Source organism: Burkholderia sp. FW306-1C-G01B (genome assembly GCF_058781685.1).
This window is the reverse complement of record NZ_JBYSWZ010000014.1, coordinates 112,167-210,620: the sequence shown is the minus strand read 5'-3', so window position 1 is coordinate 210,620 and position 98,454 is coordinate 112,167. Positions and strand designations below refer to the sequence as shown.

The window sequence follows — 98,454 nt, the reverse complement described above, 5'->3', positions numbered from 1 at the left end:
CGTGTGAAAGTAGGTAATCGTCAGGCTCCCTTAGCCAGAAACCCCCGCCCAAAAGGCGGGGGTTTTTGCATTGGCGCGGACAAAATGCAGGCCGCGCCAAGCAACGGCAGCGCAGTCGGAGTCGGAGCCGGAGCCGGAGCCGGAGCCGGAGCCGGAGCGCCGAAGGTGTTGATCCGGGCAGTGCCGTCCATCTCCACGATTCGTCAGGCACGCTCAGGCCAACCAGGTTGGCCCACCCGATGGCGGCTCGAGCTACCGCGACCCATCATCGCCATCTGCTGCTCGCCGCGACGGCGATTAATTCTGCACCCTGGCTGATCAGGCGGCTGGCAAATTCTTCGCTGCAACCTCCTTCCCCGATCTGCCCATCACCGGATACGGACTGGCGTAGCGTAGTCCTGCCTTTCAACGATCAGCCATCTCGTCGTGATCGCCGGCATCTTGAGCACATCCTCGACCAAAATCACAATTGTCGTTCAACGGTTGCAGGTTGCCGCTTGTGTCCCTGATCGCCGTATCGATTGCCCGCAACGGTCAACATGAAGAATCGTCCAGCGATCACTGATCGACTTGCGTCGTTCGCGTGACCCAAATATTAACTGTCGCATGCCCGGTTTTCGGAGTGTTCTTGCTGCATAGCATCAAGACCAGCGTCACGTCGCTATCGAGCGTCATTTCATATTCGAAATCACTGATTTTTCTGCAAAGTTGCTTCCTTGGGCGCAAGGGAGCCATGTGGCCGGCTGCAAGAAGTCAGGCAGCGTCAGGCGGCGACACCCGCGAGCTCGTGAGGTGGCCGTCCTTAGAAACCCACACGGTTGCTCTTGACCAGCACTGGTCGGCTGTCTCGCAACACGTAGATCTTCTCGACGAGCGAATAGGCGATACCGCCGAGGCAGCCCCGACCTTCTCCCGGTAACGTGAAGTGCGTACCACCGGCATCTACGGCGGTCGATCGTACCGTGCATGCAGTACTTCGATCGCCGAGCGCGAAGTGTTCGGCCGGCGGAAACCGGTGGATCGCGTTCCGACCTTGATTCCGAATCGGCACGAGCATCGCCGGGCAGCAAGTGACGGACGTCGACGACTGCGCGTCGCAGGTCAGCTTTCCGGCGTCCTCGGATGTATGAGGCGCGGCGAAAGCTCCTGCGCAGAAGCCACCGCAGACATCCGAGTTCAGTTGAGCGAGGCGGGCATGGCACGGACTGGCGGGATGCCGCGTGTACGCCGCGGGTTCGCTGCGATAGGCCGACAAGGTGCTGCTGTTGGCTGGTTTGCGCGACGGATCGGCCGGCGCAATGCTGCAGAGCGTCCGCCGCGACGGCGCCGCCGCGGCGAGAGGCAATCGGGTGCGTGGGGTGCATATCGTTGCCAAGCAGCGGCCGCAGCACGTCGAGGCAGGCCGTGGTCGGACTCATCTTGTCGCGCGTCATTTCCGGAGCCTGCTGCGACGAGGTACACCGATACATCATCGAGCAGCCACGCGCGCCAGCGACGCCGCGACGCCCGTCGAGCCAAGGTAGCCAGCGTCGAGGACAGGTTTCAGCCGCTCATAGGCAGCAAGTGCGGCGGCCTCCTTCGGGCGTCCCCGGGGCGTGGCTGTCGGCCAATACCTGTTGGCGGATCTTCGCGATCGTGCTCGAGTGACATCAGGCATCCGCCGGACCGGTGACATGTACGGTCAAAGCCATGACAGCCATCACAAGAGCGAGCGGGCGCATCGGGATTCGTGCCGGGAACGGGCAGGCGACTCGGCATATATCGCGCGCCTTCCGGTGAAGTCGGCTAAGACGGGGGACGGGAAGGGGTCACGATGCCGTGCCGGAAGCCCGCGCTAGGTCTCAGATGCAACACCGAAAACGCGCGAGAGTCCTGTTGTGCGTACCGCCTGCAGGTTGCGAACAGGTAGCATGCAGTACCCGGATATGAAGCCTCTGTTTTCCGACGATAGAGGGGCTAAAGGCCCTCATGAACACTGAGCGGGGATCATCGAGGCCGCCCGGCACGAAATTTGCGGAAATTTTGCGTCTACCCGCTTGGCATTGTGCACGAGAGGTCGTATGATGGCGGTCTTTCGTTTTTAGCGCAGATGCAGATCAGCGCTAAAGGCGGAGTCTGACGAAGATGTGGCGCCGATCGGCAATACGTCGTGCTTGCCTTAGCCGGGCAAGGGCGGAGGATCGGCGGTAGCGCAAGTGTCGGGAAGAAGGTTGAAAATAATCTTCCTGATGTGCTTGACAAGAGTGCGATGCACCCCCATAATCGTCAGTTCTCTACGGAGGGGTGCCCGAGTGGCTAAAGGGGGCAGACTGTAAATCTGTTGGCTTACGCCTACGTTGGTTCGAATCCAACCTCCTCCACCAAGATATCAGCGTAGTTGAGCGGTAGGGAATCGTTAGTGGCCCGTGCGGGTGTAGCTCAATGGTAGAGCAGAAGCCTTCCAAGCTTACGACGAGGGTTCGATTCCCTTCACCCGCTCCAGACCGCGAAGTTGAAGCGTAAAGCGCCCATGTGGCTCAGTGGTAGAGCACTCCCTTGGTAAGGGAGAGGTCGGCAGTTCGATCCTGCCCATGGGCACCAGCAGTAAAAAGTCAGTGTCTTGTTTGCGCGCGGCGCAACCTGTGAAATTCCTTTTGGGAGTTGAAAATGGCCAAGGAAAAGTTTGAGCGGACCAAGCCGCACGTGAACGTTGGTACGATTGGTCACGTTGACCACGGCAAGACGACGCTGACGGCAGCGATCACGACGGTTCTGACGAAGAAGTTCGGCGGCGAAGCGAAGGCGTACGACCAGATCGACGCGGCACCGGAAGAAAAGGCGCGCGGCATCACGATCAACACGGCACACGTCGAGTACGAAACGGCTAACCGCCACTACGCACACGTCGACTGCCCGGGCCACGCTGACTATGTGAAGAACATGATCACGGGCGCGGCACAGATGGACGGCGCGATCCTGGTTTGCTCGGCAGCAGACGGCCCGATGCCGCAAACGCGTGAGCACATCCTGCTGGCGCGTCAGGTTGGCGTTCCGTACATCATCGTGTTCCTGAACAAGTGCGACATGGTGGACGACGCTGAACTGCTCGAGCTGGTCGAGATGGAAGTTCGCGAACTCCTGTCGAAGTACGACTTCCCGGGCGACGACACGCCGATCGTGAAGGGTTCGGCGAAGCTGGCGCTGGAAGGCGACACGGGCGAGCTGGGCGAAGTGGCGATCATGAGCCTGGCCGACGCGCTGGACACGTACATCCCGACGCCGGAGCGCGCAGTTGACGGCGCGTTCCTGATGCCGGTGGAAGACGTGTTCTCGATCTCGGGCCGTGGTACGGTGGTGACGGGTCGTGTCGAGCGCGGCATCGTGAAGGTCGGCGAAGAAATCGAAATCGTCGGTATCAAGCCGACGGTGAAGACGACCTGCACGGGCGTTGAAATGTTCCGCAAGCTGCTGGACCAAGGTCAGGCAGGCGACAACGTCGGTATCCTGCTGCGCGGCACGAAGCGTGAAGACGTGGAGCGTGGCCAGGTTCTGGCGAAGCCGGGTTCGATCACGCCGCACACGCACTTCACGGCTGAAGTGTACGTGCTGAGCAAGGACGAAGGCGGCCGTCACACGCCGTTCTTCAACAACTACCGTCCGCAGTTCTACTTCCGTACGACGGACGTGACGGGCTCGATCGAGCTGCCGAAGGACAAGGAAATGGTGATGCCGGGCGACAACGTGTCGATCACGGTGAAGCTGATCGCTCCGATCGCGATGGAAGAAGGTCTGCGCTTCGCAATCCGCGAAGGCGGCCGTACCGTCGGCGCCGGCGTCGTCGCCAAGATCATCGAGTAAGCCAGTTATTCGTTGATCGACAGTTTTGGGGCTGGCAGTAGCCGGCCCCAGCATGGTTTAGGGGTATAGCTCAACTGGCAGAGCGTCGGTCTCCAAAACCGAAGGTTGGGGGTTCGATTCCCTCTGCCCCTGCCAAAAAATAGCCACGTGTCCTACGTGGCATTTGTTTTAAGGTGTTATGGCGAATCCATCCGTCGAAACTGTAAATACCTCCGGCGATAAGCTAGTGCTGGCCCTGGGCGTATTGCTGGTGTTGGCCGGATTCGTGGGCTTCTTCTGGCTGGCCAATCAGCAGTGGTATGTTCGCGGTGCCGCGTTGGCGGTAGGTATCATCGCTGGCGTGGCCGTCGGGCTGATGTCCGCACCTGGCAAGAGCCTCATCGCGTTTGCCAAGGATTCGTACAAGGAAGTCCGGAAGGTCGTTTGGCCCACCCGCAAGGAAGCAACGCAAACAACACTCGTCGTGTTCGGTTTCGTGCTCGTGATGGCGATTTTCCTCTGGTTGAGTGACAAATCGATCGAGTGGGTAATTTTCTCGGCGATTCTGGGTTGGAAATGATATGAGCGATACTCCGGCATCCCCGAGCGGAAAACGTTGGTACGTCGTGCACGCCTACTCCGGTATGGAGAAGAGCGTGCAACGTGCGCTTCAGGAGCGCATCGAACGTGCTGGCATGCAGGACAAATTCGGTCAGATCCTGGTTCCGACCGAAGAAGTGGTCGAAGTCAAAGGCGGCCACAAGGCTGTGACCGAGCGTCGTTTCTTCCCCGGCTACGTGCTGGTGGAAATGGAAATGACGGACGAAACGTGGCACCTCGTGAAGAACACCGCGAAGGTCACCGGCTTCGTCGGCGGTGCGCGTAACCGCCCGACCCCGATTTCCCCGAAGGAAGTCGAGAAGATCATGTCGCAGATGCAGGAAGGCGTCGAAAAGCCGCGCCCGAAGACCCTGTTCGAAGTTGGCGAGATGGTGCGTGTCAAGGAAGGCCCGTTTACGGACTTCAACGGCACCGTCGAAGAAGTCAACTACGAAAAATCGCGCGTGCGTGTGTCGGTCACCATCTTTGGCCGCTCAACCCCGGTCGAACTCGAGTTCGGCCAGGTCGAAAAAGTTTGATCCCGATTCGGTGGGCAGCCTCGGCTGCCCACCTTCGCGCTTACGGCCCGCGTTACGGCCGTTGAGGAGCGTCAGTAGCCAGCGGCGAAAGCGCGTTATCACTCACCGAACGCCGCCTGGCGTTCCAACGAGGTTTTCAAATGGCAAAGAAGATTGTCGGCTTTATCAAGCTGCAGATCCCTGCAGGTAAAGCCAACCCGTCGCCGCCGGTCGGTCCGGCACTGGGCCAGCGCGGCCTGAACATCATGGAGTTCTGCAAGGCGTTCAACGCGCAGACTCAAGGCATGGAGCCGGGTCTGCCGGTGCCGGTGGTCATCACGGCATTCGCTGACAAGAGCTTCACGTTCGTGATGAAGACGCCGCCGGCAACCGTCCTGATCAAGAAGGCGGCGAAGGTGGACAAGGGCTCGAGCAAGCCGCATACCGACAAGGTCGGTTCGATCACGCGCGCTCAAGCTGAAGAAATCGCGAAGACCAAGATGCCGGACCTTACGGCAGCTGATCTGGACGCAGCCGTTCGCACCATCGCTGGTAGCGCACGCTCGATGGGCATCACTGTGGAGGGCGTGTAAATGGCTAAGATCTCCAAGCGCCGTCAGGCATTTGCCGCCAAGGTCGATCGTCAGAAGCTGTACGCGATCGAAGACGCACTGAGCCTCGTGAAGGAATGCGCGAGCGCGAAGTTCGACGAGTCGATCGACGTCGCAGTCCAGCTCGGCATCGATGCAAAGAAGTCGGACCAGGTCGTTCGTGGTTCGGTCGTTCTGCCAGCCGGTACGGGCAAGTCGGTTCGCGTTGCCGTGTTCGCGCAAGGCGAGAAGGCCGAGCAGGCTCGTGCAGCAGGCGCGGAAATCGTCGGTATGGAAGACCTGGCTGAGCAGATCAAGGCTGGCCAGATGGACTTCGACATCGTGATCGCTTCGCCGGACACGATGCGTATCGTCGGTACGCTCGGCCAGATCCTCGGCCCGCGCGGCCTGATGCCGAACCCGAAGGTCGGTACGGTCACGCCGGACGTCGCAACCGCCGTCAAGAACGCGAAGGCTGGTCAGGTGCAATTCCGTGTCGACAAGGCCGGTATCATCCACGCGACCATCGGCCGCGCATCGTTCGAGCCGACCGCACTGCGTTCGAACCTGTCGGCGCTGATCGAAGCGCTGCAGAAGGCAAAGCCGGCAACGAGCAAGGGCGTGTACCTGCGCAAGATCGCACTGTCGAGCACGATGGGCGTCGGCGTGCGTGTCGACCAGGCTACGCTGGCAGCACAGTAAGCAAGTATTCAGGCCGCTTCGCTTGCGAAGCGGCCTTCATGGGCTTTGGGCGGTTGTTCGTGCAGCAAGGCGGGCAACCGGTTATCAAAGACCGTTGGTGGGGCGCAGCAGGCAGGCGATCCCTTAATTCAAGCCAACGCAGATGGCGAACCCGAAAAAGTTTTGCAGTGGTGAAGCCGCAGGCCGTGAAGCGATTCGCGGCGTGAGGTGGAAATACTCCTAACGAGGTCGGACGCCGTTGTTGAACGAGGTACGTGAGGTTTCGTGCCGAACGTATCGTTTCTGGAGGCTAACCGTGCCGCTTAATAGAGAAGACAAGCAAGCCGTCGTAGCTGAGGTTTCCGCGCAAGTCGCGAAGGCCCAGACCGTTGTGCTGGCTGAGTATCGTGGAATTGCGGTTGGCGATCTGACCAAGCTGCGCGCGCAAGCGCGTGAGCAACAGGTTTACCTGCGCGTGTTGAAGAACACGCTGGCGCGTCGCGCTGTCGAAGGTACGCCGTTTGCTCCGCTGGCAGAGCAGATGACTGGTCCGTTGATCTACGGCATCTCGGAAGATGCAATTGCTGCTGCTAAGGTCGTCAACGACTTCAGCAAGAGCAATGACAAGTTGGTCATCAAGGCTGGTTCGTTCGATGGCAAGGTGATGGACAAGGCTGGCGTGCAAGCGCTGGCAAGCATCCCGAGCCGCGAAGAACTGCTCTCGAAGCTGCTGTTCGTTATGCAATCGCCTGTTTCGGGCTTCGCGCGTGCTCTGGCCGCGCTGGCCGAGAAGAAGCAAGCGGAAGCTGCGTAATCGAACGTGCATCAGCGTCATTGATCGCTGGCTGTATCCGAATTCAATTTAGGAGTATTTCAAATGGCAATCGCAAAAGAAGACATCCTGGCAGCAGTCGAAGGGATGACCGTTCTGGAACTGAACGAACTGGTCAAGGCGTTCGAAGAGAAGTTTGGCGTGTCGGCAGCTGCAGTGGCAGTCGCTGGCCCGGCAGGCGGCGGCGCTGCTGCTGCTGCTGAAGAGAAGACCGAGTTCACGGTCGTTCTGGCTGAAGCAGGCGGCAACAAGGTTGCAGTCATCAAGGCAGTTCGCGAACTGACGGGCCTGGGCCTGAAGGAAGCGAAGGACCTGGTTGACGGCGCACCGAAGGCTGTCAAGGAAGGCGTCGACAAGGCTGCATCGGAAGAAGCCAAGAAGAAGCTGGAAGACGCAGGCGCGAAGGTCGAAATCAAGTAAGTTTCGACGCGCTGTGCGAAGGCTGGCGGTATTTTCACCGCCGGCCTTTTTGTGCTTTGTGGGGACGTTATTCTGGCACTCATTCGGGAGCCCGAATAATTGGCCCCAGAAGCCAAAGAAAACCGTCTAATCGTTGTCATTGGTCACGATTGGCGTTTCTCTTTGTCTTCTGAAGCGACTGCAGAAGGCAAGTTTGGTCGGGTAGCGGGCAACACAGGCATCCGCTGCCGTCAGCCAGCGGTTGGTAGCGGCCAACCACCAAGCTTCTCGGCTCGTTCAAGCCGTCGGACGGCCATCGGGTCTCAGTCGGTGAACACTCGGGTTTGAAACGTCCAGGTATTCCGCCTCGATAGCACCCGCCGTGATTCGGAGATCGTATGCAATATTCCTTCACCGAGAAGAAGCGCATTCGCAAGAGTTTCGCGAAGCGCCCCATCGTTCACCAAGTTCCTTTCTTGCTGGCTACCCAGCTTGAATCATTCAGCACGTTTCTGCAAGCCGATGTGCCGGCCACGCAACGCAAGCCTGAAGGTTTGCAGGCCGCGTTCACATCGGTATTCCCCATTGTTTCGCACAACGGTTTCGCACGTCTCGAGTTCGTGAGCTATGCGTTGTCCGCGCCGGCATTCAACATCAAGGAATGCCAGCAGCGTGGCCTGACGTACTGTTCCGCGCTGCGCGCGAAGGTCCGCCTTGTCATCCTCGACAAGGAATCGCCGAACAAGCCGGTCGTCAAGGAAGTGAAGGAGCAGGAAGTGTACATGGGCGAACTTCCGCTCATGACGCCGACGGGCTCGTTCGTCATCAACGGCACCGAGCGTGTCATCGTCTCGCAGCTGCACCGTTCGCCGGGCGTGTTCTTCGAACACGACAAGGGCAAGACGCACAGCTCGGGCAAGCTGCTGTTCTCGGCACGGATCATTCCGTACCGCGGCTCGTGGCTCGACTTCGAATTCGATCCGAAGGACATCCTGTACTTCCGCGTCGACCGTCGCCGCAAGATGCCGGTCACGATCCTGCTGAAGGCCATCGGCCTGACGCCGGAACAGATCCTCGCGAACTTCTTCGTGTTCGACAACTTCACGCTGATGGACGAAGGCGCGCAACTCGAGTTCGTGCCCGAGCGTCTGCGTGGCGAAGTCGCGCGTTTCGACATCACGGATCGCGATGGCAAGGTCATCGTCCAGAAGGACAAGCGGATCAACGCGAAGCACATTCGCGACCTCGAAGCCGCGAAGACCAAGTTCATCTCGGTGCCGGAAGACTATCTGCTCGGCCGCGTGCTGGCGAAGAACGTCGTCGACGGCGATACCGGCGAAGTGATCGCGAGCGCGAACGACGAAGTCACGGAAAGCGTGCTCGAGAAGCTGCGCGAAGCGGGCATCAAGGACATCCAGACGCTCTACACGAACGATCTGGACCAGGGTCCGTACATCTCGTCGACGCTGCGTGTCGACGAAACGACCGACAGGACGGCCGCGCGCATCGCGATCTACCGCATGATGCGTCCGGGCGAGCCGCCGACCGAGGAAGCGGTCGAGGCACTGTTCAACCGTCTGTTCTACAGCGAAGAAGCGTACGACCTGTCGAAGGTCGGTCGTATGAAGTTCAACCGCCGCGTCAGCCGTGACGAGATCACCGGCCCGATGACGCTGCAGGACGACGACATCCTCGCGACGATCAAGATCCTCGTCGAGCTGCGCAACGGCAAGGGCGAAGTGGACGACATCGACCACCTCGGCAACCGTCGCGTGCGTTGCGTCGGCGAACTGGCGGAAAACCAGTTCCGCGCCGGTCTCGTGCGCGTCGAGCGCGCGGTCAAGGAACGCCTCGGCCAGGCCGAAAGCGAAAACCTGATGCCGCACGACCTGATCAACTCGAAGCCGATTTCGTCGGCGATCCGCGAGTTCTTCGGTTCGTCGCAGCTTTCGCAGTTCATGGACCAGACCAACCCGCTGTCGGAAATCACGCACAAGCGCCGTGTTTCCGCACTGGGCCCGGGCGGTCTGACGCGCGAGCGTGCAGGTTTTGAAGTCCGCGACGTGCACCCGACCCACTACGGCCGCGTGTGCCCGATCGAAACGCCGGAAGGTCCGAACATCGGCCTGATCAACTCGCTCGCACTGTACGCGCACCTGAACGAGTACGGCTTCCTCGAGACGCCGTACCGCAAGGTCGTGGACAGCAAGGTGACCGACCAGATCGACTACCTGTCGGCGATCGAAGAAGGCCGCTACATGATCGCGCAGGCGAACGCCGCGATCGACGAGAACGGCACGCTGATCGACGAACTCGTGTCGTCGCGCGAAGCCGGCGAAACGATGATGGTCACGCCGGACCGCATCCAGTACATGGACGTCGCGCCGTCGCAGATCGTGTCGGTCGCAGCCTCGCTGATCCCGTTCCTCGAGCACGACGATGCGAACCGAGCACTGATGGGCTCGAACATGCAGCGTCAGGCCGTGCCGTGTCTGCGTCCGGAAAAGCCGGTCGTCGGTACGGGCATCGAGCGCACCTGCGCGGTCGACTCGGGCACGACGGTTCAGGCGTTCCGCGGCGGCGTCGTCGACTATGTCGACGCAGGCCGTATCGTGATTCGCGTGAACGACGACGAAGCGGTCGCAGGTGAAGTCGGTGTCGACATCTACAACCTGATCAAGTACACGCGTTCGAACCAGAACACGAACATCAACCAGCGTCCGATCGTGAAGATGGGCGACAAGGTCTCGCGCGGCGACGTGCTGGCCGACGGCGCCTCGACGGACCTGGGCGAGCTCGCGCTCGGCCAGAACATGCTGATCGCGTTCATGCCGTGGAACGGCTACAACTTCGAGGATTCGATCCTGATCTCGGAGAAGGTCGTGGCCGACGATCGCTACACGTCGATCCACATCGAAGAGCTGAACGTCGTTGCACGCGACACGAAGCTCGGGCCGGAAGAAATCACGCGCGACATCTCGAACCTGGCGGAAGTCCAGCTCGGCCGTCTCGACGAATCGGGCATCGTGTACATCGGTGCTGAAGTCGAAGCGGGCGACGTGCTGGTCGGCAAGGTCACGCCGAAGGGCGAGACCCAGCTGACGCCGGAAGAGAAGCTGCTGCGCGCGATCTTCGGCGAGAAGGCCTCGGACGTGAAGGACACGTCGCTGCGCGTGCCGTCGGGCATGAGCGGTACCGTGATCGACGTCCAGGTGTTCACGCGTGAAGGCATCCAGCGCGACAAGCGTGCGCAACAGATCATCGACGACGAACTGAAGCGCTACCGTCTCGACCTGAACGACCAGCTCCGCATCGTGGAAGGCGACGCGTTCCAGCGTCTCGCGCGTATGCTCGTGGGCAAGGTCGCGAACGGCGGTCCGAAGAAGCTCGCGAAGGGCACGAAGATCGACCAGGCTTACCTGGAAGACCTCGACCACTACCACTGGTTCGACATCCGCCTGGCGGACGACGAAGCAGCGGCGCAGCTCGAAGCGATCAAGAACTCGATCGAGGAAAAGCGTCACCAGTTCGACCTCGCGTTCGAAGAGAAGCGCAAGAAGCTCACGCAAGGCGACGAACTGCCGCCGGGCGTGCTGAAGATGGTCAAGGTGTACCTCGCGGTGAAGCGCCGTCTGCAGCCTGGCGACAAGATGGCAGGCCGTCACGGTAACAAGGGTGTCGTGTCGAAGATCGTCCCGATCGAAGACATGCCGTACATGGCCGACGGCCGTCCGGCAGACGTCGTGCTGAACCCGCTCGGCGTGCCGTCGCGGATGAACGTGGGTCAGGTTCTGGAAGTGCACCTCGGCTGGGCCGCGAAGGGCCTCGGCTGGCGTATCGGCGAAATGCTGCAGCGTCAGGCGAAGATCGAGGAACTGCGCGTGTTCCTGACGAAGATCTACAACGAGTCGGGCCGCCAGGAAGATCTGGAAAGCTTCACCGACGACGAGATCCTCGAACTCGCGAAGAACCTGCGCGAAGGCGTGCCGTTCGCAACGCCGGTGTTCGACGGTGCGACCGAGGAAGAAATGGGCAAGATGCTCGACCTCGCGTTCCCGGACGACATCGCGGAACAGCTCGGCATGAACCCGTCGAAGAACCAGGTCCGTCTGTACGACGGCCGCACGGGTGAAATGTTCGAACGTCGCGTGACGCTTGGCTACATGCACTACCTGAAGCTGCACCACTTGGTCGACGACAAGATGCACGCGCGTTCGACCGGCCCGTACTCGCTCGTCACGCAGCAGCCGCTGGGTGGTAAGGCGCAGTTCGGTGGCCAGCGTTTCGGTGAAATGGAAGTGTGGGCACTCGAAGCGTACGGCGCGTCCTACGTGCTGCAGGAAATGCTGACGGTGAAGTCGGACGACGTGACCGGCCGGACGAAGGTGTACGAAAACCTGGTCAAGGGCGATCACGTGATCGATGCAGGCATGCCGGAATCCTTCAACGTGCTCGTGAAGGAAATCCGCTCGCTCGGTATCGATATCGATCTCGACCGCAATTAATCGGACTACGGAGAGAAAGCAATGAAAGCTCTGCTCGATCTATTCAAGCAAGTCCAACAGGAAGAAGTTTTCGACGCGATCAAGATCGGTCTGGCTTCGCCTGACAAGATCCGTTCGTGGTCGTTCGGCGAAGTGAAGAAGCCGGAGACCATCAACTACCGTACGTTCAAGCCGGAACGCGATGGTCTCTTCTGCGCGAAGATCTTCGGGCCGATCAAGGACTACGAGTGCCTGTGCGGCAAGTACAAGCGTCTGAAGCATCGCGGCGTGATCTGCGAGAAGTGCGGCGTCGAAGTGACGCTGGCGAAGGTGCGCCGCGAGCGCATGGGCCACATCGAACTGGCCTCGCCGGTCGCGCACATCTGGTTCCTGAAGTCGCTGCCGTCGCGTCTGGGCATGGTGCTCGACATGACGCTGCGCGACATCGAACGCGTGCTGTACTTCGAAGCGTACGTGGTGATCGAACCGGGCATGACGCCGCTGAAGGCGCGGCAGATCATGACCGAAGAGGATTACTACAACAAGGTCGAGGAATACGGCGACGAATTCCGTGCCGAGATGGGCGCGGAAGGCGTGCGTGAGCTGCTGCGCGCGATCAACATCGACGAGCAGGTCGAGACGCTGCGCACCGAGTTGAAGAACACCGGCTCGGAAGCGAAGATCAAGAAGTACGCGAAGCGCCTGAAGGTCCTCGAGGCATTCCAGCGCTCGGGCATCAAGCCCGAGTGGATGATCCTCGAAGTGCTGCCGGTGCTGCCGCCGGAACTGCGTCCGCTCGTGCCGCTGGACGGCGGCCGTTTCGCGACGTCGGACCTGAACGACCTGTATCGCCGCGTGATCAACCGTAACAACCGGTTGAAGCGTCTGCTCGAGCTGAAGGCGCCTGAAATCATCGTCCGCAACGAAAAGCGGATGCTGCAGGAAGCCGTCGACTCGCTGCTCGACAACGGTCGTCGCGGCAAGGCGATGACGGGCGCGAACAAGCGTCCGCTGAAGTCGCTCGCCGACATGATCAAGGGCAAGGGCGGTCGTTTCCGTCAGAACCTGCTGGGCAAGCGCGTCGACTACTCGGGCCGTTCGGTCATCGTGGTCGGCCCGACGCTGAAGCTGCACCAGTGCGGTCTGCCGAAGCTGATGGCGCTCGAGCTGTTCAAGCCGTTCATCTTCAACAAGCTGGAAGTGATGGGCGTCGCGACGACCATCAAGGCTGCGAAGAAGGAAGTCGAGAACCAGACGCCGGTGGTGTGGGACATCCTCGAAGAGGTGATCCGCGAGCACCCGGTGATGCTGAACCGTGCGCCGACGCTGCACCGTCTCGGTATCCAGGCGTTCGAGCCCGTGCTGATCGAAGGCAAGGCGATCCAGCTGCACCCGCTCGTCTGTGCGGCGTTCAACGCCGACTTCGACGGTGACCAGATGGCCGTCCACGTGCCGCTGTCGCTCGAAGCGCAGATGGAAGCGCGCACGCTGATGCTGGCGTCGAACAACGTGCTGTTCCCGGCCAACGGCGATCCGTCGATCGTGCCGTCGCAGGATATCGTGCTGGGTCTGTACTACGCGACCCGCGAAGCGATCAACGGCAAGGGCGAAGGCCTGTCGTTCACGGGCGTGTCGGAAGTGATCCGCGCGTACGAGAACAAGGAAGTCGAGCTGGCATCGCGCGTCAACGTGCGGATCACCGAAATGGTCCACAACGAAGACAAGTCGGAAGGCGCACCGGCATTCGTGCCGAAGATCTCGCTGTACGCGACGACCGTCGGTCGCGCGATCCTGTCGGAGATCCTGCCGCACGGCCTGCCGTTCTCGGTGCTGAACAAGCCGCTGAAGAAGAAGGAAATCTCGCGCCTGATCAACACGGCGTTCCGCAAGTGCGGTCTGCGCGCGACGGTGGTGTTCGCCGACCAGCTGATGCAGTCGGGTTTCCGACTCGCGACGCGCGCCGGCATTTCGATCTGCGTGGACGACATGCTCGTGCCGCCGCAGAAGGAAACGATCGTCGGCGACGCCGCGAAGAAGGTGAAGGAATACGACCGCCAGTACATGTCGGGTCTCGTCACCGCGCAGGAACGCTACAACAACGTGGTCGACATCTGGTCGGCGACGTCGGAAGCGGTCGGCAAGGCGATGATGGAGCAGCTGTCGACGGAGCCGGTGACGGACCGCGACGGCAACGAGACGCGCCAGGAGTCGTTCAACTCGATCTACATGATGGCCGACTCGGGCGCCCGGGGTTCGGCGGTGCAGATTCGTCAGCTGGCCGGTATGCGTGGCCTGATGGCGAAGCCGGACGGCTCGATTATCGAGACGCCGATTACCGCGAACTTCCGCGAAGGCCTGAACGTGTTGCAGTACTTCATCTCGACCCACGGTGCACGTAAGGGTCTGGCTGATACGGCACTGAAGACTGCGAACTCGGGTTACCTGACGCGTCGTCTGGTCGACGTCACGCAGGATCTGGTCGTGGTCGAGGACGATTGCGGCACGTCGAACGGCGTCGCGATGAAGGCGCTGGTCGAAGGCGGTGAAGTCGTCGAAGCACTGCGCGACCGTATCCTCGGCCGCGTCGCGGTCGCGGACGTCGTGAATCCGGAAACGCAGGAAACGCTGTACGAATCGGGCACGCTGCTCGACGAAACGGCGGTCGAGGAAATCGAACGCCTCGGCATCGACGAAGTGCGCGTGCGCACGCCGCTGACCTGCGAAACGCGTTACGGCCTGTGTGCAGCCTGCTACGGCCGTGACCTCGGCCGCGGCTCGCTCGTGAACGTCGGCGAAGCAGTCGGCGTGATCGCGGCACAGTCGATCGGTGAACCGGGCACGCAGCTGACGATGCGTACGTTCCACATCGGTGGTGCGGCATCGCGTGCGGCAGTGGCCTCGTCGGTCGAAGCGAAGAGCAACGGTATCGTGCGCTTCACGGCGACGATGCGCTACGTCACGAACGCGAAGGGCGAGCAGATCGTCATTTCCCGTTCGGGCGAAGCGATGATCACCGACGACTTCGGTCGCGAGCGCGAGCGTCACAAAGTGCCGTACGGCGCGACGCTGCTGCAGCTCGACGGCGCGACCATCAAGGCAGGCACGCAGCTCGCCACGTGGGATCCGCTGACGCGTCCGATCATCACCGAGTACGGTGGTACGGTGAAGTTCGAGAACGTCGAGGAAGGCGTGACGGTCGCGAAGCAGATCGACGACGTGACCGGCCTGTCGACGCTGGTCGTGATCGACGTGAAGCGTCGCGGTTCGCAGGCTTCGAAGAGCGTGCGTCCGCAGGTGAAGCTGCTCGACGCAAACGGCGAAGAAGTGAAGATTCCGGGCACGGAACACGCAGTGCAGATCGGCTTCCAGGTCGGCGCACTGATTACCGTGAAGGATGGCCAGCAGGTGCAGGTCGGTGAAGTGCTCGCACGTATCCCGACCGAAGCGCAGAAGACGCGTGACATTACCGGCGGTCTGCCGCGGGTGGCGGAACTGTTCGAAGCGCGTTCGCCGAAGGATGCCGGCATTCTCGCGGAAGTCACCGGTACGACGTCGTTCGGTAAGGACACGAAGGGCAAGCAGCGTCTCGTCATCACGGATCTCGAGGGCAACCAGCACGAGTTCCTGATCGCGAAGGAAAAGCAGGTGCTGGTCCACGATGCTCAGGTCGTCAACAAGGGCGAAATGATCGTGGACGGTCCGGCCGATCCGCACGACATCCTGCGTCTGCAGGGTATCGAAGCGCTGTCGCGCTACATCGTCGACGAAGTGCAGGACGTGTACCGTCTGCAGGGCGTGAAGATCAACGACAAGCACATCGAGGTGATCGTTCGCCAGATGCTGCGTCGTGTGCAGATCACCGACAACGGCGATACGCGCTTCATCCCGGGCGAACAGGTCGAACGTTCCGACATGCTGGACGAGAACGATCGCATGATCGCCGAGGACAAGCGTCCGGCTTCGTACGACAACGTGCTGCTCGGTATCACGAAGGCGTCGCTGTCGACCGACTCGTTCATCTCCGCGGCATCGTTCCAGGAAACGACCCGCGTGCTGACCGAAGCGGCGATCATGGGCAAGCGCGACGATCTGCGCGGCCTGAAGGAAAACGTGATCGTCGGCCGCCTGATTCCGGCCGGTACGGGTCTCGCGTTCCACAAGGCACGCAAGGCGAAGGAATCGTCGGATCGCGAGCGTTTCGACCAGATCGCAGCAGAAGAGGCGTTCGATTTCGGCACGCCGAGCACGCCTGCTGCGGAAGAGCCGCAACAGCACCCGGCAGCCGAATAAGCGCGGGCGGCGCGAGCCGCCTCGCCTCGCTGTCATCGAAACCGCCCGGTTTTGCCGGGCGGTTTTTTTTATCCGTCGTTCACGCGCATGACGCGCTTGCGCATCGCCGGCACCAGCTGCCTGCGAGCGGCGCTCCAAATGGCTGCAGGTGCTGTCGCAGGCATCGCGATCGCTTGCGGCGCGGCCGAGGCAGGCCCGTCATGCGCGCGAACGAACCCTGTCCGATCGGCCAACGTTGCACGATTCGCCACGCGTCGCGCGAGCGGGTTGTTAAAATTGCGGTCATCCTTCCGCCGTCCTCGTTCTCACTCATGTCCCGCGCCCTCGAAATTCTCGACGAAGTCTTTGGTTATTCCGCCTTTCGCGGCCAGCAGGGCGAGATCGTCGAGCACGTCGCCGGCGGCGGCGATTGCCTCGTGCTGATGCCGACCGGCGGCGGCAAGTCGCTGTGCTACCAGATCCCGGCACTGCTGCGGCGCGAGGCCGGGCAGGGCGCCGGCATCGTCGTGTCGCCGCTGATCGCGCTGATGCAGGACCAGGTCGCCGCGCTGCGCGAAGTCGGCGTGCGCGCGGCCTATCTGAATTCGACGCTGTCGGGCGCCGAGGCTGCGGCGACCGAGCGCGCGCTGCGCGAGGGCGAGATCGACCTGCTGTATGTCGCACCTGAACGGCTGATGACGGGGCGTTTCCTCGAGTTGCTCGAGCGCGCGAAGATCGGCCTGTTCGCGATCGACGAAGCGCACTGCGTGTCGCAATGGGGGCACGATTTCCGTCCGGAATACATCCAGTTGTCGGTGCTGCACGAGCGGTTTCCGTCGGTGCCGCGCATCGCGCTGACCGCCACGGCCGATGCGATCACGCGCGACGAGATCATCCATCGCCTCGCGCTCGACGACGCACGCGTATTCATATCGAGCTTCGATCGCCCGAACATCCGCTACCGGATCGTCGAAAAGGACAACGCGCGTTCGCAGCTGCTCGACTTCATCCGTGCCGAACACACGAATGCCGACGGCACGACCGATGCGGGCGTCGTCTATTGCCTGTCGCGCCGCAAGGTCGAGGAAACGGCCGAGTGGCTGAAGGCGCAGGGCGTGCGCGCGCTGCCGTATCACGCGGGGATGGAGTTCGAGGTGCGGCAGAAGCACCAGGAAATGTTCCAGCGCGAGGAGGGCATCGTGATGTGCGCGACGATCGCGTTCGGCATGGGCATCGACAAGCCCGACGTGCGCTTCGTCGCGCACCTGGATCTGCCGAAGAGCGTCGAAGGCTATTACCAGGAAACCGGTCGTGCGGGCCGCGACGGGATGCCCGCGAATGCGTGGATGGCGTACGGCCTCGGCGACGTCGTCCAGCAGCGCAAGATGATCGACGAGTCCGACGCGGACGACGCGCACAAGCGCGTGCAGACGTCGAAGCTCGACGCGCTGCTCGGGCTGTGCGAGACGATCTCGTGCCGCCGCGTGCGGCTGCTGAACTACTTCGGCGAGGCGAGCCAGCCATGCGGCAACTGCGACACGTGCCTCGAGCCGCCCGATTCGTGGGACGCGACGCGCGAGGCGCAGATGGCGCTGTCGTGCGTGTTCCGCGCGCAGCGTTCGAGCGGCTTCAATTTCGGTTCGAGCCACCTGATCGAAATCCTGCGCGGCGGGCGCACCGAGAAGGTGTTGCAGCGCGGGCACGACCAGCTCAGCACGTTCGGGATCGGCGCGTCGCTATCCGAGCCCGAGTGGCGCGCGATTTTCCGGCAGCTCGTCGCGTACGGCTACCTGGCGGTCGACCATGGCGGCTTCGGTGCGCTCATGCTGACCGAGGCCGCGAAGCCCGTGCTGAAGAACGAGGAGAAGGTCACGCTGCGCCGCTACGTGAAGCCGCAGCGCACGCGACAGTCGTCGAGCCGCAGCGGCACGCGCGTCGATCCGACGGCCGGCATGGGCACGCGCGAGCGCGCACGGTGGGATGCGCTGCGCGCGTGGCGCGCGGAAACCGCGAAGACGGACGGCGTGCCGGCCTACGTGATCTTCCACGACGCGACGCTCGCCGAGATCGCGCGCAACGCGCCGGAGACGATCGACGACCTGCGCCATATCCCCGGCATGGGCGTGCGCAAGCTCGAGCGCTTCGGCGACGAGATCATCGACGTCGTCGAATCGGCCTGACACAGGTGTTCCGACCCTTCCGGCAAACCACGCGGCTGGCCGGCGAATCACGCAAGCCGTTGACTTAGTTGGCATTTCCGGAATATCATGTTTGGTTCCGGTATTCGGTGGGCCGAGTCGCGTTCGAAGGTTCGCGTCCGTTTCGCCGGTTCGGAAGTCAACTGTGCGCCGATTCTCGCTTTGCCCGAAATCGGTGTGCGGATTTTGTTCAATTTCAGGAATAAACAATGCCAACCATCAACCAACTGGTTCGCAAAGGCCGTCAGTCGGAAACGACGAAGAGCAAGAGCCCGGCCCTGCAGGACTGCCCCCAGCGTCGCGGCGTGTGCACCCGTGTGTACACGACGACGCCGAAGAAGCCGAACTCGGCACTCCGTAAGGTCGCCAAGGTTCGTCTGACGAACGGCTTCGAAGTGATTTCGTACATCGGCGGTGAAGGCCACAACCTGCAGGAACACTCGGTTGTGCTGATCCGCGGCGGCCGTGTGAAGGACTTGCCGGGTGTGCGTTACCACATGGTTCGCGGCTCGCTGGATACCCAGGGCGTCAAGGACCGTAAGCAAGCGCGCTCGAAGTACGGCGCGAAGCGTGCAAAGGCTGCCAAGTAAGCAGTTTTTGATCAGGGATCGCCTCTGGGCGGTCAAGGCGGGAGTGCCGGATTGCCGGTGCTGTCGAGTAAGTGGTCACCCGGCCAAGCTGGTTAGTCGTGAAGATGTGATCGGGTTTGTTGGTGGCCGCGGAGCTGGATACAGCTCCAACTGAACAAGTAAAGGAAGAATCATGCCGCGTCGTCGCGAAGTCCCCAAGCGGGAAGTGTTGCCGGATCCGAAGTTCGGCAACGTTGATGTAGCCAAGTTCATGAACATGCTGATGCTGTCCGGCAAGAAGTCGGTCGCAGAGCGCATCGTTTATGGCGCATTCGAACAGATCCAGACCAAGGGTGGCAAGGACCCGCTGGAAGTGTTCACGGTTGCGCTCAACAACGTGAAGCCGGTGGTCGAAGTGAAGAGCCGTCGCGTTGGTGGTGCCAACTATCAAGTTCCGGTCGAAGTGCGCCCGTCGCGTCGTATGGCATTGGCGATGCGCTGGCTGCGTGAGGCTGCGAAGAAGCGCAGCGAGAAGTCGATGGCTCTGCGTCTGGCAGGTGAACTCTCCGAAGCGGCCGAAGGCCGTGGCGGCGCGATGAAGAAGCGCGATGAAGTTCACCGCATGGCAGAAGCCAACCGCGCGTTCTCGCATTTCCGTTTCTAAGCGCCTGGCTGGGCTGTTAGCGGAAATAAATTCCGGGCGGGTGCGCTTTTCAGGCGCCTCGCCCGTTTGTGTTGAAGCATGATGCAGCAGGGCTGCATCATGTCATCCCAGTAGAGGATCAAAGTGGCTCGCAAGACTCCTATCGAGCGCTACCGCAATATCGGTATTAGCGCTCACATCGACGCCGGCAAGACGACGACGACCGAGCGCATTCTGTTTTACACCGGTGTGAACCACAAGATCGGTGAAGTTCACGACGGCGCAGCCACGATGGACTGGATGGAGCAGGAACAGGAGCGTGGCATTACGATCACGTCCGCTGCTACCACGGCCTTCTGGAAGGGCATGGGCGGCAACTATCCGGAACACCGCATCAACATCATCGACACCCCGGGCCACGTCGACTTCACGATCGAAGTGGAGCGTTCGATGCGCGTGCTCGACGGCGCATGCATGGTGTACTGCGCAGTGGGCGGCGTGCAGCCGCAGTCGGAAACGGTGTGGCGCCAGGCGAACAAGTACAAGGTGCCGCGTCTCGCGTTCGTCAACAAGATGGACCGTACCGGCGCGAACTTCTTCAAGGTCTACGACCAGCTCCGTCTGCGCCTGAAGGCGAACCCGGTTCCGGTCGTGGTGCCGATCGGCTCGGAAGAAAACTTCAAGGGCGTGGTCGACCTGATCAAGATGAAGGCGATCATTTGGGACGAAGCGTCGCAAGGCACGAAGTTCGACTACGTCGACATCCCGGCCGAACTCGCCGAAACCTGCAAGGAATGGCGCGAAAAGATGGTCGAGGCGGCTGCTGAAGCCAACGAAGACCTGATGAACAAGTACCTGGAAGAAGGCGATCTGCCGGAAGCCGACATCGTCAAGGCGCTGCGCGACCGTACGATCGCGTGCGAAATCCAGCCGATGCTGTGCGGTACCGCGTTCAAGAACAAGGGCGTGCAGCGCATGCTCGACGCCGTGATCGATTTCCTGCCGTCGCCGGTCGACATCCCGCCGGTCAAGGGCGAACTCGAAAACGGCGATTCCGCAGAGCGCCGTGCGTCGGACGACGAGAAGTTCTCGGCGCTCGCGTTCAAGATCATGACCGACCCGTTCGTCGGCCAGCTGATCTTCTTCCGTGTGTACTCGGGTGTGGTGAATTCGGGCGACACGCTGCTGAACTCGACGAAGGACAAGAAGGAACGTCTGGGTCGTATTCTGCAGATGCACGCGAACCAGCGCGAAGAAATCAAGGAAGTGCGCGCAGGCGACATCGCTGCTGCGGTCGGCCTGAAGGAAGCGACCACGGGCGACACGCTGTGCGATCCGGCGAACCCGATCATTCTCGAGCGCATGGTGTTCCCGGAGCCGGTGATCTCGCAGGCTGTCGAGCCGAAGACCAAGGCTGACCAGGAAAAGATGGGCCTCGCGCTGAACCGCCTGGCGCAGGAAGATCCGTCGTTCCGCGTGCAGACCGACGAAGAGTCGGGCCAGACCATCATTTCGGGCATGGGCGAGCTCCACCTCGAAATTCTGGTCGACCGGATGAAGCGTGAATTCGGCGTGGAAGCAACCGTCGGCAAGCCGCAGGTTGCCTACCGCGAGACGATCCGTTCGACGGCGAAGGATGTCGACGGCAAGTTCGTCAAGCAGTCGGGTGGTCGCGGCCAGTACGGTCACGCGGTCATCACGCTCGAGCCGAACGAACAGGGCAAGGGCTACGAGTTCTTCGACGAGATCAAGGGTGGTGTGATTCCGCGTGAATACATCCCGGCGGTCGACAAGGGTATCCAGGACACGCTGAAGTCGGGCGTGCTGGCAGGCTTCCCGGTCGTCGACGTGAAGGTTCACCTGACGTTCGGTTCGTACCACGACGTTGACTCGAACGAAAACGCGTTCCGGATGGCCGGTTCGATGGCGTTCAAGGAAGCGATGCGCAAGGCGAACCCGGTCGTGCTCGAGCCGATGATGGCTGTCGAAGTCGAGACGCCGGAAGACTACATGGGCAACGTGATGGGCGACCTGTCGGGCCGTCGCGGTATCGTCCAGGGCATGGAAGACATGGTTGGCGGCGGCAAGATCGTGCGCGCCGAAGTGCCGCTGTCGGAAATGTTCGGTTATTCGACGTCGCTGCGCTCGCTGACGCAAGGTCGCGCAACGTACACGATGGAGTTCAAGCACTACGCTGAAGCTCCGCGCAACGTTGCCGACGCGATCATCAGCGCGAAGTCGAAGTAAATCTAGCTACCAACTGATTATTTTTTGAAAGAAGAGAATCATGGCAAAAGAAAAGTTTGAGCGGACCAAGCCGCACGTGAACGTTGGTACGATTGGTCACGTTGACCACGGCAAGACGACGCTGACGGCAGCGATCACGACGGTTCTGACGAAGAAGTTCGGCGGCGAAGCGAAGGCGTACGACCAGATCGACGCGGCACCGGAAGAAAAGGCGCGCGGCATCACGATCAACACGGCACACGTCGAGTACGAAACGGCTAACCGCCACTACGCACACGTCGACTGCCCGGGCCACGCTGACTATGTGAAGAACATGATCACGGGCGCGGCACAGATGGACGGCGCGATCCTGGTTTGCTCGGCAGCAGACGGCCCGATGCCGCAAACGCGTGAGCACATCCTGCTGGCGCGTCAGGTTGGCGTTCCGTACATCATCGTGTTCCTGAACAAGTGCGACATGGTGGACGACGCTGAACTGCTCGAGCTGGTCGAGATGGAAGTTCGCGAACTCCTGTCGAAGTACGACTTCCCGGGCGACGACACGCCGATCGTGAAGGGTTCGGCGAAGCTGGCGCTGGAAGGCGACACGGGCGAGCTGGGCGAAGTGGCGATCATGAGCCTGGCCGACGCGCTGGACACGTACATCCCGACGCCGGAGCGCGCAGTTGACGGCGCGTTCCTGATGCCGGTGGAAGACGTGTTCTCGATCTCGGGCCGTGGTACGGTGGTGACGGGTCGTGTCGAGCGCGGCATCGTGAAGGTCGGCGAAGAAATCGAAATCGTCGGTATCAAGCCGACGGTGAAGACGACCTGCACGGGCGTTGAAATGTTCCGCAAGCTGCTGGACCAAGGTCAGGCAGGCGACAACGTCGGTATCCTGCTGCGCGGCACGAAGCGTGAAGACGTGGAGCGTGGCCAGGTTCTGGCGAAGCCGGGTTCGATCACGCCGCACACGCACTTCACGGCTGAAGTGTACGTGCTGAGCAAGGACGAAGGCGGCCGTCACACGCCGTTCTTCAACAACTACCGTCCGCAGTTCTACTTCCGTACGACGGACGTGACGGGCTCGATCGAGCTGCCGAAGGACAAGGAAATGGTGATGCCGGGCGACAACGTGTCGATCACGGTGAAGCTGATCGCTCCGATCGCGATGGAAGAAGGTCTGCGCTTCGCAATCCGCGAAGGCGGCCGTACCGTCGGCGCCGGCGTCGTCGCCAAGATCATCGAGTAACATCGACGATCCGCGGACCCCGACGGGGTCCGCGATTCCACGGTATGCAGTCGTACCGTCGAAACCGGGTGCCCAGCTTGCGCTGGCACCCGGTTTTGTTTTTCCGGTGCTCCGTTGCATGGGCCGAGAAACCCGCACCACCGCTCCACAATTTCGTGTAGAATCGCGGGCTTAGCAGTGGAAGTACTGTCCGGAACCTGGTGTCTCGCTCCCCGCAGGCGTCATGTTTCACGTTCTTTTAGTGTCCGGCGATGCAACATCGCCTCGCTCTTTTCAAGGAATCGTCATGCAGCAACAGAAAATCCGCATTCGCCTGAAGGCTTTCGACTATCGTCTGATCGATCAATCGGCTGCCGAGATCGTCGATACCGCGAAGCGGACTGGCGCAATCGTCCGTGGCCCGGTGCCGCTGCCGACGCGCATTCAGCGTTTTGACATCCTGCGTTCGCCGCACGTCAACAAGACGTCGCGCGATCAGCTCGAAATCCGCACCCACCAGCGCCTGATGGACATCGTCGATCCGACCGACAAGACGGTTGACGCGCTGATGAAGCTCGATCTGCCGGCTGGCGTCGACGTGGAAATCAAGCTGCAGTAAGGCTTCCAGCGCCGATCGGCTTGCCGGGCGGCGCTAAGTCTTTGTATTGCTTGCGGAAATCGAGAGGTCGGGCTATACTGCTTGGCTTTTCGCGTATTCGCGTAAAAAAGTTGGGCCTTGCGTGCCCGGCATTTTGTAAATCAGCCCCGACCAATCGCAGTCGGGAATGGAGAAAATGATGAGCCTTGGACTCGTAGGTCGCAAGGTTGGCATGACCCGTATCTTCACGGCTGAAGGGGATTCGATTCCCGTCACCGTGCTGGACGTGTCGGACAACCGCGTGACGCAGATCAAGACTGTTGAAACCGACGGCTACACGGCCGTGCAGGTTGCATTCGGCTCCCGTCGCGCATCGCGCGTGACGAAGCCGCTGGCAGGTCATCTCGCCAAAGCCGGTGTCGAAGCCGGTGAAATCCTCAAGGAATTCCGCATTGACGCGGCCAAGGCAGCCGAGCTGTCGAATGGCGCCGTGGTCGGTGCAGATCTTTTCGAAGTGGGCCAGAAGGTCGACGTGCAGGGTGTGTCGATCGGTAAGGGCTACGCCGGTACGATCAAGCGTTACAACTTCTCCTCCGGCCGTGCCACGCACGGTAACTCGCGCTCGCACAACGTGCCGGGCTCGATCGGTATGGCGCAGGATCCGGGTCGCGTGTTCCCGGGTAAACGCATGACGGGTCACATGGGTGACGTGACCGTGACGGTGCAGAACCTCGAAATCGCTCGTATCGACGCAGAGCGCAAGCTGCTGCTCGTCAAGGGTGCGATTCCGGGCGCGAAGGGTGGCAAGGTTTTTGTCACGCCGGCCGTCAAGACCAAGGGGGCGAAATAATGGAACTCAAGCTCCTGAACGAAAATGGTCAGGAAGGTGCAGTGGTCAACGCATCGGACGTCGTGTTCGGTCGTGACTACAACGAAGCGCTGATCCACCAGGTCGTCGTCGCTTACCAGGCGAATGCTCGCCAGGGTAACCGCGCGCAGAAGGACCGCGAGCAGGTCAAGCACACCACCAAGAAGCCGTGGCGCCAGAAGGGTACGGGCCGTGCTCGTGCCGGTATGTCGTCGAGCCCGCTGTGGCGTGGCGGTGGTCGTATCTTCCCGAACTCGCCGGAAGAAAACTTCTCGCACAAGGTCAACAAGAAGATGCATCGCGCAGGTCTCTGCTCGATCTTCTCGCAGCTGGCCCGTGAAGGCCGTCTGTCGGTCGTCGAGGACATCGTCCTCGAAGCGCCGAAGACCAAGCTGCTGGCCGACAAATTCAAGACCATGGGTCTCGACTCCGTGCTGATCATCACCGACACGGTTGACGAAAACCTGTACCTGGCTTCGCGCAACCTGCCGCACGTGGCAATTGTCGAGCCGCGCTACGCTGACCCGCTGTCGCTGATCTACTTCAAGAAAGTGCTGGTCACGAAGGCTGCGGTCGCCCAGATCGAGGAGTTGCTGTCATGAGCGAGATTCGCAAGAACGATCATCGTTTGATGCAGGTCCTGCTCGCACCGGTGATCTCGGAAAAGGCGACGCTGGTTGCCGACAAGAACGAGCAAGTCGTGTTCGAAGTCGCACCGGATGCCACGAAGCAGGAAGTGAAGGCGGCTGTCGAGCTGCTGTTCAAGGTGGAAGTTGATTCCGTCAACGTGCTGGTTCAGAAGGGCAAGCAGAAGCGCTTTGGCCGTTCGATGGGCCGCCGCAAGGACGTGAAGAAGGCGTACGTTTGCCTGAAGCCCGGCCAGGAAATCAACTTTGAAGCGGAGGCCAAGTAATCATGGCAATCGTGAAAGTTAAACCGACTTCGCCGGGTCGCCGCGCGATGGTCAAGGTGGTCAACAAGAATCTGCACCAGGGCAAGCCGTTCGCGGCACTGCTCGACTCGCAGAGCTCGACCGCCGGCCGTAACAACAACGGCCGCATCACCACGCGCCACAAGGGCGGTGGTCACAAGCAGCACTATCGTATCGTCGATTTCCGTCGCACGAAGGATGGCATCCCGGCAAAGGTCGAGCGTCTCGAATACGACCCGAACCGCAGCGCGAACATCGCGCTGGTGCTCTACGCAGACGGCGAGCGTCGCTACATCATCGCCCCGAAGGGCCTGACCGTCGGCCAACAGCTGATGTCGGGTTCGGAAGCGCCGATCCGTGCAGGCAACACGCTGCCGATCCGCAACATTCCGGTCGGTACGACGATCCACTGCATCGAGATGCTGCCGGGCAAGGGCGCGCAAATGGCGCGTTCGGCTGGCACGTCGGCCATGCTGCTGGCGCGCGAAGGCGTCTACGCGCAGGTTCGCCTGCGTTCGGGCGAAATCCGCCGCGTGCACATCGAGTGCCGTGCAACGATCGGTGAAGTCGGCAACGAAGAGCATAGCCTGCGCCAGATCGGCAAGGCTGGCGCGAACCGCTGGCGCGGTATCCGCCCGACGGTGCGTGGCGTTGCGATGAACCCGGTCGATCACCCGCACGGTGGTGGTGAGGGCAAGACGGCTGCAGGTCGCGACCCGGTGAGCCCGTGGGGTACGCCGGCTAAGGGTTACCGCACCCGCAGCAACAAGCGCACGACGACGATGATCGTCCAGCGCCGTCACAAGCGTTAAGGAGTAGGCAATGGCACGTTCTGTTAAAAAAGGTCCGTTCTGCGACGCCCATTTGCTGAAGAAAGTTGAGGCGGCTGCAGCTTCGCGCGACAAAAAGCCGATCAAGACCTGGTCGCGTCGCTCGACGATTCTGCCGGATTTCATCGGCCTGACGATCGCTGTTCACAACGGCCGTCAACACGTTCCGGTGTACATCTCGGAAAACATGGTCGGCCACAAGCTTGGCGAGTTCGCACTGACCCGTACGTTCAAGGGTCACGCAGCCGACAAGAAGGCCAAGAAATAAGGGGCAATCAAGATGGAAGTGAAAGCAATTCATCGCGGTGCCCGCATCTCGGCGCAAAAAACGCGCCTTGTGGCTGACCAGATCCGCGGTTTGCCGGTCGACAAGGCGCTGAACGTTCTGACGTTCTCGCCGAAGAAGGCGGCTGGCATCGTGAAGAAGGTTGTGCTGTCGGCAATCGCGAATGCGGAGCACAACGAAGGCGCCGATATCGACGAGCTCAAGATCAAGAGCATCTACGTCGACAAGGCTGCATCGCTCAAGCGTTTCACCGCGCGCGCCAAGGGCCGCGGTAACCGCATCGAGAAGCAATCCTGTCACATCACTGTGACGGTCGGGAATTAAGGAGCCATACGATGGGACAGAAAATTCATCCGACTGGCTTCCGCCTGGCTGTCAGCCGTAATTGGGCTTCGCGTTGGTACGCGAACAACAACAATTTCGCGGCGATGCTGCAGGAAGACATCGGTGTTCGTGAATACCTGAAGAAGAAGCTGAAGAACGCTTCGGTCGGTCGGGTCGTCATCGAGCGTCCGGCGAAGAACGCGCGCATCACGATTTACAGCTCGCGTCCGGGCGTGGTCATCGGCAAGAAGGGCGAGGATATCGAACAGCTGAAGACGGAACTGCAACGCCGCATGGGCGTTCCGGTCCACGTCAACATCGAAGAGATCCGCAAGCCGGAAACCGATGCGCAACTGATCGCTGACTCGATCACGCAACAGCTCGAGCGCCGGATCATGTTCCGTCGCGCGATGAAGCGTGCGATGCAGAACGCGATGCGTCTGGGTGCCCAGGGCATCAAGATCATGAGCGCTGGCCGTCTGAACGGTATCGAAATCGCTCGTACGGAGTGGTATCGCGAAGGTCGCGTGCCCCTTCACACGCTGCGTGCCGATATCGACTACGCGACTTCGGAAGCGAAGACGACCTACGGGATCATCGGCGTCAAGGTATGGGTGTACAAGGGCGACACGCTCGGCCGCAATGACGCACCGGTGGTGGAAGAAGTAGCCGAAGACAAGCGTCCGCGTCGCAATGCGCGTCCGGGCGATCGTCGTCCGCGCCGTGACGGCGAAGGCGGCGCTCCGGGTGCTCGCCGTGGCGCACCGCGCCGTGGCGCCGGCAAGCCCGAAGACGGCAAGACTGGAGAATAACGATGCTGCAACCGAAACGCAGAAAGTATCGTAAAGAGCAGAAGGGTCGTAACACCGGCAAGGCGACGCGCGGCAACGCAGTGTCGTTCGGTGAATTCGGCCTGAAGGCGATCGGTCGCGGTCGTCTGACCGCACGTCAAATTGAAGCGGCGCGTCGTGCAATGACGCGTCACATCAAGCGTGGCGGCCGCATCTGGATCCGGATCTTCCCGGACAAGCCGATTTCGCAGAAGCCGGCCGAAGTGCGTATGGGTAACGGTAAGGGTAACCCGGAGTACTACGTCGCCGAGATTCAGCCGGGCAAGATGCTCTATGAAATGGACGGCGTAACCGAAGAACTGGCACGCGAAGCGTTCCGTCTGGCTGCAGCCAAGCTGCCGCTGAAGACGGCATTCATCGTGCGCCAGCTCGGCGCCTAAGGAGAAAACATGAAGGCTTCCGAACTTCTCCAGAAAGACCAGGCCGCGCTCAACAAGGAGCTGGCGGACCTGCTGAAGGCGCAATTCGGCCTGCGCATGCAACTCGCGACCCAGCAGCTCACGAACACGAGCCAGCTGAAGAAGGTTCGTCGCGACATCGCACGTGTGCGGACCGTCATGACTCAGAAGGCGAACCAGAAATGAACGATAGCGTGAAAACCTCGCTGAAGCGGACGCTGGTCGGTCGGGTCGTCAGCAACAAGATGGACAAGACCGTCACCGTGCTGATCGAGCACCGCGTCAAGCACCCGATCTACGGCAAGTATGTCGTGCGCTCGAAGAAGTACCACGCGCACGATGAAGCGAACACCTGCAACGAAGGCGATCTCGTCGAAATCCAGGAAACTCGTCCTGTTTCGAAGACGAAGGCCTGGACGGTGTCGCGCCTCGTCGAAGCAGCTCGCGTCATCTAAGCGGGCCGTGCGGTAGGCAGTAACAGGCACTTCTCCACGAAGTGCTTGAAATCGCAAAGTTTTTGCTTGCGTGACCAGGGTTATTTGTTATAATCCTGGTCTTCCCTCTTTATGGGAGCCCCGTCGCGGGCGAAGTTGGTGGGGGAAGCGGACTGGCGCCAGCCTGTCCGAAAGATTCACCGAATTGCGATGGCGGGTTTCGTTTGCCGTCGCTGCTGTTCCAACCCAAGCAGCCGATTGGCTGACGGGACCAAGACTGACCGAATGCATCATGGTGGTGCATCCGGATTAAGTTGGGAAAGACAAACCATGATCCAGACCGAATCTCGGCTCGAAGTAGCCGACAACACGGGTGCACGTGAAGTCCTGTGCATCAAGGTGCTCGGCGGCTCGAAGCGTCGTTATGCCGGCATTGGCGACATCATCAAGGTGAGCGTCAAAGAGGCAACGCCGCGCGGGCGCGTGAAGAAAGGCGAAATTTACAACGCCGTGGTGGTCCGCACCGCCAAGGGTGTGCGCCGTCAAGACGGCTCGCTGATCAAGTTCGACGGCAACGCCGCTGTGCTTTTGAATAACAAGCTCGAGCCGATCGGCACCCGTATCTTCGGGCCGGTGACGCGTGAGCTGCGTAGCGAACGATTCATGAAGATCGTTTCGCTGGCGCCGGAAGTGCTGTAAGGAGTCGCGATGAACAAGATTCGCAAGGGTGACGAAGTGATCGTCGTTACCGGCAAGGACAAGGGCAAGCGCGGCGTCGTGCTGGCTGTCGGTGCTGAGCATGTGACGGTTGAAGGTATCAACCTCGTCAAGAAGCATGTGAAGCCGAACCCGATGAAGGGTACGACGGGCGGCGTGGAAGCGAAGACGATGCCCCTGCATATTTCGAACGTCGCACTGGTCGACGCGAATGGCAAGGCGTCGCGTGTTGGCATCAAGGTCGAGGAAGGCAAGAAGGTTCGCTTCCTGAAGACGACCGGTGCCGTACTGAGCGCCTGACGCAGCGGAGTAAAAAATGGCTCGTTTTCAAGAGTTTTACAAAGAAAAGGTTGTGCCCGGCCTGATTGAGAAGTTCGGTTACAAGTCGGTCATGGAAGTGCCGCGCATCACCAAGATCACGCTGAACATGGGTCTTGGCGAAGCGATCGCTGACAAGAAGATCATCGAGAACGCCGTTGGCGACCTCACGAAGATCGCTGGTCAGAAGCCGGTCGTGACGAAGGCGCGCAAGGCAATCGCAGGCTTCAAGATCCGCCAGGGTTATCCCATCGGCGCGATGGTGACGCTGCGTGGTCGTGCAATGTATGAATTCCTCGACCGTTTCGTGACCGTCGCCCTGCCCCGCGTGCGTGACTTCCGCGGCGTGTCGGGTCGTGCTTTCGATGGCCGTGGCAACTACAACATCGGTGTGAAAGAGCAGATCATTTTCCCCGAAATCGATTACGACAAGATCGACGCACTGCGTGGGCTGAACATCAGCATCACGACGACTGCGAAGACCGACGACGAAGCAAAGGCTCTGCTCGCCAGCTTCAAGTTCCCGTTCAGAAACTGAGGTTACCGTGGCTAAACTGGCACTGATCGAACGTGAAAAGAAGCGCGCCCGCCTGGTCGCGAAGTTCGCAGCAAAGCGCGAAGCGCTGAAGGCGATCGTCGAAGACCAAAGCAAGTCGGAAGAAGAGCGCTACGAAGCACGCCTGGAGCTGCAGCAACTGCCCCGCAACGCAAACCCGACCCGCCAGCGTAACCGCTGCGCGATCACGGGCCGTCCGCGTGGCACGTTCCGTAAATTCGGCCTCGCGCGTAACAAGATTCGTGAAATCGCATTCCGTGGCGAGATTCCTGGCCTGACCAAGGCGAGCTGGTAATAGGAGAAACGTAAATGAGCATGAGTGATCCTATCGCCGATATGCTGACTCGCATCCGCAACGCGCAGATGGTCGAGAAGGTATCGGTCGCGATGCCCTCGTCGAAGGTCAAGGTTGCAATCGCGCAAGTCCTGAAGGACGAAGGTTATATCGACGATTTCGCGGTGAAGGCTGAAGGCGCGAAGGCAGAACTGAACATCGCGCTGAAGTACTACGCTGGCCGTCCGGTCATCGAACGCCTCGAGCGCGTGTCGAAGCCTGGCCTGCGCGTCTACCGCGGTCGTAACGACATTCCGCAGGTCATGAATGGCCTCGGCGTGGCAATCGTGTCGACGCCGAAGGGCGTGATGACCGACCGCAAGGCGCGCGCTACCGGCGTCGGCGGCGAAGTCATCTGCTACGTCGCTTAAAGCCGAGGAGAGAGAAACATGTCTCGAGTAGGTAAGAGCCCGATCGCGCTGCAAGGCGCGGAAGTCAAGCTGGCCGACGGTGCAATCACCGTCAAGGGTCCGCTGGGCACCATCACGCAAGCGATCAATCCGCTCGTGAACGTGGCGAACAACGACGGCACGCTGAATCTGTCGCCGGTCGACGAAAGCCGCGAAGCAAACGCACTGTCGGGCACGATGCGCGCGATCATCGCGAATGCCGTGCACGGCGTGACCAAGGGTTTCGAGCGCAAGCTGACGCTGGTTGGCGTCGGTTACCGTGCGCAAGCGCAAGGCGACAAGCTGAACCTGTCGCTGGGTTTCTCGCACCCGGTGGTGCACCAGATGCCGGAAGGCGTCAAGGCTGAAACCCCGACGCAAACCGAAATCGTGATCAAGGGGATCAACAAGCAACAAGTCGGTCAAGTAGCTGCGGAAGTTCGCGGTTACCGTCCGCCGGAGCCCTACAAGGGCAAGGGCGTGCGCTATTCCGACGAGGTTGTGATCCTCAAAGAAACGAAGAAGAAGTAAGGGTGCGCAATCATGGATAAGACTCAATCTCGCCTGCGCCGCGCTCGCCAGACGCGTATCAAGATCGCTGAGCTGCAGGTCGCGCGTCTCGCCGTGCATCGCACGAACACGCACATCTACGCTCAAGTGTTCTCGCCCTGCGGCACCAAGGTGCTCGCCAGCGCGTCGACGCTCGAGGCAGAAGTGCGCGCCGAGCTCGCCGACAAGTCGGGCAAGGGCGGCAACGTTAACGCCGCGACGCTGATCGGCAAGCGTATTGCCGAGAAGGCAAAGGCCGCCGGCATCGAATCCGTCGCCTTCGACCGCTCGGGCTTCCGCTACCACGGCCGCGTGAAAGCGCTGGCTGAGGCAGCTCGCGAAGCTGGGCTCAAGTTCTAAGGAAGGAATTCGTCATGGCAAAGATGCAAGCGAAAGTTCAGGCTGACGAGCGCGACGACGGCCTTCGTGAAAAGATGATTTCGGTCAATCGCGTGACCAAGGTCGTGAAGGGTGGCCGTATTCTCGGCTTCGCCGCACTGACCGTGGTTGGCGATGGTGATGGCCGCATCGGTATGGGCAAGGGCAAGGCGAAGGAAGTGCCGGTCGCTGTCCAGAAGGCAATGGAACAAGCTCGCCGCAACATGTTCAAGGTGCCGCTCAAGAACGGCACGCTGCAGCACGAAGTGCACGGCAAGCACGGCGCATCGGCCGTCCTCCTCGCTCCGGCGAAGGCAGGTACGGGCGTGATCGCCGGCGGCCCGATGCGCGCAGTGTTCGACGTGATGGGCGTTCAGAACGTTGTGGCGAAGAGCCACGGTTCGACGAACCCGTACAACCTCGTTCGCGCCACGCTGGACGGCCTGCGCAAGCAGTCCACCCCGGCAGACATCGCGGCGAAGCGCGGCAAGTCCGTCGAAGAAATTTTGGGCTAAGCCCGGGTGGTCACCATGTCTGAAAAAACTGTCAAGGTTCAGCTCGTTAAGAGCCTGATCGGGACCCGCGAATCGCACCGCGCGACCGTGCGTGGCCTGGGCCTGCGCCGACTCAACTCGGTCAGCGAGCTGCAGGACACGCCGGCGGTCCGCGGCATGATCAACAAGGTCTCGTACCTCGTTAAGGTCATCGCGTAAGCGGCCCTACGGATCAAGGAGTTGATATGGAATTGAATAACCTGAAGCCGGCCGCTGGCGCCAAGCACGCCAAGCGTCGCGTCGGCCGTGGCATCGGTTCGGGCCTCGGCAAGACGGCTGGCCGTGGTCACAAGGGTCAGAAATCGCGTTCGGGCGGCTTCCACAAAGTCGGTTTCGAAGGCGGTCAGATGCCGCTGCAACGTCGTCTGCCGAAGCGCGGCTTCACGTCGCTGACGAAGGAATTCGTTGGTGAAGTGCGCCTGGGCGACCTCGAGAAGCTGCCGGTCGACGAGATCGATCTGCTCGCACTGAAGCAAGCCGGCCTGGTCGGCGAGCTGACGAAGAGCGCAAAGATCATCGCGACGGGCGAACTGAAGCGCAAGATCGTCGTGAAGGGTCTCGGTGCCACCAAGGGTGCGCGCGCTGCGATCGAAGCGGCTGGCGGTTCGTTCGCCGAGTGACACGCGTAGCGCGTCGTCACTTGCATTCATCGGAGAAGGTACTTGGCTAACAGCCCGAGTCTTGCAAAACCCGGTCGAAGCACGGCGAAATTCGGCGATCTGCGTCGGCGAGCGATGTTCCTGCTCCTGGCGCTGATCGTCTATCGCATCGGCGCGCACATTCCCGTGCCGGGCATCGATCCGGATCAACTGGCTAAGCTGTTCCAGAGCCAGGCGGGTGGCATCCTGGGCATGTTCAACATGTTCTCGGGTGGCGCACTTTCCCGCTTCACGATCTTTGCGCTGGGGATCATGCCGTACATTTCGGCGTCGATCATCATGCAGTTGCTGGCGATCGTTTCGCCGCAGCTCGAGGCGCTGAAGAAGGAAGGGCAGGCAGGGCAACGGAAGATCACGCAGTACACGCGGTATTTCACCGTGGTGCTCGCGACCTTCCAGGCGTTCGGTATCGCGGCTGCGCTGGAAAACCAGCCGGGCCTCGTCACCGATCCCGGCATGCTGTTCCGTCTGACGACGGTCGTGACGCTGGTTACCGGCACGATGTTCCTGATGTGGCTCGGCGAGCAGATTACCGAGCGTGGTCTGGGCAACGGTATCTCGATCATCATCTTCGGCGGGATCGCAGCAGGGTTCCCGAATGCCGTCGGTGGGCTGTTCGAGCTGGTGCGTACGGGTTCGATGAGCATCATTTCGGCGATCATCATCGTCGTCCTGATTGCCGCGGTGACTTACCTGGTCGTGTTCATCGAACGCGGTCAGCGCAAGATCCTCGTGAACTACGCGAAGCGCCAGGTCGGCAACAAGATCTACGGCGGGCAGTCGTCGCACCTGCCGCTGAAGCTGAACATGTCGGGCGTGATTCCGCCGATCTTCGCATCGTCGATCATCCTGTTCCCGGCAACGATTCTCGGCTGGTTCAGTACCGGTCAGCCGACGGGAAGCTGGATTTCCAATACGTTGCATAACGTTGCGGAAGCGCTGAAGCCGGGCCAGCCGGTCTATGTGCTGCTGTACACGCTGGCAATCGTGTTTTTCTGCTTCTTCTACACCGCACTGGTGTTCAACAGCAGGGAAACCGCGGACAACCTGAAGAAGAGCGGCGCGTTTGTTCCGGGCATCCGTCCGGGCGATCAGACCGCACGATATATCGACCGCATCCTCACGCGTCTGACGCTGGCCGGTGCGATCTACATCGTCTTCGTGTGTCTGCTGCCGGAATTCCTGGTGCTGCGCTGGAACGTGCCGTTTTATTTTGGTGGAACGTCGCTGCTGATCATTGTCGTCGTCACGATGGACTTTATGGCGCAGGTGCAGTCGTACGTTATGTCGCAACAGTATGAGTCGCTGCTCAAGAAGGCCAACTTCAAGGGCGGCAACATCCCAACGCGTTAATAAGGACTATGGCCAAAGACGATGTAATCCAGATGCAGGGTGAGGTGATCGAAAACCTCCCGAATGCGACCTTCCGTGTGAAGCTGGAAAACGGCCATGTCGTGTTGGGGCATATTTCCGGAAAGATGCGGATGCACTACATCCGCATTCTGCCCGGCGACAAGGTGACGGTTGAGTTGACGCCTTACGATCTGTCTCGTGCGCGGATCGTGTTCCGGGCGAAGTGATTTGAAAAAAGGGTATTATCATGAAAGTGATGGCATCGGTTAAGCGCATTTGCCGCAATTGCAAGATCATCAAGCGCAAAGGCGTCGTTCGCGTGATCTGCAGCTCGGATCCGCGCCACAAGCAGCGCCAAGGCTGACCGCGCGTTTGTTTGCGCTTTTTGTTTGAGGAAAAACAATGGCTCGTATCGCAGGGGTTAACATCCCGAATCACCAGCATACCGAGATTGGCCTGACGGCAATCTTCGGTGTCGGCCGCACCCGTTCGCGCAGCATCTGCGTGGCAGCTGGCGTCGATTTTTCGAAGAAGGTCAAGGACCTGACCGACGCAGACTTGGAAAAGCTGCGTGAAGAAGTGGGCAAGTTTGTCGTCGAAGGCGATCTGCGCCGTGAAGTGACGATGAACATCAAGCGCCTGATGGACCTCGGTTGCTACCGTGGCGTCCGTCATCGCAAGGGCCTGCCGATGCGCGGTCAGCGTACGCGTACGAACGCACGTACCCGCAAGGGTCCGCGTCGTGCAGCGCAAGCGCTGAAGAAGTAAGCGGAACTGACAGTTACAGGAAAACGTAATGGCTAAGGCTTCGAACACCGCGGCGCAACGCGTTCGCAAGAAGGTTAAGAAGAACGTCGCTGAAGGTGTGGTTCACGTCCACGCGTCGTTCAACAACACGATCATCACGATCACCGATCGCCAAGGCAACGCGCTGGCATGGGCGACGTCGGGCGGCCAGGGCTTCAAGGGCTCGCGCAAGTCGACGCCGTTCGCTGCTCAGGTCGCAGCCGAGTCGGCCGGCCGCGTCGCGATGGAATATGGCGTGAAGAATCTGGAAGTGCGGATCAAGGGCCCGGGCCCGGGTCGCGAGTCGGCAGTGCGTGCACTGCACGGCCTCGGCATCAAGATCACCGCGATTTCGGACGTCACCCCGATTCCGCACAACGGCTGCCGCCCGCCGAAGCGTCGTCGTATCTAAGAATGTGCTGGCACGTTCGTGCTGGCGCATTGCCTGTCGCCGCTCAGCGTCGACGGGCGTTGCTTTTTTGATTGACTAAGCCCACCGTTCGCCCCAAAGGGAGCGGACTAGCGCGGATTTCGATCCGCGTGACTGATTGATAAAGGAATGCAAAGTGGCACGTTATATCGGCCCCAAAGCCAAGCTGTCCCGCCGTGAAGGCACCGACCTGTTCCTGAAGAGCGCGCGCCGCTCGCTCGCCGACAAGTGCAAGCTCGACAGCAAGCCGGGTCAGCACGGCCGTACCTCGGGCGCACGTACGTCCGACTACGGTACGCAGCTGCGCGAAAAGCAGAAGGTCAAGCGTATCTACGGCGTGCTGGAGCGTCAGTTCCGCCGCTACTTCGCTGAAGCCGACCGCCGCAAGGGCAACACGGGTGAAAACCTGCTGCAACTGCTCGAGTCGCGCCTCGACAACGTCGTGTATCGCATGGGCTTCGGCTCGACCCGCGCCGAAGCGCGTCAGCTCGTGAGCCACAAGTCGATCACGGTGAATGGCGTCGTCGCGAACGTCCCGTCGCAGCAAGTGAAGGCGGGTGACGTCGTCGCGATCCGCGAAAAGGCGAAGAAGCAGGCGCGTATCGTCGAAGCACTGTCGCTGGCCGAGCAAGGCGGCATGCCGAGCTGGGTTGCAGTCGATGCGAAGAAGTTCGAAGGCACGTTCAAGCAAATGCCGGAACGCGCTGACATCGCAGGCGACATCAACGAAAGCCTGATCGTCGAATTGTATTCGCGTTAATCGGATTGACAGCCGAGGTACCCCGATTGCGTTACGCAAGGAGGGGCCTCGGCTGTTTATTTTCTGGTTGTTACCGGTCAGCCTTATCGGTGTAACGAGCCGAGGGTATTGAAAAGGAAAACCCATGCAAACCAGTTTGCTGAAACCCAAGATCATCGCCGTGGAATCGCTGGGCGAGAACCACGCGCGGGTGGTCATGGAACCGTTCGAGCGCGGTTACGGCCATACCTTGGGCAATGCGCTTCGCCGCGTGCTGCTGTCGTCGATGGTTGGCTACGCGCCGACCGAAGTCACGATCGCAGGCGTGGTGCACGAGTACTCGACGCTTGATGGCGTGCAAGAAGACGTCGTCAACCTGCTGCTGAACCTGAAGGGCGTGGTGTTCAAGCTGCATAACCGTGACGAAGTGACGGTTACGCTGCGCAAGGAAGGCGAAGGCGTCGTCACGGCCGGCGATATCGAGCTGGCTCACGATTGCGAAGTCATCAACCCGAATCACGTGATCGCGCACCTGTCGAAGGGCGGCAAGCTCGACGTTCAGATCAAGATCGAGAAGGGCCGCGGCTATGTGCCCGGCAACGTCCGTCGCTACGGCGAAGACACGGCCAAGATCATCGGCCGCATCGTCCTCGACGCATCGTTCTCGCCGGTTCGCCGCGTGAGCTACGCTGTCGAAAGCGCACGTGTCGAGCAGCGTACCGACCTCGACAAGCTCGTGATGAACATCGAGACGAGCGGCGTGATCACGCCGGAAGAAGCGATCCGTCAATCGGCCCGCATCCTGGTCGACCAGCTGTCCGTGTTCGCGGCGCTGGAAGGCACGGAAACGGCTGCCGAGGCACCGTCGCGCGCACCGCAGATCGACCCGATCCTGCTGCGTCCGGTGGACGATCTCGAGTTGACGGTTCGTTCGGCGAACTGCCTGAAGGCCGAGAACATTTACTACATCGGCGATCTGATCCAGCGCACGGAAAACGAGCTGCTGAAGACGCCGAACCTCGGTCGCAAGTCGCTCAACGAGATCAAGGAAGTGCTCGCTTCGCGCGGTCTCACGCTGGGCATGAAGCTCGAGAACTGGCCGCCGGCTGGTCTCGACAAGTAAGCCCGGTTGTTGCTGCAGTTGGCAAAGATGCGGATTTTCCTTTAAAATCCGCATCTTGCTTTTTTCGTTACCGGCCCGTGCACCCTCCGAGGTGCGATAGAAGAGCTGGATCAAAACTTTGAATCAAGGAAACTGAAATGCGCCATCGTCATGGTCTGCGGAAACTGAACCGCACGAGCAGCCACCGTCTGGCTATGCTCCGTAACATGTCCAACTCGCTGATCGAGCACGAAGTCATCAAGACGACGCTGCCGAAGGCGAAGGAACTCCGTAAAGTCGTCGAGCCGCTGATCACGCTCGGCAAGAAGCCGTCGCTGGCAAACCGTCGCCTGGCGTTCAACCGCCTGCGCGATCGTGACTCGGTGGCGAAGCTGTTCGACGTGCTCGGTCCGCGCTTCGCGAACCGTCCGGGCGGCTACCTGCGCGTGCTGAAGTTCGGCTTCCGCGTCGGCGACAACGCACCGATGGCACTGGTCGAGCTGCTCGACCGTCCGGAAGTCGACGAAACGGAAAACGTGCAAGAAGCTGAATAAGCTTCCGGTACGCAGCAGTATCTGAAAGGGGCCGAGCGATTGCTTGGCCCTTTTTGTTTTTGGGGCGCCGGCTGCGATCGATTGTCGCAGGCCGACTCAGGCAGCGTTGCGCGGGCTGCGCTACGATACGGGGCAGCCAGCGTGGTCCCAGGGCGGATTGCCGCGCCGGCAGGAACCGGTAGACCAGCCAGGAGGACGGGGATGATAGTGGTGCTGATGCTGACGACGGTGCCTGACGCGGCGACGGCCGCGGCGCTAGCCGACGGCGCGCTCGACGCGCGGCTTGCCGCGTGCGTGTCGGAGCTCGGCACGATCAAGTCGCGCTATCACTGGCAGGGCAAGGTCGAAACGGCCGACGAGATCCAGTTGCTGTTCAAGACGAGCCCCGTGCGGGCGCTCGAACTGGAGCGATTTATTCTTGCGCATCATCCGTACGAGACGCCCGAAATCGTCTCGTGGCAGGCGACGGCATCGGCCGCGTACGGCCAGTGGGTGACCAGTGAAACTCAACGTCTATTTCATGTTTAACGGTATGGCGCTTTCCGTGCGCGTGCGCGCGCTGCGGCTTCTTGCAGTTCTGTTGTCGTTCGTGCTCGTGCTGGGTGGCCAGTCGGTCGCGCGCGCGGCCGACGATTTCCTCGATCCGGCGGTCGCTTTCAAGTTCAGCGCGAGCGAATCGCCGGGACAGGTGGACGTCCGCTTCAAGGTCGCCAACGGCTATTACCTGTATCGCGAGCGGTTCGCGTTCGCGGTGAAGAGCGGGCAGGCGACGCTCGGCGAGCCCCAATTGCCGGCCGGCCACGTGAAGTTCGACCAGACGTTCCAGAAGGACGTCGAGACCTATCGTGACGAAGTCGTGGTGCACGTGCCGGTCAAGCAGGCGTCGGGGCCGTTCGAGCTCGCGGTGACGTCGCAGGGGTGCGCGGACGAAGGGATCTGCTATCCGCCGGCGGAGCACGTCGTGAAGATCGACGGCGCCGCGCTGGGTGCAGCCGCATCGTCGTCCGGCGAAACGGCTGCCGGTAGCTGGTTCGACAAGGTCACGAGCGCCGATTTCGCGCAGTCGCTGCTCGAAGGTCACGGCTTCTTCTCGATCGTCGCGCTGTACTTCGTCGCTGGCGTCGTTCTGAGCCTCCTGCCCTGTTCGTACCCGATGATTCCGATCGTGTCCGCGATCATCATCGGCCAGGGCACGCGCGCGACGCATGCGCGCGGCTTCGCGCTGTCGCTGACCTACGTGGTCGGCATGGCGCTGGTCTATACGGTGCTCGGCATCGCCGCGGCGCTGGTCGGCCAGAGTCTCGGCGCGTGGCTGCAGAACCCGTGGGTGCTCGGCGCGTTCGGCGTGCTGCTCACCGCGTTCGCCGTATCGCTGATTTCGGGCAAGGACATCGCGCTGCCCGAGCGTTGGCAGAACGGCGCGGCCGAGGCATCGAGCGCGCGCCGGGGCGGCCATTTCGCCGCGGTTGCCGCGATGGGCGCATTGTCGGCGCTGGTCGTCGGCGCATGCATGACGGCGCCGCTGTTCGCGGTGCTGGCCTTCATCGCGCACACCGGCAATGCGTTGCTCGGCGGTGCGGCGCTGTTCGCGATGGGGCTGGGGCTCGGCGTGCCGCTGCTGGTCGTCGGCGTCGGTGCCGGGACGGTGCTGCCGCGCGCGGGCGCATGGATGGATGGCGTGAAGGTGTTCTTCGGCATCGTGCTGCTCGCGGCCGCGCTGTGGATCGTGTGGCCCGTGCTCGCAGGCGCTCTGAAGATGGTGCTCGCCGCGTTGTGGCTGCTCATCGCGGCCGCGGCGCTCGGGTTGTTCACGCCGAACGCCGGCGCTGCGTCGATCTGGCGCCGCCTGGGCCGCGGCGTGGGCGCCGCGCTCGCGATCTGGGCGGCGACACTGCTCGTCGGCCTGGCTGCAGGGTCGACCGATCCCGTCAAGCCGCTGGCCGTGCTTGCGGCTCGCACGGTTGCGTCGGGCGGCGCTGCGGCGGCGGGCACGGCAGCCGCGCAGGACGGGCCCGCGTTCGCATCGGTGCGCTCCAGTAGCGAGCTCGACGTGCTGCTGAAGACGTCGGGCCGGCCCGTGATGCTCGACTTCTACGCCGACTGGTGCGTGAGCTGCAAGGAGATGGAGCATCTGACGTTTACCGACGCGCGCGTGCAGGCGAGGCTCGCGAAGCTTCACCTCGTGCGCGCGGATGTCACCGCGAACAACCCGGACGATCAGGCGCTGCTCAAGCGCTTCAACCTGTTCGGGCCGCCGGGCATCATCTTTTTCGATCGCAGCGGCAACGAAATCGGGCGCGTGGTCGGCTATCAGGCGGCCGAGACGTTCCTGCGCAGCCTCGATCGGGTCGCTGTCCCGACGGTATGACAGTGTCAGCCGGTGGTGAACCGGGGCGCTCGCGCGGCATCAGCTGACGATTCGACGTCGGCAGGCAGGTGGCCTCGATCGGCGGCAAACAAAAAAACGGCGGAACACCGAGGTGTCCCGCCGTTTTTCCTTACGCCTGCCGGCGAGCGATCAGCGTTGCGCTTTCAGCAGACGCGCGGCGTCGAGCGCGAAGTACGTGAGCACGCCGTCGGCGCCCGCACGCTTGAACGCGAGCAGCGATTCGAGCACGACCTTGTCGTGGTCGAGCCAGCCGTTCATCGCGGCAGCCTTCAGCATCGCGTATTCGCCGCTCACCTGGTACACGTAGGTCGGGAAGCGGAACTCGTCCTTCACGCGACGCACGATGTCGAGGTACGGCATGCCGGGCTTGACCATCACCATGTCGGCGCCTTCGTCGATGTCGAGGCGCACTTCGCGCAGCGCTTCGTCACTGTTCGCCGGATCCATCTGGTAGGTCATCTTGTTGCCCTTGCCCAGGTTGGATGCCGAGCCGACCGCGTCGCGGAACGGGCCGTAGAACGCCGACGCGAACTTGGCCGAGTAGGCCATGATGCGCGTATGGATATGGCCGTCGCTTTCCAGCATCTCGCGGACCGCGCCGATGCGGCCGTCCATCATGTCCGACGGCGCGACGATGTCGACGCCTGCTTCGGCCTGCGCACGCGCCTGATCGACCAGGATCTCGATCGTGTCGTCGTTGATCACGTAGCCGTTCTCGTCGAGCACGCCGTCCTGGCCGTGGCTCGTGTACGGATCGAGTGCGACGTCGGTCAGCACGCCGAGCTCGGGGAAGCGCTTCTTCAGCTCGCGCACCGCACGCGGGATCAGGCCTTCCGGATTGGCTGCCTCGCGGCCGTCAGGCGTTTTCAGCGACGGCTCGATGGCCGGGAACAGCGACAGCACGGGCACGCCGAGTTCGACGCATTGCTCGGCGACATGCATCAGCAGATCGACGGACACGCGCTCGACGCCGGGCATCGACGGCACCGGCTGCCGTTCGTTGGTGCCGTCGACGACGAACACCGGATAAATCAGGTCGTCGGTGGTCAGGCGGTTTTCGCGCATCAGGCGCCGGGAGAAGTCGTCGCGGCGCATCCGGCGCGGACGATGAAGCGGATGGAAGCTCATGTCGATTGGGCAGAAATCAGGGCAGTAAGGACCTTACGGAACCCTTAGGTCATTTTCGGGAGCGTTGGTATATGATAGCGATCGAGCGGCACGCGTCGCGTGCAACTCCCCGCTTCTCCTCCCTGAGCGGGTGCCTGTCGTTTTTCGATTAGGCTGTTTGACCCGCCGTTAAACGGCGGGTTTTTTTATGAGCCGGCCGAATCCGCAGGCGCCGTCAGGTGCGCGCCGCCGATCCCGGCCGCGCGTTGCCCGATCATTGTGCTACAGGCTCGCTTTTTTCGTCGGCGACGGACGGCCGCACCCAGCTCTCGATCAACTCATGTGCCTCGTCGAGCCCCGTGCGCTTCAGCGCGGAGAACAGCTGGACCGTCAGCTTGCCCTGGACGCCCTGGTCGCGATACGCATCCAGCCCCTTTTGCGTGGTCCGCAGCGCGTTGATGCTTTCCTGCCGCGTCAATTTGTCGCACTTCGTCAGCAGCGTGTGGATCGGCTTGCCGGTCGGCGTGAACCACTCGATCATGCGGCGATCGAGGTCGGTCAGCGGACGGCGCGAATCCATCATCAGGATCAGGCCGCAGAGCTGCGAGCGGGTCGCGAGGTAGGACGACAGCAGCATTTCCCAGTGCGCCTTCGCGGCGCCCGGCACTTCCGCGTAGCCGTAGCCGGGCAGGTCGACGAGGTTCGCGACGGGCTCGGCGGCCGGGCCGACGGAGAAGTAGTTGATATGCTGCGTACGGCCGGGCGTCTTCGACGCGAAGGCCAGCCGCTTCTGGTTGCACAGCACGTTGATCGCCGTCGACTTGCCGGCGTTCGAGCGGCCCGCGAACGCGATTTCCGGCTGTACCGTCGGCGGCAGGTCGCGCAGATGGTTGACGGTCGTGTAGAAGCGGGCTTGATGGAGCAGAAAGGCCATGGGAACCGGAAGGACGGGCGGCGCGAGCCGCTTGGTGGAGGCGGGGTAGCCCCGATAGGCGCGGGAGCTTTCAACACGATATTGTACAATACGGCGGTTTTGCCGAAGGCCACCGGGCGCCTGCCTCGCGCTTTTATGTGGCTTCTGCGGTAGACTGGTCGCCGTCGTTTTTTGCAGAACCTCAAATTCCCACAAGACGAAACAGGGTGTGCGAATGAATCGACTGTGCAAGTCTCTGATGGTGCTTCAGGTTGCAGCAGGGTTCGTAGGTTTCGTAGCGGAGGCAAACGCGGCGGATGCGGCAAAGCCGGATCTCGACCGCGGCAAGGCGATTGCCGGGCAGGTCTGCGCGTCGTGTCACGGCGCTGACGGCAATAGCGCGTCGGGCAGTTTCCCGAAGCTTGCCGGCCAGCATCCCGAGTATCTGGTCAAGCAGTTGAACGACTTCAAGACGCAGCCGGGCGCGAAGGGGCCGGTGCGTACCAACGCGGTGATGGTCGGATTCGCGAGCGCGCTGAGCGCGGACGACATGCGCAACGTCGCCGCGTACTACGGGTCGCAGACGACGAAGCTCGGTACCGCACGCGATGCGGCGACCGTGCCGATCGGCCAGAAGATCTATCGCGGCGGCATCGCGGAGAAGGGCGTACCTGCCTGCGCGAGCTGCCACGGGCCGACCGGGCAGGGGCTTCCGGTCCAGTACCCGCGTCTGTCGGGGCAGTGGGCCGATTACACGGTCGCGCAGTTGACCGCGTTCCAGCAGGGAGCTGGCGCGCGCAACAACAACGACGCGATGCATCAGATCGCGACGCGCCTGTCGGACAACGAGATCAAGGCCGTCGCGGATTACATCGCGGGCCTGCGTTGAGCGGTCGGTCGCGAATGGAATGACCGGGCGCCCGAAGGGCGTCCGGAGTCAGAACAAGAAAAGGGTGGGGCGCCGCACCGTTGCGGTCGCCTTGCCCTTTTTTGTTGTCAGTCGGAGTTTGAATGAGCGTTACCACGTCGGGGTTGCAGTCGAAGTCGGGTCAGGGTGCGCCGAAGCGCGCGGTCGAGCTGCTGAGCTCGATGCGCTTCGCGATCGCGCTGCTGGTGGTGCTGTCGATCGCGAGCATCATCGGCACGGTCCTGACCCAGGACGATCCGTATCCGAACTACGTGAACCAGTTCGGGCCGTTCTGGGCGGACATCTTCCGCTCGCTCGGCCTGTACAACGTGTACAGCGCGTGGTGGTTCATGCTGATTCTGATCTTCCTCGTCGTGTCGGTCTCGCTGTGCGTGATCCGCAACGCGCCGAAGATGCTCGCCGATGCGAAGAGCTGGAAGGACAAGGTCCGCGAAGGCAGCCTGCGCGCGTTCCACCACAAGGCCGAGTACACGGCTTCCGGCACGCGCGCGACGGTCGCGGCGACGCTAGCCACGTTCGTCACCAAGGCAGGCTACAAGCACGTCGTGCGTGAAACCGACGGCGCGACGCTGATCTCCGCGAAGCGCGGTGCGATGACCAAGTGGGGCTACATCTCCGCCCACCTCGCGATCGTCGTGATCTGTATCGGTGGCCTGCTCGACAGCAACCTGCCGATCAAATTCCAGATGTGGATGTTCGGCAAAAGCCCGGTCAACACGAGCGCGACGATCAGCGAGATCTCGCCCGACCATCGCCTGTCCGCGTCGAACCCGACGTTCCGCGGTTATGCGTGGGTGCCCGAGGGCCAGTTCGTGTCGACCGCGATCCTGAACCAGCCGAGCGGCTCGCTGATCCAGGACCTGCCGTTCTCGATCCAGCTCAACAAATTCATCGTCGACTACTACACGACGGGCATGCCGAAGCTGTTCGCGAGCGACATCGTCGTGATCGATCGCGAGACCGGCCAGAAGATCCCGGCGCGCGTCGAGGTCAACAAGCCGTTCACGTACAAGGGCGTGTCGATCTACCAGTCGAGCTTCCAGGACGGCGGCTCGCAGATGCAGATGACGGCCTACCCGATGACGGGCGGCAACGCGAAGACCTTCCCCGTGCACGGCACGATCGGCAGTTCGGCGCCGCTGCAAATGCCGGGCGCCGACGGCGACACGATCGAGTTCGCCGATTTCCGCGCGATCAACGTCGAGAACATGGCCGACGCGAACGGCAAGCTGGACGTGCGCGGCGTCGCGAAGACGGCGTCGCTGAAGGAGGCGTTCGACGAACGGCTCGGCTCCGGCGCGAAGACGTCGAAGCCGATGCAGCTCCACAACATCGGCCCGTCCGTGCAGTACAAGATCCGCGGCAAGGACGGCCAGGCGCGCGAATTCAACAACTACATGCTGCCCGTCGACATGAACGGCGAGCGCGTGTTCCTCGCCGGCGTGCGCGCGAGCCCGAACGATCCGTTCCGCTACATGCGGATTCCGGCCGACAGCCAGGATTCGATCGGCGAATGGATGCACCTGCGCGCCGCGCTCGAGGATCCGGCCGTGCGTGCCGAAGCCGCCGCGCGCTTCGCGCAGCGTTCGCTGCCGGGCTCCGACGCATCGCTGCGCGGCCGCCTGCAGGACAGCGCATCGAAGGTGCTGACCCTGTTTGCTGCAAGCGACGACAGCGGCGGCCGCGGCGCCGACGGCCAGCCGATCGGCGGTTTCCAGGCCGTGGCGACGTTTATCGACCGCACGGTGCCGAAGGCCGAGCAGGAGAAGGCCGCGAGCCTGCTGCTGCGGATGCTCGAGGGCTCGATGTGGGAGGTCTGGCAGATCTCGCGCGAGCGCGTCGGCCAGCCGGCTGCCCAGCAGGGCACCGACACGATCCGCTTCGTGCAGAACGCGATCAATGCGCTATCCGACAGCTTTCTGTATGGATCGCCCGTCTATCTGCAGCTTGACTCATTCAAGCAGGTGCAAGCTTCGGTATTTCAGTTGACGCGCGCACCCGGCAAGAATCTGGTGTATCTTGGCAGCCTGCTGCTGGTCGCCGGCATCTTCTCGATGTTCTACGTGCGCGAACGGCGCCTCTGGTTCTGGCTCAAGGATGCCGGCTCGGGCGTCGACGTGGTGATGGCGATGTCCACGGCCCGCAGGACCTTCGATTTCGAGAAAGAATTCGTGCAGACGCGCGACGCGGCCGGCGTCGCCTTGCGCGCCGCACCTCGCGACGCCGCGCCCGCCGGTGCGGCATCGACGGCCCGCCCGCCTGCCGGCGGCGGTTCGGATTCCGAGAATTCCACCCGGTAACGTCATGGATCTCACGCAAGTTTCCTCCTCCCCTCGGGCGTCGGCCCAGGCCCCGGTTTCGGCGCCGCTGTTCGACGACCGTCCGTTCCTCGCACGCCTGTCGCTGATCGACTGGCTGTTCGCACTGGCGCTCGTGGTGGGCGCGGGCTATGCGCTCGTGCACTACAACGCGCACATGGATTACTACGACAAGGCGGTGATGATCGGCACCGTGCCGGCGCTCATCGCGCTCGGCTGGCGCTGGAAGCCCGCGCGGCTGATGATGGCGTCGATCGCCGTGCTGTCGCTGCTGTCGATCCAGATCTACCAGGGCGATCTCGGGCGCGCCGATTCGGCGTTCTTCCTCAAGTACTTCCTGTCGAGCCAGTCGGCGATCCTGTGGATGAGCGCGCTGTTCGTGCTCGCGACGGTCTTCTACTGGATCGGCTTGCTCGCGCGCTCGGAAACGGGTGCCGCAATCGGCCAGAAGCTCACGTGGGCCGCCGTGCTGATGGGCTTCACGGGGCTGATGGTGCGCTGGTACGAGTCCTACCTGATCGGCGCCGATGTCGGGCATATCCCCGTGTCGAACCTCTACGAGGTGTTCGTCCTGTTCAGCCTGATTACCGCGCTGCTCTACCTGTATTACGAAGGCCACTACGGCACGCGTTCGCTCGGCGCGTTCGTGCTGCTGGTCATCAGCGCGGCGGTCGGCTTCCTGATGTGGTACTCGGTCGCGCGCGATGCGCAGCAGATCCAGCCGCTGGTGCCTGCGCTGCAGAGCTGGTGGATGAAGATCCACGTGCCGGCGAACTTCATCGGCTACGGCAGCTTCGCGTTGTCGGCGATGGTGTCGGTCGCGTACCTGATGAAGGAGCGCGGCGTGCTCGCCGATCGCCTGCCGACGCTCGAGGTGCTCGACGACGTGATGTACAAGTCGATCGCGGTCGGTTTCGCGTTCTTCACGATCGCGACGATCCTCGGCGCGCTGTGGGCGGCCGAGGCATGGGGCGGCTACTGGAGCTGGGACCCGAAGGAAACCTGGGCGCTGATCGTGTGGCTGAACTACGCGGCGTGGCTGCACATGCGGCTGATGAAGGGCCTGCGCGGCGCGGTTGCCGCCTGGTGGGCACTCACGGGCCTGCTCGTGACGACGTTCGCGTTCCTCGGCGTCAACATGTTCCTGTCCGGGCTGCATAGCTACGGCAAGCTGTAAGATTTCGGCCGCTCGTCCGACTATAAGACCGCCGGTGCACTGCGTGCCCGGCGGTTTTCCTTTGTAACGGGCGGGCGATCCGGGCGTCGAACGGCGCATGACGGGCCGGGTCGAACGCTCAGGAAGCGTGCGCGCGGCGCATGCAGGAGGAGTAGCACGATGTGGATCAAACGTCCTTTGCGGAACGTACTGACCGGCGCCGATATCGCGCACAGCGAGATCACGCCGCGCGCGGTGTTCGAGAACCGGCGGCGCGTCTTGCAGGCGGCCGGCCTCGCGGCGGCGGGCGGGTTGCTCGGCGGCAGTGGTGCGGCATTTGCCGCGTATGCATCGCCCGACGCGCGGGCGGCGAAGCTCGCGGCGAAAACGAACCCGAAGTTCGTCGCGGCCGACAAGGTGACGCCGTTCAAGGACATCACGTCCTACAACAACTTCTACGAATTCGGCACCGACAAGAGCGACCCGGCGCAGAACGCCGGCACGCTGCGGCCGCGCCCGTGGCGCGTGAGCGTCGAGGGCGAGGTGCTGCACCCGAAGGTGTTCGATCTCGACGAACTGCTGAAGCTCGCACCGCTCGAGGAGCGCGTGTACCGGCTGCGCTGCGTCGAAGGCTGGTCGATGGTGATCCCGTGGATCGGCGTGCCGCTGTCCGAGCTGATCAAGCGTGTGCAGCCGACCGGCAATGCGAAATACGTGCAGTTCATCACGCTGGCCGATCCGTCGCAGATGCCGGGCCTCTCGACACCCGTGCTCGACTGGCCGTATTCGGAAGGGCTGCGGATGGACGAGGCGATGAATCCGCTGACGCTGCTGACGATGGGTGTCTACGGGCAGGTGCTGCCGAACCAGAACGGCGCGCCGGTGCGAATCGTCGTGCCGTGGAAGTATGGCTTCAAGAGCGCGAAGTCGCTCGTGAAGATCCGCTTCGTCGACCAGCAGCCGAAGACGAGCTGGAACACGTACGCAGCGAACGAATACGGCTTTTATTCGAACGTGAACCCGAACGTCGATCATCCGCGCTGGAGCCAGGCGACCGAGCGGCGCATCGGCGAGGACGGCTTCTTCACACCGAAGCGCAAGACGCTGATGTTCAACGGCTACGGCGATCTGGTTGCGTCGATGTATCAGGGCATGGACCTGAAAAAGAACTTCTGAGCGCGACGGTGAGAAACGACATGCCTCCTTCGACGCTGACACCCGCGCGCGCAGCCGGCACCGGATCGACCGCACGCGCGGCCCGGGCCGGTGCTGCTCGTACCGGCGCGCCGCGCTGGCTCGTGCCGGCCAAGGTGCTGGTTTTCGCGGCCGGCCTCTATCCGCTTGCGCGTCTCGTGCTGTTCGGGCTGACTGACCGGCTCGGCGCGAACCCGATCGAATTCATCACGCGTTCGACCGGCCTGTGGACGCTCGTGATGCTGTGCATCACGCTGGCCGTCACGCCGCTGCGGCGCATGACGGGCTTCGCGACGCTGCTGCGCTTTCGCCGGATGATCGGGCTGTTCGCGTTCTTTTACGCGACGCTGCATTTCACGACCTACCTGTGGTTCGACAAGTGGTTCGACGTCGTCGCGATCCTGAAGGACGTCGGCAAGCGCCCGTTCATCACGGTCGGCTTTGCCGCGTTCATGCTGCTGATCCCGCTCGCCGCGACGTCGCCGCGCGCGATGGTGCGCCGGCTCGGCCGCCACTGGGCGACGCTGCACTGCGCGATCTACGCGATCGCGCTGTTCGGCGTGCTGCACTTCTGGTGGATGAAAGCCGGCAAGCACGATCTCGCGCAGCCGAAGCTTTACGCGGCGATCGTCGCCGCGCTGCTCGGCTGGCGGCTGGCCGCATGGGGATGGCGGCGCGTGCGCACGTGACGGCACGGCCTGCAAAAACAAAAGGCGATGACCGGGAAGTCATCGCCTTGTTTCGCGAGCTGCGCGGGCGCCGTCGCGTCGTTACTGCGCGACGGCCGAGCCCGACGCCGGTGCGGGCATTTTCGATGCGTCGCTCGACAGTTCGGGCGTCAGCGTGAGCGGCGTGCCGGACGAATCGGGCACACTGTCGGATGACGCGTTTTCATCGGTCGGCTTCACGTCCGACGGCGGCGTGTCCTGCTGTTGGATCGGCTTGGGCAGCGGAGGCACGGTAGGCAGATAGAGCGGGCCGCTTTGACCGCAGCCGGCAAGAATCGCCAAAGCCGCTACAATCGCGCTCATCCGGAAAACGACTCGCATGATCGTCCCTGAACAATTGAACCGATAGAGTTTAGCATGTCCGATACCGAATACCTGACCCGTGCCGAGGCCGTGCTGACGGCCGTCGAGCGTACCGTCGACACCGCGAACGACGGCGACTACGACATCGATCTGGAGCGCAACGGCAGCGTCCTGACGCTGACGTTCGAGAATGGCTCGAAGATCATCGTCAACCTGCAGCCGCCGATGAAGGAAGTGTGGATCGCCGCGAAGGCGGGCGGATTCCACTACCGTTTCGTTGATGGCGAATGGCGCGATACGCGCACGGGCACCGAGTTCTACGCGGCGCTCACCGAATACGCGACGCAGCAGGCCGGCCTGCCGATCACGTTCAGCGCGTGACGGCCGGGGCGCCGGGCCCCGAATGCCGTACCAAAAGAAAAAGCGCCCCGCAGTTCATTCACGGGGCGCTTTTTTCATGTCCGGGGCCGCGGGTCAGTGGCCGCGGAACAGGTTCATGATGTCCTGCTTTTCCTGCTCGTCGACGTGCGGCGCCGGCGCCGCTTCGTCGACGTTCTGCGCGGCCGGCGCCTGCGGCACACCGACCGTCGACACGAAACCGTGCCCCGGCGTGAAGTCGGTGAAGTACAGCTCGCTGCCGAGCGACTCGACGCCGTCCGGCATCGTCGGCTTGAACTCCGGTACGCCCTTCAGCGCCGCGCCCATGTAGTCGATCCAGACGGGCAGCGACAGGCCGCCGCCGGTTTCGCGATCGCCGAGGCTACGCGGGTTGTCGTAGCCGATCCACGCGATCGCGGCGAGCGTGTGCTGGTAGCCGGCGAACCAAGCGTCGTGCGAATCGTTCGTCGTGCCGGTCTTGCCCGCGAGGTCGGTGCGCTTCAGGATGTTGGTCCGCGCGCCCGTGCCGCGCTGCGCGACGCTCTGCAGCAGGCTGTTCATCACGTATGCGTTGCGCGCGTCGATCGCGCGCGGCGCGTTCTGCTCGGCGACGAGCGGTTGCGCGCGTGCGACGATCGCGCCGTTCGGATCGGTGACTTCGGCGATCAGGTACGGATTGACGCGGTAGCCGCCGTTCGCGAAGACCGAGTACGCGCCGGCCATCTGCAGCGGCGTGACCTGGCCCGCGCCGAGCGCCATCGGCAGGTAGGCCGGATGGCGCTCGGCGTCGAAGCCGAAGCGCGTGATGTACTGCTGCGCGTACTTCGTGCCGATGTGGTTCAGGATCCGGATCGACACGAGGTTGCGCGAGCGCTGCAGCGCGGTGCGCATCGACATCGGGCCTTCGAAGCCGCCGCCGTAGTTCTTCGGCTCCCACGGCTGCCCGCCCGTTTCGGCGGCGCTGAAATACAGCGGGCCATCGTTGATCACGGTTGCCGGCCCGAGGCCCTTGTCGAGCGACGCCGAGTAGATGAACGGCTTGAACGACGAACCCGGCTGCCGCCATGCCTGCGTGACGTGGTTGAACTTGTTCTTGTTGTAGTCGAAGCCGCCGACGAGCGAGCGGATCGCGCCGTCCTGCGGGATGATCGACAGGAACGCGCCTTCGACCTGCGGCAACTGCGTGATCGACCATTTGCCGGTGTCGTTCTTCACGACGCGGACGATCGCACCGGGGCGGATGCGGCGGTTCGGCTGCGCGTTGGTCGACAGCGCGCCCGACGCGAAGCGCAGGTTGTCGCCTTCGATCGTCGCAGTGCTGCCGTCGATGAACGCGACCGTGATCTGGCGCGGGCTCGCGGCCGTGACGACCGCGGCTATCAGTTCGCCGTTGTCGGGGTGCTCGAGCAGCGCGTCGTCGATCGCCTGTTCGCGGTCGTCCGCACCGGCCGGCAGCTCGATGAAGCCTTCCGGCCCGCGATAACCGTGCCGACGCTCGTAATCCATGATGCCCTTGCGCAGCGCGGTATACGCGACCTGCTGGTCCGCGGAATCGATCGTCGTGACGACGTTGAAGCCGCGCGTGTAGGTTTCCTCGCGGTACTGCGCGTACATCATCTGTCTGACCATTTCCGCGACGTACTCGGCGTGCACGCTGAAATCGCGGCCCGGGCCCTTGACGACGAGCGGCTGCGCGACGGCCTCGTCGTACTGCTCGCGCGTGATGAAGTTCAGCTCGAGCATCCGCTGCAGGATGTATTCCTGGCGCACCTTCGCGCGCTTCGGGTTCACGACTGGGTTATACGCGGACGGCGCCTTCGGCAGCCCCGCGAGCATCGCCGCCTCCGCGAGCGTGATGTCCTTCAGGTCCTTGCCGAAATAGACCCGCGCGGCGCTCGCGAAGCCGTACGCGCGCTGGCCGAGATAGATCTGATTCATGTAGACCTCGAGAATCTGATCCTTCGTCAGCGCGCGCTCGATCCGGTACGCGAGCAGCATCTCGTAGATCTTGCGCGTGTAGGTCTTCTCGCTCGACAGGAAGAAGTTGCGCGCGACCTGCATCGTGATCGTGCTCGCGCCCTGCGATGCATGACCGTTCGTCAGCGCGACGAAGCCGGCGCGGATGATGCCGGTGAGGTCGACGCCGCCGTGATCGTAGAAGCGTGCGTCCTCGATCGCGAGGATCGCCTTCTTCAGCGAGTCGGGCACGTCCCTGAAATGGACGACGTCGCGGCGCTCTTCGCCGAATTCGCCGATCAGCACGTGATCGGACGTATAGATGCGCAGCGGCACCTTCGGGCGATAGTCGGTCAGCGCGTCGAGCGACGGCATGTTCGGCCACGCGACGACGAGCGCATAGCCGAGCACGAGGCCGCCGGCCACGACGAGGGCCATGCACATCGCGGCGAAGCCGAGCAGGACTTTTTGCCACCAGGGACGCTTCTTCGGCTCCGGGGCGGGAGGCGGGGACGTAGGAGTCGTGGATTGCATAGGCATACCGGAAAACAGTCTCGCGATTATAGCTGCCCGGTAAGACCGGTCCTGACACGGGGGCTGCCCGCCGGAAAGCCGCGGGTTGCCGTGTCTTCAGCATAGCCCGCGCACGGCTGTTCCGAGCCGATGCTGGCCGTTCGGCCGACTGTCGGCCGAACGCGCCGCTTTGCAGAATCAGGTCTCGGAAACGCGGCATGGGCCGCGACGATCGCGGGAGGCCGGGATGGCGGGACGATGGATGGCGCGGTTCGCGCAGGGCAGGCACGGGGCGACGGGAATCGACGTCGGGGCGGACGAGGTGAGGGTGGTTGCGCTGAGCCGGCGCGCCCGTGCTGCCGATGTGCGCGTCGAGGGGCTCGAGCGGGAGCCGGTCGGGTTGGCGGGCGGGCCGGAAGACGCGCGCTGGGCGGCGGTTGCGCGCTCGCTGGCGGCGGCCGTGTCGCGGCTGGCGGCGGCGGGAGTGAGGTGCGAGGCGTGCGGCGTGATGGCGCTGTGCGATGAAGAGATCCGTACCGCGACGCTCGACCTGGCCGGGCGTGACGACGTCGAGGATGCCGCGCGTCAGGCGGCCGAGCGCATTTCGGGGCTGGCGCCGGACAGCCTCGCGTTCGACTGGCGGCAGGATGGCGGCGCGCAGTCTGGCGAGATCGAGGTCGCGGTGGCCCCGCTGGCGCTGCTCGAACGGCGGATCGACGTGGCCGCCCAGGCCGGTGTCGACCTGACGGCCGTCGACGGCGAGTCGGCGGCCGCGCTGCGCGCGTTGCGTTATGCGGCGCAGTTCGAACTCGACGCGCACGATCCCTATGCCGCGCTCTGGTTCAGCGACTCGGGCGTGCAAGCGTGGCGGGTCGACGGTGCGCTGGCCGCGCAGGTGCTCGCGCTGTCAGGCGGGGTGCCGGAGGCGTTCTCCGACGCATTGCGCCAGCGCGTGCTCGGGGCCGTGCGTTGCGTACTCGTGGCCGGGGACGAGCGGTGCATCGCCCGCTTCGGGACGTCCGTCGCCGATATCGGCGACGTGCTCGGCGCGGTTGCGGTGCCGTTCGACTGCACGGGCTGGGATGGGCAGCCGTGCCCGCCCGCCGGCATGCCGGGCGGCCCTGCATTCGCCGTCGCGTTCGGGCTGGCGTTGCGCGGGGTGTGGGAATGATGACCGGTCGCATGCCGGCACGCGCGTCCGGGCCGGCTGAGGTCGATCGTGCGGGGCTCGGCGGTTTCAACCTGCTGCCGTACCGCGAGCGGCTGGCGCAGGCGTTGCGACGTCGCCGGGCCGCGCAGTGCGGGGCGGCAATCCTGCTCGGCGTGCTCGGCGCCGGTCTGTGGACGGGCGCTGCCGCATGGCTACGGTGGCGCGCGGACGCCGAGCGCGTAAGCGTGGAGACGCGGCTGCGGCAGTTGCAGCCGCGGGTGGAAGTTGCGACGCGCACCGCCAGTGCAGCAGCCGCCGCCGCTCGGCGCGGCGCGCGGGCAGCCGAGCTCGCCGCGCCTTACCGGCGCGTCGCAGCGCTGCTGGCGACGCTGGCGCAGGTGCGAGACGACGCGGTTCGGCTCGACACGCTGCGCACGACACCGACGGGTGCCGAGCTCGATGTGCGCGCCACGAGTTACCGGGCGGCCGAGCGATGGCTCGCCGGGATGGCGCGCGAGCAGCGGGACTGGCGGATCGATATCGACGCGTTGAAGCCTGCTTCGGATGCACCGGTCGCGTCGGCGGGGATGCCGTTCCGGTTCTCGGTCCAACTGTATTGGCGCGATGCGATGTCGTCGCGAAGCACATCGGGAAGCGGCGCATGACGGCGATCGTGCATCGGCCTGCGCCGCGCGGCGAAGCATGGCTGCGCGGCATGCGGCGCGTGTCGCCCGAGGCTGCACATACGGCCGGCTGCGCGCTGGCGTTCGCAGCCGTGCTGGCGGGCGGCATTCATCTGGCGAATGCCGCCGACTGGAGCGGGCTCGCGCACAGTCGCACGTTGCTGGCAGCGGCGCAGGTGCGGGAGGCCGATGCGCAGCGCGTGCTTGCGGCCGCCGGGCAACGGCGCGACGCAGGTCCGGCACCAGCGCGCGATGACCGCTTGTCGCCTGCGCCGGAATGGGGTGCGCTGATGCTCGAACTGGCCGATCTCGCAGCGTCGAGCGGGCTGCGTCGCGTAACGATCGAACCGCAGCAAGCCGGCGGCGCGGCGCCGGACGGCCGGCGCACGGTGCGTATCGTCGCGGATGGCGGCTTTCGCGCGTTGTTGCACATGGTCGGCGGGCTGGCAGGCTTTCCGGTGCTGGCAGTGCCGTCGGTGCTGCGTGTCGAGCGAGGATTGCAAGCTGCACGCGTGGAAATGTCCGTCGACGTTTTTCCGGCGCTGCCGGCTGCAACGGGCGCTGGCGGCACGGCGGCGGTTCCGGCAGCGGCGCTCGACGAGGACCCGTTCGACACGGCTGGCTTGTCCGCAGCGGATGGTCAGGCTGCCCGCCTGGCCGGCACGATTCGCGACGCGCGCGCCGGTCTCGCGCTGGTCGACGGCGGCGACGGCACGTTCACCGCCGTGGCGCCCGGCGAAGCGCTCGGGGCTGCGCGCGTGGTGCGTGTCGAGCCCGCGGCCGTGACGCTCGCGACGGCGGACGGGGCGCACCGGCTCGTTCTCGATGACGGAGGCCGGCCATGATGAAGTACGGATGTCGGGCACTCGCCGTCGTCTGGGCCGGATTGACGGCGGCCGGGGCAAGCGCGTCATTGCCACCGCTGCCGGCCGTCTGGCCAGCAGCGGCGATGGATGCGCAGGTGCCGGGCCTGCCGCCGCCCGGAGGCTTGGCCGATGGCGTGGATGATGCCGTGTCGGCGGAGGTCGGCCCGCAACGGTTCGATCACGCGGCTCACGCGGCGCGTCAGGCAGAAACCGCCGCTCCGGCTCCCCGGCTGGAGGGGCCGCCGATCCCGTTGGCGCCGCCGGCCCGGATGAGCGACGACGCGGCACGGCAACCGGGCGATGCGAACGACGCGCGTCGAATCTCGCTGAATCTGCAGGGCGTAGGTCTCGCAGCTGCATTCGACGCGTTCGCCCGGTTCACGGGGCTCAATATCGTCGTCGGTGAGCAGGTGCGCGGCACCGTCACGTTACGTCTGAACAATGTTCGCTGGCGCGATGCATTCGACACGCTGCTCGACACGCACGGGCTCGCGATGTCGCGGCGCGGCAACGTGATATGGGTCACGCCGGCGGCCGAACTGGCCGCGCGCGAACGCGAGCGCTTCGAGATGCACGCGCGGGCCGCCGATCTGGAGCCGCTCGCGAGCCGTACGTTCGCGCTGCACTACCCGCGTGCGCAGGACGTGCAACGGCTGCTGGCCGGCGCGACCGGCCAGCGCCTGCTGTCGAAGCGCGGCGCCGCGGCGGCCGATCCGCGCACGAACCTGTTGTTCGTCACCGATCTCGAACCGCGTATCGCGCAGATCGCGGGCCTGATCGACGCGATCGACCGGCCATCGCGGCAGGTCCGGATCGAGGCGCGCATCGTCGAGGGCGAACAGGGCTTCTCGCGCAACCTCGGCGCACGCGTCGCGCTGCGTGCGCAGGGGCGCCCCCCGTCGGGCGACGGCACCACGTTCGCGGCGGACGCGCGCAACGCGCTCGACCTTGCCGCGCGGCCGCTCGGCGGCTTCGAGGCGGCAACCGCCGGCTTCACGCTGTTCGCCGCGCCGCTCAGCCGCGTACTCGACATCGAACTGAACGCACTCGAAGCGCAGGGGCGGGGACAGATCGTTTCGCGTCCGCGCGTGGTGACCGCCGATCGCGTCAAGGCTATCGTCGAGCAGGGTTCGGAGCTGCCGTACCAGGCGAAGATCGGCAACGGCGTGAGCGGCGTGCAGTTCCGCCGCGCGACGCTCAAGCTCGAGGTCGAGCCGCAGATCACGCCCGACGGGCGCGTGGTGCTCGACCTGGACGTGACGAAGGACAGCGTCGGCGAGCCGACGGCGGCCGGCCCGGCTATCCATACGAAGCACGTGCAGACGCGCGTCGAGGTCGAGGACGGCGGGACGGTCGCGATCGGCGGGATCTACGAGCAGCTGCGCCGGAACGATGTGACGCGCGTGCCGCTCTTGGGCAAAATACCGATTCTGGGCGCGCTTTTCCGGCACCGCGCGCAGCGCGACCAGCGCAGCGAACTGGTCGTCTTCATCACGCCGACCGTCGTCGATGCGCGCTGCGATGCGCGCGGCGCGGCTGGCGCGGATCACGACAAAACGGGGCCGGAAGCCGCCGGCGCAGGCTCGACAAGGCAGCCGCTTTGCCAGTAAGCTGCGCCACACACCAGCAAGATTGAAGCAGAGGAAGCCGTTGCAAGCGCGGGACCCACATGCAAACGTATTTTTCGTCGGCCTTATGGGAGCGGGTAAGACCACCGTGGGCCGTGCGGTCGCGCGTCGTCTCGACAGGACGTTCTTCGACTCCGACCACGAAATCGAGGCCCGCACGGGCGCGCGCATTCCGGTGATCTTCGAGCTGGAGGGCGAGACCGGGTTTCGCGATCGCGAAACGCAGGTGATCGCCGAGCTCACGCAGCGCGAGAACATCGTGCTCGCGACGGGCGGCGGCGCGGTGCTGCGCCCGGAAAATCGCGACTGCCTGAAAAGCAGTGGCATCGTCGTCTATCTGCGTGCCAATCCGCACGATCTGTGGCTGCGCACGCGCAAGGACAAGAACCGCCCGCTGCTGCAGACCGAGGATCCGAAGGGGCGTCTCGAAGCGCTCTACGAAGTGCGCGACCCGCTGTACCGCGAATGCGCGGATTTCGTCATCGAGACCGGCCGTCCGTCGGTCAACGGTCTCGTCAACATGGTGCTGATGCAACTCGAACTGGCGGGCGTCATCGCCAAGCCGCTACAAGCATGATTACTGTCAACGTCGATCTGGGCGACCGCGCCTATCCGATTCATATTGGCGCCGGCCTGATCGGCCGCGCGGAGCTGTTCGCGCCTCACATCAAGGGTTCGTCCGTCACGATCGTCACGAACACGACGGTCGATCCGCTTTACGGCGACACGCTGCGCGCGGCGCTCGCGCCGCTTGGCAAGCATGTGTCGACGGTCGTGCTGCCGGACGGCGAGGCGTACAAGAACTGGGAAACGCTGAACCTGATCTTCGACGGCTTGCTGACCGGGCGCGCGGATCGCAAGACGACGCTCGTCGCGCTCGGCGGCGGCGTGGTCGGCGACATGACGGGCTTTGCCGCGGCGTGCTACATGCGCGGCGTGCCGTTCATCCAGGTACCGACGACGCTGCTGTCGCAGGTCGATTCGTCGGTCGGCGGCAAGACGGGCATCAACCACCCGCTCGGCAAGAACATGATCGGCGCGTTCTACCAGCCGCAGGCCGTGATCGCGGACATCGGCGCGCTGGCGACGCTGCCCGATCGCGAACTGGCGGCCGGTGTCGCCGAGATCATCAAGACCGGCGCGATCGCCGATGCGGAATTCTTCGACTGGATCGAGGCGAACGTCGACGCGCTGAACCGTCGCGAGCCGGCAGCGCTCGCGCACGCCGTGAAGCGCTCGTGCGAGATCAAGGCGAGCGTGGTCGCGGCCGACGAACGCGAAGGCGGCCTGCGCGCGATCCTGAACTTCGGCCACACGTTCGGCCATGCAATCGAGGCCGGCCTTGGCTACGGCGAGTGGCTGCACGGCGAGGCCGTCGGCTGCGGGATGGTGATGGCGGGCGACCTGTCGGTGCGGCTCGGCCTGCTCGACGAAGCGTCGCGGCAGCGGCTCGACGCGGTGATCGCGGCCGCGCACCTGCCGACCCGCGGGCCCGCGCTAGGCGACGCGCGCTACATGGACCTGATGCGCGTCGACAAGAAGGCCGAGGCCGGCGCGATCAAGTTCATCCTGCTGAAGCGATTCGGCGATACGCTGATCACGCAGGCGCCGGACGAAGCCGTATTCGCTACACTGGCGCAGACAACCCGGTAATGGCGGCCCGGATGCCCCGGCGCCCCTGACATGGAGGAGACGTGAGCGAGACATCCAGCAGCACACTGCCCGAAGCCGGCCGCGCATCCGCTGCGCCGGTGGCCGAGCCGCCGACGCTGGCGGCGCTGGAAGCCCATCTCGCTCCGTATGCCGCACACGCGTCGCAGTCGCGCGGCCGCCGCCATCCGGAAACGCCGCCGGCGGCGCGCACCGAATTCCAGCGCGACCGCGACCGCATCGTCCATTCGACCGCGTTTCGCCGGCTCGAATACAAGACGCAGGTCTTCGTCAATCACGAAGGCGACCTGTTCCGCACGCGCCTCACGCACAGCCTCGAGGTCGCGCAGATCGCGCGCTCGGTCGCGCGCAACCTGCGCCTGAACGAGGATCTCGTCGAGGCGATCTCGCTCGCGCACGATCTCGGCCATACGCCGTTCGGCCATGCCGGGCAGGACGCGCTGAATGCATGCATGCGCGAGCACGGCGGCTTCGAGCACAACCTGCAGAGCCTTGCCGTCGTCGACGAGCTCGAGGAGCACTACGGCGCGTTCAACGGGCTGAACCTGTGCTTCGAGACGCGCGAAGGCATTCTGAAGCACTGCTCGCGCGAGAATGCGCGCAAGCTCGGCGCGCTCGGCGAGCGCTTCCTGCAGGGCCACCAGCCGTCGCTCGAAGCGCAGATCGCGAACATCGCGGACGAAATTGCCTACAACAACCACGATGTCGACGACGGCCTGCGTTCCGGCCTGATCACGATCGAGCAGCTCGCGGAAGTCGAGCTGTGGCAGCGCCACTACGAGGCGGCGCTCGCCGAATTCCCGCACCTCGAAGGCCGCCGTCTCGTGCACGAGACGGTGCGCCGCATCATCAACACGCTGATCGTCGACCTGATCGACGAGACGACGCGCAATCTCGCGCGCGGGGCACCCGCGTCGCTCGACGACGTGCGCGCCGCGCCGCCGCTCGTGTCGCACAGCGCGACGGTCGCCGCGCAGGCGGCCGCCCTCAAGCGTTTCCTCTTCAAGAACCTGTATCGCCACTACAAGGTGATGCGCATGGCGAGCAAGGCGCAGCGCGTCGTCACGGGGCTGTTCGACGCGTTCATCGACGATCCGCGCCTGCTGCCGCCGCCGTACCAGTCGGACGACGCAACGCAGCAACCGCGTCTCGTCGCGCACTACATCGCCGGAATGACCGACCGCTTCGCGCTGAAGGAATATCAGCGCCTGTTCGTCGTCAACGACAACTGACTGTCACAAACGATCACTAGACTTCGCCGGTTCAATGGCGACGGGAATGTTGCACACGCTGTTGGTAACGTTTTCATAGGAGAGAGGTCGATGAAGAAGAAGCCTGCGGGGACCATGGTTCGTTCGATCGCGCTCGGCGGCGCGCTGATGTTCGGTGTGCAGCACGTGGCGCTCGCCGCGACGGAGATCCAGTTCTGGCATGCGATGGAGGCCGCGCTCGGCGAGCGGGTCAACGCGATTGCCGAGCAGTTCAACGCGTCGCAGAGCGACTACAAGATCGTGCCGGTCTTCAAGGGCACCTACGACCAGGCGCTCGCGGCCGGCATCGCCGCCTATCGCAGCGGCAACGCGCCGGCGATCCTCCAGGTCTATGAAGTCGGCACGGCCACGATGATGCAGGCGAAGAAGGCCGTCGTGCCCGTCTACGACGTGTTCAAGCAGGCCGGCGTGCCGCTCGACGAAAAGGCGTTCGTGCCGACCATCTCGAGCTATTACAGCGACGCGAAGACGGGCCACCTCGTGTCGATGCCGTTCAACAGTTCGACGCCGGTGCTGTACTACAACAAGGACGCGTTCAAGAAGGCCGGGCTCGACCCGAACCAGCCGCCGAAGACGTGGGCCGACGTGCAGGCCGATGCCGAGAAGCTGCGCAAGTCGGGGATGGCGTGCGGCTTCACGACCGGCTGGCAGGGCTGGATCCAGCTCGAGAACTACAGCGCATGGCACGGGCTGCCGTTCGCGAGCCGCAACAACGGCTTCGACGGCACCGACGCCGTGCTCGAATTCAACAAGCCGCAGCAGATCGCGCACGTCGCGTTCCTGCAGCAGATGGCGAAGGACGGCACGTTCACGTACGCGGGCCGCAAGGACGAAGCATCGGCGAAGTTCTACAGCGGCGACTGCGGGATCATGACGACGTCGTCGGGCGCGCTCGCGAACGTGCAGAAATTCGCGAAGTTCAGCTACGGCACGGGCATGATGCCGTACGACGCGAACGTGAAGGGCGCGCCGCAGAATGCGATCATCGGCGGCGCGAGCCTGTGGGTGCTGGCCGGCAAGGATCCGGCGACCTACAAGGGCGTCGCGAAATTCCTCGCGTACCTGGCATCGCCGGCCGTCGCCGCGAAGTGGCACCAGGACACGGGCTACCTGCCGGTCACGACGGCCGCGTACGACCTCACGCGTGAGCAGGGCTTCTACGCGAAGAACCCGAGCGCCGAAACCGCGATCAAGCAGATGCTGAACAAGCCGCCGCTGCCGTACACGAAGGGGCTGCGTCTGGGCAACATGCCGCAGATCCGCACGATCGTCGACGAGGAGTTCGAACAGGTCTGGGCGCAGAAGAAGTCGCCGAAGGACGCGCTCGATTCGGCGGCCTCGCGCGGCGACGAGTTGCTGCGCCGCTTCGAGAAGTCGGGCGGCTGAGCACGCATCGCTTCGTGCCGCCGGCCGCGCCGCGCATGCGCGCGTGCGGTCCGGCGGCGCGGTTTCTTTTCCGTTTCGCCTGACCGGATCTCCGCGATGCAATCCCGTTCCCGCTTCGGTACGAGCCTGGTGCCGTACCTGCTGATCGCGCCGCAGCTCGCGATCACCGCCGTGTTCTTCCTGTGGCCGGCCGGTGTCGCGCTTTGGCAGTCGACGCAGATGCAGGACGCGTTCGGCACGTCGAGCGAATTCGTCGGCTTCGCGAACTTCACGCGCCTGTTCGCCGATCCGCTGTACCTCGATTCATTTCGCACGACGCTCGTGTTCAGCTCGCTCGTCACGGTGAGCGGGCTCATCGTGTCGCTGCTGCTCGCCGCGTGCGCCGACCGCGTGACCCGCGGCGCGCGCGCGTATCGCACGCTGCTGATCTGGCCGTACGCGGTCGCACCGACGATCGCGGCCGTGCTGTGGGCGTTCCTGTTCAACCCGAGCATCGGGCTCATCACATATGCGCTCGCGAAGGGCGGCATCGTGTGGAACCACGCGCTGAACGGCGGGCAGGCGATGTTCCTCGTCGTGCTCGCGTCGGTGTGGAAGCAGGTGAGCTACAACTTCCTGTTCTTCTACGCGGGCCTGCAGGCGATCCCGCGCTCGCTGATCGAGGCGGCGGCGATCGACGGCGCGGGGCCGGTGCGGCGTTTCTTCCACATCGTGCTGCCGCTGCTGTCGCCGACGAGTTTCTTCCTGCTGGTCGTGAATCTCGTCTATGCGTTCTTCGACACGTTCCCGGTGATCGACGCGGCCACCGGCGGCGGTCCGGCGCAGAGCACGAAGACGCTGATCTACAAGATCTTCGCGGAGGGCTTCCAGGGGCTCGACATCGGCAGTTCGGGCGCACAGTCGGTCGTGCTGATGATCATCGTCGTCGGGCTCACGGTGATCCAGTTCCGCTTCGTCGAACGCAGGGTGCAATACGCATGATCGAAAATCGCAAGGGCTTCGACCTGTTCTGCCACGCGGTGCTGGTCGCGGGCGTCGTGCTGATCGTGTTTCCTGTCTACGTCGCGTTCTGCGCGGCGACGATGAATGCGCAGGAAGTGTTCACGGTGCCGCTGTCGCTGGTGCCGAGCACGCACCTGTTCGAGAACATCGCGTACATCTGGGGGCACGGCAGCGGCGGCACGACGGCGCCGTTCGGCCGCCTGCTCGTGAACAGCTTCGCGATGGCGCTCGGCATCGCGGTCGGCAAGATCGCGATGTCGATCCTGTCCGCGTACGCGATCGTCTATTTCCGCTTCCCGTTTCGCAACACGGCGTTCTGGCTGATCTTCGTCACGCTGATGCTGCCGGTGGAAGTGCGAATCTTCCCGACCGTGCAGGTCGTGTCGACGCTGCACCTGACGAACACCTACGCGGGGCTCACGCTGCCGCTGATCGCATCGGCGACCGCGACGTTCCTGTTCCGCCAGTTCTTCATGACGCTGCCCGACGAGCTGATGGACGCCGCGCGCATCGACGGCGCGGGCGCGCTGCGCTTCTTCTGGGACGTCGTGCTGCCGCTGTCGAAGACGAGCATCGCGTCGCTGTTCGTGATCACGTTCATCTACGGCTGGAATCAGTATCTGTGGCCGATCCTGATCACGACGGAGGCGTCGCTGTCGACGGCGGTGGTGGGCATCAAGACGATGATCGCGAGCGGCGACGCCGCGACCGAATGGCAATACGTGATGGCGGCGACGCTGATGGCGATGATGCCGCCGCTCGTCGTCGTGCTGGCGATGCAGCGCTGGTTCGTGCGCGGCCTCGTCGATTCCGAGAAATGAATGACGGACGGCAACCGGGAGAAAGACCAAGTATGGCTGCGCTGAGCTTGAAGGGCGTCAGGAAATCCTACGACGGCAAGCAGCATGTGCTGCATGGCATCGACGTCGAGATCGCCGACGGCGAATTCATCGTGCTGGTCGGCCCGTCGGGCTGCGGCAAATCGACGTTGCTGCGGATGATCGCGGGGCTCGAGAGCGTGACGGATGGCGAGATCGCGATCGGCGACCGGGTCGTCAACGCGCTGGAGCCGAAGGATCGCGACATCGCGATGGTGTTCCAGAACTATGCGCTGTACCCGCACATGACGGTTGCGCAGAACATGGGCTACGGGCTGAAGATCCGCGGGATCGAGCGTGCGGCGATCGACTCGCGGGTGGCCGCGGCCGCGAAGATCCTCGAGCTCGAGCCGCTGCTCGCGCGGCGGCCGCGCGAGCTGTCGGGCGGCCAGCGGCAGCGTGTCGCGATGGGGCGCGCGATCGTGCGCGAGCCGTCGGTATTCCTGTTCGACGAACCGTTGTCGAACCTCGACGCGAAGCTGCGCGTGCAGATGCGGCTCGAGATCCAGCGGCTGCATGCGCGGCTCGCGACGACGAGTGTCTACGTGACGCACGACCAGATCGAGGCGATGACGCTCGCGCAGCGCGTGATCGTGATGAATCGCGGCTACGCGGAGCAGATCGGTGCACCGGTCGACGTGTACGAGAAGCCGGCGACGGTGTTCGTCGCGGGCTTCATCGGTTCGCCCGCGATGAACCTGATGCACGGCCGGCTGTCGGACGACGGCGCGACCTTCTCGGTCGCGGGCGGCGGCCCCGCGCTGCCGGTCGCCGGCGCGCCCGGTATCGGCGCGGCGATCGCCACCGGGCGCGACTGGGTGCTCGGCGTGCGCCCCGAACACATGACGCCTCAGCCGGGCGTCGCGCAGGCGACGCTGCCCGTCGACTCGTGCGAGCTGCTCGGCGCGGACAATCTCGCGCACGGCCGCTGGGGCAATCACGACGTCGCGGTGCGCCTGCCGCACGCGGACCGTCCCGCGCGCGGCACGGCGCTGGCGGCCGCGCTGCCCGCGCACCGGCTGCATTTCTTCGATCCCGAAACCGGCAAGCGCGCCGGCTGAACCTGCTGCATTTGCCGAGAAACCGACGATGATTTCCCGTACCGACTGGCCTTATCCGCGCGTCGTCGCCCATCGCGGCGGCGGCACGCTCGCGCCGGAGAATACGCTCGCCGCGCTCGACGAGGGTGCGCGACGCGGTCACCGGATGGTCGAGTTCGACGCGAAGCTGTCGGCCGACGACGTAACGTTCCTGCTGCACGACGACACGGTCGATCGAACCTCGAACGGCCAGGGGGCGGCGGCGGGCATGCGTTATGAGGCGCTGGCCGCGCTCGACGCGGGCGCATGGCTCGACGCGCGCTTCGCGGGCGAGCGGATGCCGACGCTCGAGGCGGCGGCAGCGCGCTGCATCGCGCACGGCCTGGCCGCGAATGTCGAGATCAAGCCGTGCCCGGGGCGCGAGCGCGAGACGGGGCAGCGCGTGGCGGCCGATGCGGCCGCGTACTGGCGCGATGCCGCGGTGCCGCCGCTGCTGTCGTCGTTCTCGTTCGATGCGCTGCAGCAGGCGCGTGCGATCGTGCCGGCGCTGCCGTGCGGGATGCTTTACGAGGCCGTGCCGGACGACTGGCATGCGCAAGTCGTCGGCGCGCTCGGCTGCGTATCGTTGCATGCAGACCACAAACGGCTCGACGAGCCGCTCGTGCGCGCGATCAAGGCGGCCGGGCTGCGCATCCTGGCATACACGGTGAACGACCTCGAACGAGCGCGCGAACTCGCGCGCTGGGGCGTCGACGCGGTCTGCACGGACCGGATCGACCTGATCGCCCCCGATGCGCTGGATGACATCGCGTAGCGGCCGGTCCCGCGCGACGGTGGGTACGGGAAGACCCTGAGACAAAAAAACGACGCCCCGGCGGGAATCCCGCCGGGGCGTTTTGCATCGTGGAGACGTTACGTCACGAAAATTCCGCTACAAATTGCAGCAGGATTAACCATTCCCCAAATATTCGACTACGCTTAGAAGCGGTAGCCGACGTTCAGGTACGTGACGATCGGGTTGAGCGAGATTTTCGCTTTCGACGTTTCGGTCAGGGTGCCGACCGGCGTCCGGCGGGCCGTCGTGAAGGTCGCGGTCACGCTGACCGGGATGTATGAGAGCGACAGGCCCGCGAACCAGTGTTTCGTGAAGTTGTACGTGAAGCCGGCGTTGAACACGGGCGCCCACTGGTTGCTGGTCGTCGCGCTGGTCGGGCCGCCGAGCACGCCGTTCTCGAACGTGCCGTTTGTGATCTTTGCGCCGGTGAACCAGACATACGTCGCGCCGACGCCGACATACGGACGGAACTTCGCGTTGGCGTCGTTGAAGTGGTAGCGAAGCAACACGGCGGGACTCCACTGATACGCACGGCCGAGTACGCCGAACTTTTCGAACTGACCCTTGCCGGTAATGTCGAACTTCGGCGGTATCCCCATAACGAGCTCGGTGGAGATGTGGTCGGTGACGAAGTAGCCAGTTGCGAGTCCAAGCGTGTCGGCGTCGTTGATGCCGGCGCCCGTGTTGGGAATCGATTGGTTGATGGGCGTGCCGCCAACGCGGTACACGAACAGCGGGTCGCTGCTGTCCTGCGGCGACAGGTGCAGCCAGCCGGTGCTGACGTAGAAATCACCTGCGGATTGTGCATGTGCCGTACCGCCCGCAAACGTGAATGCGAGCGCTGCGGCCCCCGTAATGGCCAGTTTTCGTTTCATTGTGTCTCCTCCGATCAAAGGCGTGCTCATTATGACGACTGCGTTTAAAACCAAACAAGCTCGTAAGTTAGAGTTTTCACCCTAGGATTAGCACGACCGTACGTATCCGCGCACCGGTAGGACGGGCATTCTACGCAGGTGTGCATTTTCGGACCTCCGGGTATTTCCTAACGCGTTCAAACGGACATTCAGCATGGCACGGCTAGCACGACTCTACGTTCCCGACCAGCCGCAGCACGTGATACTGCGCGGCCTGGATCAGCAACCCGCGTTCGTCGACGACCAGGACTACGAACTCTTCATCGATTGCCTGAAGGCCGCCGCGCGCGATCATCACCTGTCGGTGCATGCCTATGTGCTGCTGCCGCGCCAGGTGCAACTCCTCGTGACGCCGAGCGACGAGGCGAGCCTGCCGAAAGCGATGCAGGCCGTCGGTCGCCGCTACGTCGCGCATTTCAACCGGCGCTATTCGCGGCGCGGCACCCTGTGGGAAGGCCGCTATCGCGCGACCGTGATCGAAGGCGAGCGCTATTTCCTGCTCGCGAGCCGCGTGGTCGAGATGAGCCCGGTGCGCTCGCAACTCGTCGCGACGCCCGAAGCCTATCGCTGGTCGAGCTACCGGCATCACGTCGGGCTCACCGTCGACAGCCTGATCACCGACCATCCGCTCTACTGGGCGCTCGGCAACACGCCGTTCGACCGCCAGCGTGCGTACAAGGAGCTGTGCGAGCAGCCGCTCGATGAGCGGCAGGCCGACCAGTTGCAGCAGGCGACGCTGAAGGGCTGGGTGCTCGGCGGCGAGAACTACCGCGAGTGGGCGGCGCGCACCGCGAACCGGCGCGTGTCGCCGCTGCCGCGCGGACGCCCCAGAAAGGTGCGTGAGAACACGCCGCCGATCCAGCAATAACGCGGGAACGGCGGCCGGGAAGCGGCGCTGCGGGCGCCGCTTCTTTTTGCACCAAAACGATACGACCCCAATAAAACAGCACCAGATCGAAGCATCCATTTAATTGGGGTTCGATCAAACGGTTTTTGTTGCTATTCCTTTGATTCGTCGCGTATATTCCGAATTCCGGTGGCCCGGGCGAAGCATGCCCACCCACTGTCGGCCGCGCCGTCTCCCGTCGGGAGCGGGATCGACGGCAACAACAAAACGGTTCAACGGCCCTCCAGGCCCCCTTTACGACGGTGTCCCCATGAACGACCACCAGCAGCCGCTCGCCGCGGTGCCCGCCGCACAAGGTCTGTACGACCCGCAAAACGAACACGACGCCTGTGGCGTCGGCTTCGTCGCTCACATCAAGGGCAAGAAGAGCCACGAGATCATCCAGCAGGGTCTGAAGATCCTCGAGAACCTCGATCACCGCGGCGCGGTCGGCGCCGACCCGCTGATGGGCGACGGCGCGGGCATCCTGATCCAGATTCCGGACGCGTTCTATCGCGAAGAAATGTCGAAGCAGGGCGTGATGCTGCCGCCCGCCGGCGAATACGGGGTCGGGATGATCTTCCTGCCGAAGGAAAACGCGTCGCGTCTCGCGTGCGAGCAGGAGCTCGAGCGCACGGTGAAGGCCGAAGGCCAGGTCGTGCTCGGCTGGCGCGACGTGCCGGTCGACCATGCGATGCCGATTTCGCCGACCGTGAAGGCGAGCGAGCCGCTGATCCGCCAGATCTTCATCGGCCGCGGCAAGGACATCATGGTGACGGACGCGCTCGAGCGGAAGCTGTACGTGATCCGCAAGACGGCGAGCCACCGCATCCAGGCGCTGAAGCTCAAGCACGGCAAGGAATACTTCGTGCCGTCGATGTCGGCGCGCACGGTCGTCTACAAGGGGCTGCTGCTGGCCGGCCAGGTCGGCGTGTATTACCGCGACCTGCAGGACGCGCGCGTCGTGTCGGCGCTCGCGCTCGTGCACCAGCGTTTCTCGACCAACACGTTCCCGGCGTGGGAACTGGCCCACCCGTACCGGATGATCGCGCACAACGGCGAGATCAACACCGTGAAGGGCAACGTGAACTGGCTGAACGCGCGTACCGGCGCGATCGCGTCGCACGTGCTCGCCGACGACCTGCCGAAGCTGTGGCCGCTGATCTACCCGGGCCAGTCGGACACCGCATCGTTCGACAACTGCCTCGAGCTGCTGGTGATGGCCGGCTACCCGCTCGTGCACGCAGTGATGATGATGATCCCGGAAGCGTGGGAACAGCACACGCTGATGGACGAGAACCGCCGCGCGTTCTACGAATACCACGCCGCGATGATGGAGCCGTGGGACGGCCCGGCCGCGATCGCGTTCACCGACGGCCGCCAGATCGGCGCGACGCTCGACCGTAACGGCCTGCGCCCGGCGCGCTACATCGTCACGGACGACGACCTCGTCATCATGGCGTCGGAAGCCGGCACGCTGCCGATCCCCGAATCGAAGATCGTCAAGAAGTGGCGCCTGCAGCCGGGCAAGATGTTCCTGATCGACATGGAACACGGCCGCATCATCGACGACAAGGAACTGAAGGACAACCTCGCGAACGCGAAGCCGTACAAGAGCTGGATCGACGCCGTGCGCATCAAGCTCGACGAGATCGAGCCGAAGGCCGAGGAAGTCGCCGCCGGCCGCACGCAGGGCGCCGCGCTGCTCGACCGCCAGCAGGCGTTCGGCTATACGCAGGAAGACCTGAAGTTCCTGATGGCGCCGATGGCGCAGCAGGGTGAAGAGGCGGTCGGTTCGATGGGCAACGACTCGCCGCTGGCGGTGATGTCGAACAAGAACAAGACGCTCTATCACTACTTCAAGCAGCTGTTCGCGCAGGTCACGAACCCGCCGATCGACCCGATCCGCGAGAACATGGTCATGTCGCTCGTGTCGTTCATCGGCCCGAAGCCGAACCTGCTCGACACGAACAACATCAACCCGCCGATGCGTCTCGAAGTGTCGCAGCCGGTGCTCGACTTCAAGGACATCGCGAAGATCCGCGCGATCGACCAGTACACGGGCGGCAAGTTCAGCGCGTACGAACTGAACATCTGCTACCCGGTCGCTTGGGGCAAGGAAGGCATCGAGGCGCGCCTCGCGTCGCTGTGCGCGGAAGCCGTCGACGCGGTGAAGTCGGGCTACAACATGCTGATCGTGTCGGACCGCAAGACGGACGCCGAACACGTCGCGATTCCGGCGCTGCTTGCCACGTCGGCGATCCACACGCACCTCGTGCAGCAAGGGCTGCGCACGAGCACGGGCCTCGTCGTCGAAACGGGCTCCGCGCGTGAAACGCACCACTTCGCGCTGCTCGCGGGCTACGGCGCGGAAGCCGTGCACCCGTACCTCGCGATGGAAACGCTCGCGAAGATGGCCGAGGGCCTGTCGGGCGACCTGTCGCCGGAGAAGGCCGTCTACAACTTCACGAAGGCGGTCGGCAAGGGCCTGCAGAAGGTGATGTCGAAGATGGGCATCTCGACGTACATGTCGTACACGGGCGCGCAGATCTTCGAAGCGCTCGGCCTGTCGAGCGACCTCGTCGAGAAGTACTTCAAGGGCACGGCGTCGAAGGTCGGCGGCATCGGCCTGTTCGAAGTCGCGGAAGAGGCGATCCGCCTGCACCGCGACGCGTTCGGCGACAGCCCGGTCCTGCGCGACATGCTCGACGCGGGCGGCGAGTACGCGTACCGCGTGCGCGGTGAAGACCACATGTGGACGCCGGATTCGATCGCGAAGCTGCAGCACGCGACGCGCAGCAACTCGTACCAGACGTACAAGGAATACGCGCACCTGATCAACGACCAGACCAAGCGTCACATGACGTTCCGCGGCCTGTTCGAGTTCAAGGTGTCGCCGGCGAAGGCGATTTCGATCGACGAAGTCGAACCGGCGAAGGACATCGTCAAGCGCTTTGCGACGGGCGCGATGTCGCTCGGCTCGATCAGCACCGAAGCGCACGCGACGCTCGCGATCGCGATGAACCGGATCGGCGGCAAGTCGAACACCGGCGAAGGCGGCGAGGACGAAAAGCGCTACCGCAACGAGCTGCGCGGCATTCCGATCAAGTCGGGCGAGACGCTGAAGTCGGTGATCGGCGACGAGATCGTCAGCGACATTCCGTTGAAGGACGGCGATTCGCTGCGCTCGAAGATCAAGCAGGTCGCGTCGGGCCGCTTCGGTGTCACCGCCGAGTACCTCGCGTCGGCCGACCAGATCCAGATCAAGATGGCGCAGGGGGCGAAGCCGGGCGAAGGCGGCCAGCTGCCGGGCCACAAGGTGTCCGAATACATCGGCAAGCTGCGCTACTCGGTGCCGGGCGTCGGCCTGATCTCGCCGCCGCCGCACCACGACATCTACTCGATCGAGGATCTGGCGCAGCTGATCCACGACCTGAAGAACGTGAACCCGAGCTCGAGCATCTCGGTGAAGCTCGTGTCGGAAGTGGGCGTCGGCACGGTCGCGGCCGGTGTCGCGAAGGCGAAGGCCGATCACGTCGTGATCGCCGGCCATGACGGCGGCACGGGCGCATCGCCGCTGTCGTCGGTCAAGCACGCGGGCACGCCGTGGGAACTGGGCCTCGCCGAAACGCAGCAGACGCTGGTGCTGAACCGCCTGCGCGGCCGCATCCGCGTGCAGGCCGACGGCCAGATGAAGACGGGCCGCGACGTCGTGATCGGCGCGCTGCTCGGCGCGGACGAATTCGGCTTCGCGACGGCACCGCTCGTCGTCGAAGGCTGCATCATGATGCGCAAGTGCCACCTGAACACGTGCCCGGTCGGCGTCGCGACGCAGGATCCGGTGCTGCGTGCGAAGTTCAAGGGCCAGCCCGAGCACGTCGTGAACTACTTCTTCTTCGTCGCCGAGGAAGTGCGCGAGATCATGGCGCAGCTCGGCATCGCGAAGTTCGACGACCTGATCGGCCGCGCCGACCTGCTCGATACGCGCAAGGGCGTCGAGCACTGGAAGGCGAAGGGCCTCGACTTCTCGCGCGTGTTCTATCAGCCGGAAGAGTGCGAGGGCGTCGCGCCGCGTCACGTCGACGTGCAGGATCACGGCCTCGAGCGCGCGCTCGACCACGTGCTGATCGAGAAGGCGAAAGCCGCGATCGAGAACGGCGAGCATGTGTCGTTCATCCAGCCGGTGCGCAACGTGAACCGCACGGTCGGCGCGATGCTGTCGGGCGTGATCGCGAAGAAGCACGGCCATGACGGCCTGGCGGACGACGCGGTGCACATCCAGCTGAAGGGCACGGCCGGCCAGAGCTTCGGCGCGTTCCTCGCGAAGGGCGTGACGCTCGACCTCGTCGGCGACGGCAACGACTACGTCGGCAAGGGCCTGTCGGGCGGCCGGATCATTATCCGCCCGACCAACGACTTCCGCGGCAAGTCCGAGGAAAACATCATCTGCGGCAACACGGTGATGTACGGCGCGATCGAAGGCGAAGCGTTCTTCCGAGGCGTCGCGGGCGAGCGCTTCTGCGTGCGCAACTCGGGCGCGACGGCGGTCGTCGAAGGCACGGGCGACCACGGCTGCGAATACATGACGGGCGGCACGGTCGTCGTGCTCGGCGAGACGGGGCGCAACTTCGCGGCCGGCATGTCGGGCGGCCTCGCGTACATCTACGATCCGGAAGGCATGTTCGCGGCGAAGTGCAACAAGTCGATGGTCGCGCTCGAGCCGGTGCTGCAGCAGGCCGAGCAGGAGCGCACGGTCGATCGCGCACTCTGGCACGCAGGCACGACGGACGAAGCGCTGCTCAAGGGGCTCGTCGAGCGTCATTTCCAGTTCACGGGTTCGCCGCGCGCGAAGTCGCTGCTGGAAAACTGGGACGCGGCGCGCCGCCAGTTCGTGAAGGTGTTCCCGCACGAATACAAGCGCGCGCTGGGCGAGATCGGTGCGAAGAAGGCGGCGAAGGAAGTGCTGGCCGCCTGAGCGACGAACGACATAGCGAATGCCGCGCGCGCATGATTGCGGCGCGCGGCTCCCCCACCCGATACACCGAACAGAAGAGCACCTTATGGGCAAGGCAACCGGTTTTCTGGAGTTCGAACGCCGCCACGAGGCGTACGAAGCACCGCTCACGCGCGTGAAGCACTACAAGGAATTCGTCGCGGCACTGACCGACGCGGACGCGAAGGTCCAGGGCGCGCGCTGCATGGATTGCGGCATCCCGTTCTGCAACAACGGCTGCCCGGTCAACAACATCATCCCGGACTTCAACGATCTCGTTTACCGCCAGGACTGGCAGCAGGCGATCGAAGTCCTGCACTCGACCAACAACTTCCCGGAATTCACGGGTCGCATCTGCCCGGCGCCGTGCGAGGCCGCGTGTACGCTCGGGATCAACGAAGACCCGGTCGGCATCAAGTCGATCGAGCACGCGATCATCGACAAGGCCTGGGCGGAAGGCTGGGTGAAGCCTGAGCCGGCTGCGCACAAGACGGGCAAGAAGGTTGCCGTCGTCGGCTCGGGCCCTGCGGGCCTCGCCGCCGCGCAGCAGCTCGCGCGCGCGGGCCACGACGTGACGGTGTTCGAGAAGAACGACCGTGTCGGCGGCCTGCTGCGCTACGGGATTCCCGACTTCAAGCTCGAGAAGTGGCTGATCGACCGCCGCATGCGCCAGATGGAAGCGGAAGGCGTGACGTTCCGCACCAGCGTGTTCATCGGCAAGGATCCGCTGCCCGAGTCGATCGGCAGCCTCGCGAAGGAAACCATTTCGCCGGACACGCTGAAGGAAGAATTCGACGCGGTCGTGATCGCCGGCGGTTCGGAAACGCCGCGCGACCTGCCGGTGCCGGGCCGCGAGCTCGCGGGCGTCCATTTCGCGATGGATTTCCTGCCGCAGCAGAACCGCGTGAACGCGGGCGACAAGCTCGTCGACCAGCTGCTCGCGAAGGGCAAGCACGTGATCGTGATCGGCGGCGGCGATACGGGTTCGGACTGCGTGGGCACGTCGAACCGTCACGGCGCGAAGCAGGTCACGCAGTTCGAGCTGCTGCCGCAGCCGCCGGAAGAGGAAAACAAGCCGCTCGTGTGGCCGTACTGGCCGATCAAGCTGCGCACGTCGTCGTCGCATGAGGAAGGCTGCGAGCGCGACTGGGCGGTCGCGACGAAGCGTCTCGAAGGCAAGAACGGCAAGGTCGAGAAGCTGATCGCGGTGCGCGTCGAGTGGAAGGACGGCAAGATGCAGGAAGTGCCGGGCTCCGAGTTCGAGATGAAGGCCGATCTCGTGCTGCTCGCGATGGGCTTCACACAGCCGGCAGCGCCCGTGCTCGACGCGTTCGGCGTCGCGAAGGACGCGCGCGGCAATGCGCGTGCGGCGACCGAAGGCGATCGTTCGTACTACACGTCGGTCGACAAGGTGTTCGCGGCAGGCGACATGCGTCGCGGCCAGTCGCTCGTGGTGTGGGCGATTCGCGAAGGCCGCCAGTGCGCGCGCTCGGTCGATGCGTACCTGATGGGGCATTCGGAACTGCCGCGCTGAGCTGAATACCGCGAGCGGGTTTCGATGAAAACCGGGCGTCCGAAAGGGCGCCCGGTTTTTTTGTCGCTGGCGCGCGCCGATGCCCGTCGGTCAGCCGGTACCGCGCGTTCCCCCGACGCCGTTCGATCCGGCCGCGTCGCTGCGCTGCGCTCACCATTTTCGCGAAGCGTCGCCTAATCTGATCACATCCGTCGCTGATTTTCCGTCATTTTCTTTCCTTTCGTTTTGTAATAATCCTTGAAAACTGTCATATCATGTCGCCCCTCGGGCCGCATTCGCGGCGGCTGCATGTGTCCGACCCTATTTACAAGGACTCTGGATGGAAGCATTCGTGCATGGGCTGATCGACGCCGTCAACGGCGTGTTGTGGAACTACGTGCTGATCGCGCTGCTGCTCGGCGCCGGTGCGTGGTTCACGTTGCGGTTCCGGATGATCCAGTTGAAGGCGCTGTTCCTCAGCATGAAACTGGTCGGCAGCAAGGGCGAGCCGGGCAGCATCTCGTCGTTCCAGGCGTTCGCGACCGGGCTCGCGAGCCGTGTCGGCACCGGCAACATCGCCGGCGTCGCGGTCGCGCTGACGGTCGGCGGGCCGGGCGCGATCTTCTGGATGTGGATGACGGCGCTGGTCGGGATGTCGTCCGCGTTCGTCGAGGCGACGCTCGCGCAGATCTTCAAGGTGTCGCACCCGGACGGCAGCTATCGCGGCGGCCCCGCGTACTACATCCAGACCGGCCTGCGTTCGCGCGGCTTCGGCGTGCTGTTCTCGCTGTCGCTGATCCTCGCGTTCGGCTTCGTGTTCAACGCGGTGCAGGCCAACGCGATCGCCGACGCGTTCCATACGTCGTTCGGCTGGAGCCGCGAGACGGTCGGCCTCGGTCTCGTGCTGCTCTCCGCACCGATCATCTTCGGCGGCATCCGCCGCATCGCGACGGTCGCGCAGGTGATCGTGCCGCTGATGGCGATCGGCTATCTCGCGCTCGCGGTCTACGCGGTCGCGACGCACATCGCATTGGTGCCGGGCGTGATCGCACTGATCGTGAAGAGCGCGTTCGGCCTCGAGCAGGCGGCGGGCGGCCTGACGGGCTATGCGGTCAGCCAGGCGATCGCGATCGGCGTGAAGCGCGGGCTGTTCTCGAACGAAGCAGGGATGGGCAGCGCGCCGAACGCGGCCGCGACCGCAAGCACGCGGCATCCTGCCACGCAGGGGCTGATCCAGATGCTCGGCGTGTTCGTCGACACGATCGTGATCTGCAGCGCGACCGCATTCGTGATCCTGCTGTCGGGCCAGTACGAACTCGGCACCGGCATGGAAGGCGCGGCGCTCACGCAGCGCGCGATCTCGAGCCACGTCGGCGACTGGGGCGGCATCTACATGGCCGTCGCGATCTTCTTCCTCGCGTTCTCGTCGGTGATCGGCAACTACGCGTACGCGGAAGGCAACGTCGAATTCATCACGAAGCGGCGCGGCGTGCTGCCGCTGTTCCGCGTCGCGGTGCTCGGGATGGTGATGTTCGGCAGCGTCGGGCAACTGCCGCTCGTGTGGGCGATGGCCGATACGAGCATGGGGCTGATGGCGATCATCAACCTGATCGCGATCCTCGCGCTCGGCAAGTATGCGCACGCCGCGTGGGCCGACTATCGCCGCCAGCGCGCGGCAGGCATCGCCGATCCGGTGTTCACGCGCAACACGATCCCGGAACTCGCGCGCGTGCTGCCGGCCGACGTGTGGGGCGAGCATGGCCCGCTGCCGCAGCGTCCGGTTTCGGCCGAAGCGGCGAGTGCGCCGCGTGCCGCGGTGAGCGAGTCATGAACGGCGACCGGCTCCGTGCATTCGTCGCGCTGGTGCCCGATGCGGCCTCGCGCGACGCGCTGCACGCGTTGCCGGTCACCCGCGGTGCGCGGCGCACGCTGCCTGCGCAACTGCACGTGACGCTCGCATTCATCGGCGCGATCGAACGGGAACGGTGCGACGCGCTGGCCGCGCACCTGCCCGCGCTCGCAGCCGCGCATGCGCTGCCGCTGCTGCCGGTCGAGCGGATCGCGTGGTGGCCGAGCCTGCCACGCGCGAGGCTGATCGTCGCGGAGCTCGAGGCCGATCCCGCCTGCGTCGCGTTGAATTCGGGGCTGGCGGCGCTGCTGGCTGAACTCGGCGTGCCGGTCGACCGGCGGCCGTTCAGGCCGCACGTGACGCTCGCGCGGCTGCCGCGCGACGCGGTCGGCCAGCCCGCGCACGGCGGTGCGCCCGCGCGACCGGTCGTGCTGCGCATCGAAGCGCTGACGCTGTTCGAAAGCAGGTTGTCGCACGAGGGCGTGTCGCATCGGCCGATCGTATCGGCGCCGATCGCGTGGGCGGAGGGCCGGGCGGTGCAGTGAGCGGTGCTCGCGATGCATGGCGATGGCCGCGCGTATCGCGCCGGCGCATCGCGTCGACGGTGTCGCCCGGCGCCGAGCCTACCGCCCGTAGCGCGCAAGCGTCAGGCCCGACAGGTCGATTTCCGGCTCGCGCCCGGTAACGAGATCCGCGACCACCTTGCCCGAACCCATCGACATCGCCCAGCCCGTCGAGCCGTGGCCGACGTTGAGCCAGAGCCCGTCGATCCCGCTCGCGCCGAGCAGCGGCGGCCCGTCGGGTGTCATCGGCCGGCGGCCGACCCAGAAGCGCGCCGACGCGCGATCGGCCGCGTGCGGGAACCAGTCGTCGAGCACCTTCATCAGCGTATCGAGCGCCTGCTGCCGCAGCGCCGCGTGCCGGTTGCCGAGCTCCGCGGTGCCCGCGACGCGCAGCGTCGGGCCGAAGCGCGTGATCGCCGTCTTAAGCGATTCGTCCATCAGCGCTGCGCGCGGCGCCTTTTCGTCGTCGACGACCGCGAGCGTCGCCGAGTAGCCTTTCACCGGATACAGCGGCACGTCGATGCCGTGCGGCCGCAGCAGGCCGGCGCTGTCGACGCCGAGCGCGACGACGATCGCGCTGGCGGCGAGCGGGGCGTCACTTCGTGCGGCGGCGCCTTCGTCCGGTGAATCGATCCGCACGCCGCGCACCTTGCCACCCGCGACGTCGAGCGCGCGGATCGCGGTGCGAAAGCGGAACGTCACGCCGTTCGACTCGCACAGCGTACGCAGTTCGCGCGTGAAGCGTGCGCAGTCGCCGGCTTCGTCGTCGGGCAGGTAGATGCCGCCGACGGGCGCCTGCCGCGCCCAGCGCAGGCCCGGCTCGATCGCCGTGCAGCCGGCCGCGTCGAGTTCGCGAAACGCGATGCCGGCATCGCGCAGCACCTTCAGCGCGGGCTGCACCATCTCGACGTCGAATGCGCCGCGCAACAGTTGCAGGTAGCCGCGGCTCGCGCCGTAGTCGAACGGATAACGGTCGCGAAACGCATGCAGGCACGCGCGGCTGTAATACGCGATGCGCTGCATCCGCTGCTTGTTCACGCGGAACCGCTCGAACTCGCATTCGCGCAGCCAGCGCGCGATCCAGCGCCACTGCGCGGCGTCGAGTGTCGGCCGGAAGATCAGCGGCGACGCGGGCTCGAACAGGTGCTTTAGGATCTTGCCGGGCATCCCGGGTGCGGCCCACGGCGTCACGTAGCCGGGCGCGATCACGCCCGCGTTGCCGAGGCTCGTCGCCTGCGCGACATCGGCCTCGCGTTCGATCACGGTGACGTCGCAGCCTGCTTCGCGCAGGTGCCACGCGGTGGTGACGCCGACCACGCCGGCGCCGAGAACGATCACGTGCATGCGGTTTCCGGAACGAAGAGGGCGCTCACGACGCGACGGCCGGATCGTCGACGAGCGACTTGCCGCGCGTTTCCGGCAGCACGAGCGCGGCGACGATCACGAGCAGGTAGCCGCCGCCAGCGACGAGGCCGATCGCCTTCACGAGCGACATCGACTGCGACAGCGAGCCGACGAGAATCGGGAAGAACGAGCCGAGCCCGCGGCCGAGGTTGTAGCAGAAGCCCTGGCCCGAGCCGCGGATCGCGCCCGGATACAGCTCCGACAGGTATGCGCCGACGCCCGCGAAGATCCCCTGCACGACGATGCCGAGCGGGAAGCCGAGCAGCAGCATCGCGGTATCGGTGATCGGCAGCATCGTGTACGCCATGCCGAGCGAGAACGAGCCGATCGCGAACAGGATGAACGACGCGCGGCGGCCGAGCCGGTCGGACAGGATCGCGCCGACCACGTAGCCGACGAACGAGCCGACGATCAGCACGACGAGATAGCCGCTCGTGTTGAACACGGACAGGTGGCGGACGGTTTTCAGGTAGGTGGGCAGCCACGTCGTGATCGCGTAGTAGCCGCCGAGCATGCCGGTGCACAGCGCGCTGCCGAACAGCGTCGCGCGCAGGTGCGGCGGCGAGAAGATCTCGAGGAAGTGGCCCGACACGCGGCCTTCGTCGCGCGCGCGGCGCGTGGCCGTGTAGATGTCGGGATCGCTGACGTTGCGGCGGATGTACAGGATCCACAGCGCGGGCACGATGCCGATCCAGAAGCACGCGCGCCACGCGACCTGCTCGGGCAGCAGCGCGAAGAACGCCCAGTAGAGGATCGCGGCCGCGGCCCAGCCGAACGACCAGCTGCTTTGCACGGTGCCGACGGCCTTCGCGCGATGCTCGGGCGAGCGGATCGTCTCGGCCATCATGATCGTCACGACCGACCATTCGCCGCCGAAACCGAAGCCTTGCAGCGTGCGCGTCGCGAGCAGCTGCCAGAACGAATGCGTGAAACCGGACAGGCACGTGAACAGCGCGAACGTCGCGATCGTCCACTGCAGCACGCGCACGCGGCCGTAGCGGTCGGCGAGGATGCCGGCGGCCCAGCCGCCGACTGCCGACGAGATCAGCGAACTCGTCGCGATCATCCCGGCCTCGCCCTTCGTCATTCCCCACGTGGCGATCAGCGTCGGGATCAGGAACGAGTAGATCATGAAGTCGAACGCATCGACCGCGTAGCCGCCGAATCCGGCGTACAGCGTCTTGCGCTCGCGCGACGACAATTCGTTGAACCACTGGAATGCCTGCATGCTTGCCGCCCCCTCTCGTCTCGTATCGCGCTGCCGCGTGGCGGTTATTTTACGGTCGCGATGCGGCCGGCCAAAAAGGCCGATGCAGGTTCGTGCGGGACAGCGGGTATGTGGGAAGGAGGGGGCGATGCCGCTTCAGAGCGTCAGGCCGCCGTCGACGTGGATGACCTGGCCGGTGATCTGCCGCGCCGCGTCCGACAGCAGGAACGCGATCAATGCGGCGACGTCGTCGGGTTCGGCGATCCGGCCGAGCGGTGTCGCCTGTTCGGCCTGCGCCCACGCGGCGGCGTTGCCGGCGCTCGGCCCGTGGTCCTTGCGTGTGAAGCCGGGCGCGACGGCGTTGACGGTGATGCCGTGCGCGGCGAATTCGGCGGCCGCGGTGCGCACCAGCGACTCGAGTGCGGCTTTCGCGGCGGCGGTGGCCGCGAACGGCGCATCGGCGCGGTAGCGATGCGCGACGAACGAACTGAGCGCGACGATCCGCGGTGCGGCCGACGCTTCGAGCAGCGGCCGCGCGCGGCCCGCGAGCGCGGAGAACGCGCCGGGCATCGCCGCGAAGGCGGACGCGAGCGTGGCCGCGGAAAGATCGGAAAAGGCCTGCCGCGCGGCGAAGCCGGCGTTCGCGACGAGCTGGTCGAGCCCGCCGAAGCGCGCGGCGGTTGCATCGACGAGCGTGGCCGCGATGCCCGGCGCGGCGAGATCGCCGGTGAGCGTGATGCATTGCGCGCCGGCCGCCGAGCAGGCGCGCGCGACTTCGGCGAGCCGGGCCCGCGCCGCATCGTCCGCGCCGCGCGCGTGCAGCGCCAGCGCGATGCCGGGCGCCGCGAGCCGTCGCGCGAGCGCCGCGCCGATCCCCGAGCCTGCGCCGGTGATCAGCACGATGCGCGCCGCGCGTGCGCTCACGCAGCCACCTTGTCGCCGGCGTTCACGCGCTCGACGTTGATCGTGCCGACGTGGAACGCGGCCAGCGACTCGCGATGCGCGATGCTGACGATCGCGGCCTTCGGCAGCCGTTCGGCGAACAGGTGGTACAGGCGTGCCTCGTTGTCGGCGTCGAGCGCGCTGGTCGCTTCGTCGAGGAACAGGAAGTCGGGCTTGTGCAGCAGCACGCGTGCGCCGGCAAGGCGCTGCTGCTCGCCCGGCGACAGCACGCGCGTCCAGTGCGCGGTTTCGTCGAGGCGCTCGACGTAATCCTCGAGGCGGCATGCGCGCAGCGCGTCGCGGCACGCGTCGTCGCTGAACGTGTCGGGCGTCGCCGGATAGGTGAGTGCGGCCTTCAACGTGCCGATCGGCAAATAGCTCGTCTGCGGCACGAACATCATCCGCGCGCCCACCGGCGCGTCGATCGCGCCGTCGCCGAACGGCCAGAGGCCCGCGAGCGCGCGCATGAACGTGCTCTTGCCGGAACCCGATTTACCGATCACGAGCCAGCGCGAACCCGGCTCGATCGTCACGTTGCCGATCTCCGCGAGCGCGTTGCCGTTCGGCAGCGCGAGCTTGAGCGACGACGTCGACAGCTTCGCCGCGTCGACGTAGTGCAGGTTGATGCCGCCGTGCTCGGTCGCGGGCGACAGGCTTTCCTTCAGGTGCGACGTGCCCATTACGCGCTTGAATTCGCGCAGACGGTTGACGGTGGCGCGCCATTCGACGAGGGTCGAGTAGCTGTTGATGAACCACGAGAACGAATCGCTGACGGTGCCGAACGCGGACGAGATCTGCATCAGCACGCCGAACGAGAACGCGCCCGCGAAGTACCGCGGCGCGGCGACGACGAGCGGGAAGATGATCGCGATCTGTCCGTAGAAGCTCAGCACGAACGTGAGGCGCTTCGTGTACTTCATCACGCGCCACCAGTTGTCGCGGATGCGCATGAAGAGGTTTTGCGCGTTGCCGGTCTCGGTTTTCTCGCCGTCGTAGAACGCGATCTGCTCGGCGTTCTCGCGCACGCGGATCAGCCCGAAGCGGAAATCGGCCTCGACGCGCTGCTGCTGGTAGTTGATCGACACGAGCGGATGGCCGACCTTCTGGATGATCAGCGAGCCGACCACCGCGTAGAGCGCGGCCGCCCACACCATGTAGCCGGGAATCGAGATCGGCGTGGCGCCGAGCGTGAACGTCAGCGCACCGGCGAGCGACCACAGGATCGTGATGAACGACACGAGCGTGACGACCGTCGACAGCAGGTCGAGCGACAGCGCGAGCGTCGTGGTCGAGAACGACTGGAGGTCGTCGGTGATCCGCTGGTCGGGGTTGTCCGCGAGGCGGTCGCGTTCGATCCGGTAGAACGCGCGATCGCCGAGCCACTGGCCGAGAAAACGGTCGGTGAGCCACTGGCGCCAGCGGAAGCCGAGCATCTGCCGCAGGTAGCGGCCGTACACCGCGAGGATGATGAACGCAAACGCGAGCGCGGAGAACTGCATCAGCAGGTGCGGGAAGTCGTGGACGTCCTTCGACTGCAGCGCGTTGTAGAACTCGGCGTTCCACTTGTTCAGCCGGACGTTGATCCACACCACGCAGAGGTTGATCGCGATGATCGTGACCAGCAGCCCCCACGCGACTTTCCATTCGGACGATACCCAGTAGGGCTTGATGAGGCTCCATGCGGATACCGGGCGCTCGTCCTGCGGCGCGTCGGAGGCGGCGGAGCGGACGGGGTCGATCGATTGGGTCATGTGCTTCCTGATGAGTAGCCGGCGCGCGGGCCGGGCGAAGCCGGGCGCGCGCCGCGATACGGCATGCCGGGGCGAGGCGCCGACTGACGGCGGGCGCTGCGGATGGTCGCCCGCGCGTCTTAAACGGCGCTTAAGGGCCGGCGGTGACGCGGCAACCGGCCGCTCGCGCGGCCGGCCTGCGGGCATTGTGCCAGAGCGGCGCGGCGCTCCGGCGAATTTGCCGCAAGGGGGACAGTTTGCGGCGCTTTCCGCTTTTATGGTCTAATGGCCAACGACGAAACAGGGGTGCTTTGCATGCGGCCGGCGGAAGTTCAGCGCGGTGCGGCGAGGCTGAGAAAGACCCTTCGCACCCGATCCGGGTAATACCGGCGAGGGAAGTTTCTGATCCCGCCGGGCCGCGCTGGCTGCCATCCCACATGGTCAGCGCCCGAGTCCCGCCCGGCCGGCCTTTGCTGCCGGTTTCGTCCTTTTGGGTACGCGTATTGCGCGTTACGGAAGGAATGATGACCGCACAATCTTCAGTCTTTTGCATGGCTCCCGGCCCGATGTCGCGTGCGTTCGCACGGGATGGCGCGTGCGCGTCGACGTTCGTCGTGCGCGCCCGCGCGGTTCGCGAGGAGCGTGCGCGATGAACGTTCAGGATTCACGGCCCGCACGGCCCGATTTCGCGGTGCTCGGCGGCGGCCTCGTCGGCCGCCTGATCGCATGGCGGCTCGCGGGCGACGGGCATCGCGTCGCGCTCTACGAGCGCGGCGGCCCGGACGGCGAGCAGTCGGCCGCGTGGATCGCGGCCGCGATGCTCGCGCCGCTCGCGGAAGCGGCGAGCGCGGAGCTGCTGATCACCGAGCTTGGCGTCGCGTCGCTCGCGCGCTGGCCGCAGTGGCTCGCCGAGCTGCCCGAACCCGTATTCTTCCAGCATCACGGCACGCTCGTCGTCTGGCATCACGCGGACCGCGCGGAGGCGCCGCTGTTCGAGCGGCGCGTGCGCGCGAACGCGCCGGCCGACCTGTTCGACGGCGGCTTCGTCACGCTCGCGGGGACGCAGGTCGATGCGGCCGAACCCGCGCTCGCGGGCCGCTTCGCGCGCGGCCTGCTGCTGCCGCGCGAAGGCCAGCTCGACAACCGCCAGGCGCTGCGCGCGCTCGCGGCGGGCCTCGCCGAACGCGGCGTCGACCTGCACTGGCACGTCGCGATCGACGATGCGAACCTTCCCGCCGCGCATTTCACGATCGATTGCCGCGGGCTCGGCGCGAAATCCGCGCTGCCCGCGCTGCGCGGCATCCGCGGCGAAGTCGCGCGCGTGCATGCGCCCGGCATCGGGCTCACCCGGCCCGTGCGGCTGCTGCATCCGCGCTATCCGCTGTATATCGCGCCGAAGCAGGACGATCTCTACGTAATCGGCGCGACCGAGGTGGAGGGCGAGGACATGTCGCCCGTCAGCGTGCGCTCCGCGCTCGAACTGCTGAGCGCGGCGTTCTCCGTGCATCCGGCGTTCGGCGAGGCGCGCATCCTCGAACTCAATGCGCAGTGCCGGCCGACGCTGCCCGATCATCGCCCGGCGGTGATCTGGGACGGCGCGTCGACGCTCGCCGTCAACGGCCTGTACCGGCACGGCTTCATGATCGCGCCGGAAGTCGCGCACGCGGCGGCGGCGTTCGCCGAAGCCGCGCTCGGCGGCGCGTTCGGCGATGCCGACGCGTTCGCCGCGTGGCGCGCCGCCGCGCGCTGGCCGACGCTCCTTCACCACCGCAACGACGCGCGCCAGCCGGCCTGACGCGCGCCGCCGACCGAATCCGACGAAGCCTCATGGATATCCAGATCAACCAACAGACCCTGACGCTGCCCGACGGCGCGACGGTGGCCGACGCGCTCGCCGCGTACGGCGCGCGTCCGCCGTACGCGGTCGCGCTGAACGGCAACTTCGTCGCGCGCACGCAGCATGCGGCGCGCGCGCTCGCGGCGGGCGACAAGCTCGACGTCGTGCACCCCGTCGCGGGCGGCTGAGCGCCGCCGGTTCGTCCCCGCATTTCCAGGAAAACGACATGACGTCCCTCACATCCGCCGACGCGTTGACGCTGTACGGCGAAACCTTCGCGAGCCGCGTGCTGCTCGGCACGTCGCGCTATCCGTCGCTGCAGTCGCTGTCCGATTCGATCGCCGCGTCGCGGCCCGGGATGGTGACGGTCGCGCTGCGCCGCCAGATGACGGGCGGCACGGCCGAAGCCGGCTTCTTCGACCTGCTCAAGCGCCACGCGGTGCCGCTGCTGCCGAACACGGCCGGCTGCCAGACCGTCGCCGAGGCCGTGACGACCGCGCACATGGCGCGCGAGGTGTTCGGCACCGACTGGATCAAGCTCGAGCTGATCGGCGACGACTACACGCTGCAGCCCGACCCGGTCGGGTTGATCGAGGCCGCTGCGCAACTGGTGAAGGACGGTTTCAAGGTGCTGCCGTACTGCACCGAGGATCTCGTGATCGGTCGGCGCCTGCTCGACGCCGGCTGCGAGGCGCTGATGCCGTGGGGCGCGCCGATCGGCACGGGCAAGGGCGTCGTGAACCCGTACGGCTTGCGCGTGCTGCGCGAGCGGCTGCCCGACGTGCCGCTGATCGTCGACGCGGGGCTCGGCGTGCCGTCGCACGCGTGCCAGGTGATGGAGTGGGGCTTCGACGGCGTGCTGCTGAACACGGCGGTGTCGCAGGCCACGCACCCCGAGATCATGGCGCGCGCCTTTGCGCAGGGCGTCGAGGCTGGCCGCGCCGCGTATCTCGCCGGGCCGATGGACGCGCGCGAAACCGCGCACGCGAGCACGCCAGTCGTCGGGATGCCGTTCTGGCACCAGGACGGGGGCGGCGCGTGAGCGGCGCGCGTTTCGCCGATACATTCTGGCCGCCGGCCGACGAACTGGCCGAAGCGGCCGAGCGGATTCGCGCAAGGCTCGGCGACTGGCCGGGCACGGCGGCGCCGTGGCGGCTTTGCGTGGCGGCGCCCGACGTGCCGGCCGACGGCGACGTGCTGATCGTGTCGGCCGGCGACCGCACCGCGCAGGCGCGCGCGTCGGCCGCGTCGCGACCGGCGTCGCCCGATGCGGTCGCGATCGAATTCGGCGAGCAGGACGCGGTGCTGCATGCGGCGGGCGCGCGCTACGCGCTCGACGCCGCGCATCCGCTCGCGGACGACTGGATCGCGGCGCTCGCCGCATTTCTCGATTGCGGCTTCGCGCCGGTCGACGCGCTGGTGCTCGCGCTGGCGTGGCGCGACGGCGACGAGACGCGTGCGACCGACGCATGGCCGGTCGACGCCGCGCGGTTCCCGCGCGTCGCCGGGCTGCCGGCCGCGCCCGAGCCCGCGTTCGCGCCGTGCCCGGCGCAACTCGGCCTGTATCCGGTCGTGCCGGACGCCGAATGGGTCGAACGCGTGCTCGATTGCGGCGTGCGGACCGTGCAACTGCGCATGAAAGGTGCGGCGCCGGACGCGTTGCGCCGGGAAATCGCGCGTGCGGTCGCGGCCGGGCGTCGTTATCCCGATGCGCGCGTGTTCATCAACGATCACTGGCAGATCGCTGCAGATGAAGGTGCATACGGCGTTCATCTGGGCCAGGAAGATCTCGAAACGGCCGATCTGGCCGCGATCGCGCGTGCGGGCCTGCGGCTCGGGCTGTCGAGCCATGGTTATTACGAAATGTTGCGGGCGCTGCACGAGCGCCCGAGCTATCTCGCGCTCGGCCCCGTGTACGCGACCGCGACCAAGGCCGTTGCCGCGCCGCCGCAGGGCCTCGCACGGATTGCCCGCTACGCGCGCTTTGCGGGCGCGCGGGCGCCGCTCGTCGCGATCGGCGGAGTGGGGCTCGACACGTTGCCGGACGTGCTGGCGACGGGCGTCGGCAGCGTCGCGGTGGTCAGTGCGGTTACAGGCGCAGCCGACTATCGGACAGCGCTTATTGCATTGCAGCAATGTTTTCCCGGACAATTTGACAATCATTGACCGCAGGGCCCGGAACGGCGTCACGACATCATTCCAATGCAGGCCCTATAATTCGGCGTTCTGCGTAAAAGGACTGTCCGCTCCGTGAGCCCCACTCCTACCGAGACCCTGCTGGAACTTCGCGATGTCGACTTTGGCTACGGCGATCGCCTCGTCCTGTCCAACCTGAACCTGCGCTTCGGGCGCGGGCAGGTCGTCGCGGTCATGGGCGGGTCGGGTTGCGGCAAGACGACCGTGCTGCGCCTGATCGGCGGCCTCGTGCGCGCGCGCCGCGGCCAGGTGCTGTTCGACGGCGCCGATGTCGGCGCGCAAACGCGCGACGGCCTGTATGCGCTGCGCCGCAAGATGGGCATGCTGTTCCAGTTCGGTGCGTTGTTCACCGACATGTCGGTGTTCGAGAACGTCGCGTTCGCGCTGCGCGAGCACACCGACCTGCCCGAAGACCTGATCCGCGATCTCGTGCTGATGAAGCTCAACGCGGTTGGCCTGCGCGGCGCGCGCGACCTGATGCCGTCCGAGGTGTCGGGCGGGATGGCGCGCCGCATCGCACTGGCGCGCGCGATCGCGCTCGATCCGCAGCTCATCATGTACGACGAACCGTTCGCGGGCCTCGATCCGATCTCGCTCGGCATCACCGCGAACCTGATCCGCACGCTGAACCAGGCGCTCGGCGCGACGTCGATCCTCGTCACGCACGACGTGCCGGAATCGTTCGCGATCGCCGACTACGTGTATTTCCTGGCCAACGGCGGCGTGCTAGCGCAGGGCACGCCCGACGAGCTGCGCGCGTCGACCGACCCGAGCGTGCGGCAGTTCATCGACGGCGCGCCGGACGGCCCGTTCAAATTTCACTACACGAGCCCGCCGCTTGCAGCGGATTTCGGGCTCGGCGGAGGGCGCGCATGATCAGCGCGATCGGACGTTACGTCATCGGCGGCCTCGAGCGCACGGGCTACGGCACGCGCCTGTTCGTGCGCCTCGTGCTGGAATTCTTTCCGCTGCTGCGCCGGCCGCGGCTTGTCACGAAGCAGATCCACTTCCTCGGCAACTATTCGTTCGTGATCATTGCCGTGTCGGGGCTGTTCGTCGGCTTCGTGCTCGGCCTGCAGGGGTATTACACGCTGAACCGCTACGGGTCCGAGCAGGCGCTCGGCCTCCTGGTCGCGCTGTCGCTCGTGCGCGAGCTTGGGCCCGTCGTCACCGCGCTGCTGTTCGCGGGCCGCGCGGGCACGTCGCTCACGGCCGAGATCGGCCTGATGAAGGCCGGCGAGCAGCTCACCGCGCTCGAGATGATGGCGGTCGACCCGATCAAGACGGTGATCGCGCCGCGCATGTGGGCGGGCATCATCGCGATGCCGTTCCTGGCCGCGATCTTCAACGCGGTGGGCGTGCTCGGCGGCTACTTCGTCGGCGTCGTGCTGATCGGCGTCGATCCGGGCGCGTTCTGGTCGCAGATGCAGAGCGGGGTGCAGGTCTGGGCCGACGTCGGCAACGGCGTGCTGAAGAGCATCGTGTTCGGGTTCGCCGTGACCTTCATTGCGCTGTACCAGGGGTATGAAGCGAAGCCCACGCCCGAAGGCGTGTCGCGCGCGACCACCAAGACGGTCGTGTTCGCGTCGCTCGCCGTACTCGGCCTCGATTTCCTGCTGACCGCGCTGATGTTCAGCTAGGCCTCAGCCAAGCCATATTTTGGGATGACGATGAAAAAGACTGCTCTCGACTTCTGGGTCGGCCTGTTCGTGGTGGTGGGCTTCCTTGCGGTGCTGTTCCTGGCGCTGAAGGTCGGCAACATGAGCTCGCTGTCGTTTCAGCCGACCTATGCGGTGAGGATGAAATTCGACAATATCGGCGGGCTGAAGCCGCGCGCGGCCGTGAAGAGTGCCGGCGTCGTGGTCGGCCGCGTGAAGTCGATCGGCTTCGACACCAACACCTACCAGGCGCTCGTGACGATCGATGTCGACGGCCAGTATCAGTTCCCGAAGGATTCGTCGGCGAAGATCCTGACGTCGGGCCTGCTCGGCGAGCAATATATCGGCCTCGATCCGGGCGGCGACACCGAAATGCTGAAGGCAGGCGACACGATCACGATGACGCAGTCGGCGATCGTGCTCGAGAACCTGATCGGCCAGTTCCTGTACAGCAAGGCCGCCGATGCGGGCGGCGCGAAGCCGGCGGCCGGCGCGCCGGCCGCGCCCGCACCGGTGGCGGTGCCGGCGTCCGCCGTGTCCGCCGCGCCCGGTTCGGCAGCGCAATAACCACACGAGAGAATACAAGAGGGGAATGACCATGCAGACGATCCGCATCAGGCACGCCGCGCTCGCGGTGGCGGCAGTCGCCGCGTTGAGCGGTTGCGCGACCGTGCAGACGCCGACCAAGGGCGATCCGCTTGAAGGCTTCAACCGGACGATGTACAAGTTCAACGACACGGTCGACACGTACGCACTGAAGCCGGTCGCGCAGGGTTACCAGAAGGTCGTGCCGCAGCCGGTGCGCGACAGCGTGACGAACTTCTTCTCGAACATCGGCGACGTTTACGTTGCGGCGAACAACATCGTGCAGTTGCGGATCGCGGACGGCGTCGGCGACATCATGCGCGTCGTGATCAACACGGTGTTCGGCGTCGGCGGCCTGTTCGACGTCGCGACGATCGCGAAGCTGCCGAAACACACCGCCGACTTCGGGGTCACGATGGGCCGCTACGGCGTGCCGTCGGGCCCGTATCTCGTGCTGCCGCTGCTCGGCCCGAGCACGGTGCGCGACACGGCCGGCCTCGGCGTCGACTATGTCGGCAACCCGCTGACCTATGTGAAGCCGGACGGCCTGAGCTGGGGCCTGTTCGGCGTGAATCTCGTCAACACGCGCGCGAACCTGCTCGGCGCGGGCGACGTGCTGGATGCCGCGGCGCTCGACAAGTATTCGTTCGTGCGAAACGCGTACCTGCAGCGCCGCCAGATGCTGATCGACAACGCGCGCGGCGAGGCAGGCTCGACGGCAAGCAACGACGCGCTGCCGAAGTACGACCTGCCGGACGACGGCGCGGCGCCGGCGGCCGCCGGCGCGGCCGGTTCGGCGGGTGCGGCGGCGGTGGGTGGTGCGGTGGCACCGGCGGGCGCATCGGGCGCGACGGTTGCTGCCCCGGCATCGGGCACGGCCGTTTCGCCGAACCCGGCCAGCGAAACGAACGTGCCGGCGATGCAGGTGGCGCCGCCGTCGCCGGGCGGGTTCCGCTTCCCGAGCATCCGGCTGCACTGACGGAATTACATTCGTTACAGCCGGAAACGATTCAGTCGGTAGCGCACGCGAACTTGCGCGTAAGCTACCTGCTCCAATCTTCGCATCGACTCATTCATGCAGGTCACTATGATGAAAAAACTGTTCCTGATCCCCGTTTTCGCGGCGCTGTTCTCGTTCGGCGGCGCAGCTCACGCGCAAGTCGACCAGTCGAACCCGCAGGCGCTGATCAAGACGGCGACGCAGCAGGTGCTCGACGAAGTCAAGCAGCAGACGATCAAGCAGGGCGACACCAATCGCATCATTACGATCGTCAACAAGGACATCCTGCCGTACACCGATTTCCGCCGCACCACGCAGCTCGCGATGGGCCGCAACTGGCGCACGGCGACGGCCGAGCAGCAGCAGCAGATTCAGGAGCAGTTCAAGCTGCTGCTGATCCGCACGTATTCGGGCGCGCTCGCGCAGCTGAAGCCGGACCAGCAGATCCAGTACCCGCCGTTCCGCGCGGATCCGGCCGATACCGACGTCGTGGTCAAGACGGTCGCGATGAACAACGGCCAGCCGGTCCAGATCGATTACCGCCTGTACAAGTCGGCGAGCGGCTGGAAGGTGTATGACCTGAACGTGCTCGGCGCATGGCTGATCCAGACGTACCAGCAGCAGTTCAACGAGAAGATCCAGCAAAGCGGCGTGGAAGGCCTGATCCAGTTCCTGACGCAGCGCAACCAGCAACTCGCCGCTGGCAAGCAGGCGTCGTGAGCGGCTTCGAAGCAGGCTCCTCGCTGACCGTCGCGAGCGCGAAGTCCGCGCTCGCGGACGGTCTTGCGCGCATCGGCGCGGGTGCGACCGCCGTCGATTGCGCGGCGCTGACGCAGTTCGACTCGTCCGCGCTCGCCGTGCTGCTCGCATGGCAACGTGCCGCCAAATCGCGCGGCGCGCCCCTCGACATCCTCAATCTCCCCCCGAAGCTCGCCAGCCTCGCGCGCGCCTATGGCGTCGACGCACTCGTCGAAGGCGTCGAGCGACATTGACCCTGTCCGACCGGAGCCTGCCGCGCCAGCCGGCGCGCGCAAGCTTCAGGCCGCGCGCCTTCTGCGCCGGCTCCACCAGCCGGTTTGCCCTATAATCAAGCGTTTTGCGGGGCAGCCAATCGGCGTCCGGCCCCCATTTTCTTTCGCAGCAAACACAGAATAGGCGTCGCGGCCGTTGCGTCGCGCACAGTCATGTCAGCCATAGAAATCCGTCACGTCAAGAAGCGCTACAAGTCGCTTCAGGCGCTCAAGGGCGTCAGCCTGTCGGTCGAGGAAGGCGAGTTTTTCGGTCTGCTCGGCCCCAACGGCGCAGGCAAGACCACGCTCATCAGCATCCTCGCCGGGCTTGCCCGGGCCGACGAAGGCAGTATCTCGGTGCGCGGCCACGACGTCGTCAAGGACTTCCGTGGTGCGCGCCGCGCACTCGGCGTCGTGCCTCAGGAACTCGTTTTCGACCCGTTCTTCACCGTCCGCGAGACGCTGCGCATCCAGTCCGGCTATTTCGGGCTGCGCCGCAACGACGACTGGATCGATGAAGTGATGGCCAATCTCGACCTCACCGAGAAGGCCGATGCGAACATGCGCGCGCTGTCGGGCGGGATGAAGCGCCGCGTGCTCGTCGCGCAGGCGCTCGTGCACCGGCCGCCCGTGATCGTGCTCGACGAGCCGACCGCCGGTGTCGACGTCGAATTGCGCCAGACGCTGTGGAAATTCATCTCGCGCCTGAACCGCGAGGGTCACACGATCGTGCTGACCACCCATTATCTCGAGGAAGCCGAGTCGCTGTGCGACCGCATCGCGATGCTGCGTCGTGGCGAAGTGGTCGCGCTCGACCGCACCGACGCGCTGCTGCGCCGCTTCGCGGGGCTGCAACTCTATCTGCGCCTGGCGACCGGCGCGCTGCCGGCCGAGCTGCGCGGGCTGGAGTCCGACCCGGCCGCACGCGCGCCGGGCGAGCACCTGCTGCGCCTCACGAGCTACGACGATGTCGAGCGCATCCTCGCGCAGTGCCGCGCGGCGGGCTGCACGTTCGACGAGATCGAGGTCCGCAAGGCCGACCTCGAGGATGTGTTCGTCCAGGTGATGAACGGGGCCGAGGTGATCGAGGGTCTGGCATGAAACAAGAACCCCCACGCTCTCTGCGTTCGCTGCCCCCCGAGGGGGCGCCCGGCACTCTTGGGGCGGCCCGGCGAGTGCCGGGAAGCGGTTTTCAAACGCTGTTCTACAAGGAACTGCTGCGCTTCTGGAAGGTGTCGTTCCAGACGGTGTGCGCGCCGATCGTGACGGCGCTGCTGTATCTGACGATCTTCGGCCACGCGCTGTCGGGCCGCGTCGAGGTGTATCCGGGCGTCGAGTACGTGAGCTTTCTCGTGCCGGGCCTCGTGATGATGAGCGTGCTGCAGAACGCGTTCGCGAACAGCTCGTCGTCGCTGATCCAGTCGAAGATCACCGGCAACCTGGTGTTCATGCTGCTGCCGCCGCTGTCGTATCGCGACATCTTCGGCGCGTACGTGCTCGCGTCCGTCGTGCGCGGGCTCGCGGTCGGCGCGGGCGTGTTCGTCGTGACGATCTGGTTTATCCCGATGCATTTCGCGGCGCCGCTGTTCATCATTGCGTTCGCGCTGCTCGGTTCGGCGATCCTCGGCACGCTCGGCTTGATCGCCGGGATCTGGGCCGAGAAATTCGACCAGCTCGCCGCGTTCCAGAACTTCCTGATCATGCCGCTGACGTTCCTGTCCGGCGTGTTCTATTCGACGCACTCGCTGCCGCCCGTGTGGCGCGAGATCTCGCGTCTCAATCCGTTTTTCTACATGATCGACGGCTTCCGCTTCGGGTTCTTCGGCGCGTCCGACATCAACCCGTTCGCGAGCCTCGCGATCGTCGCCGGTTTCTTCGTGCTGCTCGCGATGGTCGCGATGCGGCTGCTCGCGACCGGCTACAAACTGCGTCATTGATATCGACAGGCAGCGGCCGCCTTCGGGGCGGCGCGCGCCGACAGGAGCCTTACACCATGTTGCCGACTCCCGAACAGGTCAAGCAATACATCGCCGGCGGTCTCGCCTGCACGCATCTGGAAGTCGAAGGCGACGGCCAGCATTTCTTCGCGACGATCGTGTCGGCGGCCTTCGAAGGCAAGCGGCCGATCCAGCGGCACCAGCTCGTCTATGCGGCGCTCGGCGATCGCATGAAGCAGGAAATTCACGCGCTCAGCATGAAGACGCTGACGCCCGCCGAATGGCAGAACGCATAACCGGAATTCACTGAGTGCAAGTCACCGTCAACGAGCGCGACGCCGTCCAGAGCGTCGCCACGGCACACCCGGCCGCCAACGGGGAATCGCACGGACATGGGATGGACAAGCTCGCGATCGAGGGCGGCCGCCGCCTGTCCGGCGAGATCGTCGTGTCGGGCGCGAAGAACGCCGCGCTGCCGATCCTGTGCGCGGGGCTGCTCACCGCCGATCCGGTCGAGCTCGACAACGTGCCGAACCTCAAGGACGTGCGCACCACGCTGAAGGTGTTGAACCAGATGGGCGTGAAGAGCGAGACCGACGGCTGCCGCGTGCAGCTCGACGCGTCGCGCGTCGACAACCTCGTGGCGCCGTACGAGCTCGTGAAGACGATGCGCGCGTCGATCCTCGTGCTCGGGCCGCTGCTCGCGCGCTTCGGCGAGGCGAAGGTGTCGCTGCCGGGCGGTTGCGCGATCGGCGCGCGTCCGGTCGACCAGCACATCAAGGGCCTGCAGGCGATGGGCGCCGAGATCAGCATCGAGCACGGCTTCATCGAAGCGCGCGCGAAGCGCCTGAAGGGCGCACGCATCGTGACCGACATGATCACGGTGACGGGGACGGAAAACCTGCTGATGGCCGCGACGCTCGCGGACGGCGAAACGGTGATCGAAAACGCGGCCCGCGAACCGGAAGTGAGCGATCTCGCACACTTGCTGGTCGAGATGGGCGCGAAAATCGACGGCATCGGCACCGATCGCCTCGTGATCCAGGGCGTCGAGCGGCTGCACGGCGCGCGCCATTCGGTGATTCCCGACCGCATCGAGGCCGGCACGTTCCTGTGCGCGGTCGCGGCGGCGGGCGGCGACGTGATGCTGACGGGCGTGCGCCCGCATATCCTCGACGCGGTGATCGACAAGCTGCGCGAAGCCGGCGTGTCGATCGAGGAAGGCGACAGCTGGCTGCGCGTGAAGATGGACCGCCGGCCGTCGGCGGTGACGATCCGCACGTCGGAATACCCGGCGTTCCCGACCGACATGCAGGCGCAGTTCATGGCCCTCAATACGGTCGCGACGGGCACCGCGCAGGTCGTCGAGACGATCTTCGAGAACCGTTTCATGCACGTGCAGGAGCTGAACCGGCTCGGCGCGAACATCACGATCGACGGCAACACGGCGCTCGTGACGGGCGTCGAGAAACTGTCGGGCGCGAACGTGATGGCGACCGACCTGCGCGCGTCGGCGAGCCTCGTGATCGCCGGGCTGCGTGCCGACGGCGAAACGATCGTCGACCGCATCTATCACCTGGACCGCGGTTACGACCGCATGGAAGCCAAACTGACCGCCGTCGGCGCGAACGTGCGCCGCCTCTCCGGGAGCCAAGCATGAGCGTGCCGCTGACCCTCGCCCTGTCGAAGGGCCGGATTTTCGAGGAAACCCTGCCGCTGCTCGCCGCAGCCGGCGTGCAGGTGGCCGAGGATCCGGAAACGTCGCGCAAGCTGATCCTGCCGACGACCGACCCGAACCTGCGCGTGATCATCGTACGCGCGAGCGACGTGCCGACCTATGTCGAATACGGCGCGGCCGATTTCGGCGTGGCCGGCAAGGACGTGCTGGTCGAGCACGGCGGCTCGGGCCTGTACCAGCCGATCGATCTGAACATTGCGCGCTGCCGGATGTCGGTGGCCGTGCCGGCCGGCTTCGACTATGCGAACGCGGTGCGCCAGGGCGCGCGCCTGCGCGTCGCGACGAAGTACGTCGAAACGGCACGCGAGCATTTCGCGGCGAAGGGCGTGCACGTCGACCTGATCAAGCTGTACGGCTCGATGGAACTCGCGCCGCTGGTGGGCCTGGCCGACGCGATCGTCGACCTCGTCAGCTCGGGCGGCACGCTGAAGGCGAACAATCTGGTCGAGGTCGAGGAGATCATGGCGATCTCGTCGCGCCTCGTCGTGAACCAGGCTGCGCTGAAGTTGAAGCGCGCGGCGCTCAAGCCGATCCTCGACGCGTTCGAACGCGCGTCGCAGAATGGCGGTTGAGCGCATCACCGTAACGGAACTCCCATGGCCATCACCATCCGCAAACTCGATTCGACGCGCGACGGCTTCGACGCCGCGCTGCGTGCGGTGCTCGCATTCGAAGCGAGCGAAGACGAGGCGATCGAGCAATCGGTCGCGCAGATCCTCGCCGACGTGAAATCGCGCGGCGACGCCGCGGTGCTCGAGTACACGAACCGTTTCGACCGGCTGAACGCGGACAGCGTCGCCGCGCTCGAACTGCCGCAGGATGCGCTGCAGACGGCGCTCGACGGCCTCGCGCCGAAGGCGCGCGCGGCGCTGGAAGCGGCCGCGGCGCGCGTGCGCGCGTACCACGAGAAGCAGAAGATCGAGTGCGGCACGCATAGCTGGCAGTACACGGAAAGCGACGGCACGGTGCTCGGCCAGAAGGTCACGCCGCTCGACCGCGTCGGCCTGTACGTGCCGGGCGGCAAGGCCGCGTATCCGTCGTCGGTGCTGATGAACGCGATTCCCGCGCGCGTCGCGGGCGTCGGCGAGATCGTGATGGTCGTGCCGACGCCGGACGGCGTGAAGAACGACCTCGTGCTCGCCGCTGCGCTGCTCGGCGGCGTCGATCGCGTGTTCACGATCGGCGGCGCGCAGGCGGTCGGCGCGCTCGCGTACGGCACGGCAACGGTGCCGCCCGTCGACAAGATCTGCGGGCCCGGCAATGCATACGTCGCGTCGGCGAAGCGCCGCGTGTTTGGCACGGTCGGCATCGACATGATCGCCGGGCCGTCGGAAATCCTCGTGCTGTGCGACGGCACGACCGATCCGAACTGGGTCGCGATGGACCTGTTTTCGCAGGCCGAGCACGACGAACTCGCGCAGTCGATCCTGCTGTGCCCGGACGGCGCGTTCCTCGAGCGCGTCGAGAAGGCGATCAACGAGCTGCTGCCGTCGATGCCGCGCCAGGACGTGATCCGCGCGTCGCTCGAAGGCCGCGGCGCGCTGATCAAGGTGCGCGACATGGCCGAGGCATGCCGGATCGCGAACGACATCGCGCCCGAGCACCTGGAAATCTCGGCACTGGAGCCGCAGCAATGGGGCCAGCAGATCCGCCACGCGGGCGCGATCTTCCTCGGCCGCTACACGAGCGAGAGCCTCGGCGACTACTGCGCGGGCCCGAACCACGTGCTGCCGACGTCGCGCACCGCGCGCTTCTCGTCGCCGCTCGGCGTGTACGACTTCATCAAGCGCTCGAGCCTGATCGAGGTCAGCGCCGAAGGCGCGCAGACGCTCGGCGAGATCGCGTCCGAACTCGCGTACGGCGAGGGGCTGCAGGCGCACGCGAAGAGCGCCGAGTTGCGGATGAAGGGGTAACCCGCGCGCTCTGCGCGGGGCCGGGGCGGGCGCTGACGCGCCGCCCCCCGGTTGAGGAGACGCAGCGCAGGGCGGCAGCCGCCGCCTTGCCGACCATTTGATGCCGGCGCGACGCACGCCGGCTTGAAACCATGACGACGCCACAAGACATCATCCGCCGCGACGTGCTCGCGATGACGAGCTACCCGGTGCCGGACGCGAGCGGATTCGTGAAGCTCGACGCGATGGAGAACCCGTATCCGCTGCCCGAACCGCTCGCCGCGGCGCTCGGCGAGCGTCTCGCGCAGGTCGCGCTGAACCGCTACCCGGCGCCGCGCCCGGCCGCGCTGCTCGACAAGCTGCGCCACGCGATGGGCGTTCCGGCCGCATGCGACGTGCTGCTCGGCAACGGGTCGGACGAAATCATCAGCATGATCTCGGTCGCGTGCGCGCAACCGGGCGCGAAGGTGCTCGCGCCGGTGCCGGGCTTCGTGATGTATGAACTGTCCGCGAAGCTCGCGCAGCTCGAATTCGTCGGCGTGCCGCTGAAGGCCGACCTGACGCTCGACGTCGACGCGATGCTCGCGGCGATCGCAGAGCACCGCCCGGCGATCGTCTATCTCGCGTACCCGAACAACCCGACCGGCACGCTGTACGACGATGCCGACGTCGAGCGGATCGTCGCGGCCGCGCGGCACAGCCTGATCGTGATCGACGAGGCGTACCAGCCGTTTGCCGAGCGCTCGTGGCTGCCGCGCGCCGCCGAATTCGACAACGTCGTCGTGATGCGCACGGTGTCGAAGCTCGGCCTCGCGGGCATCCGCCTCGGTTATCTCGTCGGGCGGCACGCGTGGCTGACCGAATTCGACAAGGTGCGTCCGCCGTACAACATCAACGTGCTGACCCAGGCGACCGCCGATTTCCTGCTCGACCACCTCGACGTGCTCGACGCGCAGGCGGCCGAACTGCGCGCGGAGCGCGCGCGCCTCGCGCAGGCCGTGGCCGCGCTGCCGGGCGCGACGGTGTTCCCGAGCGCCGGCAATTTCCTGCTGGTGCGCGTGCCGGACGCGGCCGCCGTGTTCGACGCGCTGCTCACCGAGCGGGTGCTGGTCAAAAACGTGAGTAAAATGCATCCGTTACTGGCCGAATGCGTGCGGCTGACCGTCGGTTCTCCCGACGAAAACGCCCGCCTGCTGGCCGCTTTGAAACTCGCGCTGCCCGGTTGAGCCCAGGGCGCGGCGGCGCGCGACGATCAATCCCCATTTACATCAGACTCAATCAAGGAATTGCCATGCGTGTGGCGGAAGTCGTTCGCAATACCAGCGAAACGCAGATCCGTGTGAAGCTCGATCTCGACGGCACCGGCCGGCAGAAGCTGGCCACCGGCGTGCCGTTTCTCGACCATATGCTCGACCAGATCGCGCGACACGGTCTGGTCGATCTCGAGGTCGAAGCGCATGGCGACACGCATATCGACGACCACCACACGGTCGAGGATGTCGGCATCACGCTCGGGCAGGCCGTCGCGAAGGCGATCGGCGACCGCAAGGGCATTCGCCGCTACGGCCATTCGTACGTGCCGCTCGACGAGGCGCTGTCGCGCGTCGTGATCGACTTCTCGGGCCGGCCGGGCCTCGAATTCCACGTGCCGTTCACGCGTGCGCGGATCGGCACGTTCGATGTCGACCTGTCGATCGAATTCTTCCGCGGTTTCGTGAACCACGCGGGCGTCACGCTGCACATCGACAACCTGCGCGGGATCAACGCGCACCATCAGCTCGAGACGGTGTTCAAGGCCTTCGGCCGTGCGCTGCGCGCGGCGGTGGAGCTGGACGAGCGTGCGGCGGGGCAGATCCCGTCGACGAAGGGCAGCCTCTGAACTTCCGAACGGACGGACGCTAAGGACAACCTCACGGCTTCGGCGCGCGGCGCCGGCTTGCGATGGATCTGCTCAAATCGTTCATTTCGCTGCTTGCGCTGATCAATCCGATCGGCGCGGTGCCGTTCTTCCTGAGCCTGACGGCGCAGCAGACGGACATCGAGCGGCGCCGCACGATCCGGATCGCGTCGGTGTCGGTGTTCTGCGTGATGACGGTGACGACGCTGCTCGGGCAGCAGATCATCGACTTCTTCGGCATTTCGGTCGGCTCGCTCGAAGTGGGCGGCGGGATCATCATGCTGCTGATGGCGATCAACATGCTGAACGCGCAGATCGGCAACACGCGATCGACGCCGGAGGAGCGCCACGAGGCCGAGCTGAAGGACAACATCGCGGTCGTGCCGCTGGCGATTCCGCTGCTCACGGGCCCCGGCTCGATCAGCACGGTGATCATCTATGCGGCGAACTCGCGTCACTGGTATGAGCGGGCCGGGCTGGTCGCGATCGGCGCGGTCCTGGCTTTGCTGTGTTTCGTCGCGATGCGGCTCGCCGAGCCGATCGCGAACTGGATCGGCCGCACGGGCATCAACATCGCCACGCGGCTGATGGGTCTGATGCTGTCGGCGCTGGCGGTGGAATTCATCGTCAATGGACTGAGGGCGCTACTGCCTGCACTGAGATGAAAACTTCGATTGCGATTGTGGATTATGGGATGGGCAACCTGCGCTCGGTCGCGCAGGCGCTCAAGAAGGCCGAACCGGACGCCGACGTGGCGATCGTCGACACGCCGGCCGCGATTCGCGCGGCCGACCGCGTCGTGCTGCCCGGCCAGGGCGCGATGCCCGACTGCATGCGCTGCCTCGGCGAATCGGGCCTGCAGGAGGCCGTGATCGAGGCGTCGCGCACGAAGCCGCTGCTCGGCGTGTGCGTCGGCGAGCAGATGCTGTTCGACTGGAGCGCGGAAGGCGACACGAAGGGCCTCGGCCTGCTGCCGGGCAAGGTCGTGCGTTTCGAGCTCGACGGCCGGTTGCAGGACGACGGCTCGCGCTTCAAGGTGCCGCAGATGGGCTGGAACCGCGTGCGCCAGTCGCAGCCGCACCCGCTGTGGGACGGCGTGCCCGACGACGCGTATTTCTACTTCGTGCACAGCTATTACGTGTGCCCGGACAACCCGGCGCATACGGTCGGCGAAACGGCCTACGGCGCGCCGTTTACGTCCGCGGTCGCGCGGGATAATCTCTTCGCGACCCAATTTCACCCCGAGAAAAGCGCGGAGGTCGGGTTGCGTCTGTATCGCAACTTCGTACACTGGAAACCGTGAACGTCGCGTGCGTGCCACAGTCGGCGGGCCGGAGAGGCCCGTCTTGCGGGGCTCGCGCGCCAATGCGCCGAAAGAGTTGTACTAAACTAGCGAGACGGCGCGGTACCGGATTGGCCGGTACGCGCCGGATTCTTTTCTTCTTCCACGACGATACCCGATTGCTATGTTGCTGATTCCGGCCATCGATCTCAAAGACGGTCAGTGTGTGCGCCTGAAACAGGGCGATATGGACCAGGCCACGATTTTCTCCGAGGACCCGGCGGCGATGGCCCGCAAGTGGGTCGATCTCGGCGCCCGGCGGCTGCATCTGGTCGACCTGAACGGCGCGTTCGCCGGCAAGCCGAAGAATCTCGAGGCGATCGAAGCGATCCTCGACGAAGTCGGCGATGAAATCCCCGTACAGCTCGGCGGCGGCATCCGCAGCCTCGAGACGATCGAGAAGTATCTCGACGCGGGCCTGTCCTACGTGATCATCGGCACGGCGGCCGTGAAGAACCCGGGCTTCCTGCAGGACGCGTGCACCGCGTTCGCCGGCAACATCATCGTCGGGCTGGACGCGAAGGACGGCAAGGTCGCGACCGACGGCTGGAGCAAGCTGACGGGCCACGAAGTGATCGATCTCGCGCGCAAGTTCGAGGACTACGGCGTCGAATCGATCGTCTACACGGACATCGGCCGCGACGGGATGCTGCAGGGCATCAACATCGAGGCGACCGTGAAGCTCGCGCAGGCGGTCGGCATTCCGGTGATCGCGAGCGGCGGCCTGTCGAACCTCACGGACATCGAGAATCTGTGCGAAGTGGAAGAGCACGGCGTCGAAGGCGTGATCTGCGGCCGTGCGATCTACTCCGGCGATCTCGATTTCGCGGCCGCGCAAAAGCGCGCGGACGAACTGAACGGCGAGCTCGACAACGCGTAAGCGCGGTTGTCCCGTTCGCCGGGGCTGCCCGCAGGGCGGCCCCGACCGGAAGCCTCGCGCGAGGCTTCCGTAACCGGCCGTCCCATCGCGGCATTTGGCGCAACATCATGGCTTTAGCTAAACGCATCATCCCCTGCCTGGACGTGACCGCCGGGCGTGTCGTCAAGGGCGTCAATTTCGTCGAGTTGCGCGAC

100 protein-coding genes, 4 tRNA genes and 1 riboswitch (1 of these 105 cut by a window edge) are annotated in these 98,454 nt (G+C 64.9%); of the genes, 94 read left to right on the top strand and 10 right to left on the bottom strand.

Annotated elements, in window-relative coordinates; all coding sequences use genetic code 11:
- Positions 1–802: 802 nt before the first annotated feature.
- Positions 803–1,345: a hypothetical protein gene (locus tag AC3WLY_RS26545; protein WP_175964561.1), complete on the bottom strand. Its 543-nt coding sequence runs from the start codon at positions 1,343–1,345 to the stop codon at positions 803–805.
- A gap of 932 nt (positions 1,346–2,277) precedes the next feature.
- Between AC3WLY_RS26545 and AC3WLY_RS26540 the strand changes: the two genes are divergently transcribed.
- From AC3WLY_RS26540 to dsbD, 49 genes are all read left to right on the top strand, one after another.
- Positions 2,278–2,363 (top strand) — tRNA-Tyr (locus tag AC3WLY_RS26540).
- A gap of 44 nt (positions 2,364–2,407) precedes the next feature.
- Positions 2,408–2,481: transfer RNA gene (locus AC3WLY_RS26535), tRNA-Gly, on the top strand.
- 24 nt (positions 2,482–2,505) lie between these two features.
- Positions 2,506–2,580 (top strand) — tRNA-Thr (locus AC3WLY_RS26530).
- Between the two features lie 66 nt (positions 2,581–2,646).
- Positions 2,647–3,837, top strand: coding sequence for an elongation factor Tu (gene tuf, locus AC3WLY_RS26525; RefSeq protein WP_006482910.1), 1,191 nt, complete (start codon positions 2,647–2,649; stop codon positions 3,835–3,837).
- A 59-nt stretch (positions 3,838–3,896) separates the two neighbouring features.
- Positions 3,897–3,972, top strand: a tRNA-Trp gene (locus AC3WLY_RS26520).
- A 43-nt stretch (positions 3,973–4,015) separates the two neighbouring features.
- Complete coding sequence (secE, locus tag AC3WLY_RS26515; protein ID WP_034183753.1) at positions 4,016–4,396, top strand: preprotein translocase subunit SecE; 381 nt, start codon at positions 4,016–4,018, stop codon at positions 4,394–4,396.
- A gap of 1 nt (position 4,397) precedes the next feature.
- On the top strand, positions 4,398–4,955 hold the full coding sequence (nusG, locus tag AC3WLY_RS26510; protein WP_006400672.1) for a transcription termination/antitermination protein NusG: 558 nt from the start codon (positions 4,398–4,400) through the stop codon (positions 4,953–4,955).
- A 140-nt stretch (positions 4,956–5,095) separates the two neighbouring features.
- On the top strand, positions 5,096–5,527 hold the full coding sequence (rplK, locus tag AC3WLY_RS26505) for a 50S ribosomal protein L11 (RefSeq protein ID WP_006753591.1): 432 nt from the start codon (positions 5,096–5,098) through the stop codon (positions 5,525–5,527).
- Positions 5,528–6,226: a 50S ribosomal protein L1 gene (gene rplA / locus AC3WLY_RS26500; RefSeq protein WP_006482906.1), complete on the top strand. Its 699-nt coding sequence runs from the start codon at positions 5,528–5,530 to the stop codon at positions 6,224–6,226. It abuts the gene before it with no gap.
- Between the two features lie 295 nt (positions 6,227–6,521).
- Entirely contained in the window at positions 6,522–7,019 is a 498-nt protein-coding gene (rplJ, locus tag AC3WLY_RS26495; protein WP_027788582.1) for a 50S ribosomal protein L10, read from the top strand.
- Between the two features lie 63 nt (positions 7,020–7,082).
- Complete coding sequence (gene rplL, locus AC3WLY_RS26490; RefSeq protein WP_034183755.1) at positions 7,083–7,457, top strand: 50S ribosomal protein L7/L12; 375 nt, start codon at positions 7,083–7,085, stop codon at positions 7,455–7,457.
- A 377-nt stretch (positions 7,458–7,834) separates the two neighbouring features.
- Complete coding sequence (rpoB, locus tag AC3WLY_RS26485) at positions 7,835–11,941, top strand: DNA-directed RNA polymerase subunit beta (RefSeq protein WP_175964433.1); 4,107 nt, start codon at positions 7,835–7,837, stop codon at positions 11,939–11,941.
- Between the two features lie 21 nt (positions 11,942–11,962).
- Positions 11,963–16,210, top strand: coding sequence for a DNA-directed RNA polymerase subunit beta' (rpoC, locus tag AC3WLY_RS26480; RefSeq protein WP_034183757.1), 4,248 nt, complete (start codon positions 11,963–11,965; stop codon positions 16,208–16,210).
- Between the two features lie 311 nt (positions 16,211–16,521).
- The gene (gene recQ / locus AC3WLY_RS26475) at positions 16,522–18,369 is read left to right on the top strand and encodes a DNA helicase RecQ (RefSeq protein ID WP_152859258.1); all 1,848 of its coding nucleotides are present in this window, start codon (positions 16,522–16,524) and stop codon (positions 18,367–18,369) included.
- A 227-nt stretch (positions 18,370–18,596) separates the two neighbouring features.
- Entirely contained in the window at positions 18,597–18,977 is a 381-nt protein-coding gene (rpsL, locus tag AC3WLY_RS26470) for a 30S ribosomal protein S12 (RefSeq protein ID WP_006400662.1), read from the top strand.
- A gap of 172 nt (positions 18,978–19,149) precedes the next feature.
- Entirely contained in the window at positions 19,150–19,620 is a 471-nt protein-coding gene (rpsG, locus tag AC3WLY_RS26465; RefSeq protein WP_006477195.1) for a 30S ribosomal protein S7, read from the top strand.
- A 123-nt stretch (positions 19,621–19,743) separates the two neighbouring features.
- Positions 19,744–21,846, top strand: a complete 2,103-nt coding sequence (fusA, locus tag AC3WLY_RS26460) for an elongation factor G (RefSeq protein WP_105393663.1) — start codon at positions 19,744–19,746, stop codon at positions 21,844–21,846.
- 40 nt (positions 21,847–21,886) lie between these two features.
- Positions 21,887–23,077: an elongation factor Tu gene (tuf, locus tag AC3WLY_RS26455; protein ID WP_006482910.1), complete on the top strand. Its 1,191-nt coding sequence runs from the start codon at positions 21,887–21,889 to the stop codon at positions 23,075–23,077.
- 286 nt (positions 23,078–23,363) lie between these two features.
- Entirely contained in the window at positions 23,364–23,675 is a 312-nt protein-coding gene (rpsJ, locus tag AC3WLY_RS26450; protein ID WP_004199280.1) for a 30S ribosomal protein S10, read from the top strand.
- Between the two features lie 178 nt (positions 23,676–23,853).
- Positions 23,854–24,504: a 50S ribosomal protein L3 gene (gene rplC, locus AC3WLY_RS26445; protein WP_006482922.1), complete on the top strand. Its 651-nt coding sequence runs from the start codon at positions 23,854–23,856 to the stop codon at positions 24,502–24,504.
- The gene (gene rplD, locus AC3WLY_RS26440) at positions 24,504–25,124 is read left to right on the top strand and encodes a 50S ribosomal protein L4 (protein ID WP_040143046.1); all 621 of its coding nucleotides are present in this window, start codon (positions 24,504–24,506) and stop codon (positions 25,122–25,124) included. Before rplC ends, rplD begins: the two co-directional genes overlap by 1 nt.
- Entirely contained in the window at positions 25,121–25,435 is a 315-nt protein-coding gene (gene rplW, locus AC3WLY_RS26435; protein WP_004199275.1) for a 50S ribosomal protein L23, read from the top strand. Before rplD ends, rplW begins: the two co-directional genes overlap by 4 nt.
- Before the next feature lie 2 nt (positions 25,436–25,437).
- A complete protein-coding gene (rplB, locus tag AC3WLY_RS26430; RefSeq protein WP_006482900.1) occupies positions 25,438–26,265 on the top strand; it encodes a 50S ribosomal protein L2 in 828 nt (275 codons plus the stop codon).
- A gap of 10 nt (positions 26,266–26,275) precedes the next feature.
- On the top strand, positions 26,276–26,551 hold the full coding sequence (gene rpsS, locus AC3WLY_RS26425; RefSeq protein ID WP_004199273.1) for a 30S ribosomal protein S19: 276 nt from the start codon (positions 26,276–26,278) through the stop codon (positions 26,549–26,551).
- A 12-nt stretch (positions 26,552–26,563) separates the two neighbouring features.
- Complete coding sequence (rplV, locus tag AC3WLY_RS26420) at positions 26,564–26,893, top strand: 50S ribosomal protein L22 (RefSeq protein ID WP_004199272.1); 330 nt, start codon at positions 26,564–26,566, stop codon at positions 26,891–26,893.
- A gap of 11 nt (positions 26,894–26,904) precedes the next feature.
- Positions 26,905–27,705: a 30S ribosomal protein S3 gene (gene rpsC / locus AC3WLY_RS26415; RefSeq protein WP_006482899.1), complete on the top strand. Its 801-nt coding sequence runs from the start codon at positions 26,905–26,907 to the stop codon at positions 27,703–27,705.
- A gap of 2 nt (positions 27,706–27,707) precedes the next feature.
- Positions 27,708–28,124 (top strand): 50S ribosomal protein L16, encoded by a 417-nt coding sequence (gene rplP, locus AC3WLY_RS26410; protein ID WP_006482873.1) that lies wholly within the window; start codon positions 27,708–27,710, stop codon positions 28,122–28,124.
- A 9-nt stretch (positions 28,125–28,133) separates the two neighbouring features.
- The gene (gene rpmC, locus AC3WLY_RS26405) at positions 28,134–28,328 is read left to right on the top strand and encodes a 50S ribosomal protein L29 (protein WP_006400652.1); all 195 of its coding nucleotides are present in this window, start codon (positions 28,134–28,136) and stop codon (positions 28,326–28,328) included.
- Positions 28,325–28,597: a 30S ribosomal protein S17 gene (gene rpsQ, locus AC3WLY_RS26400; protein WP_006752928.1), complete on the top strand. Its 273-nt coding sequence runs from the start codon at positions 28,325–28,327 to the stop codon at positions 28,595–28,597. The genes rpmC and rpsQ overlap by 4 nt, the downstream gene beginning before the upstream one ends.
- A 309-nt stretch (positions 28,598–28,906) precedes the next feature.
- Positions 28,907–29,275, top strand: a complete 369-nt coding sequence (rplN, locus tag AC3WLY_RS26395; RefSeq protein ID WP_006482918.1) for a 50S ribosomal protein L14 — start codon at positions 28,907–28,909, stop codon at positions 29,273–29,275.
- Between the two features lie 9 nt (positions 29,276–29,284).
- Entirely contained in the window at positions 29,285–29,593 is a 309-nt protein-coding gene (rplX, locus tag AC3WLY_RS26390) for a 50S ribosomal protein L24 (protein WP_006477187.1), read from the top strand.
- Between the two features lie 16 nt (positions 29,594–29,609).
- Positions 29,610–30,149 (top strand): 50S ribosomal protein L5, encoded by a 540-nt coding sequence (gene rplE / locus AC3WLY_RS26385; protein ID WP_006482882.1) that lies wholly within the window; start codon positions 29,610–29,612, stop codon positions 30,147–30,149.
- Positions 30,150–30,156: 7 nt separating this feature from the next.
- On the top strand, positions 30,157–30,462 hold the full coding sequence (gene rpsN / locus AC3WLY_RS26380; protein WP_006482884.1) for a 30S ribosomal protein S14: 306 nt from the start codon (positions 30,157–30,159) through the stop codon (positions 30,460–30,462).
- Positions 30,463–30,476: 14 nt separating this feature from the next.
- The gene (gene rpsH, locus AC3WLY_RS26375; RefSeq protein WP_034183605.1) at positions 30,477–30,872 is read left to right on the top strand and encodes a 30S ribosomal protein S8; all 396 of its coding nucleotides are present in this window, start codon (positions 30,477–30,479) and stop codon (positions 30,870–30,872) included.
- Between the two features lie 18 nt (positions 30,873–30,890).
- Positions 30,891–31,421, top strand: a complete 531-nt coding sequence (gene rplF / locus AC3WLY_RS26370; protein WP_006758786.1) for a 50S ribosomal protein L6 — start codon at positions 30,891–30,893, stop codon at positions 31,419–31,421.
- A gap of 12 nt (positions 31,422–31,433) precedes the next feature.
- Entirely contained in the window at positions 31,434–31,799 is a 366-nt protein-coding gene (gene rplR, locus AC3WLY_RS26365; protein WP_006477183.1) for a 50S ribosomal protein L18, read from the top strand.
- Positions 31,800–31,813: 14 nt separating this feature from the next.
- Complete coding sequence (rpsE, locus tag AC3WLY_RS26360; protein ID WP_006482895.1) at positions 31,814–32,332, top strand: 30S ribosomal protein S5; 519 nt, start codon at positions 31,814–31,816, stop codon at positions 32,330–32,332.
- Positions 32,333–32,347: 15 nt separating this feature from the next.
- Positions 32,348–32,530, top strand: coding sequence for a 50S ribosomal protein L30 (rpmD, locus tag AC3WLY_RS26355; RefSeq protein ID WP_006400644.1), 183 nt, complete (start codon positions 32,348–32,350; stop codon positions 32,528–32,530).
- A gap of 26 nt (positions 32,531–32,556) precedes the next feature.
- On the top strand, positions 32,557–32,991 hold the full coding sequence (gene rplO / locus AC3WLY_RS26350) for a 50S ribosomal protein L15 (protein WP_006482880.1): 435 nt from the start codon (positions 32,557–32,559) through the stop codon (positions 32,989–32,991).
- 42 nt (positions 32,992–33,033) lie between these two features.
- Positions 33,034–34,383, top strand: coding sequence for a preprotein translocase subunit SecY (gene secY, locus AC3WLY_RS26345; RefSeq protein WP_072443819.1), 1,350 nt, complete (start codon positions 33,034–33,036; stop codon positions 34,381–34,383).
- An 8-nt stretch (positions 34,384–34,391) separates the two neighbouring features.
- A complete protein-coding gene (infA, locus tag AC3WLY_RS26340; RefSeq protein WP_004521905.1) occupies positions 34,392–34,610 on the top strand; it encodes a translation initiation factor IF-1 in 219 nt (72 codons plus the stop codon).
- Positions 34,611–34,630: 20 nt separating this feature from the next.
- Positions 34,631–34,747, top strand: a complete 117-nt coding sequence (gene rpmJ, locus AC3WLY_RS26335; RefSeq protein WP_004199844.1) for a 50S ribosomal protein L36 — start codon at positions 34,631–34,633, stop codon at positions 34,745–34,747.
- A 38-nt stretch (positions 34,748–34,785) separates the two neighbouring features.
- Positions 34,786–35,151, top strand: a complete 366-nt coding sequence (gene rpsM / locus AC3WLY_RS26330; protein WP_006477178.1) for a 30S ribosomal protein S13 — start codon at positions 34,786–34,788, stop codon at positions 35,149–35,151.
- Between the two features lie 28 nt (positions 35,152–35,179).
- Positions 35,180–35,581: a 30S ribosomal protein S11 gene (gene rpsK / locus AC3WLY_RS26325; protein ID WP_004197937.1), complete on the top strand. Its 402-nt coding sequence runs from the start codon at positions 35,180–35,182 to the stop codon at positions 35,579–35,581.
- 154 nt (positions 35,582–35,735) lie between these two features.
- Complete coding sequence (rpsD, locus tag AC3WLY_RS26320) at positions 35,736–36,359, top strand: 30S ribosomal protein S4 (RefSeq protein WP_012362893.1); 624 nt, start codon at positions 35,736–35,738, stop codon at positions 36,357–36,359.
- 124 nt (positions 36,360–36,483) lie between these two features.
- Positions 36,484–37,461, top strand: a complete 978-nt coding sequence (locus AC3WLY_RS26315; protein WP_006477176.1) for a DNA-directed RNA polymerase subunit alpha — start codon at positions 36,484–36,486, stop codon at positions 37,459–37,461.
- Between the two features lie 137 nt (positions 37,462–37,598).
- Positions 37,599–37,994 (top strand): 50S ribosomal protein L17, encoded by a 396-nt coding sequence (gene rplQ / locus AC3WLY_RS26310; protein WP_006477175.1) that lies wholly within the window; start codon positions 37,599–37,601, stop codon positions 37,992–37,994.
- Between the two features lie 201 nt (positions 37,995–38,195).
- Positions 38,196–38,522, top strand: coding sequence for a divalent-cation tolerance protein CutA (gene cutA / locus AC3WLY_RS26305; RefSeq protein WP_072443822.1), 327 nt, complete (start codon positions 38,196–38,198; stop codon positions 38,520–38,522).
- A complete protein-coding gene (gene dsbD / locus AC3WLY_RS26300; RefSeq protein ID WP_492308790.1) occupies positions 38,515–40,362 on the top strand; it encodes a protein-disulfide reductase DsbD in 1,848 nt (615 codons plus the stop codon). The genes cutA and dsbD overlap by 8 nt, the downstream gene beginning before the upstream one ends.
- Before the next feature lie 150 nt (positions 40,363–40,512).
- Here dsbD and hemB read toward each other — a convergent pair whose 3' ends face one another.
- Positions 40,513–41,511, bottom strand: coding sequence for a porphobilinogen synthase (hemB, locus tag AC3WLY_RS26295; protein WP_034183609.1), 999 nt, complete (start codon positions 41,509–41,511; stop codon positions 40,513–40,515).
- 253 nt (positions 41,512–41,764) lie between these two features.
- Positions 41,765–42,424: a ribosome biogenesis GTP-binding protein YihA/YsxC gene (yihA, locus tag AC3WLY_RS26290; RefSeq protein ID WP_034183610.1), complete on the bottom strand. Its 660-nt coding sequence runs from the start codon at positions 42,422–42,424 to the stop codon at positions 41,765–41,767.
- Between the two features lie 214 nt (positions 42,425–42,638).
- Here yihA and AC3WLY_RS26285 point away from each other — a divergent pair, with 214 nt between their 5' ends.
- From AC3WLY_RS26285 to msrQ, 5 genes are all read left to right on the top strand, one after another.
- A complete protein-coding gene (locus AC3WLY_RS26285; RefSeq protein WP_175963257.1) occupies positions 42,639–43,292 on the top strand; it encodes a c-type cytochrome in 654 nt (217 codons plus the stop codon).
- A 122-nt stretch (positions 43,293–43,414) separates the two neighbouring features.
- Positions 43,415–45,631 carry a cytochrome c biogenesis protein ResB gene (locus AC3WLY_RS26280; protein WP_175963250.1) on the top strand — a complete coding sequence of 739 codons (2,217 nt, stop codon included), beginning with the start codon at positions 43,415–43,417 and terminating at the stop codon, positions 45,629–45,631.
- Positions 45,632–45,635: 4 nt separating this feature from the next.
- Positions 45,636–46,826 carry a c-type cytochrome biogenesis protein CcsB gene (gene ccsB, locus AC3WLY_RS26275; protein ID WP_492308791.1) on the top strand — a complete coding sequence of 397 codons (1,191 nt, stop codon included), beginning with the start codon at positions 45,636–45,638 and terminating at the stop codon, positions 46,824–46,826.
- A 159-nt stretch (positions 46,827–46,985) separates the two neighbouring features.
- On the top strand, positions 46,986–47,981 hold the full coding sequence (gene msrP / locus AC3WLY_RS26270; protein ID WP_175963248.1) for a protein-methionine-sulfoxide reductase catalytic subunit MsrP: 996 nt from the start codon (positions 46,986–46,988) through the stop codon (positions 47,979–47,981).
- 20 nt (positions 47,982–48,001) lie between these two features.
- Entirely contained in the window at positions 48,002–48,688 is a 687-nt protein-coding gene (gene msrQ, locus AC3WLY_RS26265; RefSeq protein WP_175963247.1) for a protein-methionine-sulfoxide reductase heme-binding subunit MsrQ, read from the top strand.
- Between the two features lie 81 nt (positions 48,689–48,769).
- Here msrQ and lptM read toward each other — a convergent pair whose 3' ends face one another.
- Positions 48,770–49,048, bottom strand: a complete 279-nt coding sequence (gene lptM / locus AC3WLY_RS26260) for an LPS translocon maturation chaperone LptM (protein ID WP_347064293.1) — start codon at positions 49,046–49,048, stop codon at positions 48,770–48,772.
- Positions 49,049–49,084: 36 nt separating this feature from the next.
- On the opposite strand from lptM, the gene cyaY reads away from it, so the two are divergent.
- Positions 49,085–49,411, top strand: coding sequence for an iron donor protein CyaY (gene cyaY, locus AC3WLY_RS26255; RefSeq protein WP_492308792.1), 327 nt, complete (start codon positions 49,085–49,087; stop codon positions 49,409–49,411).
- A gap of 93 nt (positions 49,412–49,504) precedes the next feature.
- On the opposite strand, the gene AC3WLY_RS26250 is transcribed toward cyaY, so the two are convergent.
- A complete protein-coding gene (locus tag AC3WLY_RS26250; RefSeq protein WP_175963245.1) occupies positions 49,505–51,898 on the bottom strand; it encodes a penicillin-binding protein 1A in 2,394 nt (797 codons plus the stop codon).
- A 226-nt stretch (positions 51,899–52,124) separates the two neighbouring features.
- Here AC3WLY_RS26250 and AC3WLY_RS26245 point away from each other — a divergent pair, with 226 nt between their 5' ends.
- The 12 genes from AC3WLY_RS26245 to ugpQ all read left to right on the top strand — a co-directional run bounded on the left by AC3WLY_RS26245 (position 52,125) and on the right by ugpQ (position 64,266).
- On the top strand, positions 52,125–53,048 hold the full coding sequence (locus AC3WLY_RS26245; RefSeq protein ID WP_175963244.1) for a type IV pilus biogenesis protein PilM: 924 nt from the start codon (positions 52,125–52,127) through the stop codon (positions 53,046–53,048).
- Entirely contained in the window at positions 53,048–53,692 is a 645-nt protein-coding gene (locus tag AC3WLY_RS26240) for a fimbrial protein (RefSeq protein ID WP_492308842.1), read from the top strand. Before AC3WLY_RS26245 ends, AC3WLY_RS26240 begins: the two co-directional genes overlap by 1 nt.
- Complete coding sequence (locus AC3WLY_RS26235) at positions 53,689–54,555, top strand: pilus assembly protein (protein WP_492308793.1); 867 nt, start codon at positions 53,689–53,691, stop codon at positions 54,553–54,555. Before AC3WLY_RS26240 ends, AC3WLY_RS26235 begins: the two co-directional genes overlap by 4 nt.
- Positions 54,552–56,186 carry a type IV pilus secretin PilQ gene (locus AC3WLY_RS26230; protein WP_492308794.1) on the top strand — a complete coding sequence of 545 codons (1,635 nt, stop codon included), beginning with the start codon at positions 54,552–54,554 and terminating at the stop codon, positions 56,184–56,186. Before AC3WLY_RS26235 ends, AC3WLY_RS26230 begins: the two co-directional genes overlap by 4 nt.
- Before the next feature lie 40 nt (positions 56,187–56,226).
- Positions 56,227–56,781 carry a shikimate kinase AroK gene (gene aroK / locus AC3WLY_RS26225; protein ID WP_175963255.1) on the top strand — a complete coding sequence of 185 codons (555 nt, stop codon included), beginning with the start codon at positions 56,227–56,229 and terminating at the stop codon, positions 56,779–56,781.
- Positions 56,778–57,857, top strand: a complete 1,080-nt coding sequence (aroB, locus tag AC3WLY_RS26220) for a 3-dehydroquinate synthase (protein WP_310142000.1) — start codon at positions 56,778–56,780, stop codon at positions 57,855–57,857. Before aroK ends, aroB begins: the two co-directional genes overlap by 4 nt.
- Before the next feature lie 41 nt (positions 57,858–57,898).
- Positions 57,899–59,107 (top strand): deoxyguanosinetriphosphate triphosphohydrolase, encoded by a 1,209-nt coding sequence (locus AC3WLY_RS26215; protein ID WP_492308795.1) that lies wholly within the window; start codon positions 57,899–57,901, stop codon positions 59,105–59,107.
- 90 nt (positions 59,108–59,197) lie between these two features.
- Positions 59,198–60,532, top strand: coding sequence for a sn-glycerol-3-phosphate ABC transporter substrate-binding protein UgpB (ugpB, locus tag AC3WLY_RS26210; protein WP_492308796.1), 1,335 nt, complete (start codon positions 59,198–59,200; stop codon positions 60,530–60,532).
- Between the two features lie 96 nt (positions 60,533–60,628).
- Complete coding sequence (gene ugpA / locus AC3WLY_RS26205; RefSeq protein ID WP_492308797.1) at positions 60,629–61,513, top strand: sn-glycerol-3-phosphate ABC transporter permease UgpA; 885 nt, start codon at positions 60,629–60,631, stop codon at positions 61,511–61,513.
- The gene (gene ugpE, locus AC3WLY_RS26200) at positions 61,510–62,355 is read left to right on the top strand and encodes a sn-glycerol-3-phosphate ABC transporter permease UgpE (RefSeq protein ID WP_175963237.1); all 846 of its coding nucleotides are present in this window, start codon (positions 61,510–61,512) and stop codon (positions 62,353–62,355) included. Before ugpA ends, ugpE begins: the two co-directional genes overlap by 4 nt.
- A 32-nt stretch (positions 62,356–62,387) precedes the next feature.
- Positions 62,388–63,473, top strand: a complete 1,086-nt coding sequence (locus AC3WLY_RS26195) for a sn-glycerol-3-phosphate import ATP-binding protein UgpC (protein ID WP_310141994.1) — start codon at positions 62,388–62,390, stop codon at positions 63,471–63,473.
- A 28-nt stretch (positions 63,474–63,501) separates the two neighbouring features.
- On the top strand, positions 63,502–64,266 hold the full coding sequence (ugpQ, locus tag AC3WLY_RS26190) for a glycerophosphodiester phosphodiesterase (protein ID WP_492308798.1): 765 nt from the start codon (positions 63,502–63,504) through the stop codon (positions 64,264–64,266).
- Positions 64,267–64,430: 164 nt separating this feature from the next.
- Here ugpQ and AC3WLY_RS26185 read toward each other — a convergent pair whose 3' ends face one another.
- Positions 64,431–65,162: an OmpW/AlkL family protein gene (locus AC3WLY_RS26185; protein WP_175963234.1), complete on the bottom strand. Its 732-nt coding sequence runs from the start codon at positions 65,160–65,162 to the stop codon at positions 64,431–64,433.
- 193 nt (positions 65,163–65,355) lie between these two features.
- Between AC3WLY_RS26185 and AC3WLY_RS26180 the strand changes: the two genes are divergently transcribed.
- From AC3WLY_RS26180 to thpR, 5 genes are all read left to right on the top strand, one after another.
- Positions 65,356–66,069 carry a transposase gene (locus AC3WLY_RS26180; protein WP_027783329.1) on the top strand — a complete coding sequence of 238 codons (714 nt, stop codon included), beginning with the start codon at positions 65,356–65,358 and terminating at the stop codon, positions 66,067–66,069.
- A 289-nt stretch (positions 66,070–66,358) separates the two neighbouring features.
- Positions 66,359–71,062 carry a glutamate synthase-related protein gene (locus AC3WLY_RS26175; RefSeq protein ID WP_310141987.1) on the top strand — a complete coding sequence of 1,568 codons (4,704 nt, stop codon included), beginning with the start codon at positions 66,359–66,361 and terminating at the stop codon, positions 71,060–71,062.
- 85 nt (positions 71,063–71,147) lie between these two features.
- Positions 71,148–72,614: a glutamate synthase subunit beta gene (locus tag AC3WLY_RS26170; RefSeq protein WP_034183631.1), complete on the top strand. Its 1,467-nt coding sequence runs from the start codon at positions 71,148–71,150 to the stop codon at positions 72,612–72,614.
- A 319-nt stretch (positions 72,615–72,933) separates the two neighbouring features.
- Positions 72,934–74,424 carry an alanine/glycine:cation symporter family protein gene (locus AC3WLY_RS26165; protein WP_492308799.1) on the top strand — a complete coding sequence of 497 codons (1,491 nt, stop codon included), beginning with the start codon at positions 72,934–72,936 and terminating at the stop codon, positions 74,422–74,424.
- Positions 74,421–74,987 (top strand): RNA 2',3'-cyclic phosphodiesterase, encoded by a 567-nt coding sequence (thpR, locus tag AC3WLY_RS26160; RefSeq protein ID WP_492308800.1) that lies wholly within the window; start codon positions 74,421–74,423, stop codon positions 74,985–74,987. Before AC3WLY_RS26165 ends, thpR begins: the two co-directional genes overlap by 4 nt.
- A gap of 78 nt (positions 74,988–75,065) precedes the next feature.
- Here thpR and AC3WLY_RS26155 read toward each other — a convergent pair whose 3' ends face one another.
- The 4 genes from AC3WLY_RS26155 to AC3WLY_RS26140 all read right to left on the bottom strand — a co-directional run bounded on the left by AC3WLY_RS26155 (position 75,066) and on the right by AC3WLY_RS26140 (position 80,309).
- Positions 75,066–76,349, bottom strand: coding sequence for a D-amino acid dehydrogenase (locus tag AC3WLY_RS26155; protein WP_492308801.1), 1,284 nt, complete (start codon positions 76,347–76,349; stop codon positions 75,066–75,068).
- Between the two features lie 25 nt (positions 76,350–76,374).
- Positions 76,375–77,637: an MFS transporter gene (locus tag AC3WLY_RS26150; RefSeq protein WP_492308802.1), complete on the bottom strand. Its 1,263-nt coding sequence runs from the start codon at positions 77,635–77,637 to the stop codon at positions 76,375–76,377.
- Between the two features lie 135 nt (positions 77,638–77,772).
- The gene (locus tag AC3WLY_RS26145) at positions 77,773–78,540 is read right to left on the bottom strand and encodes an SDR family NAD(P)-dependent oxidoreductase (RefSeq protein ID WP_492308803.1); all 768 of its coding nucleotides are present in this window, start codon (positions 78,538–78,540) and stop codon (positions 77,773–77,775) included.
- Positions 78,537–80,309 carry an ABC transporter ATP-binding protein/permease gene (locus AC3WLY_RS26140; RefSeq protein ID WP_175963228.1) on the bottom strand — a complete coding sequence of 591 codons (1,773 nt, stop codon included), beginning with the start codon at positions 80,307–80,309 and terminating at the stop codon, positions 78,537–78,539. The genes AC3WLY_RS26145 and AC3WLY_RS26140 overlap by 4 nt, the downstream gene beginning before the upstream one ends.
- Before the next feature lie 271 nt (positions 80,310–80,580).
- Positions 80,581–80,703: riboswitch (TPP riboswitch) on the top strand.
- Between the two features lie 234 nt (positions 80,704–80,937).
- Here AC3WLY_RS26140 and AC3WLY_RS26135 point away from each other — a divergent pair.
- From AC3WLY_RS26135 to hisF, 22 genes are all read left to right on the top strand, one after another.
- Entirely contained in the window at positions 80,938–82,083 is a 1,146-nt protein-coding gene (locus AC3WLY_RS26135; protein WP_425133387.1) for an FAD-dependent oxidoreductase, read from the top strand.
- Between the two features lie 32 nt (positions 82,084–82,115).
- Positions 82,116–82,313, top strand: coding sequence for a sulfur carrier protein ThiS (thiS, locus tag AC3WLY_RS26130; protein ID WP_027783340.1), 198 nt, complete (start codon positions 82,116–82,118; stop codon positions 82,311–82,313).
- A 38-nt stretch (positions 82,314–82,351) separates the two neighbouring features.
- Positions 82,352–83,167 (top strand): thiazole synthase, encoded by an 816-nt coding sequence (locus AC3WLY_RS26125; protein ID WP_059232578.1) that lies wholly within the window; start codon positions 82,352–82,354, stop codon positions 83,165–83,167.
- On the top strand, positions 83,164–84,291 hold the full coding sequence (gene thiE / locus AC3WLY_RS26120) for a thiamine phosphate synthase (protein ID WP_492308804.1): 1,128 nt from the start codon (positions 83,164–83,166) through the stop codon (positions 84,289–84,291). Before AC3WLY_RS26125 ends, thiE begins: the two co-directional genes overlap by 4 nt.
- Before the next feature lie 84 nt (positions 84,292–84,375).
- A complete protein-coding gene (locus AC3WLY_RS26115; protein ID WP_006477138.1) occupies positions 84,376–85,197 on the top strand; it encodes an ABC transporter ATP-binding protein in 822 nt (273 codons plus the stop codon).
- Entirely contained in the window at positions 85,194–85,961 is a 768-nt protein-coding gene (gene mlaE, locus AC3WLY_RS26110; RefSeq protein ID WP_175963225.1) for a lipid asymmetry maintenance ABC transporter permease subunit MlaE, read from the top strand. Before AC3WLY_RS26115 ends, mlaE begins: the two co-directional genes overlap by 4 nt.
- A gap of 24 nt (positions 85,962–85,985) precedes the next feature.
- Positions 85,986–86,546 (top strand): outer membrane lipid asymmetry maintenance protein MlaD, encoded by a 561-nt coding sequence (gene mlaD, locus AC3WLY_RS26105; protein ID WP_072443874.1) that lies wholly within the window; start codon positions 85,986–85,988, stop codon positions 86,544–86,546.
- A 31-nt stretch (positions 86,547–86,577) separates the two neighbouring features.
- On the top strand, positions 86,578–87,543 hold the full coding sequence (locus AC3WLY_RS26100; protein ID WP_175963254.1) for an MlaA family lipoprotein: 966 nt from the start codon (positions 86,578–86,580) through the stop codon (positions 87,541–87,543).
- Between the two features lie 111 nt (positions 87,544–87,654).
- Positions 87,655–88,284: an MlaC/ttg2D family ABC transporter substrate-binding protein gene (locus AC3WLY_RS26095; protein WP_175963224.1), complete on the top strand. Its 630-nt coding sequence runs from the start codon at positions 87,655–87,657 to the stop codon at positions 88,282–88,284.
- Positions 88,281–88,556: an STAS domain-containing protein gene (locus AC3WLY_RS26090; protein ID WP_175963223.1), complete on the top strand. Its 276-nt coding sequence runs from the start codon at positions 88,281–88,283 to the stop codon at positions 88,554–88,556. Before AC3WLY_RS26095 ends, AC3WLY_RS26090 begins: the two co-directional genes overlap by 4 nt.
- Before the next feature lie 192 nt (positions 88,557–88,748).
- Positions 88,749–89,675, top strand: a complete 927-nt coding sequence (locus tag AC3WLY_RS26085; protein ID WP_175963222.1) for an ABC transporter ATP-binding protein — start codon at positions 88,749–88,751, stop codon at positions 89,673–89,675.
- Positions 89,672–90,511: an ABC transporter permease gene (locus AC3WLY_RS26080; RefSeq protein ID WP_244137396.1), complete on the top strand. Its 840-nt coding sequence runs from the start codon at positions 89,672–89,674 to the stop codon at positions 90,509–90,511. Before AC3WLY_RS26085 ends, AC3WLY_RS26080 begins: the two co-directional genes overlap by 4 nt.
- A gap of 56 nt (positions 90,512–90,567) precedes the next feature.
- Positions 90,568–90,807 carry a BolA family protein gene (locus AC3WLY_RS26075; RefSeq protein WP_006477131.1) on the top strand — a complete coding sequence of 80 codons (240 nt, stop codon included), beginning with the start codon at positions 90,568–90,570 and terminating at the stop codon, positions 90,805–90,807.
- Positions 90,808–90,908: 101 nt separating this feature from the next.
- Positions 90,909–92,171: a UDP-N-acetylglucosamine 1-carboxyvinyltransferase gene (gene murA / locus AC3WLY_RS26070; RefSeq protein WP_492308843.1), complete on the top strand. Its 1,263-nt coding sequence runs from the start codon at positions 90,909–90,911 to the stop codon at positions 92,169–92,171.
- Entirely contained in the window at positions 92,168–92,821 is a 654-nt protein-coding gene (gene hisG / locus AC3WLY_RS26065) for an ATP phosphoribosyltransferase (protein ID WP_034183648.1), read from the top strand. Before murA ends, hisG begins: the two co-directional genes overlap by 4 nt.
- Positions 92,822–92,845: 24 nt before the next feature.
- The gene (hisD, locus tag AC3WLY_RS26060; protein WP_492308805.1) at positions 92,846–94,162 is read left to right on the top strand and encodes a histidinol dehydrogenase; all 1,317 of its coding nucleotides are present in this window, start codon (positions 92,846–92,848) and stop codon (positions 94,160–94,162) included.
- A gap of 131 nt (positions 94,163–94,293) precedes the next feature.
- Positions 94,294–95,367 (top strand): histidinol-phosphate transaminase, encoded by a 1,074-nt coding sequence (hisC, locus tag AC3WLY_RS26055; RefSeq protein ID WP_072443886.1) that lies wholly within the window; start codon positions 94,294–94,296, stop codon positions 95,365–95,367.
- A gap of 65 nt (positions 95,368–95,432) precedes the next feature.
- A complete protein-coding gene (gene hisB, locus AC3WLY_RS26050; RefSeq protein ID WP_011546606.1) occupies positions 95,433–96,020 on the top strand; it encodes an imidazoleglycerol-phosphate dehydratase HisB in 588 nt (195 codons plus the stop codon).
- 62 nt (positions 96,021–96,082) lie between these two features.
- Positions 96,083–96,703, top strand: coding sequence for a MarC family protein (locus AC3WLY_RS26045; protein ID WP_072443888.1), 621 nt, complete (start codon positions 96,083–96,085; stop codon positions 96,701–96,703).
- Positions 96,700–97,341, top strand: coding sequence for an imidazole glycerol phosphate synthase subunit HisH (hisH, locus tag AC3WLY_RS26040; RefSeq protein WP_310141938.1), 642 nt, complete (start codon positions 96,700–96,702; stop codon positions 97,339–97,341). Before AC3WLY_RS26045 ends, hisH begins: the two co-directional genes overlap by 4 nt.
- 163 nt (positions 97,342–97,504) lie before the next feature.
- Positions 97,505–98,260 (top strand): 1-(5-phosphoribosyl)-5-[(5-phosphoribosylamino)methylideneamino]imidazole-4-carboxamide isomerase, encoded by a 756-nt coding sequence (gene hisA, locus AC3WLY_RS26035; RefSeq protein WP_175963218.1) that lies wholly within the window; start codon positions 97,505–97,507, stop codon positions 98,258–98,260.
- Positions 98,261–98,367: 107 nt separating this feature from the next.
- On the top strand, positions 98,368–98,454 hold the start of the coding sequence (hisF, locus tag AC3WLY_RS26030; RefSeq protein ID WP_034183654.1) for an imidazole glycerol phosphate synthase subunit HisF. Its footprint extends 687 nt past the window's final position; the window shows 87 of its 774 coding nt (coding positions 1–87); its start codon is at positions 98,368–98,370; its stop codon lies beyond the right edge, outside the window.

Bases quoted from the DNA above. Each gene is read 5' to 3' on its own strand.
- tuf (WP_006482910.1), top strand. From the start codon at position 2,647: ATGGCCAAGGAAAAGTTTGAGCGGACCAAGCCGCACGTGAACGTTGGT.
- secE (WP_034183753.1), top strand. From the start codon at position 4,016: ATGGCGAATCCATCCGTCGAAACTGTAAATACCTCCGGCGATAAGCTA.
- nusG (WP_006400672.1), top strand. From the start codon at position 4,398: ATGAGCGATACTCCGGCATCCCCGAGCGGAAAACGTTGGTACGTCGTG.
- rplK (WP_006753591.1), top strand. From the start codon at position 5,096: ATGGCAAAGAAGATTGTCGGCTTTATCAAGCTGCAGATCCCTGCAGGT.
- rplA (WP_006482906.1), top strand. From the start codon at position 5,528: ATGGCTAAGATCTCCAAGCGCCGTCAGGCATTTGCCGCCAAGGTCGAT.
- rplL (WP_034183755.1), top strand. From the start codon at position 7,083: ATGGCAATCGCAAAAGAAGACATCCTGGCAGCAGTCGAAGGGATGACC.
- rpoB (WP_175964433.1), top strand. From the start codon at position 7,835: ATGCAATATTCCTTCACCGAGAAGAAGCGCATTCGCAAGAGTTTCGCG.
- rpoC (WP_034183757.1), top strand. From the start codon at position 11,963: ATGAAAGCTCTGCTCGATCTATTCAAGCAAGTCCAACAGGAAGAAGTT.
- recQ (WP_152859258.1), top strand. From the start codon at position 16,522: ATGTCCCGCGCCCTCGAAATTCTCGACGAAGTCTTTGGTTATTCCGCC.
- rpsL (WP_006400662.1), top strand. From the start codon at position 18,597: ATGCCAACCATCAACCAACTGGTTCGCAAAGGCCGTCAGTCGGAAACG.
- rpsG (WP_006477195.1), top strand. From the start codon at position 19,150: ATGCCGCGTCGTCGCGAAGTCCCCAAGCGGGAAGTGTTGCCGGATCCG.
- tuf (WP_006482910.1), top strand. From the start codon at position 21,887: ATGGCAAAAGAAAAGTTTGAGCGGACCAAGCCGCACGTGAACGTTGGT.
- rpsJ (WP_004199280.1), top strand. From the start codon at position 23,364: ATGCAGCAACAGAAAATCCGCATTCGCCTGAAGGCTTTCGACTATCGT.
- rplC (WP_006482922.1), top strand. From the start codon at position 23,854: ATGAGCCTTGGACTCGTAGGTCGCAAGGTTGGCATGACCCGTATCTTC.
- rplD (WP_040143046.1), top strand. From the start codon at position 24,504: ATGGAACTCAAGCTCCTGAACGAAAATGGTCAGGAAGGTGCAGTGGTC.
- rplW (WP_004199275.1), top strand. From the start codon at position 25,121: ATGAGCGAGATTCGCAAGAACGATCATCGTTTGATGCAGGTCCTGCTC.
- rplB (WP_006482900.1), top strand. From the start codon at position 25,438: ATGGCAATCGTGAAAGTTAAACCGACTTCGCCGGGTCGCCGCGCGATG.
- rpsS (WP_004199273.1), top strand. From the start codon at position 26,276: ATGGCACGTTCTGTTAAAAAAGGTCCGTTCTGCGACGCCCATTTGCTG.
- rplV (WP_004199272.1), top strand. From the start codon at position 26,564: ATGGAAGTGAAAGCAATTCATCGCGGTGCCCGCATCTCGGCGCAAAAA.
- rpsC (WP_006482899.1), top strand. From the start codon at position 26,905: ATGGGACAGAAAATTCATCCGACTGGCTTCCGCCTGGCTGTCAGCCGT.
- rplP (WP_006482873.1), top strand. From the start codon at position 27,708: ATGCTGCAACCGAAACGCAGAAAGTATCGTAAAGAGCAGAAGGGTCGT.
- rpmC (WP_006400652.1), top strand. From the start codon at position 28,134: ATGAAGGCTTCCGAACTTCTCCAGAAAGACCAGGCCGCGCTCAACAAG.
- rpsQ (WP_006752928.1), top strand. From the start codon at position 28,325: ATGAACGATAGCGTGAAAACCTCGCTGAAGCGGACGCTGGTCGGTCGG.
- rplN (WP_006482918.1), top strand. From the start codon at position 28,907: ATGATCCAGACCGAATCTCGGCTCGAAGTAGCCGACAACACGGGTGCA.
- rplX (WP_006477187.1), top strand. From the start codon at position 29,285: ATGAACAAGATTCGCAAGGGTGACGAAGTGATCGTCGTTACCGGCAAG.
- rplE (WP_006482882.1), top strand. From the start codon at position 29,610: ATGGCTCGTTTTCAAGAGTTTTACAAAGAAAAGGTTGTGCCCGGCCTG.
- rpsH (WP_034183605.1), top strand. From the start codon at position 30,477: ATGAGCATGAGTGATCCTATCGCCGATATGCTGACTCGCATCCGCAAC.
- rplF (WP_006758786.1), top strand. From the start codon at position 30,891: ATGTCTCGAGTAGGTAAGAGCCCGATCGCGCTGCAAGGCGCGGAAGTC.
- rplR (WP_006477183.1), top strand. From the start codon at position 31,434: ATGGATAAGACTCAATCTCGCCTGCGCCGCGCTCGCCAGACGCGTATC.
- rpsE (WP_006482895.1), top strand. From the start codon at position 31,814: ATGGCAAAGATGCAAGCGAAAGTTCAGGCTGACGAGCGCGACGACGGC.
- rpmD (WP_006400644.1), top strand. From the start codon at position 32,348: ATGTCTGAAAAAACTGTCAAGGTTCAGCTCGTTAAGAGCCTGATCGGG.
- rplO (WP_006482880.1), top strand. From the start codon at position 32,557: ATGGAATTGAATAACCTGAAGCCGGCCGCTGGCGCCAAGCACGCCAAG.
- infA (WP_004521905.1), top strand. From the start codon at position 34,392: ATGGCCAAAGACGATGTAATCCAGATGCAGGGTGAGGTGATCGAAAAC.
- rpmJ (WP_004199844.1), top strand. From the start codon at position 34,631: ATGAAAGTGATGGCATCGGTTAAGCGCATTTGCCGCAATTGCAAGATC.
- rpsM (WP_006477178.1), top strand. From the start codon at position 34,786: ATGGCTCGTATCGCAGGGGTTAACATCCCGAATCACCAGCATACCGAG.
- rpsK (WP_004197937.1), top strand. From the start codon at position 35,180: ATGGCTAAGGCTTCGAACACCGCGGCGCAACGCGTTCGCAAGAAGGTT.
- AC3WLY_RS26315 (WP_006477176.1), top strand. From the start codon at position 36,484: ATGCAAACCAGTTTGCTGAAACCCAAGATCATCGCCGTGGAATCGCTG.
- rplQ (WP_006477175.1), top strand. From the start codon at position 37,599: ATGCGCCATCGTCATGGTCTGCGGAAACTGAACCGCACGAGCAGCCAC.
- cutA (WP_072443822.1), top strand. From the start codon at position 38,196: ATGATAGTGGTGCTGATGCTGACGACGGTGCCTGACGCGGCGACGGCC.
- dsbD (WP_492308790.1), top strand. From the start codon at position 38,515: ATGTTTAACGGTATGGCGCTTTCCGTGCGCGTGCGCGCGCTGCGGCTT.
- hemB (WP_034183609.1), bottom strand. From the start codon at position 41,511: ATGAGCTTCCATCCGCTTCATCGTCCGCGCCGGATGCGCCGCGACGAC.
- yihA (WP_034183610.1), bottom strand. From the start codon at position 42,424: ATGGCCTTTCTGCTCCATCAAGCCCGCTTCTACACGACCGTCAACCAT.
- AC3WLY_RS26285 (WP_175963257.1), top strand. From the start codon at position 42,639: ATGAATCGACTGTGCAAGTCTCTGATGGTGCTTCAGGTTGCAGCAGGG.
- AC3WLY_RS26280 (WP_175963250.1), top strand. From the start codon at position 43,415: ATGAGCGTTACCACGTCGGGGTTGCAGTCGAAGTCGGGTCAGGGTGCG.
- ccsB (WP_492308791.1), top strand. From the start codon at position 45,636: ATGGATCTCACGCAAGTTTCCTCCTCCCCTCGGGCGTCGGCCCAGGCC.
- msrP (WP_175963248.1), top strand. From the start codon at position 46,986: ATGTGGATCAAACGTCCTTTGCGGAACGTACTGACCGGCGCCGATATC.
- msrQ (WP_175963247.1), top strand. From the start codon at position 48,002: ATGCCTCCTTCGACGCTGACACCCGCGCGCGCAGCCGGCACCGGATCG.
- lptM (WP_347064293.1), bottom strand. From the start codon at position 49,048: ATGCGAGTCGTTTTCCGGATGAGCGCGATTGTAGCGGCTTTGGCGATT.
- cyaY (WP_492308792.1), top strand. From the start codon at position 49,085: ATGTCCGATACCGAATACCTGACCCGTGCCGAGGCCGTGCTGACGGCC.
- AC3WLY_RS26250 (WP_175963245.1), bottom strand. From the start codon at position 51,898: ATGCAATCCACGACTCCTACGTCCCCGCCTCCCGCCCCGGAGCCGAAG.
- AC3WLY_RS26245 (WP_175963244.1), top strand. From the start codon at position 52,125: ATGGCGGGACGATGGATGGCGCGGTTCGCGCAGGGCAGGCACGGGGCG.
- AC3WLY_RS26240 (WP_492308842.1), top strand. From the start codon at position 53,048: ATGACCGGTCGCATGCCGGCACGCGCGTCCGGGCCGGCTGAGGTCGAT.
- AC3WLY_RS26235 (WP_492308793.1), top strand. From the start codon at position 53,689: ATGACGGCGATCGTGCATCGGCCTGCGCCGCGCGGCGAAGCATGGCTG.
- AC3WLY_RS26230 (WP_492308794.1), top strand. From the start codon at position 54,552: ATGATGAAGTACGGATGTCGGGCACTCGCCGTCGTCTGGGCCGGATTG.
- aroB (WP_310142000.1), top strand. From the start codon at position 56,778: ATGATTACTGTCAACGTCGATCTGGGCGACCGCGCCTATCCGATTCAT.
- ugpB (WP_492308796.1), top strand. From the start codon at position 59,198: ATGAAGAAGAAGCCTGCGGGGACCATGGTTCGTTCGATCGCGCTCGGC.
- ugpA (WP_492308797.1), top strand. From the start codon at position 60,629: ATGCAATCCCGTTCCCGCTTCGGTACGAGCCTGGTGCCGTACCTGCTG.
- ugpE (WP_175963237.1), top strand. From the start codon at position 61,510: ATGATCGAAAATCGCAAGGGCTTCGACCTGTTCTGCCACGCGGTGCTG.
- AC3WLY_RS26195 (WP_310141994.1), top strand. From the start codon at position 62,388: ATGGCTGCGCTGAGCTTGAAGGGCGTCAGGAAATCCTACGACGGCAAG.
- ugpQ (WP_492308798.1), top strand. From the start codon at position 63,502: ATGATTTCCCGTACCGACTGGCCTTATCCGCGCGTCGTCGCCCATCGC.
- AC3WLY_RS26185 (WP_175963234.1), bottom strand. From the start codon at position 65,162: ATGAAACGAAAACTGGCCATTACGGGGGCCGCAGCGCTCGCATTCACG.
- AC3WLY_RS26180 (WP_027783329.1), top strand. From the start codon at position 65,356: ATGGCACGGCTAGCACGACTCTACGTTCCCGACCAGCCGCAGCACGTG.
- AC3WLY_RS26175 (WP_310141987.1), top strand. From the start codon at position 66,359: ATGAACGACCACCAGCAGCCGCTCGCCGCGGTGCCCGCCGCACAAGGT.
- AC3WLY_RS26170 (WP_034183631.1), top strand. From the start codon at position 71,148: ATGGGCAAGGCAACCGGTTTTCTGGAGTTCGAACGCCGCCACGAGGCG.
- AC3WLY_RS26165 (WP_492308799.1), top strand. From the start codon at position 72,934: ATGGAAGCATTCGTGCATGGGCTGATCGACGCCGTCAACGGCGTGTTG.
- thpR (WP_492308800.1), top strand. From the start codon at position 74,421: ATGAACGGCGACCGGCTCCGTGCATTCGTCGCGCTGGTGCCCGATGCG.
- AC3WLY_RS26155 (WP_492308801.1), bottom strand. From the start codon at position 76,349: ATGCACGTGATCGTTCTCGGCGCCGGCGTGGTCGGCGTCACCACCGCG.
- AC3WLY_RS26150 (WP_492308802.1), bottom strand. From the start codon at position 77,637: ATGCAGGCATTCCAGTGGTTCAACGAATTGTCGTCGCGCGAGCGCAAG.
- AC3WLY_RS26140 (WP_175963228.1), bottom strand. From the start codon at position 80,309: ATGACCCAATCGATCGACCCCGTCCGCTCCGCCGCCTCCGACGCGCCG.
- AC3WLY_RS26135 (WP_425133387.1), top strand. From the start codon at position 80,938: ATGAACGTTCAGGATTCACGGCCCGCACGGCCCGATTTCGCGGTGCTC.
- thiS (WP_027783340.1), top strand. From the start codon at position 82,116: ATGGATATCCAGATCAACCAACAGACCCTGACGCTGCCCGACGGCGCG.
- AC3WLY_RS26125 (WP_059232578.1), top strand. From the start codon at position 82,352: ATGACGTCCCTCACATCCGCCGACGCGTTGACGCTGTACGGCGAAACC.
- mlaE (WP_175963225.1), top strand. From the start codon at position 85,194: ATGATCAGCGCGATCGGACGTTACGTCATCGGCGGCCTCGAGCGCACG.
- mlaD (WP_072443874.1), top strand. From the start codon at position 85,986: ATGACGATGAAAAAGACTGCTCTCGACTTCTGGGTCGGCCTGTTCGTG.
- AC3WLY_RS26100 (WP_175963254.1), top strand. From the start codon at position 86,578: ATGCAGACGATCCGCATCAGGCACGCCGCGCTCGCGGTGGCGGCAGTC.
- AC3WLY_RS26095 (WP_175963224.1), top strand. From the start codon at position 87,655: ATGAAAAAACTGTTCCTGATCCCCGTTTTCGCGGCGCTGTTCTCGTTC.
- AC3WLY_RS26085 (WP_175963222.1), top strand. From the start codon at position 88,749: ATGTCAGCCATAGAAATCCGTCACGTCAAGAAGCGCTACAAGTCGCTT.
- AC3WLY_RS26080 (WP_244137396.1), top strand. From the start codon at position 89,672: ATGAAACAAGAACCCCCACGCTCTCTGCGTTCGCTGCCCCCCGAGGGG.
- AC3WLY_RS26075 (WP_006477131.1), top strand. From the start codon at position 90,568: ATGTTGCCGACTCCCGAACAGGTCAAGCAATACATCGCCGGCGGTCTC.
- murA (WP_492308843.1), top strand. From the start codon at position 90,909: ATGGACAAGCTCGCGATCGAGGGCGGCCGCCGCCTGTCCGGCGAGATC.
- hisG (WP_034183648.1), top strand. From the start codon at position 92,168: ATGAGCGTGCCGCTGACCCTCGCCCTGTCGAAGGGCCGGATTTTCGAG.
- hisD (WP_492308805.1), top strand. From the start codon at position 92,846: ATGGCCATCACCATCCGCAAACTCGATTCGACGCGCGACGGCTTCGAC.
- hisC (WP_072443886.1), top strand. From the start codon at position 94,294: ATGACGACGCCACAAGACATCATCCGCCGCGACGTGCTCGCGATGACG.
- hisB (WP_011546606.1), top strand. From the start codon at position 95,433: ATGCGTGTGGCGGAAGTCGTTCGCAATACCAGCGAAACGCAGATCCGT.
- AC3WLY_RS26045 (WP_072443888.1), top strand. From the start codon at position 96,083: ATGGATCTGCTCAAATCGTTCATTTCGCTGCTTGCGCTGATCAATCCG.
- hisH (WP_310141938.1), top strand. From the start codon at position 96,700: ATGAAAACTTCGATTGCGATTGTGGATTATGGGATGGGCAACCTGCGC.
- hisA (WP_175963218.1), top strand. From the start codon at position 97,505: ATGTTGCTGATTCCGGCCATCGATCTCAAAGACGGTCAGTGTGTGCGC.